The sequence below is a fragment of the Desulfovibrio biadhensis genome (assembly GCF_055388615.1).
The window spans coordinates 2239659-2354088 of sequence record NZ_AP042477.1 but is presented as its reverse complement, the minus strand read 5'-3'; the positions used below and the strand labels follow the sequence as shown (position 1 = coordinate 2354088).

106 protein-coding genes, 1 tRNA gene, 1 other RNA gene and 2 riboswitches (2 of these 110 only partly in view) are annotated in these 114430 nt (G+C 56.3%); of the genes, 41 read left to right on the top strand and 67 right to left on the bottom strand.

Annotated features, from left to right (window positions below; genetic code table 11):
* The 3 genes from ACZ5EH_RS10260 to ACZ5EH_RS10250 form a co-directional block, all read right to left on the bottom strand.
* Nucleotides 1-499: the 5' portion of a CBS and ACT domain-containing protein gene (locus tag ACZ5EH_RS10260; protein WP_464278031.1), read on the bottom strand. The gene continues 164 nt to the left of window position 1, outside the view; the window shows 499 of its 663 coding nt (coding positions 1-499); its start codon is at nucleotides 497-499; the stop codon falls past the left edge of the window.
* 391 nt (nucleotides 500-890) lie between these two features.
* Nucleotides 891-2147: a peptidase U32 family protein gene (locus tag ACZ5EH_RS10255; protein WP_464278030.1), complete on the bottom strand. Its 1257-nt coding sequence runs from the start codon at nucleotides 2145-2147 to the stop codon at nucleotides 891-893.
* A 17-nt stretch (nucleotides 2148-2164) separates the two neighbouring features.
* Nucleotides 2165-3025 carry a PHP domain-containing protein gene (locus ACZ5EH_RS10250; RefSeq protein WP_464278029.1) on the bottom strand — a complete coding sequence of 287 codons (861 nt, stop codon included), beginning with the start codon at nucleotides 3023-3025 and terminating at the stop codon, nucleotides 2165-2167.
* Nucleotides 3026-3215: 190 nt separating this feature from the next.
* Here ACZ5EH_RS10250 and ACZ5EH_RS10245 point away from each other — a divergent pair, with 190 nt between their 5' ends.
* The gene (locus ACZ5EH_RS10245) at nucleotides 3216-3425 is read left to right on the top strand and encodes a Trm112 family protein (protein ID WP_464278028.1); all 210 of its coding nucleotides are present in this window, start codon (nucleotides 3216-3218) and stop codon (nucleotides 3423-3425) included.
* Here the strand turns inward: ACZ5EH_RS10245 and ACZ5EH_RS10240 are convergent, their stop codons facing one another.
* Both ACZ5EH_RS10240 and ACZ5EH_RS10235 read right to left on the bottom strand, forming a co-directional pair.
* Entirely contained in the window at nucleotides 3426-4211 is a 786-nt protein-coding gene (locus ACZ5EH_RS10240) for a tetratricopeptide repeat protein (RefSeq protein WP_464278027.1), read from the bottom strand.
* A 104-nt stretch (nucleotides 4212-4315) separates the two neighbouring features.
* Nucleotides 4316-4400, bottom strand: a riboswitch (cyclic di-GMP riboswitch).
* 181 nt (nucleotides 4401-4581) lie between these two features.
* Complete coding sequence (locus tag ACZ5EH_RS10235; RefSeq protein ID WP_464278026.1) at nucleotides 4582-5199, bottom strand: MBL fold metallo-hydrolase; 618 nt, start codon at nucleotides 5197-5199, stop codon at nucleotides 4582-4584.
* Nucleotides 5200-5301: 102 nt separating this feature from the next.
* Here ACZ5EH_RS10235 and ACZ5EH_RS10230 point away from each other — a divergent pair, with 102 nt between their 5' ends.
* Nucleotides 5302-6582, top strand: a complete 1281-nt coding sequence (locus tag ACZ5EH_RS10230) for an SGNH/GDSL hydrolase family protein (protein ID WP_464278025.1) — start codon at nucleotides 5302-5304, stop codon at nucleotides 6580-6582.
* Between the two features lie 176 nt (nucleotides 6583-6758).
* A complete protein-coding gene (locus tag ACZ5EH_RS10225; RefSeq protein ID WP_464278024.1) occupies nucleotides 6759-8291 on the top strand; it encodes a sigma-54-dependent transcriptional regulator in 1533 nt (510 codons plus the stop codon).
* A gap of 430 nt (nucleotides 8292-8721) precedes the next feature.
* Here the strand turns inward: ACZ5EH_RS10225 and ACZ5EH_RS10220 are convergent, their stop codons facing one another.
* Nucleotides 8722-10737 (bottom strand): response regulator, encoded by a 2016-nt coding sequence (locus tag ACZ5EH_RS10220; RefSeq protein ID WP_464278023.1) that lies wholly within the window; start codon nucleotides 10735-10737, stop codon nucleotides 8722-8724.
* A gap of 250 nt (nucleotides 10738-10987) precedes the next feature.
* The gene (locus ACZ5EH_RS10215) at nucleotides 10988-11872 is read right to left on the bottom strand and encodes a DMT family transporter (protein WP_464278022.1); all 885 of its coding nucleotides are present in this window, start codon (nucleotides 11870-11872) and stop codon (nucleotides 10988-10990) included.
* Nucleotides 11873-12176: 304 nt separating this feature from the next.
* On the opposite strand from ACZ5EH_RS10215, the gene ACZ5EH_RS10210 reads away from it, so the two are divergent.
* A complete protein-coding gene (locus ACZ5EH_RS10210; protein ID WP_464278021.1) occupies nucleotides 12177-13238 on the top strand; it encodes a DUF1786 domain-containing protein in 1062 nt (353 codons plus the stop codon).
* A gap of 19 nt (nucleotides 13239-13257) precedes the next feature.
* On the opposite strand, the gene ACZ5EH_RS10205 is transcribed toward ACZ5EH_RS10210, so the two are convergent.
* The 3 genes from ACZ5EH_RS10205 to ACZ5EH_RS10195 all read right to left on the bottom strand — a co-directional run bounded on the left by ACZ5EH_RS10205 (nucleotide 13258) and on the right by ACZ5EH_RS10195 (nucleotide 16640).
* A complete protein-coding gene (locus tag ACZ5EH_RS10205; protein WP_464278020.1) occupies nucleotides 13258-15414 on the bottom strand; it encodes a methyl-accepting chemotaxis protein in 2157 nt (718 codons plus the stop codon).
* Between the two features lie 149 nt (nucleotides 15415-15563).
* On the bottom strand, nucleotides 15564-15896 hold the full coding sequence (locus tag ACZ5EH_RS10200) for a hypothetical protein (RefSeq protein ID WP_464278019.1): 333 nt from the start codon (nucleotides 15894-15896) through the stop codon (nucleotides 15564-15566).
* 9 nt (nucleotides 15897-15905) lie between these two features.
* Nucleotides 15906-16640, bottom strand: a complete 735-nt coding sequence (locus tag ACZ5EH_RS10195) for a FecR family protein (protein WP_464278018.1) — start codon at nucleotides 16638-16640, stop codon at nucleotides 15906-15908.
* A gap of 344 nt (nucleotides 16641-16984) precedes the next feature.
* Here ACZ5EH_RS10195 and ACZ5EH_RS10190 point away from each other — a divergent pair, with 344 nt between their 5' ends.
* The 4 genes from ACZ5EH_RS10190 to ACZ5EH_RS10175 all read left to right on the top strand — a co-directional run bounded on the left by ACZ5EH_RS10190 (nucleotide 16985) and on the right by ACZ5EH_RS10175 (nucleotide 18922).
* Nucleotides 16985-17200 (top strand): hypothetical protein, encoded by a 216-nt coding sequence (locus ACZ5EH_RS10190; protein WP_464278017.1) that lies wholly within the window; start codon nucleotides 16985-16987, stop codon nucleotides 17198-17200.
* 198 nt (nucleotides 17201-17398) lie between these two features.
* On the top strand, nucleotides 17399-18274 hold the full coding sequence (locus ACZ5EH_RS10185) for a hypothetical protein (protein ID WP_464278016.1): 876 nt from the start codon (nucleotides 17399-17401) through the stop codon (nucleotides 18272-18274).
* Nucleotides 18207-18524, top strand: a complete 318-nt coding sequence (locus ACZ5EH_RS10180; protein WP_464278015.1) for a hypothetical protein — start codon at nucleotides 18207-18209, stop codon at nucleotides 18522-18524. Before ACZ5EH_RS10185 ends, ACZ5EH_RS10180 begins: the two co-directional genes overlap by 68 nt.
* On the top strand, nucleotides 18521-18922 hold the full coding sequence (locus ACZ5EH_RS10175) for a hypothetical protein (protein ID WP_464278014.1): 402 nt from the start codon (nucleotides 18521-18523) through the stop codon (nucleotides 18920-18922). Before ACZ5EH_RS10180 ends, ACZ5EH_RS10175 begins: the two co-directional genes overlap by 4 nt.
* Before the next feature lie 182 nt (nucleotides 18923-19104).
* Here the strand turns inward: ACZ5EH_RS10175 and ACZ5EH_RS10170 are convergent, their stop codons facing one another.
* Together ACZ5EH_RS10170 and ACZ5EH_RS10165 are read right to left on the bottom strand one after the other, a co-directional pair.
* Entirely contained in the window at nucleotides 19105-20826 is a 1722-nt protein-coding gene (locus ACZ5EH_RS10170; protein ID WP_464278013.1) for a glutamine--tRNA ligase/YqeY domain fusion protein, read from the bottom strand.
* A gap of 128 nt (nucleotides 20827-20954) precedes the next feature.
* Nucleotides 20955-22196, bottom strand: a complete 1242-nt coding sequence (locus tag ACZ5EH_RS10165; protein WP_464278012.1) for an HD domain-containing phosphohydrolase — start codon at nucleotides 22194-22196, stop codon at nucleotides 20955-20957.
* Between the two features lie 544 nt (nucleotides 22197-22740).
* On the opposite strand from ACZ5EH_RS10165, the gene ACZ5EH_RS10160 reads away from it, so the two are divergent.
* The 3 genes from ACZ5EH_RS10160 (at nucleotide 22741) to ACZ5EH_RS10150 (ending at nucleotide 25577) form a co-directional block, all read left to right on the top strand.
* On the top strand, nucleotides 22741-23031 hold the full coding sequence (locus ACZ5EH_RS10160; protein ID WP_464278011.1) for a metal-sensitive transcriptional regulator: 291 nt from the start codon (nucleotides 22741-22743) through the stop codon (nucleotides 23029-23031).
* A gap of 202 nt (nucleotides 23032-23233) precedes the next feature.
* Nucleotides 23234-24913 (top strand): tetrathionate reductase family octaheme c-type cytochrome, encoded by a 1680-nt coding sequence (locus ACZ5EH_RS10155; RefSeq protein ID WP_464278010.1) that lies wholly within the window; start codon nucleotides 23234-23236, stop codon nucleotides 24911-24913.
* Nucleotides 24914-24917: 4 nt separating this feature from the next.
* Entirely contained in the window at nucleotides 24918-25577 is a 660-nt protein-coding gene (locus tag ACZ5EH_RS10150; protein ID WP_464278009.1) for a cytochrome b/b6 domain-containing protein, read from the top strand.
* A 259-nt stretch (nucleotides 25578-25836) separates the two neighbouring features.
* Here ACZ5EH_RS10150 and pdxY read toward each other — a convergent pair whose 3' ends face one another.
* The 4 genes from pdxY to ACZ5EH_RS10130 all read right to left on the bottom strand — a co-directional run bounded on the left by pdxY (nucleotide 25837) and on the right by ACZ5EH_RS10130 (nucleotide 28696).
* Complete coding sequence (pdxY, locus tag ACZ5EH_RS10145; protein WP_464278008.1) at nucleotides 25837-26709, bottom strand: pyridoxal kinase PdxY; 873 nt, start codon at nucleotides 26707-26709, stop codon at nucleotides 25837-25839.
* Nucleotides 26710-26892: 183 nt separating this feature from the next.
* Nucleotides 26893-27117 (bottom strand): hypothetical protein, encoded by a 225-nt coding sequence (locus ACZ5EH_RS10140; protein ID WP_464278007.1) that lies wholly within the window; start codon nucleotides 27115-27117, stop codon nucleotides 26893-26895.
* 24 nt (nucleotides 27118-27141) lie between these two features.
* Entirely contained in the window at nucleotides 27142-27669 is a 528-nt protein-coding gene (locus ACZ5EH_RS10135) for a hypothetical protein (RefSeq protein WP_464278006.1), read from the bottom strand.
* Nucleotides 27656-28696: a 4Fe-4S dicluster domain-containing protein gene (locus tag ACZ5EH_RS10130; RefSeq protein WP_464278005.1), complete on the bottom strand. Its 1041-nt coding sequence runs from the start codon at nucleotides 28694-28696 to the stop codon at nucleotides 27656-27658. The genes ACZ5EH_RS10135 and ACZ5EH_RS10130 overlap by 14 nt, the downstream gene beginning before the upstream one ends.
* A 515-nt stretch (nucleotides 28697-29211) precedes the next feature.
* Here ACZ5EH_RS10130 and ACZ5EH_RS10125 point away from each other — a divergent pair.
* The 14 genes from ACZ5EH_RS10125 (at nucleotide 29212) to ACZ5EH_RS10060 (ending at nucleotide 42623) form a co-directional block, all read left to right on the top strand.
* The gene (locus ACZ5EH_RS10125) at nucleotides 29212-29460 is read left to right on the top strand and encodes a hypothetical protein (RefSeq protein ID WP_464278004.1); all 249 of its coding nucleotides are present in this window, start codon (nucleotides 29212-29214) and stop codon (nucleotides 29458-29460) included.
* 64 nt (nucleotides 29461-29524) lie between these two features.
* The gene (locus ACZ5EH_RS10120) at nucleotides 29525-29749 is read left to right on the top strand and encodes an FmdB family zinc ribbon protein (protein WP_464278003.1); all 225 of its coding nucleotides are present in this window, start codon (nucleotides 29525-29527) and stop codon (nucleotides 29747-29749) included.
* A gap of 109 nt (nucleotides 29750-29858) precedes the next feature.
* On the top strand, nucleotides 29859-30689 hold the full coding sequence (locus ACZ5EH_RS10115) for a hypothetical protein (protein WP_464278002.1): 831 nt from the start codon (nucleotides 29859-29861) through the stop codon (nucleotides 30687-30689).
* A gap of 5 nt (nucleotides 30690-30694) precedes the next feature.
* Nucleotides 30695-31957, top strand: a complete 1263-nt coding sequence (locus ACZ5EH_RS10110; RefSeq protein WP_464278001.1) for a methyltransferase domain-containing protein — start codon at nucleotides 30695-30697, stop codon at nucleotides 31955-31957.
* On the top strand, nucleotides 31954-32403 hold the full coding sequence (locus ACZ5EH_RS10105) for a GNAT family N-acetyltransferase (protein WP_464278000.1): 450 nt from the start codon (nucleotides 31954-31956) through the stop codon (nucleotides 32401-32403). Before ACZ5EH_RS10110 ends, ACZ5EH_RS10105 begins: the two co-directional genes overlap by 4 nt.
* Nucleotides 32404-32410: 7 nt before the next feature.
* Nucleotides 32411-33562, top strand: coding sequence for a cobalt-precorrin-5B (C(1))-methyltransferase (locus ACZ5EH_RS10100; protein WP_464277999.1), 1152 nt, complete (start codon nucleotides 32411-32413; stop codon nucleotides 33560-33562).
* 262 nt (nucleotides 33563-33824) lie between these two features.
* Nucleotides 33825-35810 carry an acetate--CoA ligase gene (gene acs, locus ACZ5EH_RS10095; protein WP_464277998.1) on the top strand — a complete coding sequence of 662 codons (1986 nt, stop codon included), beginning with the start codon at nucleotides 33825-33827 and terminating at the stop codon, nucleotides 35808-35810.
* 301 nt (nucleotides 35811-36111) lie between these two features.
* Entirely contained in the window at nucleotides 36112-36363 is a 252-nt protein-coding gene (locus ACZ5EH_RS10090; protein ID WP_464277997.1) for a DUF4212 domain-containing protein, read from the top strand.
* Between the two features lie 42 nt (nucleotides 36364-36405).
* On the top strand, nucleotides 36406-38187 hold the full coding sequence (locus ACZ5EH_RS10085; RefSeq protein ID WP_464277996.1) for a sodium:solute symporter family protein: 1782 nt from the start codon (nucleotides 36406-36408) through the stop codon (nucleotides 38185-38187).
* A gap of 123 nt (nucleotides 38188-38310) precedes the next feature.
* Nucleotides 38311-40236: a DUF294 nucleotidyltransferase-like domain-containing protein gene (locus tag ACZ5EH_RS10080; RefSeq protein WP_464277995.1), complete on the top strand. Its 1926-nt coding sequence runs from the start codon at nucleotides 38311-38313 to the stop codon at nucleotides 40234-40236.
* Nucleotides 40237-40249: 13 nt separating this feature from the next.
* Entirely contained in the window at nucleotides 40250-41002 is a 753-nt protein-coding gene (locus ACZ5EH_RS10075; RefSeq protein WP_464277994.1) for a 3'-5' exonuclease, read from the top strand.
* A 35-nt stretch (nucleotides 41003-41037) separates the two neighbouring features.
* On the top strand, nucleotides 41038-41448 hold the full coding sequence (locus ACZ5EH_RS10070) for a hypothetical protein (RefSeq protein ID WP_464277993.1): 411 nt from the start codon (nucleotides 41038-41040) through the stop codon (nucleotides 41446-41448).
* Nucleotides 41449-41469: 21 nt separating this feature from the next.
* The gene (locus ACZ5EH_RS10065; RefSeq protein ID WP_464277992.1) at nucleotides 41470-42042 is read left to right on the top strand and encodes an isochorismatase family protein; all 573 of its coding nucleotides are present in this window, start codon (nucleotides 41470-41472) and stop codon (nucleotides 42040-42042) included.
* Nucleotides 42042-42623 carry a DNA-3-methyladenine glycosylase I gene (locus ACZ5EH_RS10060; RefSeq protein WP_464277991.1) on the top strand — a complete coding sequence of 194 codons (582 nt, stop codon included), beginning with the start codon at nucleotides 42042-42044 and terminating at the stop codon, nucleotides 42621-42623. Before ACZ5EH_RS10065 ends, ACZ5EH_RS10060 begins: the two co-directional genes overlap by 1 nt.
* Before the next feature lie 60 nt (nucleotides 42624-42683).
* Here ACZ5EH_RS10060 and ilvD read toward each other — a convergent pair whose 3' ends face one another.
* Nucleotides 42684-44390, bottom strand: coding sequence for a dihydroxy-acid dehydratase (gene ilvD, locus ACZ5EH_RS10055; RefSeq protein WP_464277990.1), 1707 nt, complete (start codon nucleotides 44388-44390; stop codon nucleotides 42684-42686).
* Between the two features lie 274 nt (nucleotides 44391-44664).
* Here ilvD and ACZ5EH_RS10050 point away from each other — a divergent pair, with 274 nt between their 5' ends.
* The 7 genes from ACZ5EH_RS10050 (at nucleotide 44665) to ACZ5EH_RS10020 (ending at nucleotide 53203) form a co-directional block, all read left to right on the top strand.
* On the top strand, nucleotides 44665-45402 hold the full coding sequence (locus tag ACZ5EH_RS10050; protein WP_464277989.1) for an IclR family transcriptional regulator: 738 nt from the start codon (nucleotides 44665-44667) through the stop codon (nucleotides 45400-45402).
* A gap of 47 nt (nucleotides 45403-45449) precedes the next feature.
* Nucleotides 45450-46451 (top strand): TRAP transporter substrate-binding protein, encoded by a 1002-nt coding sequence (locus ACZ5EH_RS10045; RefSeq protein WP_464277988.1) that lies wholly within the window; start codon nucleotides 45450-45452, stop codon nucleotides 46449-46451.
* 143 nt (nucleotides 46452-46594) lie between these two features.
* Nucleotides 46595-47101 carry a TRAP transporter small permease gene (locus ACZ5EH_RS10040; RefSeq protein ID WP_464277987.1) on the top strand — a complete coding sequence of 169 codons (507 nt, stop codon included), beginning with the start codon at nucleotides 46595-46597 and terminating at the stop codon, nucleotides 47099-47101.
* A 20-nt stretch (nucleotides 47102-47121) separates the two neighbouring features.
* Nucleotides 47122-48402 (top strand): TRAP transporter large permease, encoded by a 1281-nt coding sequence (locus ACZ5EH_RS10035; protein WP_464277986.1) that lies wholly within the window; start codon nucleotides 47122-47124, stop codon nucleotides 48400-48402.
* Between the two features lie 72 nt (nucleotides 48403-48474).
* Entirely contained in the window at nucleotides 48475-49392 is a 918-nt protein-coding gene (locus ACZ5EH_RS10030) for a dihydrodipicolinate synthase family protein (RefSeq protein ID WP_464277985.1), read from the top strand.
* A 178-nt stretch (nucleotides 49393-49570) separates the two neighbouring features.
* Nucleotides 49571-52393 (top strand): FAD-binding and (Fe-S)-binding domain-containing protein, encoded by a 2823-nt coding sequence (locus tag ACZ5EH_RS10025; protein ID WP_464277984.1) that lies wholly within the window; start codon nucleotides 49571-49573, stop codon nucleotides 52391-52393.
* Nucleotides 52394-52576: 183 nt separating this feature from the next.
* Complete coding sequence (locus tag ACZ5EH_RS10020) at nucleotides 52577-53203, top strand: nitroreductase family protein (RefSeq protein ID WP_464277983.1); 627 nt, start codon at nucleotides 52577-52579, stop codon at nucleotides 53201-53203.
* A 166-nt stretch (nucleotides 53204-53369) separates the two neighbouring features.
* Here the strand turns inward: ACZ5EH_RS10020 and pheS are convergent, their stop codons facing one another.
* The 6 genes from pheS to ACZ5EH_RS09990 all read right to left on the bottom strand — a co-directional run bounded on the left by pheS (nucleotide 53370) and on the right by ACZ5EH_RS09990 (nucleotide 58211).
* On the bottom strand, nucleotides 53370-54410 hold the full coding sequence (pheS, locus tag ACZ5EH_RS10015) for a phenylalanine--tRNA ligase subunit alpha (protein WP_464277982.1): 1041 nt from the start codon (nucleotides 54408-54410) through the stop codon (nucleotides 53370-53372).
* A gap of 80 nt (nucleotides 54411-54490) precedes the next feature.
* Nucleotides 54491-54844 (bottom strand): 50S ribosomal protein L20, encoded by a 354-nt coding sequence (gene rplT / locus ACZ5EH_RS10010; RefSeq protein ID WP_464277981.1) that lies wholly within the window; start codon nucleotides 54842-54844, stop codon nucleotides 54491-54493.
* Nucleotides 54845-54949: 105 nt separating this feature from the next.
* Entirely contained in the window at nucleotides 54950-55147 is a 198-nt protein-coding gene (gene rpmI / locus ACZ5EH_RS10005; protein ID WP_464277980.1) for a 50S ribosomal protein L35, read from the bottom strand.
* 332 nt (nucleotides 55148-55479) lie between these two features.
* Nucleotides 55480-56064 (bottom strand): translation initiation factor IF-3, encoded by a 585-nt coding sequence (infC, locus tag ACZ5EH_RS10000; protein WP_464277979.1) that lies wholly within the window; start codon nucleotides 56062-56064, stop codon nucleotides 55480-55482.
* The gene (thrS, locus tag ACZ5EH_RS09995) at nucleotides 55973-57940 is read right to left on the bottom strand and encodes a threonine--tRNA ligase (protein ID WP_464277978.1); all 1968 of its coding nucleotides are present in this window, start codon (nucleotides 57938-57940) and stop codon (nucleotides 55973-55975) included. The genes infC and thrS overlap by 92 nt, the downstream gene beginning before the upstream one ends.
* A 196-nt stretch (nucleotides 57941-58136) precedes the next feature.
* A tRNA-Val gene (locus ACZ5EH_RS09990) sits at nucleotides 58137-58211 on the bottom strand.
* Between the two features lie 229 nt (nucleotides 58212-58440).
* Here ACZ5EH_RS09990 and ACZ5EH_RS09985 point away from each other — a divergent pair.
* Nucleotides 58441-59619 carry a septal ring lytic transglycosylase RlpA family protein gene (locus tag ACZ5EH_RS09985; protein WP_464277977.1) on the top strand — a complete coding sequence of 393 codons (1179 nt, stop codon included), beginning with the start codon at nucleotides 58441-58443 and terminating at the stop codon, nucleotides 59617-59619.
* A gap of 105 nt (nucleotides 59620-59724) precedes the next feature.
* Here ACZ5EH_RS09985 and ACZ5EH_RS09980 read toward each other — a convergent pair whose 3' ends face one another.
* From ACZ5EH_RS09980 to ACZ5EH_RS09880, 21 genes are all read right to left on the bottom strand, one after another.
* Nucleotides 59725-60138: a PaaI family thioesterase gene (locus ACZ5EH_RS09980; protein WP_464277976.1), complete on the bottom strand. Its 414-nt coding sequence runs from the start codon at nucleotides 60136-60138 to the stop codon at nucleotides 59725-59727.
* A gap of 22 nt (nucleotides 60139-60160) precedes the next feature.
* Nucleotides 60161-61264, bottom strand: a complete 1104-nt coding sequence (locus ACZ5EH_RS09975) for a tetratricopeptide repeat protein (protein ID WP_464277975.1) — start codon at nucleotides 61262-61264, stop codon at nucleotides 60161-60163.
* 20 nt (nucleotides 61265-61284) lie between these two features.
* Nucleotides 61285-62490 (bottom strand): cyclic nucleotide-binding domain-containing protein, encoded by a 1206-nt coding sequence (locus ACZ5EH_RS09970; RefSeq protein ID WP_464277974.1) that lies wholly within the window; start codon nucleotides 62488-62490, stop codon nucleotides 61285-61287.
* Nucleotides 62491-62787: 297 nt separating this feature from the next.
* The gene (gene rny / locus ACZ5EH_RS09965; RefSeq protein WP_464277973.1) at nucleotides 62788-64347 is read right to left on the bottom strand and encodes a ribonuclease Y; all 1560 of its coding nucleotides are present in this window, start codon (nucleotides 64345-64347) and stop codon (nucleotides 62788-62790) included.
* Nucleotides 64348-64700: 353 nt separating this feature from the next.
* A non-coding RNA gene (gene ssrS / locus ACZ5EH_RS09960) (6S RNA) lies at nucleotides 64701-64884 on the bottom strand.
* 33 nt (nucleotides 64885-64917) lie between these two features.
* A complete protein-coding gene (locus ACZ5EH_RS09955) occupies nucleotides 64918-65178 on the bottom strand; it encodes a cell division protein ZapA (protein ID WP_464277972.1) in 261 nt (86 codons plus the stop codon).
* Between the two features lie 8 nt (nucleotides 65179-65186).
* Entirely contained in the window at nucleotides 65187-65453 is a 267-nt protein-coding gene (locus ACZ5EH_RS09950; RefSeq protein ID WP_464277971.1) for a hypothetical protein, read from the bottom strand.
* Between the two features lie 62 nt (nucleotides 65454-65515).
* Nucleotides 65516-66883 (bottom strand): bifunctional UDP-N-acetylglucosamine diphosphorylase/glucosamine-1-phosphate N-acetyltransferase GlmU, encoded by a 1368-nt coding sequence (gene glmU / locus ACZ5EH_RS09945; protein WP_464277970.1) that lies wholly within the window; start codon nucleotides 66881-66883, stop codon nucleotides 65516-65518.
* A 122-nt stretch (nucleotides 66884-67005) separates the two neighbouring features.
* Nucleotides 67006-67425, bottom strand: coding sequence for a F0F1 ATP synthase subunit epsilon (locus ACZ5EH_RS09940; protein WP_464277969.1), 420 nt, complete (start codon nucleotides 67423-67425; stop codon nucleotides 67006-67008).
* A gap of 21 nt (nucleotides 67426-67446) precedes the next feature.
* Nucleotides 67447-68847: a F0F1 ATP synthase subunit beta gene (gene atpD, locus ACZ5EH_RS09935; RefSeq protein WP_464277968.1), complete on the bottom strand. Its 1401-nt coding sequence runs from the start codon at nucleotides 68845-68847 to the stop codon at nucleotides 67447-67449.
* A 20-nt stretch (nucleotides 68848-68867) separates the two neighbouring features.
* Complete coding sequence (locus ACZ5EH_RS09930) at nucleotides 68868-69755, bottom strand: F0F1 ATP synthase subunit gamma (protein ID WP_464277967.1); 888 nt, start codon at nucleotides 69753-69755, stop codon at nucleotides 68868-68870.
* Between the two features lie 22 nt (nucleotides 69756-69777).
* Entirely contained in the window at nucleotides 69778-71286 is a 1509-nt protein-coding gene (gene atpA / locus ACZ5EH_RS09925) for a F0F1 ATP synthase subunit alpha (RefSeq protein ID WP_464278290.1), read from the bottom strand.
* A gap of 4 nt (nucleotides 71287-71290) precedes the next feature.
* Complete coding sequence (gene atpH, locus ACZ5EH_RS09920; protein WP_464277966.1) at nucleotides 71291-71842, bottom strand: ATP synthase F1 subunit delta; 552 nt, start codon at nucleotides 71840-71842, stop codon at nucleotides 71291-71293.
* Nucleotides 71839-72420, bottom strand: coding sequence for a F0F1 ATP synthase subunit B family protein (locus tag ACZ5EH_RS09915; RefSeq protein ID WP_464277965.1), 582 nt, complete (start codon nucleotides 72418-72420; stop codon nucleotides 71839-71841). Before ACZ5EH_RS09915 ends, atpH begins: the two co-directional genes overlap by 4 nt.
* Nucleotides 72421-72453: 33 nt before the next feature.
* Entirely contained in the window at nucleotides 72454-72870 is a 417-nt protein-coding gene (locus ACZ5EH_RS09910; protein ID WP_464277964.1) for an ATP synthase F0 subunit B, read from the bottom strand.
* Nucleotides 72871-72994: 124 nt separating this feature from the next.
* Nucleotides 72995-73456, bottom strand: a complete 462-nt coding sequence (locus ACZ5EH_RS09905) for a bactofilin family protein (protein WP_464277963.1) — start codon at nucleotides 73454-73456, stop codon at nucleotides 72995-72997.
* Nucleotides 73457-73506: 50 nt separating this feature from the next.
* Complete coding sequence (gene rodA / locus ACZ5EH_RS09900; protein WP_464277962.1) at nucleotides 73507-74619, bottom strand: rod shape-determining protein RodA; 1113 nt, start codon at nucleotides 74617-74619, stop codon at nucleotides 73507-73509.
* A gap of 3 nt (nucleotides 74620-74622) precedes the next feature.
* Nucleotides 74623-76587: a penicillin-binding protein 2 gene (gene mrdA, locus ACZ5EH_RS09895; protein WP_464277961.1), complete on the bottom strand. Its 1965-nt coding sequence runs from the start codon at nucleotides 76585-76587 to the stop codon at nucleotides 74623-74625.
* Nucleotides 76571-77041 (bottom strand): hypothetical protein, encoded by a 471-nt coding sequence (locus tag ACZ5EH_RS09890; RefSeq protein ID WP_464277960.1) that lies wholly within the window; start codon nucleotides 77039-77041, stop codon nucleotides 76571-76573. The genes mrdA and ACZ5EH_RS09890 overlap by 17 nt, the downstream gene beginning before the upstream one ends.
* A gap of 142 nt (nucleotides 77042-77183) precedes the next feature.
* Entirely contained in the window at nucleotides 77184-77987 is an 804-nt protein-coding gene (gene mreC, locus ACZ5EH_RS09885; protein WP_464277959.1) for a rod shape-determining protein MreC, read from the bottom strand.
* Nucleotides 77988-78039: 52 nt separating this feature from the next.
* On the bottom strand, nucleotides 78040-79080 hold the full coding sequence (locus ACZ5EH_RS09880) for a rod shape-determining protein (protein ID WP_464277958.1): 1041 nt from the start codon (nucleotides 79078-79080) through the stop codon (nucleotides 78040-78042).
* A gap of 119 nt (nucleotides 79081-79199) precedes the next feature.
* Here ACZ5EH_RS09880 and mnmL point away from each other — a divergent pair, with 119 nt between their 5' ends.
* Nucleotides 79200-80210 (top strand): tRNA modification radical SAM protein MnmL/YtqA, encoded by a 1011-nt coding sequence (mnmL, locus tag ACZ5EH_RS09875; RefSeq protein ID WP_464277957.1) that lies wholly within the window; start codon nucleotides 79200-79202, stop codon nucleotides 80208-80210.
* Between the two features lie 72 nt (nucleotides 80211-80282).
* Nucleotides 80283-80807: a methylated-DNA--[protein]-cysteine S-methyltransferase gene (locus ACZ5EH_RS09870; RefSeq protein ID WP_464277956.1), complete on the top strand. Its 525-nt coding sequence runs from the start codon at nucleotides 80283-80285 to the stop codon at nucleotides 80805-80807.
* 28 nt (nucleotides 80808-80835) lie between these two features.
* Here ACZ5EH_RS09870 and ACZ5EH_RS09865 read toward each other — a convergent pair whose 3' ends face one another.
* The 12 genes from ACZ5EH_RS09865 to ACZ5EH_RS09810 form a co-directional block, all read right to left on the bottom strand.
* Nucleotides 80836-83295, bottom strand: coding sequence for a sensor domain-containing diguanylate cyclase (locus ACZ5EH_RS09865; protein WP_464277955.1), 2460 nt, complete (start codon nucleotides 83293-83295; stop codon nucleotides 80836-80838).
* 244 nt (nucleotides 83296-83539) lie between these two features.
* Nucleotides 83540-84562 carry a glycosyltransferase family 2 protein gene (locus tag ACZ5EH_RS09860; protein ID WP_464277954.1) on the bottom strand — a complete coding sequence of 341 codons (1023 nt, stop codon included), beginning with the start codon at nucleotides 84560-84562 and terminating at the stop codon, nucleotides 83540-83542.
* Complete coding sequence (locus ACZ5EH_RS09855; protein ID WP_464277953.1) at nucleotides 84552-86087, bottom strand: FAD-binding protein; 1536 nt, start codon at nucleotides 86085-86087, stop codon at nucleotides 84552-84554. The genes ACZ5EH_RS09860 and ACZ5EH_RS09855 overlap by 11 nt, the downstream gene beginning before the upstream one ends.
* Before the next feature lie 8 nt (nucleotides 86088-86095).
* Nucleotides 86096-86791: a DUF2059 domain-containing protein gene (locus ACZ5EH_RS09850; RefSeq protein ID WP_464277952.1), complete on the bottom strand. Its 696-nt coding sequence runs from the start codon at nucleotides 86789-86791 to the stop codon at nucleotides 86096-86098.
* Between the two features lie 100 nt (nucleotides 86792-86891).
* Nucleotides 86892-87689, bottom strand: a complete 798-nt coding sequence (locus tag ACZ5EH_RS09845; protein WP_464277951.1) for a tetratricopeptide repeat protein — start codon at nucleotides 87687-87689, stop codon at nucleotides 86892-86894.
* Between the two features lie 66 nt (nucleotides 87690-87755).
* Nucleotides 87756-88886, bottom strand: coding sequence for a glutamine-hydrolyzing carbamoyl-phosphate synthase small subunit (gene carA, locus ACZ5EH_RS09840; RefSeq protein ID WP_464277950.1), 1131 nt, complete (start codon nucleotides 88884-88886; stop codon nucleotides 87756-87758).
* A 4-nt stretch (nucleotides 88887-88890) separates the two neighbouring features.
* Entirely contained in the window at nucleotides 88891-89652 is a 762-nt protein-coding gene (gene kdsB / locus ACZ5EH_RS09835) for a 3-deoxy-manno-octulosonate cytidylyltransferase (protein WP_464277949.1), read from the bottom strand.
* Entirely contained in the window at nucleotides 89652-90566 is a 915-nt protein-coding gene (locus ACZ5EH_RS09830) for a DMT family transporter (RefSeq protein WP_464278289.1), read from the bottom strand. The genes kdsB and ACZ5EH_RS09830 overlap by 1 nt, the downstream gene beginning before the upstream one ends.
* Nucleotides 90567-90708: 142 nt before the next feature.
* Complete coding sequence (locus tag ACZ5EH_RS09825) at nucleotides 90709-91440, bottom strand: ABC transporter permease (RefSeq protein WP_464277948.1); 732 nt, start codon at nucleotides 91438-91440, stop codon at nucleotides 90709-90711.
* A 4-nt stretch (nucleotides 91441-91444) separates the two neighbouring features.
* Nucleotides 91445-92143, bottom strand: coding sequence for an ABC transporter permease (locus tag ACZ5EH_RS09820; RefSeq protein ID WP_464277947.1), 699 nt, complete (start codon nucleotides 92141-92143; stop codon nucleotides 91445-91447).
* A 68-nt stretch (nucleotides 92144-92211) separates the two neighbouring features.
* Nucleotides 92212-92988, bottom strand: coding sequence for an ABC transporter substrate-binding protein (locus tag ACZ5EH_RS09815; protein ID WP_464277946.1), 777 nt, complete (start codon nucleotides 92986-92988; stop codon nucleotides 92212-92214).
* A 47-nt stretch (nucleotides 92989-93035) separates the two neighbouring features.
* The gene (locus tag ACZ5EH_RS09810) at nucleotides 93036-93893 is read right to left on the bottom strand and encodes an ABC transporter ATP-binding protein (protein ID WP_464277945.1); all 858 of its coding nucleotides are present in this window, start codon (nucleotides 93891-93893) and stop codon (nucleotides 93036-93038) included.
* 257 nt (nucleotides 93894-94150) lie between these two features.
* On the opposite strand from ACZ5EH_RS09810, the gene ACZ5EH_RS09805 reads away from it, so the two are divergent.
* From ACZ5EH_RS09805 to ACZ5EH_RS09795, 3 genes are all read left to right on the top strand, one after another.
* On the top strand, nucleotides 94151-96328 hold the full coding sequence (locus ACZ5EH_RS09805) for a malate synthase G (RefSeq protein ID WP_464277944.1): 2178 nt from the start codon (nucleotides 94151-94153) through the stop codon (nucleotides 96326-96328).
* A gap of 134 nt (nucleotides 96329-96462) precedes the next feature.
* Entirely contained in the window at nucleotides 96463-98460 is a 1998-nt protein-coding gene (locus tag ACZ5EH_RS09800) for an ABC-F family ATP-binding cassette domain-containing protein (RefSeq protein WP_464278288.1), read from the top strand.
* Between the two features lie 252 nt (nucleotides 98461-98712).
* Nucleotides 98713-99177 carry a PilZ domain-containing protein gene (locus tag ACZ5EH_RS09795; RefSeq protein WP_464277943.1) on the top strand — a complete coding sequence of 155 codons (465 nt, stop codon included), beginning with the start codon at nucleotides 98713-98715 and terminating at the stop codon, nucleotides 99175-99177.
* Nucleotides 99178-99281: 104 nt separating this feature from the next.
* Here the strand turns inward: ACZ5EH_RS09795 and ACZ5EH_RS09790 are convergent, their stop codons facing one another.
* The 3 genes from ACZ5EH_RS09790 to ACZ5EH_RS09780 form a co-directional block, all read right to left on the bottom strand.
* On the bottom strand, nucleotides 99282-99980 hold the full coding sequence (locus ACZ5EH_RS09790; RefSeq protein WP_464277942.1) for a Crp/Fnr family transcriptional regulator: 699 nt from the start codon (nucleotides 99978-99980) through the stop codon (nucleotides 99282-99284).
* A 382-nt stretch (nucleotides 99981-100362) separates the two neighbouring features.
* Nucleotides 100363-100626 carry a hypothetical protein gene (locus ACZ5EH_RS09785; RefSeq protein ID WP_464277941.1) on the bottom strand — a complete coding sequence of 88 codons (264 nt, stop codon included), beginning with the start codon at nucleotides 100624-100626 and terminating at the stop codon, nucleotides 100363-100365.
* Nucleotides 100627-100674: 48 nt separating this feature from the next.
* Entirely contained in the window at nucleotides 100675-101958 is a 1284-nt protein-coding gene (locus ACZ5EH_RS09780; RefSeq protein ID WP_464277940.1) for an EAL and HDOD domain-containing protein, read from the bottom strand.
* A 106-nt stretch (nucleotides 101959-102064) separates the two neighbouring features.
* Nucleotides 102065-102174: riboswitch (cyclic di-GMP riboswitch) on the bottom strand.
* 277 nt (nucleotides 102175-102451) lie between these two features.
* Between ACZ5EH_RS09780 and ACZ5EH_RS09775 the strand changes: the two genes are divergently transcribed.
* Nucleotides 102452-103231 (top strand): AEC family transporter, encoded by a 780-nt coding sequence (locus ACZ5EH_RS09775; protein WP_464277939.1) that lies wholly within the window; start codon nucleotides 102452-102454, stop codon nucleotides 103229-103231.
* 7 nt (nucleotides 103232-103238) lie between these two features.
* Here the strand turns inward: ACZ5EH_RS09775 and ACZ5EH_RS09770 are convergent, their stop codons facing one another.
* From ACZ5EH_RS09770 to ACZ5EH_RS09735, 8 genes are all read right to left on the bottom strand, one after another.
* Entirely contained in the window at nucleotides 103239-104009 is a 771-nt protein-coding gene (locus ACZ5EH_RS09770; RefSeq protein WP_464277938.1) for a DVU0298 family protein, read from the bottom strand.
* Nucleotides 104010-104089: 80 nt separating this feature from the next.
* Nucleotides 104090-104734, bottom strand: coding sequence for a tetratricopeptide repeat protein (locus tag ACZ5EH_RS09765; protein WP_464277937.1), 645 nt, complete (start codon nucleotides 104732-104734; stop codon nucleotides 104090-104092).
* A complete protein-coding gene (locus tag ACZ5EH_RS09760) occupies nucleotides 104724-105083 on the bottom strand; it encodes a hypothetical protein (protein ID WP_464277936.1) in 360 nt (119 codons plus the stop codon). Before ACZ5EH_RS09760 ends, ACZ5EH_RS09765 begins: the two co-directional genes overlap by 11 nt.
* Entirely contained in the window at nucleotides 105083-105952 is an 870-nt protein-coding gene (locus ACZ5EH_RS09755) for a YkgJ family cysteine cluster protein (protein ID WP_464277935.1), read from the bottom strand. The genes ACZ5EH_RS09760 and ACZ5EH_RS09755 overlap by 1 nt, the downstream gene beginning before the upstream one ends.
* A gap of 710 nt (nucleotides 105953-106662) precedes the next feature.
* On the bottom strand, nucleotides 106663-106851 hold the full coding sequence (locus tag ACZ5EH_RS09750) for a ferredoxin (protein ID WP_464278287.1): 189 nt from the start codon (nucleotides 106849-106851) through the stop codon (nucleotides 106663-106665).
* A gap of 191 nt (nucleotides 106852-107042) precedes the next feature.
* Nucleotides 107043-108572, bottom strand: coding sequence for a trypsin-like peptidase domain-containing protein (locus tag ACZ5EH_RS09745; RefSeq protein WP_464277934.1), 1530 nt, complete (start codon nucleotides 108570-108572; stop codon nucleotides 107043-107045).
* A 255-nt stretch (nucleotides 108573-108827) separates the two neighbouring features.
* Nucleotides 108828-110744 carry an acetate--CoA ligase gene (acs, locus tag ACZ5EH_RS09740; protein ID WP_464277933.1) on the bottom strand — a complete coding sequence of 639 codons (1917 nt, stop codon included), beginning with the start codon at nucleotides 110742-110744 and terminating at the stop codon, nucleotides 108828-108830.
* 316 nt (nucleotides 110745-111060) lie between these two features.
* Nucleotides 111061-111942, bottom strand: coding sequence for a LytR/AlgR family response regulator transcription factor (locus ACZ5EH_RS09735; RefSeq protein WP_464277932.1), 882 nt, complete (start codon nucleotides 111940-111942; stop codon nucleotides 111061-111063).
* A gap of 444 nt (nucleotides 111943-112386) precedes the next feature.
* Here ACZ5EH_RS09735 and lepA point away from each other — a divergent pair, with 444 nt between their 5' ends.
* Both lepA and lepB read left to right on the top strand, forming a co-directional pair.
* On the top strand, nucleotides 112387-114192 hold the full coding sequence (lepA, locus tag ACZ5EH_RS09730; protein WP_464277931.1) for a translation elongation factor 4: 1806 nt from the start codon (nucleotides 112387-112389) through the stop codon (nucleotides 114190-114192).
* 32 nt (nucleotides 114193-114224) lie between these two features.
* Nucleotides 114225-114430 carry the 5' end (the start) of a signal peptidase I gene (gene lepB, locus ACZ5EH_RS09725; protein WP_464277930.1) on the top strand. The gene runs 397 nt beyond the window's last position, so the window shows 206 of its 603 coding nt (coding positions 1-206); it begins with the start codon at nucleotides 114225-114227; the stop codon falls past the right edge of the window.

Here is a 114430-nt window from a genome sequence, read left to right as displayed (position 1 = left end):
CATTCTTGCGCAAATCCTCCAGCACCTGTTTCAGCGTACCCGGTGCGTCGCTCAAGCGCAGGGCGAACTGAACACCGCCATGCTTTACGCCCGTTATCTCAATAAGCACCCGGAACACATCCATGTCGGAGATAACGCCAACCACCTTGTCCGCATCATCCACCACGGGCAAACCGCCGATGCGATTCTCCGTCATGATAAGAGCGGCGCGCTCCACCGTATCCGTGGCCTTCACGCTCAGGGGCTTTTTGGTCATGATGCTCTTGAGCTTCAACTCGGAGAGCAGATAGTACATCTCGTGCACTTCCAAGGTCGTGGCCTGGGACGGCGACGCCGCCCTGATGTCACGATCGGAAACGATGCCAACCAGTTTGCCGGCGTCATCAATAATGGGCAACCGGCGGATCTGATTCTCCTTCATCAGCTTCGTGGCCTGCATCAGGGAGCTGTCAGGGGTCGCAGTAATCGGGTCTTTGGTCATCCACTCGCTAATGAGCATGGTTTTCTCCTTATCCAGCTTGCACGGAGAATCCCTGCGGGCCTTCCCATTCTAAGGGCCCTACGTATGCATCCGGGAAGTTCGCAGCACTCCGTCGCTGTTGTCTGCAACAATTGAGGAAGAACAACATCCTCTGCATATTGACAAAAATATGCCACCGTTCCGTCGCCTTGTCCAGGGGCAAGCAGTTATAAACACACGCATCTCACCCTTTCAACAGCAACTCTTCCCACCACCTGCCCCGTGCGCCGTGGCTGGATACCAAAAGCACGTTTAAAAACGTGGAGGATGCCTCTGCCTAGCAGAGAACAACGTTCCGAAACAATGGTATTTTTTTTGGAAAGGGGAAATACAGAGCGTGTTTCTTCTGCGCGCCGTGGAGCTACCACCACTACGCTGCAGCGCCAAGCCTGAGAAACCAGCCAGGCTCCAGGACGACATCGGCGCGCAGCCACACGTTCAGTCCCGGGTGGGCGCGAGAAAGCGCCTCGCCAGCGTCATTCTCCAGGGTATAGCCGCCAGGGGGCAATACAGTGCGCCGCATCCCCGGAACCAGCACTTCAACGCTTGCGTCCGCTGCCCAGGGGGAGCGCACCGCCACGAGATAGCGACCAGCAGCGGCTGCCTCCAGCACCTTTCCCAACAAGGGGCGCAGCTTCCCTGGCTCAGCCTGTCGCAGCCGTCTTCGCCCCTGCGGTAAAAAAAGCCCGCTGCTTAACGTCCGTTTGGCTGTATGCATTAATTCGTACATACATGCCTCAAGCGGGAACTGCCCTGTATTTTCAAGGGCGTCCAATGCACCGCGGTAGGCGTCCAACACTTGCGCCAGGTGCCCTTCGCTCTTGGTGCGGCCTTCAATTTTCACCGCGTCCACCCCTGCTCTGGTCAGCGTACGCAAATACGGCAGCAGGCACAGATCGTCCGCGGCCAGCAGGGTGCTGTAGCCGTCGTTTTCTTCGAGCTGCCACAACGGCTGACCGGGGCGCGTTCTCTCCTCAAGCTCCAAGGGACGGTATTCATAGCGGCACGGGTGCGCGCAGGCGCCAGCGTTGGCAGAGCGCCCCACAAGATATGCAGAAAGCAGGCAGCGTCCGGAAAGCGCCATGCACTGTGCGCCATGCACGAACATTTCCAGCTCGATGGTGCGCCCCCCAGGGCTCTCATTGAGCTCGCGCAATATGCTGCGCAAGGAAGGCAGATCGGTTTCCCGGGCCAGGTTGACGCGCCCTGCGCCTTGGTCCTGCCAAAAGGCGACTGCAGCGGCATTGGCCGTATTGGCCTGCGTACTGACATGCAGGGGCAAATGCGGCGCTATGCGTCTGGCCAGATGCAGCACGCCAGGATCGGCCACTATCAGGCCATGCGGCGCAACCTGCTCCGCCATGCCTGCCACATGCTCCAGGGTCTCGCGAACGGCGGACAGGTCCTTCTGCAAAGGGTAGGCGTTTATACAGAGATAGCCGCGGCGCCCTTTCTCGCGGATGAGACGCAGCCCGTCGGCAACGTCTTCCCAGGTGGCAAAGCTGCCCTTGGCGCGCAGATTGCCCCCAGGCCCCCCAAGGTAGACAGCGTCTGCACCGTAGGTCAGGGCCGTGGCGAGTTTGGCGGGAGAACCGGCCGGCGCCAGCAGTTCAGGAATGGGGCGCACCCCTTGGTGTAAAGGGCTCAGATCGGTAACCCCTGTTTGATGCGATAGGCGTCCAATGTCTCAAGCACGCTTTCAGGAATGTGCATGCTGCCACGTCCCGTACCGAGGCTGATGGCCGGCTTGGCGTCCCCGTGGAAGTCCGATCCCCCGCTGATTTGCAGGTCCAGCTTGGCGGCAAGCTTTGCTAACGCCTGCACCTTGGAGGGGGAGTGATCGTTATAATAGGCTTCCAGCCCATCCAGGCCCAAGTCCTTCAGCTTGATGAGCTCCTCAGCCAGCACATCCATACCCAGCGCATACTGGAACGGGTGCGCAAGCATGACGGTCGCCTGCTCTTTTTTAAGCAGGGAAATGGCGTCCGCAGCCCCCAGCACCTTTTTGGGTTCGTAGGCCTTGCCCCCGGCGGCGAGATACTGCTTGAACGCCTGATCGATGCTGTTGACATACCCATGTTTCATAAGGGCCTGTGCAATATGAGGGCGCCCTACAGAACCACCACCGGAAATTTCCTGCACTTCGTCGTAGCTGATGTCGCACCCGAGCTCGCGCAGTTTATCCAGAATTATATAATTGCGCTGATGACGATGCTCACGCAATTCTTCCAGGTGGGAACTGAGAATCTGGGGTGTGGCAGGCAGATAAAGCCCCAATATATGGAACCTGGCGCGTTCACCGGTGACGGAAAGTTCACACCCCGGCACGGTACGGATGCCGATGCGTTCACCTGCGGCGATGAACTCCGGCAGACCATCGGCAGTATCGTGGTCAGTGAGGGCGATCGCCGTGAGCCCTTTATCGTAAGCGGCCTGAACAACCTCCGCAGGACGCAAAGTGCCGTCGGAAGCCGTGGAATGCGCATGAAGATCAATACCAGGCATGAAAACATTCTCCTTGAGATTTCGCTTTTGGCTGGCATTGGTGCTAGAACCCTCTGCCACGCATGTCAACGCAATATACAGCTAAATACACCCTCCCCCCTTCTTGCGACCAGGGGCAGGAGCGTGTACAGCTGCACGCCAGAGAACATTTCTTAAAAAATGCTCAAGCACGTAACCGGAGGACTGACACATGGCATTGAATAAGGAACTGCTGCAGATACTTGCCTGCCCGGTATGCAAGGGCGAGCTGGAAACCATGGGAGAGGAAGAAGGGCTGCGCTGCAACGCCTGCGCCCTGGTCTACCCCATCCGCGAAGAAATACCCATCATGCTGCAAGAAGAAGCCGTGCCCGCCCTGGAATGGGAAAACGGCGTCCGGCAGGCGCCAGCCAAAAGCTGATCAGGCTGCGGCTTCAGCCGTAGCCTTCGCAGTCTCGGGCATGTGGCGCGCCTTGGCTTTGGTCACCGCGGATAACAGCTTTGCGGCGGGCTCCAGATTGGGCTCCAGCCTGAGCGCTGCCTGCAACGCTTCCTCAGCCTGGTCGAACTGGCCGAGCTCCAGCTGCACGCGCGCCATGTTGCAATAGAGGTGTGAATCGCCGCTACTGCAGCCGAGCGCTTTTTTGTACCATTCTATGGCCTGGCTCAACATGTTGTTCCTGCGCAGCTTAATGCCGAATTCGTTGAACAAATGCTTGTTCTTCCCTTCCAAGGGAAATTCCAGGTCCATCAGCTGTTTGAAAATCTCTTCGGCCTCCTCGGTGTCTCCCTTTGCCAGGGCCACAAGCCCCATGCCAAAGATGGCGCCCACATTCACTGCATCCAGAGCCAACACCTCTTGATAAGCGGCCTGCGCCTTGTCCAGCCTGTCGGCGGCGCGGTGGCGTTCCGCCTTGCCCAGGCTGCTTTCCAGCTGCTCCATCGCGGGAATGACCTTGTTATAGAATACCAGGGGCTCAGGCTTGAAGCGTTTGCAAAACTCCACGTCGTCTATGACTATTTTATCGCCACTGGGAATATTACTCCCATTCAGCGGCTGCACAAAAAGTCCATCCTCTTCATTCTTCTCGGCGTAATAGTAGATGCAGCGCTCAGACTTTTTGCGGGTGGCGCCATCTCCCAACCACTGGGTGGACTTATCAGTCACGACAACCTTGAAAAAGGGCAGTTCGATAGAGGGATCCATGGTGCAAACTCCTTGCTTGCAGAGGATACGTGTGCGAGCAGCGCAGATGGGGGAGTGATGCAAGGCGTGCGTCGGGCAGGTGCAATTGTATTGCGTAGAGAGTCCGAGGCAGCCCGGCCGTCTCCAACAAACAAAATGAGACCCGTGGCTTTCCGCCCCCGCCTCACGACGGGTTAGGCTTTTACTCGCTTTTGGGAACAGATAATACTTAGGAATACTGATGGCAACTGCCTGCAAATCCAGACCGTTACACTGTGGATAAAAATGGTGTCTTATTGCTATTATTTATTTCAGCTGTTTACAAACTGATTCCACAAGCATTATCCACAGCACAAATGAAATAAAAAAGAGAAAAAGTTCAGAAAACGAATCAGCTGCGGAAAAAGGGGTTTGCGTCCTTTTCATGCCCCACCGTGGTGGCCGGGCCGTGTCCGCTGAGCACTTTTGTCGCATCCGGCAGGATGAAAATGCGTTGACGCACGGCGTCGAGCAACGCGTCAGCGTCGCCACCGTCCCAGTCTGTGCGCCCAACTGAGCCCTGGAACAGCAAATCACCTACAAATACAACGCCTGCGCGCGGAAAGTAGTAGCTCAGCCCTCCAGGGGTATGCCCGGGGGTATCCAGAATCAGGAGTGTCTGCCCCAGGACGTTATAGCGTCCCGGCTCGACGGGAGTGAAGGAAAACGCAGGGACAGGGGGCAGGTTTTGCACCCCCCCGCGCCCCAGCGGGCTGTCCTGGAGGTAGCTGTCGGCAAGGCTGCCCCATGTTTCCGCATTGGTATGGCGCTGCAGAAAGCGCACACCACAAACATGGTCTGCATGCAGATGCGTCAGCAGAATATGCGTCAGCGTCAGGCCATTGGCCTCCAGGTGTTCAAGCATGGGCGCCGGGTTCTGGCCCGCATCAATGGCCACAGCCTCTTCCTCATTGGAAAGGATGTAGCAGTTGGTCTGCATAACGCTCAATTTGAAGGTGGCTATCTGCATGCTTGTGTCACTCGCTGCGCAAAATCTCCCTGGGCTTTTGCTGGTACCGTTTTTGCTTTTCACTGGCAATCACGGAACAATCTGCCGCACGGGAGGGAGCGCATGTTTTATCTTTTCGGCAACTGTCAGATGGACTTTCTTTGCCAGGCCTTGCTTGGTCAGGGGGAACAGGCCGAACACAGGCCTGTCGCCTCGCCCCTGACTTTGGAACCCTTGGACGCCCAGGAAACTTCCGGGGGCGATGACAGTGCACTGTCCGTATTGACGTCCATGCAACGCCGCTACGGTATAGAAAACTATATGCACGGGCGCACCCTGCGCAACCAGTTTCAGCTATTTGATGCCGCCGACCCAGCGCCAGACGCCATTGTGGTAAACCTGTTCCACGAAAACACCCCCCTTTTTGTACATAAACCAGACAGCAGAGTCTTTTTTGTGGACCCGGCATGCTGGAATGCAGTTCCAGAGATAGAGACCTGGATGAAAGCCTCTTGCCAGCAGATAAAGCCCAATCCTTTGAAATACCTGCATCGATTCACCACCCTGTTGGAGCGGCTGGCGTCAATACGGCCGGGCGTGCCCCTGCTGGTGGTGACGCGGCTGCTCACCTACCCCGCTTTTGGTCCGGGGTACCACGCCTACCTTGAGGAGTGGACGCAATTGCAGCAAATTTTGCCCGAGGCCATTGCCTTTTGGGAAGCAAACTTCCCCAACATCCATGTGCTGGACCCGAACCGCATACTGGGGGGCATTTGGAATCGCGCAACCGCAAAAGGGCGCTCACAGCGGGTGGAAGAGCACTGCCCCTTCCTGAGAATCCACATCGAGCCGGACGATCCGGCATTGCCGCCACAACGAATGGAAATCAAACGGGACCTGGAGCACATTGCCACGCTTTGGCCGGTCCTGGCGCGAAAAGTGGTGGATTTCGCACACCATGGTACGGTACGCTACACGCCAGAAGAAGAGGTTCCGGAGTGCTGGATGCAGCCCTGGAATGGCCCGGAAAGACCGGATGTCGCCACCCTTGAAGGCTGGCTGCGCACCGGCTCCAACTATCAGTGCGCGCGCGCCGTGGGAGAGCTGCTGCTGACGCAGCGACCCGATGGCTGGCGATTGCTTGTTGCGGCAGCTCCGCATATGCCGGTCTGCCACAACACATTGCACATGATTGACAAATTAAGCCGAATCCAGAAAGATTCTATTGCTGCTGACTGGTGCAGGCTGCATGCTGCCCAGGCAAAACGCTTTGACGCCAATGGAGAGTTGTTCCGCAGGTTGTATTTGGAACGTCTGGAGCAAATAGCCTCCCGCGTTGCAGACACCCCGGCAAGCGCCCCTGTTGTCAAAACTGTTGTCAAAGCTGTAGCAAAAGCATCATGATGCCTGAAGAACAGCGGCAGCATTGGTAAGCAGACAAAACGTCTGAAGTCGTGTTTTGCCTGCAGGCCCCATGCAGGTCCCCTTGTAATGATTTGTTATTTCGGCCGGCCTGTGCACAATTCGACGCAGCATCACCTGTAACGCTTTTATGCGAGTTCCCGCTCCCCTGATATATTATGCGAATCCTGCTGGTAGACGACAACGAACACAGTTTGCAAAGCCTTGCCGTGGTCCTTACAGACCTGGGGCACGAACCCGTGCCCATGGCAGACGCGGCAAAGGCTCTGGACCTGGCGCAGCGCGAATTTTTCCCCCTTATCATCACTGACATCCGCATGCCCAACATGGACGGGCTGGAGCTGTTGGGGCGCCTCAAGGCCTCCCCCTACAGCCGCCAGGCAGACGTGGTCATCATCACAGGCCACGGGGACATGGAAACCGCTGTGGATGCCCTGCGCAAAGGCGCCTACGACTACCTGAACAAGCCCATCAATGCGCGGGAGCTGGCCGCTGTGGTAGACCGTTGTGCTGAACACCAGGCCCTGCTCTTTGAGAACCGGGAGTACCAACAGCAGTTCGACAAAAAGGTCATGGAGGCGACCCGCTCCCTGCAGCAAGACCTGGCCCGCGCCAAACGCCAACTGCTCAAGGCTGCCGGCATCGAAAACCTGATCGCGGAATCCGCTGCCATGAAGCATGTGGTTGAGGAAGCAGCGCTTTACCATGCCGACCCGACCGTGCCCTTGCTCATCGAAGGAGAAACCGGCACCGGCAAGGAGGTTATGGCCAGGCTCGTGCATTTTGGAGAAAACGGCAACGACACACCCTTTGTCGCCATAAACTGCGCCGCCATCCCCGAACAGCTGTTTGAAAGCGAATTACTGGGGCACGAGGCAGGCGCCTATACGGGGAGCACACGCAAAGGGCAGGCCGGTAAGCTGGAACTGGCCGGCACCGGCAGTATATTTCTCGACGAAGTGGCGGAAATGCCCATGCTGCTGCAGCCGAAGCTGCTGCGCGTGTTCGAAGACCGTACGTTTTATCGTGTCGGTGGGGTCAAGCGGCGGGACTTCAACGCCCGCATCATTTGCGCCGCCAACCGCAATCTTGAAGAGCTAGTGGAACAAGGCCTCTTTCGCCGCGACCTGTTTCACCGCCTGAAGGTTGGTCATTTGCACCTGCCCCCGTTGCGAGAGCGCCTGGATGACCTGTTGCCCCTGTCCGAAACGTTCCTTGCCCGCGAATCCAAGCGCAAGCGCAAGCATTTCAAGGCACTGCATCCTGATGCTGTGGATATGCTCATGGCCTATTCCTGGCCTGGCAATGTCCGCGAACTGGAAAACGCCATCGAACGCGCCGTGCTCTCATCGGATGGCGATCTGCTGACCACCGAGCATTTGCATTTTCTGCCCAAAAAAATTGCCATGGGCGTTGCGCCGCAAGCCCCGGCGCCGCATCCCCGCGCCACTGCAACAGTCCCAACCGATGCACAGAGCAACAATTCCAACCAGACGCTGAACCTTTGCGATCCCAAAGATTTGCAACTTCCTGACGAGAATCTTGATATCGAGTCTCTCACTGACGCCATTATCGCCAAGGCATTGGAAAAATTCAGCGGCAACAAGAGCCAGGCAGCGCGGTACCTGGGCCTCTCTCGCTACGCTCTGCACCGCCGTCTCCAAAAAATCGAAGAAAAGAGTGGTCAATAACGCACCACGTGCGATATCAACCGTGCGTATCCGCACGACCCAGCATTATCTACGTTTTTTCTTTACGCGTTGTCTATCGGGCGCCTCCCCGACTAAAATTACAACACCCTCATCATATTGAACTTTATTTAATGTTCCGTGTCTCGCTCATCCTTGGCACGCGCATTGCTCTATATAACCGAACGCCCAGGTGATCCCCCCGAACACCTGGGAGTCTTGTTGTCCATGGAATTCAGTGCAGGCCGTACCATTAGGCGTACGGCACCCCCCCCCGCTGCCTGAATTCCAAGAGCGGACATCCTCCCCCGGATGTTCGCAAGGTGCGATCGTCTAAGTACGGAGGGCCATCCCCCCCCCGGCCCTCCGGCTTAGGCGGACCTTCTTTTTCAGAATATAAAATGCGTGGAATGCCCCAACCGGTAGCAAGGAGTCAGATTTCAAGCTGGCGTTTTACCAGCAGCGTCACGGTCCGCGTCAGCGTATCGTCCAGCCGCTGCAATCTGGCAGCCAGTTCTTCACCAGTCACAGGCGGCCGCTGTTGCAGGATGTCGCGCTCCAGTGCGCTGGCGGCAGCATGTAGCGATACGGCGCCGATGCTGGCGGACGAGCCTTTGAGGCTGTGCACCGCTGCTGCGCTGGAGGTAAGATCCAGCCGCTCCCGCGCCTGTTGCAGGGCCAAGGAGCGCGCTTCGGCATCTTCCAGAAATACATGCCGCAATTCCTTGAGAATCCTCTGGTCGCCCCCCATTCGTAACAGGGCCTGCTCATCATCGAGCAGGGGAAGCGATTCGGCTTCGCTATGAAGATGCTCCAGCCTTTCGTACTCGCGCACCAGGGGCTCGTTGCGAGCATCGGGCTTGCTCTTGAGAATGCGGGCAAGTGTTTGATAAAATGATTTGCTGTGCAAAGGTTTGGCCAGATAGTCATCCATACCCGCGGCAAGGAAGCGCTCCCTGTCATGGCGCAGGGCATAGGCTGTAACCGCGATCACGGGGACAGTAGCGGGAGTTGCCTTGCAGGCCCCCTGGCGCAAACGCCGGGTTGCTTCCATGCCATTCATACGCGGCATCTGAATGTTCATGAGCACCAGGTCAAAGCATTCCGCGTCCATGGCCGCAAGCGCGTCCGCCCCATCGCCTACACTGTGCAGTGAATGTCCCTTGCGCTCAAGCAGTCTGCGAATCAGGGCGCAGGTCACATCATTGTCGTCTGCCAGTAACACCCGCAAAGGGGGCATGTCTGCCAGGTCATCCTCTTCCAGCTCCGCTTGCAGCTCTTCCTCCTGTGCGGAAGGTACACCAAAGGCTGCCGTAAAATAGAAGGTGGACCCCTGCCCCTGGCGGCTGCGCACCCAGATGGAGCCGCTCATCATCTGCACGAGTTCCCGGCTGATGGCGAGCCCCAGGCCTGTCCCGGCAATGTCGGAATCCTCATTACCTGCCTGAAGATACAGCTCAAAAATTCTGTCCAGCTGCTCTTCCGGAATGCCCACCCCCGTATCATGCACCGAGAACAGCAGCTTGAGCATTTTTCCAGACGGGGGCGCGCTCTCCCGGGCGTTTGCAGCGATGATTTCCAGAGGCGCATCCACAACATTCACCTCCAGCTGCACTGCGCCCTCACGCGTGAATTTGACCGCATTGCTCAACAGATTGTTGCAAACCTGGGTAAGCCGCAGCATGTCGCCTTCCAGCTTCATGGGCACGCCGGGGCCGAGATGATAGTCCAAATTCAACCCCTTGCTCCGCGCCTGGGGGCCCTGGGTCTTGATGACCTTTTCCAGAAGTGCGCGCAGGTCGAATTCTCGTTTGCGCAGGGTTAGCTTGTGAGCTTCGATTTTGGAAAGATCAAGTATGTCATTGATGAGTTCCAGCAGCGTATCCGCAGAATGGCGGATAGTTTCCATGCAATCGCGCTGGTCGTCGTCCAGTTCGCTGTCCAGCACCAGCTCTGCCATACCTATTATGCCATTCATGGGCGTTCTGATCTCATGGCTCATGTTCGCCAGGAACAGACTCTTCGAAATGCTGGCCTTTTCCGCACTGCGCATGGCTTCCAACAGGTTGCGCTCGGTGCCGTGCTTGTACAGGGCCACCTCGATGGTGGAATGCAACTCGCGCTCTTCAAACGGCTTGATAAGATAGCCAAATGCATCTGCCGCCTTGGCTCGCTGCAGAGTGGAATCATCGGAATAGGCTGTAAGAAAGATGACCGGTATTCTGTGCAAACGGTTGATTTCCGCAGCCGCCTGAACCCCGTCCATCTCCCCCTTGAGCCGGATATCCATAAGGATGAGATCCGGCTGCAGCTTGCCAGCCATGGCTACAGCATCTTTACCGGTGGAGACCATGGCCGGAACATTGTAGCCCAACCGTTGCAACGTGTTGCGAATATCCAGCGCCACGATGCGCTCATCGTCCACCACCAGTATGTCAACGTCGGCCACGTGCTAGCCCCTTGCTTGTATTCATTCCCGGCTGCACATCCAACCAGCCGGGCACCTTTTTAAAATGAAAGCTTGGCGGACGCAAACACGTAAAAATTCTGGACGGCGTGCGGCGCTGCATTCGGGTAGGGCGCACCCTTTCTGACAAAGAATCGAAACCAAAAAAAACGAAGGCACCACCCCTGCCCCCATCTGGAAAGCGGAAACGGTTTTGCTCACGTCTACTACCTCCCATCCGCCCATGAGGTGTTCATTCAGGAATCGCCTGGGGCACATTCGAATACATGCTCAATGCCGTCACTGTGGCCAATATCAACACCATTCCAACCACTTGCGAAAAGGCAAGGCTTTCATTCAGAACCACAACACCGAATAGTGATGCAGTGACGGGCTCCACCATTGCAACCACGGAGGCGATGGCTGGAGAAGTGTGTTTCAACCCTGCGATGTAAAAAATGAACGACAATCCAGCGCCCAGCAAACCAATGGTAGCAAAAAGTGGCCAGCTGGGCGTCTGCAAAACTGCAAAGGCCTGATCGGTATTGCTTGGCCAGATGAGAATGGCCGCAAGAGCCGCAAATGCAACCACCAGTATTGCCTGGGGGCTGCCATGGGGCGCTGCGTATTTGAACCCAAAAATAAAAAGGGCATAAGACACCCCGGAAAGCAGGCCTGCGCCAACCGCCACCGGTGATACGCTGCCAGCGCCTGCATCATAGATGCGCGTAAGCAAAACAACGCCAAACATGACCATGGCGATTGCCGCCCACTTAAGGGGGGTGGGCTGCTCTATCCTGAGGGCAAAGGACACAAGATAGACGAACACAGGCGCACAATACATCAGCGTTGCTGCAACCGCGACACTGCCCTCTGCGATGCTTACAAAATAAAAAGAAAAATTACCTGCAACGCCAAGTCCCGCAATGATCGACCAAAACCACAACCTGAAATTCGCCAGCCCGCTGCCGCGGGACCTCATTGCCAGCCACACGGAAACGAAAACCAGTCCGATGACGCCACGATAAAACGAGACCACGAAAGGATCCCAACCGTCGGCCATGAGGATACCGCCGATACCACCGGCCAGCCCCCAGCAGAGCGCGGCCATTACCACAAAAAACGCACCTGATTGCATATCCACCTAACACAAGCAATATTTTCAGACGTGAATGAAGAATTGACAACTCTGATTTTTGTAGCATTTCACGAGGGGCAAGCTCAAGGCGTTGGCAAGCTGCCAGCCAACTGGAGGCCGTGAGCATTTCATTGTAATGACGCCTCCGAAACAGTTTTCAAAAGGCCCAAATGCACCATTGCTATGCACTAAATTAACTAATAATACGTTTGACTCCCCCTTTCACGCCATGCAAAAGATGCGCATGCGTACGACACGATGACCAACGCCCTTTTTGGGCGTTTGCCTTTATGGAGAGACGATCATGCACGATACGATACTTTGCCTCGACATCGGCAGCGGCACCCAGGACGTGCTGCTCTATCAGACAGGGCGGCCCATCGAAAATTGCGCCAAATTCGTCCTGCCAGCGCCCGCCCGCATGGTTGGGGCGCGCATCGCGGAATTGACGGCCGCAAAAAAGCCCATCTATCTCCATGGAGAAAACATGGGGGGCGGCTTCTGGCGCTCCCTGAAGCCACATCTACAAGCCGGCCTGGGCGTGGCCGCCCACCCCGATGCCGCAATGGCTTTAGGCGATGATATGCTGCGCCTGGAAAAGATGGGTGTTGCCGTCAGTGAAAACGCACCCGAAGGGTACGCACCCGTCCGCCTTGCAGACTATTCCTCCAGCTGGTGGCAGGCTTTGTTGCAAATGGCCGGGCTGCCCCTGCCCGAACTGATCCTTGCCGCAGCCCAGGACCATGGCTACCACCCCCTTTCCAGCAACAGGCTGGGGCGCTTCGAGCTATGGCGTCAATTCCTGCTGGAACACCACGGCGCCCCTGAAAAACTGCTGTTCAAAACGCCTCCCGAAGCACTGACGCGACTGCACTGCCTGCAAAAGGCAGCGGGCAATGCACTGGTTTCCGACACCGGCGCCGCCGCCGTGCTGGGGGCGCTCTGCGACGCAGAGGTGCAAAAGGCGCAGGCCACCCAGGGCGCCACCGTCATTAACCTGGGCAACAGTCATTTCATAGCCTTTCTCCTCTACAAAGGGCGCATTCTCGGCATCTATGAACATCATAACGGAATGCGCGATGCGGACAAGATCATTGCCGATCTCGAACGCTTTCGCAAAGGTGAACTGAGCAATCAGGAAGTGCTGGATTCTGGCGGGCATGGGTGCCTGACTCTGGACCTGCCCACAGACAGCGAGCAAGGCGATTTCGCCCGACCGCTCTTTGTTCTGGGGCCCCAGCGCACGCAACTGCAGGGAACCCACGCCAGATTTCCCGCGCCAGGGGGCGATATGATGCTCATGGGGTGCTTTGGCCTGCTTAAAGGCTATGCCCTGCAAACGCCGGGGATCACATTGCCCTTTTAAAGAGCAAAGGGGCGCCTGCTCAGCCTTCCAGCTCCGCCACCAGAGATTCCAGCTTTTCTGTCTGGTGCACCAGCGCCCCTATCGAAATTCGGGCATGCTGTACATTTTCGGCGGCCGTGGCGGCGATTTGGTCAACGTCGGACATGGTCCCCGCAATGGATATGGAGCTCTCGGCTTGCGCTTCGGAGGCAGTGGCAATGGTCTGCACCTGCTGTGTTGTGGAGGCAGCAAGCTCCACAATCTCACGCAGCGCCTCGCCCGAACCTGCCGCCATTTCCGTTGCGCGGTCCACGGCGCTGCTGGCCTCTGCCATGTTGCTGTTGCTGCGTGCAACCTGGTCGCGGATGCTATCCACAACCTTGGCCACGTCGCCCGTGGCGTTCATTGTTTTTTCGGCCAGCTTGCGCACTTCATCGGCAACCACGGCAAACCCCCGCCCCGATTCACCTGCACGGGCCGCCTCGATGGCGGCGTTCAAGGCAAGGAGATTGGTTTGATCAGCTATATCACTGATAACATGCATAATCTCGACGATGGCACCCATCCCCTGGGACAGCTCATCCATGTTTTCCCGCAACGCATTGGAAACGTTGTTCACCTCGCCTATAGCCTGCACCGCATTGTTGACGATCTTCGCCCCTTCGGTGGCCTTGTCGCGGGTGCGCTGCGCATCCTCCGAGGCTGCGCCCGCACTCTGGGCAACAGCGGACATACTGGAGCGCATTTCATCCACAACCGCAACGGCTTCTCGCACCCTGTCTTGCTGCTCATCCGCGCCATGCGCCAAGGATTCCAGTTCCCTTGAAATATCCCGAGCCGCAGTGGATGTTTCCCGGACCACCGTGTCCAGCGTACCAGCAGCATTGCGCATGGCGGCATTGGCGGCGTCGGAGATCTTTACCGCCTGCTCTGCATCCTGCAAGGCCTTTTCAGCGAGCCGAGCCTGCGCCTCGGCCTGTTCGCCGCGCAGGGTCGCCTGCTCCATGTTTTCCCGCAATCGCCCCACCATTGTCAGGATGGCGCGTTGCAGGGCAGCCGTCTCATCACTTCCCTTGGCAGGCAACGAGATATCCAGATTGCCCTTTGTCACCTGTTCGGCAGCGGCAACTGTTTCCCGAATGGGACCTGTCACGGATCGAATGAGCCATAGCGCCACCCCGGCACTGAGCAACAAGGAGATGGCAGTGATACCGACTATGTACATGGTCGCATCGGAGAGAATCTCCCCTGCGCGTGCTTCGGCGTTGTCGGAGATGCCTTTCGCCTGTTTTCCTATTTCATTCAGGGTGGCGGCCACCTCCATGTTATAGGCCTCCATTTCTTTGGCCCTTTCATACGCTGCAACACGGCTTTCCAGATAGCGTTCATGGCTGGAGAACAATCCTCCAGGGGCAATGGCCGCCTCCACCATCTGTTTTTCAAGGTCCGCCAACCGCTGTATGCGTTGTTTTGCCGTGGCGTCCGGGGTCATGGAAAGGATGGCTGCCAGACCTTCTTCCAACAAGCGAATGCTTTCAGCAAATTCGCCCTTGATGGTGCGCAGGCTGTCTTCATCCTGCGCTTCAAGATACAAACGGGCCAGCAGCGTTGCCCTGGCCAGGGTGCTTTGCAGCTCCATGCCCGCCTTGACGTTAAGATAGAGCGCCATATCCTGACTTTCTTCAAGCTCCTTGCCCCAACTGGAAAAAACGAGGTCGAAGAAACGGGCCAACCTGTCTGCGAGATTCTGAAATTTTTCCGCATTGGCGACACGGGCCGCCCGTGCCTGTAACTGCGCATGATGCGCGGCAAAGGCCGCGTCCGCCTGGTCAAAAAAAGCTTTGGACTTTGTCTGTGCCTGGTCCAACAAAGCAAGGAGGTTTTCCTCCCCCACTGCCAGGGAGCGCATGCGTTCTTCGGTCTCCTGATAGCGTGCATGGAGCTGCTCTAAAAACTGGCGCCTTGCTTCGCTGGTGTCCATATCCTGTTCAGAAAGACCGCCATGCGCCTGTGTGGAAGCCTGCCATAACAAACCGGAAAGCCGCTCTCCCGTGCTCACAATAGGGGCCGCCCTTTCGGTCACCTGCACCATGGCCTTGCGGATATCCCGCATGCTCAAAGACGCAATCGTAGCAATCGCCAGAACCAGGAGGAGAATGAGGCCAAAGCTCGCGAACATACGGACTTTCAAGGACATAGAGCACCTGAATTCTTATGTGTTTGCAGGCGGGGGCAAAGGGAGGGAGTGCCCCTCCCTTGCCTGGCCCTTTCCCTTCCAGACAAAACAAGCGCAAAAGCGCACTTAAAGGCACAGGAGGAGAAAGAAAGCAGTCTGCGTTGGCGACATTATTTCCAAACCCCTGCCGGTGCCGGCAATGATGGATTTACCCTACCGGTATCCAGGCGCTTTTTCTCTGCTGGCGTCCAGGGTCTTGGGAGTGTGAGGCCGCCTCCTTTTATGACGGTGGTGACTGTACCGGGCACAGTCAATGTGACTTCACTCTGCCCAAGGGCTGCCGCCAGCTTCGCCAATAGGGGCTTGAGGTATTTTTCTTCCTGCCTGACAGCGGATTTTCCTTCGTTGATAGCCTGCGATTGGGGGCTCGCCCATGCGGAAGACGTCAAGCTCCAACACAGCAATACTGACACCAGTGATATGATGGCGATGGTTTTGTTCATGGCGCCCCCCTACTCACAATTGTATTGGTGTAATAATTTCTCGTATTCTTCCGCCTTGGCCTTGAATTGTTTTGCTTCTGTATGTCGCCCCGCCCCCCAGTTCAGACGGTGGGCTCTTTCAAAGCCTTTTACTGTATCCTCCAGTTCGAAACAGAGATTCTCCCTATCCTCTGCATCCAGGGTAGGCTTTGTAGGGGTATTGAGAGAGACAACGACCGGCCCCCCTGCGTAGAGGCCGTGCAGTTCCTCGTCTTCAGAAACGGCGGAACCAAATTCGGTGCCTCGAATCCCCAAGGCTACGATTGGCGTTTCCACCTTGAATCCGTTTGGGTTGCTTTTGGCAATGCCCCCCATCAAAAAGCCGAACACGCCTGAAACGGTTTTAATGACGAGGCGAGCCGCGCTTTTGTCTGTTTCCTTCAGGTACACGTCCGCCACAACCAGCTCACTGGATGCAGCCATTGCCAGGGTTGTCTTGTCCCTGAACATTATCTGAGCGTGTGAATTTGCGGCGGTGGTTATTCTGTCATGTTGCAGAACACCGCTGCCTGCCTTTGCATTGATGCTTTTGCCACTGGAATGAATGGTGACCGCGCCTACAGCTTCCTGAACCCATCCCACAGGCTCTGCCGCCTGTGCGACGACTGCAATGAAGCACACCCCTCCTGTCAGAACAGTAATCAGGACCATGTTTACAACGTAAGCCAATACCACCGACCGCATGGTTTTCCACAGGCTGTTCATTGTCCCGCCTCCGACTTGGCAGCGCTGCCCACAAACAATTAAGGGGCAGCATTTCAGTAGCTTATAGATTCTTTCAACATTACTCACAATTATCTTTCACGTCAAGGAGGGTAGCGCGAATTGTGGGTTAGAATGCATGATAATTCTTGATATGGACTGGTGTGGGATGTTTTTGAACGTCATTCAAAACACGTTTTTAAATGCGGATACAGTCTCGTATTTTTCCACAACAGTAATTGACATTTTCTAGACATGCTGGCACGGCTTGTGAACCGTTTCCAGTATACATTGATCATATACTTTCCAACGCTGCGCATAGCCACAGCCCGTGCTACGAGGTCCATGTGAGCAAACCCACAGAATTTTACACCCGATTTGTTGAAGCAGTTTTCCGTAGGGGCAAGGCTGATACGCTCCCTTACACATATATCAACAGGGAAGCAGGCCTCGTGCTGAAGCCTGATGAACTCGCCGAACTGCACCGTGTGATTGATAGTCTGGTCGAGCAAGGTAAAATTACGCGCAAAGACGACACCTTGACTCTTGTGCAGCAGGTGTAAGCCTGCTTGGCGTGACTTATGCCCGCACATATGTTGAATGCTTATTTATAATTGTACCATTCCAGCAGGCGCATTACGGTCTTTAAGGGGAGAGTGCCCAGGCAGGAAGATGTACAGCAGCCCTGAAGTCTGCGCCAGCCAGCGTGCCACTGGCGTTTTTTCAGGAGAGCGTGCTGTCAGGAAACGGGTGATAAATTAATGAAAATCACTGCAAGCTGCGTACGTTGCGGCAAAAAAATTGATGGGAGCAAAGGCATATATTGCAATGCCTGTGCTACTGCGCCCATGGATGTCACCCAGACTCCCAAGGACCATTCCGGAAATGGAAAAGGGCTTTTTATCTGCGCAATTATACTTCTCATTGGCGCAGTGGCAGCCTACGCTCTTCTTGGGGAGAAGGGCGCCCCAGGTGGAGCAGACTCAGAGCAGGCCGGGGACTCGGCTGCCAGACAAAACGCAGGACTCGTGGCTGACGCGGGAAATCCTGCGGCAGATGCGACTCACGACCAAAAGCAAAACGCCACAGAGCAGAAGACGCCAGGCAGTTCGCCAGGCAGTTCGCAATCCACTGCGGCAGAAGACGCGCAGGCAACACCTGCTGCGGATGCTACCGCCCCTGCCATGCAAGAAGACCTCGCCCCACCCGAGGAACTGGCGTACTCCATAGAAGAGCCCGAGGCTCCAAAGCCCATGGGAAGTCTGGGCGACGCCGAAAAAACACCTGAGAAGCCCTCCATTAGCGCCCCGGAACCCGAGCAGGAGCAAGCCACCGCCGCAGCTGACAACGTGGCTGAAGCCGACACGCAGGAAAATGAGAGCGATACGGTAGCAGCGCGGGACAATGAAAGCGCTGATAATACCCAATCCAGCGCGCAAGAGGACACTACTCAGGATACCACGACGCAGAAAGCCGTCGCTGCAGAAGCAACCCCGGAAGAGGCTGCGGCCAACGCTTTGGAATCTGCCACCCCCGCCGCTGCAGATACCGAAGCCCCCCCCCCCCGCTGTGGACAAGCCCGAAGAGATTACTTCCCCAGTCTGGTTATTCTACGCCAAGGAAGCCGGCCTGGATGAACGCATCAAGAAAATTCTCGAAAAGCACGGATATACCCATGTAACAGCCAAGGGCGAGTGGAAGACCACCTACCCCGTCAACTATATCTTCTATCGCAGCAAGGAGCGTAAGGGGTTGCAGCACCTGGCAAGCACCCTGGACGACATAGACTTCAAGGTCTTTTATCACTTGGACAGCGCAACCTCCCCCAAGCTGCGGGGCTTTTTCAAGGACAATCCCAACCTCGAATTTGTCTTGATACTACAATGAGATTCCGCCCCCCCTATTCCCAGTTGCGCCTGCCCCTGCTGCTCCTGGCCCTTCTTGCCGCCGCGTTTTGCGGCGGTTGTTCCGATGAACAACAGGACTGCAGCGAGGTCTCCAGAGCATGGAGCGCTGAAGTTGAGCGCAAAAACGCGGTCATCGACGAACTGCAGCAGCGTGTCGCGCGTTTAAAACAAACCCTTCAGGATAAGCACCAGGAAGTGAAACTGCACAAGCTGACTCCGGAATTGATGAACCAGGAGCTTGTCGCTGAGCAGCAGCGGTCCAAACGCCTTGAGGAGGAGCTCGACGCCTTGCGCACCGAGTACGAGCGCCTTTTGACGCGGTATTCCTCAGTGCAGCGCGAACTGCAGCAGTGCCAGACCAGCCAAAAACAGCAGTAGCCACAGCGCCGCACATCTCGCACTTACACCCCAGCAGCCTAACGCCATGGCGTATCGTCTTGCGCCCCTTGCATGCTTCTATAAGACAAGGGGCTGCCTGTTATTTTGCGGGAAAGTCCGGGAGCGGGGAGCCTTTTTTCATATCAAGGGCTCCCCATTCCGGTGCTATTAATTTTTGGAAATCAGCTTTTTTTCTGTGAGCGCTCGATACGCGCCCAAGAATCGCGGAGGGTGGTGGTGCGGTTGAAAACCGGCTTGCCCGGCTTCCCATCGAGATCGCTGCAGAAATACCCCAAACGTTCGAACTGGTAGCCCTGTTCCGGCGCCACATCCGCCAGGCTGGGTTCAAGCTTGCACCCCTGCAGCACTTCCAGGGAGTCCGGGTTAATAACATCGGTAAACGTCTGTCCTTCTGGAAGATTCATGGGATTTTCCGCAGTGAAAAGATGCTGATACAGGCGCACTTCGCCGTCTACAGCATGCTTTGCGGATACCCAATGCAGGGTGCCTTTGACCTTGCGGCCGTCCTTGCTCCATCCGCCGCGCGATTCCGGGTCATAGGTGCAGCGCAGTTCGACAATCTCGCCATTCTCGTCTTTCACCACTTCCTGACAGGTGATGTAGTAGGCGTAACGCAGGCGCACTTCCTTGCCCGGCGCCAGGCGAAAGAACTTTCTCGGCGGATCTTCCCGAAAATCATCACGCTCGATGTAGAGCTCACGCGAAAAAGGAACCTGACGCTCGCCCATTTCCTCATGCTCGGGGTGGTTGGGGAAGGTAAATTCCTCCTCCTGCCCCTCGGGATAATTCTCTATGACGACCTTCAAGGGGTTGAGCACGGCCATCACTCTGGGGGCAACGTCATTCAGGTGCTCCCGTACGCAAAATTCCAGCATGGCGTAATCCACCATGTTGTCGGCCTTGGCCACGCCGATGCGTTCGCAAAAGTTGCGGATGGCTTCAGGGGTAAAGCCGCGACGGCGGATACCGCTCAACGTGGGCATGCGCGGGTCGTCCCACCCCCTGACGTGATTTTCCTGCACAAGCTGGATAAGACGCCGCTTGCTCATCACCGTATAGGTCAGGTTTAAGCGGGCAAACTCAATTTGCTGGGGGTGATACACCTCGAGCTTGTCCAGAACCCAGTCATACAACTCGCGGTTGTTTTTGAACTCCAAAGTGCAGATCGAGTGCGTAATGCGCTCCAGCGAATCCGACAGGCAGTGGGTAAAATCGTACATGGGGTAGATGCACCACTTGTCCCCTGTGCGGTGATGCCGTGCATGACGGATGCGATACAATGTGGGGTCGCGCATGACCATATTGGGGTGGGCCATGTCGATCTTGGCACGGAGCACATGCTCCCCGTCCTTGAATTCCCCTGCGCGCATGCGGCGGAAAAGATCCATATTTTCTTCGATGCTGCGCTCTCTGTACGGAGAATTCTTGCCCGGCTCGGTCAGTGTGCCCCGGTGCTCGCGGATTTCTTCGGCACTCAGGCTGTCCACGTAGGCCAGCCCCTTTTCAATAAGCTGCTCGGCAAAGGCGTAAAGCTGCTCAAAGTAATCGGAAGCATAAAAAAGCCTGTCTTGCCAATCAAAGCCAAGCCAGTGGACATCCCGGGCAATGGAGTCAACGTATTCCTGCTCTTCCTTGGTGGGGTTCGTATCGTCAAAACGCAGGTTGCAAGTGCCTTCATAGTCCCGGGCCAGGCCAAAATTCAGACAAATGGACTTTGCGTGCCCCAGATGAAGGTAGCCGTTGGGCTCTGGTGGAAAACGCGTAGCAACACGGCCGCCCCATTTGTTTGAGGCCATATCCTCGTCCACGATCTGGCGAATGAAATTCTTGCCTTTGGTTTCGCCCTCTGTGGCAATCGCAGCTGCTTTCTTCTCGTTTTCCATGGCTCTGCTTCCTGATGTTGTTTCAATGTCTTGGGCTCTTTGCCCTTGCGCGTGAATACGAGAAATAACACCGTCGGTCAAACATTTGCCCAGTAGCAGGACTGAAACCGGTGTTTTCCCCCACGTACTCAATTATCCGAATAAAAAGCCTGAAACCTGTGTAAGGATTTTATCTGTTCATGGCTGCGAATATCATTAAACGCATCATAATGGTGTAACAGTGTCGCTGTCACATGGCCATCCAGTGCGCCTTCTCGCGCCATGGTGCGCAGCACGCTCTTTGCCTGCTCCCTGTCCATCCCGGAACGGTAGGGGCGGTCCTCGGTAATCGCGGTAAACACATCAGCCACGGCGACAATCCGCGAACCAAGGGAAAGGGAGGATTTATCCAGGCCAAAGGGGTACCCCTTGCCATCGATGCGCTCGTGATGGCACGCCGCCCACTCGCAAACCTGCTCCAGACCGGCAATCGTGGACAGAATGTCATGCCCGATACGGGCATGGTCCCTGATCCGTTCAAACTCACTTGCAGTAAGAGGCGTTACCTTTTCCAGCAATTCCTGAGGTACTGAAAGTTTCCCCAGATCGTGCAAATGCCCTGCAACCAGCATCATCTTTTGTTCTTCCTGGGTGAACTCCAGCATATCCGCCAGCCGTACGGCAGTGATCGCCACCCCGCTGGAATGGGTGGCAGTAAAACGGGAGCGAAAGTCGATTATCTGTGAAAACAGCCCGGAAAATTCCACCAACTCGTTAATATCGAGCGTATCCCCGCCATCATTACAACAAGCAATTCTCTTGAGCTGGCTTCCTGGATCGCGGAGTCCTTCGATAAACAGGGCGTCCTCCGCCAGACTGCAAAAGGCGTCCAGAAAATCAGGAACAAAAAGCTGCTTTCCCGTGTCTCGCAAACGAGAAACAACCTCGGGCAACTGCCCGTTGGCAGGCGCCTCGCGCTGCAAAAGCACGTCGACCCTGTCGGCCAAAAACAGGATATTGCTTTCGCAGACAGCATCCACCCTGCCTTCGATCATGGAGGAATACGGCAGGTGGTGGTGGCGCACCAGCTTTGCAACCCGCTCCATACGAGCAAGAGGGCGCAACAGGCGATACCCTATCTCGGCATGCTCCACGCCGTCAGCCTCGAACTGCAGGGCGTCTATCCGGCTTTTCAGTGAAAGCGCCCCTGAATCATGCATGAGGCCGGCCACAACCAGGTCCCTGCGCCAGGGAATATCCATGCGCAACCTGTCGGCAATGCTGCCGGCTATGTAGCCAACGCGCAGATGATGCTCGGCAACACTGGTACTGATGCAATCCATGGCCCTGGACAGGCCGGAAAACATATCTGTAAAGGAAACTTGAACCATAGAAAAAACTTTTCGCCCCTTTGGATTGTACGAGAAGGCGCTTCTTCCCCCCTGGGGCCTCCGGGGACAACAAAAACGTCGAAAGAGAGTGTGCATAGCTCTTTGCCCGGCAGATGACAAGGGAGGCATATAGCCCTGATATTCCTGGGCGCATCGCCTTCTTCCGGAATGCCGACGGACACCGCATACCCGTAGTGGGCTTCTCCATACAATTTTGCAGCAGCCCCACACGACGATAGACCTGCCGCCTCCCCGACAACAGGCGCGATTTCCCCACAATTTCATAGGGTTGTTTTTGATATTGTTCAGGCGTATTGAGCGGCCAGACAATTTGCGCGCATGTTTTGCCGGGAAAGCCTTTACCCGCGGCATGCGCTGGCCCCTTGCGCTATCAAAAAAAATGAATCGCGCTTGACGCCCTTACCCCCAATGGGTATACAAGGACATAAGCCTTATACCCCATCCGGGCATCGGTTCATCTACAGCGTCTAAATAGTTCTAAGGGGCCTGCAACGATCATTTTGACCATAACAAGGATACACTCATGACTGGCCACCTTGAGACATCAGAACAATTAAAAATCAATGTCTTAGCTCGTCTTAAAAAAATTTCGGGGCAGCTTAACGGCATCTCCGGGATGATTGAAAACGGCAAGGATTGTGAAGACATTCTGACCCAGGTCAAAGCTGTACGAGCCGCCCTGAAATCCATGAACACTTTGATAGTCCGCCGCTATCTGGTGACCTGCAACTACGAAATGCAAGAGCAGACGCCGGATGAGCAGCAAGAACAGCTCGAAAAAATTGTTACCATTTTATCGCGTTTTATGGACTGACCCCTTGCGCATTATACCGTAGCGGGGTATAGGCATCAGAAAGACGACGACTCAAAGACTCCCGCATATCCTTCCAAATAGGTATGCAACCGATAGGGGATTGTGAGTTTAAGAGGCACCGGCTGTCCAGTGAGGGAGGCAGCCGGGCTTGGTCAACGTTTTCAAGGAGGCCTTATGCACTGCTCAATGCAAGGGGGATTTCATGAATACTTGTAAACCTTCTGTTTCGTCATTGGTTCGCAAGGGGATTGCTGCAGGAGCGGTTCTTCTGCTCCTGGCCATCTGGGTGCTACCGCTACCGGCTTCGCAGCAGGACACACCACCAGAACAAAAAGCCGTTGCAGCAGATGCAAACGGCGACTACGGCGCGGCAGAAGCCCGCAAGGTGACCCAAAAGCCGGAACACTGGATCACCGCCGACCACAGCAAGCACAAAATTCTGCAAGAAGACTTCCACTCAGGCCCTGAGGTGACTGCAGCCTGTCTCAGTTGCCACAACGAGGCCGGCGAACAGGTGCAAAGCACCATTCACTGGACCTGGCTGTGCCCCCAGGATCCTAACAAGGTCATGGGAAAATACGGGCTGACCATCAACAACTTCTGTATTTCCGTTCCTTCCAACGAGCCCCGCTGTACGTCCTGTCACGCCGGATACGGCTGGAAGGACAAATCCTTCATGCAGACAGCCACGCAAAACGATATTGACTGTCTCGTCTGCCACGAACAGACCGGCACATACAAAAAGTTTCCAAAAGGTGCAGGCAACCCGGTTTCTGAGCCCACAAAATTTGGTGGCAAGGAATTCATGCCCCCCAATTGGAATAAGGTTGCGCAAAGCGTAGGCCGCCCCAACCGTAAAAACTGCGGCGTCTGCCACTTTTATGGTGGTGGCGGTGACGCGGTTAAACACGGCGACCTGGACTCCTCCCTGCTCAACCCCAGCAAGGAACTCGACGTCCACATGGCCGCTGACGGCCCCAACTTTGATTGCGTGCGCTGCCACACCACCAAGGCGCACTCCATTGCAGGGCGCTGCTACAAGCACCCCGCCAGCAACGACCCCAATTTAAGTCTGATCAACGACGACCAGATCACCCGCATCACCTGTGTTTCCTGCCACACCATCAAGCCCCACAAGCCTGGACACAAGGCCAACGACCATACAGACAAGGTCGCCTGCCAGTCTTGCCACATTCCTACTTTTGCACGGGAAAAGGCCACAAAAATGATGTGGGACTGGTCCCAGGCCGGCGACAAGGAACGCAAGGCGAAAGATCAGTTCGGTCGCCACGACTATGACGCCAAAAAGGGTGAATTCCTTTGGGAAAAGAACGTCACGCCCGAGTACTTCTGGTTCAATGGCGTGATGAACTACATTCTGCTGACAGACAAGATCGACCCCAACCAGCCCGTCAAGGTGAACTCCGTGGTGGGCAGCAGAAACGACCCAGCTTCACGCATTTACCCCTTCAAGGTTCACAGGGGAAAAACCCCTTATGACAAGGGCAACAACACCATGGTCGTGCCCCACCTCTTCCCAAGGGGCAAGGACGACAAGGCCGCCTACTGGAAGGGGTTCAACTGGGAAGCATCCATCAAGGCCGGCATGGACTACGTGGATCTGCCCTTTAGCGGCGAGGTGGGATTTGTAGAAACCGAGTACCACTACCCCACCACCCACATGGTCGCACCCAAGGAAAAGACCGTGGCCTGTAACGAATGCCACAGCCACGACAGCCGCCTGGCGTCACTCACCGGCTTTTACATGCCGGGACGCGACAGCTTCTCCTGGCTGGACATTTTCGGTTGGGTACTGGTCTTAGGATCCCTTGTCGGTGTCATTGGACACGGCTTCCTGCGCATGATTTCCAAAAAGGGGTAACCACATGAGTACTACCAACGGTAAGACCGTCAAAGTATATCTGTACACTCGCTTCGAACGCTTCTGGCACTGGGTGCAGGCCGCGCTAATTCTGCTCCTGCTGCTTACAGGCTTCGAACTGCACGGCACATTCAGCCTGTTCGGCTTTGAAACCGCGCACACCATTCACATCTATTCGGCCTGGACTTGGCTCGTCCTGTACATCTTCATCGCCTTCTGGCTGCTGACAACGGGCGAATGGAAACAATACGTGCCCACCTTCAAGAAGATTCTGGACGTGGCAAAATACTACGCCTTCGGCATCTTCAAGGGGGAACCCCACCCTGTGCCCAAGACGCAACGCGCCAAGCACAACCCGCTGCAGCGCATAACCTACCTGTCCATAGTCTCGTTTCTGCTGCCTTTTCAGATGATTACAGGGCTCTTGTATTACTATTACAACGACTGGGCCGGCTGGGGACTGACCTGGAGCCTGGGCACCATGGCCTTCCTGCATACCCTGGGGGCCTTCCTCGTCCTGCAGTTCTTCATCGTCCATGTTTACATGACCACTACGGGACACACTGTCTTCGCCCATGTCGCCTCCATGATCAGCGGCTGGGAAGAAGTGGAAGACAAATCCTCTGTCCAGGAATGGGAAATGAAGAAACCCACAACAACGTAACACGCCGCGGAAAGAGACAATGCGGGGGATAATCTTTCAAGGAAAGGTTCTTCCCCCGCTACCCTTACCCATGGCAAATTGATTCACCGGGTCGCCCTGCTCTTCTACGAGCGAAGCGGCCCGGTTTTTTTGGGCGCATCGTGTACTTCACAAAAAAAAACCCACAAAACAGTGAACGTTTTGCGGGGGTGCAAGGGGTGGAAAGAAGGGGGCTCTCAAACACCCCCTTTTTTCCAGAAAAGACCTGCGTTCTTTTTCGCTACGCCACTTTGCGCAGGGGCAGCGGTTCAGGAGCAGCCATGAAGTCCTGGGAAGCCACAAGCTGCAACTCCCGGGTGCCGATGGCGTGGGTGATTTCAAAAATCTTATAAATGGTGGCGCCGGTGTGCGCCAATGCCTGGTCAACGCCTTCGCCTTTGAGCAGGTGGCCCAGAAAAAGGGCGCTCACTGCGTCGCCAGCGCCGTTGGGAGACGGTGAAAGAGGCAGCATGGGCGTATCCACCAGCCAGGCGCCATCCGCAGTAACGCCCAGCATCTCGATGCGTCCTTCCGGGGTTGCGTCGTGCTGCAGGCTGGTCACGAGCACAACTTTCGGCCCCATATCCAGCACCCGGCGCGCCCCCCGCAGGGCATCGTCGAGAGTCGCAACTTTCACGCCGGTAAGCAGTTCGAGCTCGAATTGGTTGGGCGTGATGACGTCCGCAGCGGGCACTGCGTTCTCGCGCATGAAATCAGGAATTTCGGGACGCACAAAGATTCCACGGCCAACATCGCCCATCACAGGGTCACAGGCATAGATGGCGTGGGGGTTGCGGGCCTTGATCTCTTCGCGTGCATGGAGAATGGCGTTCCCCAAAGAGGCGTCGCCCATGTAGCCGGAAAGCAGCGCATCGCAGTCATGCAGCGCGCCGCGCTCGATCATGCCCGAGATCAGGGTCAGAATATGATCAGGGGTAAACACATCTCCAGTCCAGGCGCCGTACCCAGTGTGGTTGGAAAATTGAACGGTCATCACCGGCCAGACCTCGAACCCCATGCGCTGCAGGGGCAGGACAGCTGCGGCGTTACCCACGTGGCCAAAGGCAACGTGTGACTGAATCGACAATACTGATTTCGGTTTGCTCGGGCTCACTTGTTTCTCCCACTTGGTTTGTGCACCAGCGGATAGTTGCAGGTGGCGCAGGTGTCAAGCCCATGCTTTTGCCTGCACAGAAGAAAAGGCCGGAACCGTGTGCGCGGCTCCGGCCTGTTAGAGGAGGAGGAATAAGGCGAAACGATGTTATACGCGCCACCACAGCATACGCAAAGAGTGGCGCTATATGGGAATGTCAGGGTTCTGGTACATGCATTGTTTCTGCATCACGTATTCCGCAACAACAGCATCTGAAGCAACGCTCCCGGTTTGCGCGGCATCGTAGGCGGCTTTATCCTTCCAGACGCGCATGTGAATCTGGTTTTCGCCCCCTGCTTGCACCACTTCGGTTTCAATATAGCTGCCGGGGTGGCGTTCTTCGGCTTCAGCATACAGCAGTGTTTCCATAGTGCGCCCCCTTGTGCCTTGGCTTCAGTTGCGTTTCAGGAGATAGGGCCAGCCCCGGACAAGGGCGACCAGGGCCGCCGCGCCCAGCAGCATGACGCTTGCCAAATGCAATATGTCGGTCAGCATCACCGTTGTGGGGTCAAAAAACATTTGCGGCAGATTTTTCAGCACCCGTACAATGCCGGTAACAACCACGCCCAGATAAAGAGCCGCGCGCAATTTGCCGGAAAAACTCACCTTCAGGCGTCTGCGCCACCGCCCTGCGTATTGTATGACGGCATAGGTCAGTAACCCCATGAACACAGCCGCAAAAATATAATGCAGGGTATGGGTCAGGTAAAAATCACCAGTCCACCCCAGCCCTGGCAGGCTGGTTACCCAGTATCTGTTGTAAATGGGCATCTGCCCGAAGCCCGTCAAGGCCAGAAGCAGGACTGTCACCTTCAGCGCGGGGGAATACCAGGCCGGCAGCAGCCTGGAGGCCGGAGCCGCATCGGAAAAATGCGCGGCTTGCATCGAGAGCGCGCCCCCGGATTTGCTAGCCGTTGTCATGGTCCCCTCCAATATTTTTGGAATCCTTTTTCATACCCTTCGCCAGGGTCAACAATCCTGCGCCGATGCCGGCCAATGGCCCCATCACCACTGCCCAGGTCAGGTTTTCCGCTGTCGCCATCTTGTTTTCCACGGGGGCAAGGTGCGGGCGTCCGTCTCCCTTTTCCACTGCCTTGTCCAGCAGATCAAAAGGTACGGGGGATACATAAAACGTGTTTGTGCCGCCGTTTTCATGCTCTCCGTAGACAAAACCGTTCATCTCTTTGGCCAGGGCATGGGCTTCCGCCAGGATTTCCTCACGGGGGCCAATCTTCTGCACATCCATGGGGCAGGCTTCAATGCAGGCAGGCGTTTCGCCCTTTGCTACACGCTGGTGGCAGCGGGTGCATTTATACATCACCCCGTTGCCGGCAAAATTGGGCAGTAGGTCCAGGTACAGGCCAACGCCTGTTTGACGCTGCGGGATGTGCCAGGGGCAGACCTTTTTGCACTTGGCGCCGCCAAGGCAAATATCCGAATTTATCTTCACAATACCGTTGGACTGCTTGTAGGCGGCGCCCCATGGGCACAAATCCGCACACGGGGGATTCTGGCAGTGCATGCATCGCCTGGGTATGTTCAGGTCGTAGTGCTCCCCGTTGTAGTCCACACTGGCGTTTTGCAAAAACAACCAATTGTAGGGTGTCAGTCTGTCCTCGACATCCTGCTTTTCCGACCAGTCCTGCGGCTTGGTGCGGTCAGTGGGGTACATGGTGGGGAGCGGCTTCACCACATCCTTGGGGTAGTACGCCGCGTTTGATTCATGACAGGCCTGCACGCATGCGCCACAGCCGATGCACTTGCTCAGGTCCAGCAGTGTGGCCAGTTCTCCATCGCCAAGGGGGTTGTCTGCCGCCTTTGCCGGTGCGGCGGGAAGCATGACATTTGCGCCGGCAGCGGCCCCGGTTGCTGCCAGGCCGGCGAGAAAGGCCCTGCGTGAGACGCCTGCGCCCTTTTTCCTGGCAGTTTCCACCTTCTTCCGTGCCATTTATCACTCCTTAGAAAATACAAATTAGGGCTAACGCCCTTGATATGAATTAATGACATAAAGACATTTTGACACATGTCAAGCATTTTTCCATGCCGCATTTTCCATAAGAGCTTCGAGTCCCTCTTGCTAGCAATCCAGTCTGAAATGTTGTAGGCAAAGGGTATTAAAAGGATCGAACAGCCTGATATTGACGCAAAGACAGAAAGACATTATGTATGGGTCATGCGCCAATAAAGGCGTCAATCATGCAACACCAAAGGCGGCAATATGGAAGGACTTCTGCCACTTCTCATCCTGGCCGTGGCCTACATCCTCTTTTTGAAGCTCGTTTTGCCAAAAATTGGCGGCGGAACGGGTGGATTTTCGGGCTGAGGCCCCCGCTCGAGCTGCAGTTGGCAGCCGAAGAATAAAAATGACAAACGCTGAGGCCTTATGCCTCCCAAGAGTCCGGTGTGCGCTTTTTTCACAACACGCCGGACTTTCAACATCTTAAGGGACGAGAGAGTTACGGAATGCTTGATACGAGCTATCTTGAAAAACTTGAGGCGTACTTCAAATCTGGCGATTTGGCCTTTGATTTCGAAAACGGAGACGAAGAACGGCGCTACGCCATTCTCGACTTTCTTGAAAAACTCATGGACGTAGCAGAAATTGCCGACGAACTGGCAACCAAGCTGATCTTCAAGGAAGGCTTCATGGAACAGCTTGCAGGCATTCCGGAAAATTCAGGAAACGGTTCGGGCAACGGGTCTGTAAACTGAAGAGAGCCGTTTACAGACGTTTAAGGCCCCCACGGAATGACTAAAAATGTCGAGGTGTAACGACATGCCAATGTATGAATACGAATGCAAAGCCTGTGGCAACGAGTTTGAAGAACTTGTTTTTGGTGAAAAAAATGATATTCCCTGCCCAAAATGCGGCAGTAACAATACCGCCCGTAAGGTTTCCGCTGCGTGTGTCCGCGGCAGCGGCGCCACTGCCGGCGGCATGAGCGGCCTTGGCCCCATGCCTTCCATGGGGGGTGGTTGTGGCGGCGGAGGTTTTTCCTGAGCAGGTTAACCCCGTCGCTCGAGTTTCGAGCACTAACGCCGCGAGCGCCCCGTGCCGACAGGTAATATGCCTGTTCGGCCGGGGCGCCCGGTCATCTGTAAGGACACCCGTGAAAACGCCAACCGGTTTCGAAGAATTTCGCAATTCCCTGCAGCTGGAAACACTGCAGGAAATGGCAGACAATTTTTTCAGCGCCAGAAGAATCATCGAGGAAGAGGTCGAGATGGTCTACGCGCATCTTCAGGACCTCCGCGCCCAGGAAGAACGCGCCCTTGACCGGCTGGCCCTGCTCCATGCACTGCTGCCGGACCAGGAGCACGTCCGACAGTTATACGACCTGTTGCTGCTGCCTACCGAAACCGCTGATTTTATGGCGCACATGCTCCAGGGGCGCACTCCCAGACTGCCCTTTCCCCTCCCCGGCGGGCTGCGCTGGAGCGCTCGTTTTTCCCGGCTCTTTGAACTGGCCTACACTTTTGCCTTCGATGCCTGCGACACCTATATGCACGGGCGCTACAAACATAACCCCCGCACCGGATCGCGCTCGCTTACGCTGCATTACAGAGGTTTCCATACGTGGTGCAACGCCATGAACCGGCGCATAACCCAGATCAACACCTCTCAGGAACCTTCCCAGGTCTTGCTGTATGCCCGCTCCCTGCAGGAAAACGACAACGCGCAAAACGCCAGTGGCGCTCCCTTGAATAATTTTTCCGCCAACATCGACAATTCCCTGAAAATTCCGTTATTGGAATGCGATGGCCTGGGCCTTGTTCCAATGCCTGAGCTGCCATCCCCGGTCAGGGCCGGCAGGATCATACGCGATTTTGCCAAGATGCTGGTTTCCAAGGACAAGCACAATGGCAATCGCCTGCGAGAAACCATAGCAAGACTCAACGCAGCGCGGGACACATCAATTTCCCGCCTGGAAGACAGGTGACGATCATGAGCACAGATAAAAAAGAGACATTACAACATATTGACAAAGACAGTCTGGCAACGCTGGTCCTTTCTCTGAAATACGCCAGCCCGGAAGCCCGCCACGAGGACCGCTGGCTGGCGCGCAAGGTCAACTTCTGGCGCGATATTTTCCCCCCGGGATTCTACGAGCGTCTTGAAGGAAAAACCAAAGGCGCTCGCCTTGTTAAGGACTATCAGGTAGAGGAACTCATCCCCCCCTATGACCAGCGCAATATCCTTGATATCCGCACAAGACATTTTCGCGAGATGCATGTGGCGGGGCGTGTGGTGCCGCCTCTTACAGGTCGCTTTTACCCCAGGCGGCAGATCAGCGGCGAGCCTGGCATTCCGCCCGATGACGCCCGCCCCTTTCGTTTGCTGACATGGGACGAAGAAAAAAAACACGCCACAGCGGACTGCAACCACCCCTTGGCGCTGCCCGGGGCAAACGGCCTGCGGTTCGAGGCCGAAGTGTTGGAAGTGGCGCCCAAAGTATCCGATACCGGGGGGCAATGCTATCTTTGGTCGGAGCAAATTGCTGACTTCGGCCCGGGCATGCAGTGTCGCCACCAGGGGCAACCGACCAACTTTTACGAGAACTACCCCCTTGAGCGCATGGACAATGGCGCCGACACGGAATTCTACAAGGAAGCCCGCCTGATAAACCACGTTGACGCCCAGGCCTCGGAGCTCATCGCCGCGGAGTACGCGCAGTTTCTCAAGCCTGGCATGCGTGTGCTGGACCTGATGAGCAGCCTGTATTCTCACCTGCCCCAGAGCCAGGATGACAGCAAGGACATGGGGCTCCATGTTACGGGCCTTGGGCTCAATGCCGAAGAGCTCGATGCCAACCCCTTTCTCAACGAAAGGGTTGTGCAAGATCTGAACGCCACGCCAACCCTGCCCTTTGCGGATCAAAGCATGGACCTGGCCCTGTGCTCACTTTCCGTGGAATATCTGCAGGATCCGCTGGCCGTTTTTGCGGAAACCTCCCGCGTATTGCGGCCAGGAGGCAGCTTTCTGCTCAGCTTTTCCGACCGCTGGTTCCCCACAAAGGTTGCCCAATGCTGGCCGGACCTGCACCCCTTCGAGCGCATGGGGCTGGTGCTGGACTGGCTCATGCAAAGCGGCTTCACCGACCTTTGGACACTGTCCATCCGCAACTGGTGGCGCCCCTGTGATGATCCGTACTTCTGGCAGATCAGGGCAAACGATCCCGTCTTTCTCGTAGGGGGGCGCAGACCGTGAGTGCTGAGTCGCCCTCCCTGCCGCCACGGCAACTACCCGAAGGGGTCGCCATCCGGCCGTTTCGTCCTGAAGATGTCCCCGCCCTGGAAGACATCCTGCGGCTGAACGGCCAGCTTGACTACCCCGAAGTAGAAGGGGGGGCGGCCATGCAGCGCTTTGCCCGTTACCCCGGCAATGTGTTTCTGGTGGCCACACAGGATGCGGCCCCCGTGGGCATGATCCGCGCTGTCTACGACGGGGCGCGCGCCATCATCCACATGCTCAGCATACACCCGGAACAGCAACGCCGCGGCATCGGCACGGTCCTGGCGTTGGACGCCATCACGCAGCTGAAAATGCTGGGCGCCCCAACGGTGAGCGCCACCGTCGCCAGTGGCGGCCGCGAGTTCTGGCCGAAGTTGGGATTCACCCCCTTGCCGGCGCAAGTTTTCCTCATGCAGGAATAGACGGCTCATGAAACGGGAGCAGAGCACCCTCAAAGAGGGATTCACCACGGGTTCGGCCGCGGCAGCCGCGGCCAAGGCGGCCGTCCTCGCCGTGTTGCAGCATGCGCCTGCGACAAGCGTGGAAATCCCCCTGCCCTCGCCCCATGGGTTCATCGGACGGCTATGCGTGCCCCTGGCGTCCGCAACCTTGCAATCGCAAACAGCAGCCCGTGCCTCTGTCATCAAAGACGGGGGCGACGACCCCGACGCCACCCACGGCGCGTCCATCTGTTGCAGCGTAGTGCTGCACCCCGACATATCGGGGGGGGCTCCGAAAAAAACGGTTCGGGTGCGGATAGAAGGCGGACAGGGCATAGGGCGCGTGACCCTGCCGGGCTTGCCCATGCCTCCGGGATTCGCGGCCATAAACCCCATGCCGCGCAGGCAGATAGCCCTGGCCGTGGCCGAAGGGCTTGCAACCGGGGAAGGCAAAGACGCCTCCAGCCGCAACGTTGAAAGTGTGGATGTTCTTGTGGAGATACCGGCCGGCGCCATGTTGGCCCGCAAGACCATGAACGCCCGGTTGGGCATTGTGGGCGGCCTTTCCGTGCTGGGCACCAGCGGCATAGTCAAACCTTTCAGCCACGCGTCATGGCGTGCAACAGTGGAAAGCGGCCTGGACGTGGCCAAGGCCGCCGGCCTGAATACCGTCTGTCTCTGCACAGGGCGCCGCAGCGAGGCATTGGCCCAAAAGGAAATGCCCCATCTTCCAGAGCAGGCCTTTGTACAAATGGCGGATTTATTCTCCCACGCGTTGCACCATGCCGCCAGCCGCGGCTTTGCGCGTATCATCGTCTCTTGCTACGGGGGCAAGCTGGCAAAAATGGCTCAGGGCATGGAACATACCCATGCCGACAGCGGCAGGTTGGACTTTGCCTCCCTGGCCGCGCTTTGCCACACACTTGGTATGCATGCCGCCGCTGTGGAGGGCGTACGCCAGGCCGTCACCGCGCGCAGGGTCTTTGATCTGGCCCGGGACGCTGAAAAAGAGGTGCCCCTTGCCCGAGAACTGGCGCAGGATGCGCTCCGCCACGCTTATAAGCATTTGGATGCCGACGCAGCATTGGAGCTGCTGGCATTTGATGCTGATGACAGACTGCTGGTCCATGCCGTTCGCTGACTTTTTTTGCACATCACCCTGCTCTCTCCGCCACATATAGCCCAAATTGCGCTTTCCCCCGCGCAAAACGACCATTTTCTCTCCCCTTCTGCCATTCACCTGCCGATTTTATACCGTTTACCCAAAAATACCTGTTCGCCATGTTTCATTCTTATTATATGGTGGCAGTAATTTCCTTTTCGATATCACCATTCCGCTCATGCGCGGCGCAAATCCTGGCAGGGAGCGCCCCATGTTCAAACGCGTTTACGGAGGAGGCACAATGAGTTCGGACAAGATAGTCAGCATGATGGACGAAAAAAGACACTTCGAGCCCCCCATGGCCGGCAGGGATAAGGCCTGGGTTAAGAGCATCGAGGAATACCAGGAGCACTACAAACGCTCCATGGAAGACCCGGAAGGATTCTGGCTGGACCGCACCAACGAACTGCTGACCTGGCATACCCAACCCCAAAAGGTCCTTGAGTGGGACTTTGACAAACCAGAAATCAAATGGTTCGAGGGCGGCACGCTGAATGTCAGCTACAACTGCCTGGACCGCCATCTGGCAGAGGGACGCCGCAACAAGGCCGCCATCATCTGGCAGGGTGAGAAGGAAGACGCGGTCAAGGTGTACACCTACCAGATGCTGCACACCGAGGTTTGCCGCTTTGCCAATGTGCTGAAAAAAATGGGCGTCAAACGCGGCGACCGCGTCAGCATTTACCTGCCCATGGTCCCGGAACTGGTGGTGGCCATGCTGGCCTGTGCGCGGATAGGCGCGCCCCATTCCATCGTATTCGCGGGATTTTCCGCCAACAGCCTGCGCGACCGCATCCAGGACTGCGAAGCAAAGGTGGTCATCTCGGGTAACGGCGTGAACCGCGCCGGCAAGGTCATCCCCCTGAAGACCAATGCAGACGAAGCCCTCAAGGAATGCCCCACGGTTTCCAAAGTCATAGTTGTTGATTCAGCATCCCTCGACGTTACCATGAAAGACGGGCGCGATGTCTGGTGGCATGAGGAAATGGCCGCCGAGGACATTTCCGACGTGTGTGAGCCCGAACTCATGGACGCCGAAGACCCCTTGTTCATTCTCTACACCAGTGGCAGCACGGGCAAACCCAAGGGGGTTTTCCACACCACCGGCGGCTACCTGACCTATGTCGCCCACACCACACAATGGGTTTTCGACCTGCATGACGATGACGTGCACTGGTGCACCGCCGACATCGGCTGGGTCACGGGGCACAGTTACATCGTTTACGGTCCGCTGGCGCTGGGCGCCACATCCCTGATGTTCGAAGGCGTTCCCACCTACCCGGGCCCAGACCGTTTCTGGAAAATTTGTGAAAAATTCAAGGTCAATATCTTTTACACCGCGCCCACCGTCATCCGCGCTCTGATGCGCGAAGGCGTGAAGTGGACCGAGAAATACAAGCTTGAGAGCCTGCGTGTGCTGGGTTCCGTTGGCGAACCAATCAACCCGGAAGCCTGGATGTGGTATCACGACAACATCGGCAAGGGGAGTTTGCCCATCGTGGATACCTGGTGGCAAACGGAAACGGGGGGCATTGTTATTTCCGCCCTGCCGTATGCAACGACGCTCGTTCCCGGCTCCGCCACCCTCCCCCTGCCTGGCATTGACGCCGCCATCGTTGACCGGGAAGGCAAGGAAGCCGGAGAGAACGAAGGCGGTTTCCTGGTTATTCGCAAGCCCTGGCCCGGCATGTTGCGCGGGGTATGGGGCAACCAGGAGCGTTTCAAACAGCAATACTTTCAGGGATTTCCCGGCACATACGAATCGGGTGACGGCGCCAGAAGGGATGCCGAAGGCTACTTCTGGATCATGGGCCGCGTGGACGACGTGGTCAATGTTTCGGGCCACCGCATGGGCACAGCCGAAATCGAATCCGCCTTGGTCGCGCACCCTGCCGTTGCCGAGGCTGCGGTCGTCGGCATGCCCCATGACGTCAAGGGCCAGGCCATCTACGCTTACATAACCCTGAGCTCGGACTTCGAGGAAAGCGAGGAGCTGCTCAAGGAACTGCGCGTCCATGTGCGCAAGGAGATCGGCCCCATTGCTTCGCCCGACGTTGTACAGTTTGCCCCCGGCCTGCCAAAAACACGATCCGGTAAAATCATGCGCCGCATCTTGCGCAAGATCGCTTCCGGCGATACCGGCAACCTTGGCGACACCTCCACCCTGGCCGACCCCGGCGTGGTCAGCGACCTCATCGACGGCTGGCGGGAGATCATGGGCAAATAACAGCCAGCAATACCCACCGCAGCGCGGGAGTAGAAAACCTACCCTCGCCATGAGCGGTCGAAATGCACAGTTGAATGGCGGCTCCCTTTGGGGGCCGCCATTTGCTTTTCCACTTTCTCCGTTTACCGAAAAGAGCATGCATTGCTCTTCTCTCCTTTGATAGAAACCAAATGTAGGCAGGGGCAACAAAGCACATGGCGCATGAAGCAATGCGCACGTGACTTCGCTGCAGCAATTTCGCACAGGGCGAAGCAGGGACATCCCCGGCAGCATGACATTCATTCACGAGGAGGAATCAGCAATGCAAAACAAGATGCAAGAATACTGGCGTAAAAATGTACGCTACATGGTCATCCTGCTTTCTATCTGGGCAATTGTATCCTATGTATTCGGAATATTTCTCGTACAACCCCTTAATGAAATAAAACTTGGTGGCTTTCCGCTTGGATTCTGGTTCTCCCAACAGGGCTCCATCTACGTCTTTGTTGTTCTTATTTTCGCATACTTTATCCTGATGCGTAAGCTCGACAAAGAATATGACGTGGACGAATAGACAGCGCCTGCAACACTGCATCAAATTTACAGGGAGAATACAATGTCCATAACTACCTGGACCTATATAATGGTCGGATTGACCTTCGGCATTTATCTGACAATCGCCTGGATGTCCCGGGTGAAAGACACCAAAGGTTTTTACGTTGCCGGCGGCGGTGTGCCCCCTCTGGCAAACGGCATGGCCACGGCGGCGGACTGGATGAGCGCAGCCTCGTTCATCTCCATGGCCGGCCTGATTTCCTTCATGGGCTACTCGGGCTGCATCTACCTTATGGGGTGGACCGGCGGCTACGTGCTCCTGGCCCTGATGCTGGCGCCCTACCTGCGTAAATTCGGCAAATTCACCGTTCCGGACTTTGTCGGGGATCGCTACTATTCCAATTCCGCACGCATCGTGGCCCTGATTTGCGCAATTTTTGTTTCCCTGACCTACGTGGCGGGGCAGATGCGCGGTGTTGGCATTGTTTTCAGCCGCTTTCTCGAAGTTGACGTGAACACTGGCGTGTTCATCGGCATGGCCATCGTGTTTTTCTACGCCGGCCTGGGCGGTATGAAGGGCATCACCTGGACACAGGTCGCCCAATACGTCACGCTGATCATCGCCTTCATCATCCCGGCGGTGGCCATATCCATGAAAATTACAGGCAATCCCCTGCCGCAAATGGGGTTTGGCGGCACCATCATTTCGGGTCCGGATGCCGGCAAACATCTTTTGGATACGCTGAACCACATAAGTACGGACCTTGGATTTTCGGAGTACACGTCGGCATTTGGAAAGGGTGACCGCTCCATGCTCGATGTCTTTTCCATCACCTTTGCCCTGATGGTCGGCACCGCTGGCCTGCCCCACGTCATCATCCGGTTCTACACGGTGCCTTCGGTGCGCGCGGCCAGGCTTTCTGCGGGATACGCCCTGTTGTTCATCGCCATCCTGTATACGACAGCGCCTGCCATCGCCAGCTTTGCTCGCTACAACATGATTAATTCATTAAATAATGTTTCGTACGAACAAGCGCCCTCCTGGTTCCAGAACTGGGAGCAGACCGGACTCATCGCCTGGATGGACAAGAACAACGACGGCATCATCGAGTACCGCGCCGGCTCGGCCTTTGACGGCAAGCCTGTATTTTCTGATGAAGTGGGGCAATACGGGCAGCGCATGCTGACAAACACGCCCACCAGTTCGCCCAATGAACTTTACGTGGACCGCGACATCATGGTGCTGGCCAATCCGGAAATTGCCGATCTGCCGGCCTGGGTTATCGCACTGGTCGCTGCGGGCGGACTTGCCGCCGCGCTGTCCACGGCTTCGGGACTGCTTCTGGTTATTGCCTCCAGTATTTCCCACGACCTTTATTACCGCATCATCAACCGGCAGGCCTCGGAAAAACAGCGTCTCATGCTGGGGCGCGTGATGATCGGCGTGGCTGTCGTCATCGCCGGCTACTTCGGCATCAATCCCCCCGGCTTTGTTGCACAGGTGGTTGCCTTTGCCTTTGGACTCGGCGCTTCCTCCTTCTTCCCGGTCATCGTATTGGGGATTTTCTGGAAGCGCGCCAACCGGCAGGGCGCCATCGCAGGGATGATTTGCGGCATCAGCTTCACCATGTTCTATATCATCCATACGACGCCGGCCTTTATGGGCGCCGACCCATGGTTCCTGGGCATCAGCCCGCAAGGTATCGGCACCGTGGGTATGCTTATCAACTTCATCGTGACCGTGCTGGTTTCGCTTATGACAGCGCCCCCGCCTGAAGAAATTCAGGAACTCGTTGAATCGGTCCGCATTCCCAGGGGCGCCGGCGCGGCCATAGACCATTAAGCATGACGGCAGGAGTGCACGCTGTGAGGGAAGCCCCGGAAAAGGGGCTTCCCCCTCGCGCTCCTTCTTGCAAACGTATAGTGGTATTCAGGTAAGCGCTCGTCCACTTTACAGGGGATCACCATGCCAGAACACGACCCCAGCCTGCTCGACCCGGAGATGGTCCTCGATTTTCTCGAGAACACGCTGCCTTTCAGCGAACTCGAAGATGGAGAGCGACGGCAACTGGCCAAAAGCTGCTGTATCGACTTTCAGCCTAAAGGCACCCTGCTTTTCGAGCAGGGCGTCACCCAGGTAAAAAGCCTGCTTCTGATCCAAAAAGGCGGGGTGCGCCTTTTCAGCAAAGACGACCAGGGGCGCGAAATTCTGGAGGACTACCGCGGAGAAGGCGATTCCCTTGGCGGCCTTGCCATGTTGCAGGGGGGTATTGCCAAGTTCAATGCCGAAACCGTGGAGGATACGTTTCTTTTCCGGCTCGACTGTCGCATTTTTGGGCAGCTGGTGGAAAAGCGCCCCTTGCTGGCGCAGTATTATTCCAAGGGACTTTCGGAGCAATACGTTTCCAAGGCTTTTGATTCCCTGCGCTCCCGGAAGGAGATTTTGCCGGAAGCGGGCGGCCTTTACCTCTTCCGCTCTCAAGTGGGTGACATCATTCACCGGGAACCGGTTACCGCACCCATGGGTAAGACCATTCAGGAAGCGGCGCAGCTCATGGTCCGCCACGGTGTGGGGTCCTTATTGATCACAGACCCTTCCGACGAAATCCTGGGGATCGTCACGGACAAGGACCTGCGCAAGACCATTTCCGTGGGCATGGACTTTAACGCGCCCATCGAAACGGTCATGAACTCCCCCGTCATTTCTGTGGAGCACAAGGACCTGTGCTTCGACGCCCTGTTGCAGATGATGACCCGCAACATCCACCACCTGGCCGTGATGCGGGAGCAAAAAGTCGTGGGCATGATCACCTCCCACGACATCATGGTGATGCAGGGAAAATCCCCCATGTCCCTGTTTCGCGAAATCATCGGCCAGCGGAGCTTTGAAGGGGTTTACCCTTTGAGCGAGCGCATTCCACACGTGGTGCGCACCCTGGTGGAGGAAGGGGCAAAAGCCGGCAACATCGCGCGCATGATCACAGTCATAAACGACATGATCGTGAACAAGATTCTGGGATTGTTAATGGAGCAGCTTGGCCCGCCCCCTGTCCCGTTCTGCTGGTTGCTTTTGGGCAGCGAAGGCCGCAAGGAACAGACGTTTTTCACGGATCAGGACAATGCGCTTGTATTCAAGGACCCGCGTGACGAAATCATCCAGCGTGCAGCAGAAGTGTATTTTCAGGCTTTTGCAGAGCGAGCCATCGAGCACCTGGTGCAGTGCGGCATACCCCGCTGTCCCGGGGACATCATGGCTTCCAACCCCAAATGGCGGCAGCCGTACATGGTCTGGCGCGATTATTTCGAGCGCTGGATCGCCGTGAACACCCCCGAAGAAGTGATGCACGCGGCCATCTTTTTCGATTTCCGCCCCGTTTTTGGTGAAAGCGGATTTGCCGATGAACTGCGCAACCACGTGGCCGCCCATGCAGCACGGCAGGATGTTTTTCTCAGGTATCTGGCGGCCAATTGCCTGGAAAGCCGCCCTCCGTTGTCGTTTTTCCGCAATTTCATTGTGGAGAAAGACGGCGAGCACAAGAACCGACTGGACATTAAAAAGCGCGGCATAGCACCCCTTGTGGACTTCGCCCGGGTCATGGCCCTGAAATGCGGCATACGGGAGACCAACACCCAAAGCCGGCTCGAACTGCTGCACGAAGCCGGGCACATCCCCCCCGACATATATACCGGCGCGCGAGACGCCTATGAGTTTCTACTGCAACTCAGGCTGGTGCATCAGCTGGAAAGTGTGGAAGGGGGCGAATCTCCCAACAATCACATAGATCCCAGAAAACTCTCCGAACTGGAGAAAAAGACGCTCAAGGAAGCATTCGCCCTTATCGGGAATGTGCAGTCTTTTCTCAAAGACCTGTTCAGACTGAACATAGCATGAAACGGAGACAACCGTGACCGGATACGCCACAGCCTTGGCGCCGCCCTATGCTTTGGAATCCATTATCGCCAGGCTTTTCAACGCCAGGCCCCAAAATCCACTGCTGGCCGGGGTGCACGGGCATTTTGAACAGCTGGACCAAAACCGCCCCTTGGAGGAATACGAATTTGTCGTACTGGATACGGAACTGACTGGCCTGAACGCGAAACGCGACGAGATCGTATCCATTGGGGCGGTGCGCATTCGTGACCTGGCCATTGCCCCGTCAGAGCAATTCTACTCCCTGGTTGAGCCCAGGATTCCCCTGCCCAAAAAATCCACCCTGATACACCGCATCACCCCCGAACAGGTAAAAGGGCGTCCACGCTTGCGGCAGGTGCTGCCCGAATTGGTGGATTTTATCGGCAACGCCTTCATTGTAGGGCACTACGTCGGGCTGGACATTTCTTTCCTGAACCGCGCCAGTAAAGACATTCTGGGCAACAGGCTGGTAACGCCCTGCATAGATACCATGCGCCTGGCCCAGGTGTATCAGGAAGCGCTGTTCGAAAGCTATTACGACCGCTACGAGAAACACATTTCCTATAATTTGAGGGACCTGTCCAAGTATTGGGGATTGCCGCTGTTTCCACAGCACAATGCGCTGCAAGATGCGTTGCAGACAGCCTACCTCTTCCTTTTTCTCGTGAAAAAGCTAAAAGTATTCGGCGTACACACCCTGCGGCAATTATACATGGCAGGGCGCAGCTGGCGCTGGTATTTTTAGGTCTCCTCAGCAATCATACTATTCAAGGGCTATTTATGAAGGGCTACTTTATTCTTCTCTGCATTCTGTACCTCGCCTCCGTGGTCATCAGCATCTGGAGCCTCACCAACCCGCTGCACATACTCGTTGCACTGAAAAACGCGCTTGATATCGCAATGTTCACACTCTGCATCATGGGCGCATACGGCCTTGCCTTCAAACGCAAACTGTGGGACCCCGTGCGCTGGCGCATGATTTTTCAGGGCACCTTGATCCTGGGCGTATTCTCTGTTGTGCTCATCGGCTACGGAGAGCGTTTTGGCGTGCCCAGCCCGGCCGGCGCCCCCAGCCTGTTGCAACTCGGGCTTGTTTTTCTGCCGTATCTGCTCTTTGCCATACCCGTCGTTCTTTACGAGAGGGCACTGAAGAACGACTTCACGGAAGAGCCCCCTCCAAAAGGGCTTTGATCCCTACCTGCGAGGAATACCATGCAAAGCAAAAACATCCTGATACGTCGGGGCGACGTCGCAATGATTATCGTCGATATGCAGGAGCGATTGCTGTCCCACATAGACGGACATGAGCGCATACTCGCCAATTGCATAAAGCTGGCGCGCTTTGCCAACATCATGGACATGCCCGTGATTGTTTGCGAACAGACGAAGCTGGGGCCCACCGTGGCGCCCTTGCGTGATGCGCTGGAAGAAAAAAAGGCCGATTTCTCTCCCGTTGCAAAGGACAGCTTTAGCTGCTTCGGTTCACTGGCCTTCATGGACACGCTGGAATCTCTAAATATTTCCGCACTGTTGCTGGCCGGCATTGAAAGCCATGTCTGCATATTGCAAACTGCGTTGCACGCCCTGGCGCACAGCACCAGCAAGTGCGACGTGCATGTGGTGGCCGATGCAACCGGCTCCCGCGCCCCCGAGGATAAAGAATTTGCCCTTGCCCGGTTGCGGCACGGTGGCGTCACCGTCACCAGCACGGAAGCCGCCATCTTTGAAATCATGGGCACTGCGGCGTGCGAGGAGTTCAAACAGGTCCTGGCCCTGGTGAAATGATGCAGGAGACGAAACACCGCTGCGAATGGGCGCACCGCTCCCCGGAGGAAATCCTCTACCATGACACGGAATGGGGCGTTCCCGTTCACGACGAATCCAGGCACTTTGAGTTTCTTGTACTCGAATCTTCCCAGGCAGGTCTTTCCTGGCTGACCATCCTGCGCAAACGCGCAGGCTACAGAAACTCCTTTGCCAGCTTTGATCCTGCGACAGTGGCGACCTATACGCCGGAAGACGTGGAGCGCCTGCTGCAAGACGCTTCCATAATACGCAACCGCAAAAAGATCGAAGCCGCCATCAATAACGCCCGGGCCTTTTTGCGCGTGCAGGAGGAATACGGCAGCTTTGACGCCTACATCTGGGATTTTACAGGAGGGGCCCCCATTCAGAATGCCTGGCGAAGCCTTCAGGAGATACCACCCCAGACCCCCCTTTCCGTAGCGCTTGCCAAGGACTTAAAACGCCGCGGCTTCGCCTTTCTTGGCCCCACCACGGTGTACGCCCACATGCAGGCAATTGGGGTGGTCAACGACCATGTGGTGTCCTGCTTCAGGTACGAGGAAATAAAACGCCTGGGGTAGATTTTGGAAGGGACGCCAGCCCACCTGTGCGCGGCGGGCTGGCGTACGGCATGTGGGAGGTTATTTCTTTACCAGCATACGCCCTTTGAGATAGGCGCCCTGGCTTGAGGAGTGAGCCATGGAAGCGTACTGCGCCAGAATACTGTTGCTTTCCACAACTTCCATTTTCGGGGCATTGGCCCTGCGAGTTTCGATTTCTTCCTTTGTAAGATCCACGTCCAGACTCTTTTTGGCCAGATTGAAGCGGATGGTATCGCCATCCTGCACCAGCCCGATGACGCCGCCGGCAGCGGCTTCCGGCGCCACATGGCCGATGGCCAGCCCTTTGGAGGCGCCGGAATAACGGCCGTCGGTGATGACGGCGACCTTGGTATCCAGCCCCAGACCGTAGAGTGCGCCGGTGACGCCCAGCATCTCACGCATGCCCGGACCACCCTGCGGACCCTCGTAACGAACTATCAGCGCCATTTTTTCAAATTCCTCGTCCTTGATCGACCAGAGGTATTCGATGGCCTCTTCCTCGCTCTCCGTCACCTTTGCAGGGGCTTCGAATTCATACATGTGCTTGTGCACGCCGCTGGCTTTCACCACACACCCTTCTTCCGCCAGGTTGCCATAGAGCACAGCCAGGCCGCCGTCGGGCTTGAAGGGCGCATCCAGGGTAGAAAGCACGCGCTTGTCCTGCGTGCCGGAAACATTCTTCAGATTTTCACCCAGGGTCTGCGAAGTGACGGTCATCACATCCAGGTTCAAAAGAGGCTCCAGTTCCTTGAACAGAGCAGGAATGCCGCCTGCCGTGTGCAGGTCCTGGATGTTCATTTCGCCGCAAGGTTGCAGGTTGGTGAGGTAGGGGGTCTCCCTGCTCATGCGGTCGATATCATCCAGGGTGAAGTCAATGTCGCGCTCCTTGGCAATGGCCAGGAAGTGCAGCACCGCGTTGGTGGAGCCGCCCACGGAAAGCACAACGCGCATGGCGTTTTCCAGGGACTGTTTGGTGATGATCTGTGAAGGGGTAATGCCCTTTTCCAGAAGAGTCATGATCTGCTTGCCCGTCTCGTAAGCGACCTTGGGGCGGTCGTCGCTGACGGCCAGCACGGTGCTGGTGCCGGGAAGAATCATGCCCATGGATTCAGTGGCGACACACATGGTATTGGCAGTGGCCATGTGCGAGCAAGAGCCAACACCTGGGCAAACACTCTTTTCAAATTCCATAAGGTCTTCTTCGGTCATTTCTCCGCGACGATACTTGCCGCCGACCTCATAGGCGTCACCGCTGCAAAGGTTGGTTTTTCCTTTGTACTTACCGGCTTCCATGGGGCCGCCATTGACCATGATGGCTGGAATATCACACCGCAGGGCGGCCATAAGCATGCCTGGTACAATCTTGTCGCAGGAGCCGACGAGAACCATGGCGTCGAAGGCATGCGCCTGAATCATGATTTCAATGGTGGATGCAATGAAGTCGCGGCTGGGCAGAGAATAACGCATGCCGCCATGCACCATGGCAATACCGTCGCACACGCAGATGGTGTTGAACTCTGCAGACATGCCGCCTTCGTCAGCAATTCCCTTTCTGACCTGATCTGCCAATGGACGTAGATGGGCATGACCGGGAACGATATCGCTCCAGGAGTTTACAACAGCAATTTTGGGGCGAGCGATCTCCTCGGTGGTAAAGCCGCTTGCCCGTAGCAAGGCTCTGTGCGCCGTCCTATCCGGACCGGCAAAAACGAAATCGCTTCTCTTTTTCATGTGATCCTTGGACATGAGACTCTCCCTTTGGTGAATCGTTATTTGTGAAACACGGTTCCACATTGTGAAACGCTAATAGTCTAGGATTCTGCCTCTTTTGTGTCAACACATTTTTAAAAATAACGCTGCCACTCCAAAAATACTCTTAACATTTTAATCATATTGCATTTTCTAATTTCCCTACAAAAATCATCGAACCTGTTGACAGCAAACCGCTCCTTGGGTAGTTTCCAAATAACGGACTACGGTTTCATTATGTGAAACACACTCAACCAAGGGGGAAACAGATATGTCAATCGGAGTCATCGACAAGGCCGCAGCGCTGATGCGCTATTTATCCAAGTGCTCTACGCCGCAGAAAACCACGGCGATAGCTGCTGCCCTTGATCAACCCAAGGCGACTGTTTCCCGCTTGTTGTCGTCACTGGCAGAGCACGACCTAGTCATAAAAGACCAGAACGGACTCTACAGACTGGGGCCCACGTCATTGCTCTGGGCCGCAGCCTACAAAGCGCAACGCAGCTTCATCGAGGTCTGTAAACCCTACATGCTGCAGATAATGGAATCCGTGAAAGAGACCGTGCATTTGTTTTCTTACGATCAGCGGAAGCTGCACTACGTGGAGCGCGTGGAGGCCGTGCATCCACTGGTGACACGCTTTGGTCTGAGTGATGTGCCCAAAATGCACTGCACCGGCGGCGGTAAAGCCGTGCTCATGGCGTTGCCACCTGAAGAACTGGACGCAGTTCTGGCAGCGCCCCTGCCGCAAATGACGGAGCGGACCATCACGGATTCCGAGTTCCTGCGCAAGCAGTTGGAACTTTTTCGAGTGCAAGGTTTTTCCGAAGAAGTGGGCGAGCATGAAGACGGCATTCGCTGTGTCGGCGTGCCGCTTCTTTCCGGAGGATACCCGGTCGGCGCCATCAGCATCGCCATGGCGAGTTACCGTTGTGACGATGCCCAGGCGCGCAAATCCGGCCAGCTCCTTGTCGAGTTTGGGAGAACCATTTCCCAACGCATCGGCTAAGGGCTTGCAGGAAGCAGAGAACAGTTTAACGAGAGGAGAGTAGGAACATGTTTGGTAAAAAGGTCATGGTAGTAACCCTGTCGATGTTGCTGGTCATCGCCCTTTGTGGTGCAGCATCGGCTACAACCCTTCGCATTGCTCACGGCGCTCCTGAAAAGGCCGCCATCCAATCCGGTTTCGTAAAGTTCAAGGAAGTACTTGAAAAGGAAACCAACGGCGACATCGAAGTACAGATCTTCAACAATGGTCAGCTCGGTCAGGACAGGGAGCTCGCAGAAGCCTGCCAGATGGGCAACGTGGACATCGTCGGCATCACCACGTCGAACTTCTCTTCCTTCGCACCTGAATTCTACCTTCTGGACCTGCCCTTTTCCTTCCCCAACCACGAGGTGGTCTACAAGGTTCTGGACGGCGAATTCGGCGATTTCCTGGAAAAGCGCCTGACCCCCAAGAACCTGAAGCTGCTCGTTTTCATGGAAAACGGCTTCCGTCAACTCAGCAACTCCCAACATAAAGTAGCTACACCCGCCGACCTGGAAGGCCTGAAGATCCGCGTCATGGGCAACCCCATCCACATTGCTGCCTGGAAGGCGCTTGGCGCCAACCCTGCGCCCCTTTCCTTTGGCGAGCTGTTCACCGCGCTGCAGCAGGGCGCCTTCGACGGCCAGGAAAACGGCTGGGAACTCACTGTCACCAACCGTTTCTACGAAGTGCAGGACTACTACACCCAGACCAACTACCTCTACGGCGCCTACATCTTCATGATGAACCAGGAGACCTTTGATTCCTTCTCCCCCGAGGAACAAGAGGCCATCGTGAAGGCAGCCAAGGCAGCCCAGGATTACGAGCGCAGCGTTGCCCGTGAAAACGACGCCAAGGCCAAGGCAATAATCGAGAAAGAACACGAAATCGTTGTTCCCTCCGCCGACGCCATGGCCAAGTTCCGCGAACTCAGCAGCGGCGCTGCCGAAACCGAGGCTCTGAAGCACATCAGCCAGGAAGATCTGGACTACTTCAAAGAGTGCATCTCCAAAGCCGAAGGCAAATAAACGTAATCCCATTACATATTCGCATCCGGACGTCTTCGTGAACGGAAAGCCCCCCTTCTGTCGCAAAGTTTGATGTTCCGGATGCGCCTATGCAAAGGCGGGGAGGCCTGGTCCTCCCCGCCACTCTACCGGAGTGAGCGACTATGAGCCGAATACTGTCCTACCTGGACAATCACCTTGAAGAAGTCCTGCTGGTCCTGACCTTTGCTATCATGAGCAGCTTCATCGTCCTGCAAGTCTTCATGCGTTACGTCCTCAACAATTCTCTTTCATGGTCAGAGGAAATGGCCCGCTACCTGTTCATCTGGCTGACCTATCTGGGTATCAGCTACGGGGTCAGAAAGGACAAGCATATCCGCGTTACCGCCATAAGTCTGGTGCTGAACGAACGCCTCAACAAGGCCTGCCTGATTTTCAGCAACATTGTCTTTCTCGCCTTCTCCACCATCGTCACCTATGTGGCCTGGGGCGTTGCGCTGAAAACCATGAAATACGGTCAGATATCCTCGTCGTTGGGCGTGCCCATGTATCTCATCTATTTTTCGGTTCCTGTTGGATACGGCCTGACAAGTTTCCGTCTGGTGCAAAGCATCCTCAAGCAGTTCAAGACCAAAGACGGCGTTCTCAACCAGGACGATCTCCAACTCTAGGGTAAGGAAGGGATTTTTTCATGACTACGCTCGTTTTATTCGGATCGTTCGCACTTTGCCTGATCCTCCAGGTCCCCATCGGCATTGCCCTCGGCGCCAGCACGCTTGTCACCATTTTCACCACAGGCGCCGTGCGCATAGATTATCTGGCGCAAAACCTCGTCACCTCCATGGACTCGTTTCCGCTCATGGCCGTGCCCTTCTTTATTCTGGCCGGTGAAATCATGGGCGCAGGCGGCATATCAGATCGCCTGCTGAAGGTTGCCAACAGATTTTTTGCCAAATATACCGGTGGACTAGGCATTGTAGCCATTGCGGTATGCATGTTTTTCGCCGCCATTTCCGGCTCCGGCCCAGCCACGGTTGCGGCCATCGGCGGCATCATGATTCCGGAAATGGTGCGCCAAGGCTATGACAAGGTCTTTGCTACGGCGCTTGTGGCCACCGCCGGCTCCATCGGCGTTATCATTCCGCCTAGTATTCCCATGGTCATCTATGGTGTTTCCTCCGGGGAATCCATCAGCGCCCTGTTTTTGGGTGGCTTCTTCCCTGGTCTCATTGTCGGCCTGGTGCTCATCGCCTGGACCATGATCGTCTCCCGCAAGCGCGGCTACAAGGGCAGCGCAGATCGTTACTCGTCAAAGGAAAAGTGGGATGCGGTCTGGGACGCCAAGTGGGCGCTGCTTGTTCCCGTTGTCATTCTGGGGGGAATTTACGGGGGCATATTCACGCCTACGGAGGCTGCAGCAGTGGCCGTGGCATACGGCGCCTTTATTGGCCTTTTTGTATACCGCGAGTTGAAGTTCAAGGACTTCTACGAAGTGCTTGCGCGCTCCGCCCTGCTGACCGCGACAGTCATGGTCATCATCGGTACGGCCACAACCTTTGGCAAGATCATGACCTTGGAGCAGGTGCCGAACCAGATCGCCATGTGGATCACCAGCATCTCCACCAGCAAGCTGGTCGTCATGTCCATGGTCATGGCCCTTCTGCTTCTGGTCGGCTGCTTCATGGAGACCCTGGCCGCCATCATCATCCTGACCCCCATTCTGCTGCCTGTCGTCACGGCTCTGGGCTTTGACCCGGTCCACTTCGGCATCCTGATGACAGTCAACCTCGCCATCGGCTTCATAACGCCGCCGCTAGGAGTCAACCTGTTTGTCGGCTCGGCAATCAGCGGCATCACCATAGACAGGCTATCCATAGCGATCATCCCCTGGATTCTCTGCATGATGATTTCACTGATCATTTTCGTTCTTGTTCCCGAGATCGTGCTCTGGCTGCCGCAAATGTTGATGTAAGCGTCAGCGGCCAGTATCGATCACAGGTTTATCGCTATTAACGCTACAACATACATGATAAAGGATTGTAATATGTTTCGACCGGAAGGCATCTACCCCGCAATGCTCACACCATTTGATGCAAATCACGATATCAATGAAAAAGAGCTGCGCAGATTCGTGGAATTTTGCATCCAGAAAGGTTTGCATGGTCTTTTCCCGGTGAGCTCTTCGGGGGAGTTCATCCACATGAATTATGACCAAAAAGTCCGCTGCATGGAAATCGTCATGGACCAGGCCAATGGCCGCGTAAAGGTGACTCCCGGCATCGGGTCTTCCACCCCTGCGGAAGCTGTACGTCTGGGCAAGGTTGCCATCAGCCTGGGCTGTGACGGCGTGGTTGTCTCGCCTCCATACTATTACAAGGTCTGTGATGGCGTTCTGGAGGAATATTACTCCCAGATCATCGATTCCCTGGATATTCCTGTCATTGTCTACAACATCCCGGGGTTCACGCAGCCCATCCCCTACGACATGGTTGGCAGGCTGGCCTGCCGCGACAACGTCGTCGGCATGAAAGACAGCAGCGGCAGCATGATCGATTGCGTCAACTTCATAGACGCCATCAAACAGGCCGGCGCGGAGCTGAACTTTCTTTCCGGTCGTGAGGACATCCTGCTGCCTGTGCTCCATGTTGGCGGCAAAGGCTGCATGGTCCAGTTTGCCGGTGTTTTTCCGGAAGTGCTCGTGTCGCTGTGGACCGCTTTCCAGGAAAATCGTTACGAGGACGCTCTGGCCATTCACAACCAGGCCATTACGCTCATCAGCACCATGCTCACCGCGCAGTTTCCGCTTGGAGGCAAAATTGTGCTGGGTATGCGTGGGTTTGATTTCGGCCCCAGCCTGCAGCCCCTTAACAGTGCGGAAAAGGCGCGCCACGCTCAACTCACCGAACGTCTGGCCGAACTTGCCAAGCCCTTCATCGACCAATACGGCGTATATGAAGGATAGATTGCTATAGCGGAGCAAAAAGCGCCGCAGTAAACGCAATGCCCATTTTCGGCCGCGCGTTTACTCCATGCGGTGCAGCCGGCTTCGCATCAAAAAGATATGCAAACCAAAACGTGCGCCACGCAATCCCCCCATGCTGGCGCACGTTTTCTTTTGGCTACACAGCCGGAGGAAGATTATGCCCACCCAGGCGTTTGTGGATTCCGTTTCAAGTATGCTCCCCTCGCAACAGATTTGCACCGACGAAATGCTCGTTCGTGCCAATTCTCTGGATGCCAGTCCCTTTGAACCCCGCGCCAGCATGCTGGTGGATGTGACGTCGGAAGATGAACTCCAGTCACTGCTTGCGCTGGCCCGCGCCCACAAGGCCGGCCTTACCTTCCGTGGTTCCTGCACCGGTCTCAACGGGCAGGCGGTGGGCAAGGATGTCATGGTGCGTTTCCGTGGCGCCGCCTGGAAGCGTATTCTTGTTGCGCCAGACGCCCGCACCGTGGCAGCCGGAACAGGCGCCATAGGCATCGACATCAACGATGCTTTGGCTCTTCACGGGCGCAAGATCGGCCCCGACCCTTCGTCCATCAGCGTCGCCACAATGGGTGGCATGGCCGCCAACAATTCCACGGGCATGTGCTGCACAGTGGCGCAGAACATTTTTCACACCATGACGGGCATCCGCTTCATGCTTGCCGACGGCACTGTTGTGGATACGCGTGACCCGGCGTCTGTGGACGCCTTTCGAGACAGCCACGCCAACCTGCTGCTGCAAATCGAATCCTTGCGCCGGCGCATTGTTGACAATCCGGCGCTCAAGGCACGTGTCCAGAGCAAATACGCCATCCGCAATACTTCCGGTTACAGCCTGAACGCTTTTGTGGAGTATCACGACCCTCTGGATATCCTTGCGCACCTGATGATCGGGTCCGAAGGCACGTTGGGGTGCATTCTGGACATCAGCCTGGAAACCCTGCCCCTCGCTCCCCTCAGGGGAACATCGCTGATGCTGTTTCCGGACCTGACCACCGCAGCCAGCGCGATAACGCGTTTGAGTCATGACTGCCCCGCCCATGCAGCCGAGATCATGGACAGGATGACGCTCAAAGCCACGGAGCCCTTTCCCGATACGCCTGAATATATCGCGGCCCTGGATGACAAGGCCTGCGCTGTGCTCATAGAGACCCGCGCCAAGGATGAAGAAGAGCTGCAATCCAACATCAGCGCCATTCTTGAACGGTTGGAGGGCATTCCCACATTACGGGAGCGCGTCTTCACCACGGATAACGAAGAGTGCGAAAAGCTCTGGAACATCAGGCGCTCCCTGAACCCTGCTTTTGCCGGAGCCAGCAAACCCGACGAATTTACGGTATCTGAAGACTGGTGCGTGCCGCCTGACCGCCTGGCCGAAGCCGCCGCCACCTTCCAGGACATCCTGGAAAAGCACGGCTTCCATGGCGGTATTCACGGACACGCCTTTCATGGGAATTTGCACTTCATCGTGCCCGTACGGCTTGGTGATCCGCAATCGGTGAAGACGTTTCACAGTCTTACCAACGACATTGTGGATGCCATGCTCACCCGCTTTCATGGATCGCTTAAAGCCGAACACGGTACAGGGCGTTCCATTGCCCCTTATGTTCCCAGAGAATGGGGGGAAGAGCTCTATGGCGTCATGCAGCAGCTCAAGAAATTGCTGGACCCTGACGGCATCCTGAACCCCGAAATTCTGCTCAACGAGGATCCGCAAAGCCACGTAACCAATCTGCAGCAACCTGTTGCCCTGCATGAGACCGTGGATTTATGCGGGGGGTGCGGGTTTTGCGAACTGCTTTGCCCCTCCCGGGAAGTGGGGCTCTCCCCACGGCAACGTATTTACGTGGCGCGCACCATTGCCCGGTTGCGGGCAAGTGGCGACAATGAACGCGCCGCAAAATGGGAAGCGTCCTTCAAACAATACGGCATCGATCTTTGCGCTACAGACGGTTTGTGCCACATGCGTTGCCCTCTGGGGGTCGACGTCGCTTCCTACATCCGCCACCTGCGCCATCAATCCCATGGCGCCCTGGCCAACACCATTGCAGGTGCGGTGGGAAGCAATTTCACCATCACCTCCAAAACCGCCTCGGCCATGGTCACTGCTGGCGCCCTGGCTGAACGCGCCCTTGGGGCAAAAGCCCTGGAAGCCCTGAACAAGGGCGCCTGGAAAGTCTTGGGCAAACCACTGCCAAACCTTGTGGACATGCACCTCACAGGCGGAAGCGCCATCCGCAAACCCAAAAAACAGAAGGCCCCCGCAAAGGTTGTATACTTCCCTTCCTGCGCCGTGCGCACCATGGGGTACTCCAGCGAGCACAAGGACGCTGACGGCGCACCCGTTCGGCAACTGGTAGACATAACGCTGAAATTGCTTGAGCGTGCCGGGTACGAAGTCGTTTTTCCAAAACGAATGAGCTCCCTATGCTGCGGCAAGGCGTTTGAAAGCAAAGGCCTTATGGAAGAAGCCGACGCCAAGGCGCACGAACTCAGCGACGCCCTCTATACGGCCTCCATAGGCGGCGCCTACCCAGTTCTGTGCGACACCAGTCCTTGTCTCGCCCGCATGCGCAAAACCTTGTACCCGGCAATGGAACTGCTTGAACCTGTGGAGTTTGTGCTGAAACATCTGCAAAATCGGCTGCATTTTACAAAGCTGGACCGCACCATCGCAGTTCACCCTACCTGTTCTATCCGCAGCATGGGGCTGACGGATAGCCTTGTCGCCCTGGCATCTCGTTGCGCCAGCACTGTGGTCGTTCCCAAAGGCATCAACTGTTGCGGCTTTGCTGGCGACAAGGGGTTTACCCACCCCCAGGTGAACGCTTCCGCCCTCTCCACGCTGGCCGAGCAGGTAGCCGACTGTTCTGAAGGGTACAGTGTTTCGCGGACCTGTGAGGCTGGGCTCACGTTGCACAGTGGCAAACCATACCGAAACATTCTGTACCTTATAGAAGAAAGTACGCGCCCGTAACTGCAGCTATCTGGCGCATCCACCCACCAGGGTGTTCATATACATGGGGAGGTTTTACGCACGAGCTTAAAAACCTCCCCTTTTTTGTAACACAGACGATTCTTGACCATATCAGGCGAACAGGTAGACTCTTTTCCAATCTCTATCTTTTCTTGGATATTTGAAGCTGGAAGGAGCCAACGCATGAACAGACGCACATTTGTCAGCGCTGCTGGGGCTTTGCTTGCGAGTTGCGGCATTTTTAATGGCAAGGTATTTGCCGTGAACCGTGATGAACCAGGTGGTATGAATGGCAGCCTGGGAAATGCGCTTACCAACAGACAAAGCATCCGCGATTATTCGGATAAGGATTTACACCCCCTCATTTTGGATTACCTGCTCTGGGCGGCATGGGGTGTCAACCGTCCGGAAAGTGGCAAACGCACTGCGCCATCTGCCTTGAACAGACAGGAAATCCAGCTTTGGATCACCAAACGCGACGGCTTCTATCTCTATGATGCGGACAAAAATGAAATGATTAAAAAGGGCGATAGCGATATCCGTGCAGTCACAGGGACACAATCCTACGTCGCAAACGCGCCTGTGAATCTGGTGTACGTGGTGGATACGCTGAAAGCCGTTGATGACGATATCATGCAGGGTGCGAATGTCGGCTGCATCTGCCAGAACGTCTACCTTTTCTGCGCATCAGAGAATCTTGCGACTGTGGCGCGCACCAGCATCGATACAGACGCATTGCACAAGGCCATGAACCTCGGCTCCAGCCAGCGAATCATCATGGCCCAATGTGTGGGGTACCCCGCTGCATAGCCACCAAGAACTCGCAAAAAAAATGGGGAAGTATTACCAAAAAAAAGGCGAAACCTTGATCAAGGTCTCGCCTTTTATAATTTATATAAGAAGCTTGCGGACGGTTTCTTTTATTGCAGCTAAAGAAGCAGCAAAAGAAAACGTATGGTAGTCTTGCTTAGAACTCTTAGAATTGACGCAGAAAGCGCATGTCGTTTTCAAAGAAAAGACGCAGATCATTGACACCGTATTTCAGCATGGCCACGCGCTCAACGCCCAGGCCAAAAGCAAAGCCGGTGTACTTTTCTGCATCATAATCAACGGCTTTGAAAACTTCCGGGTCCACCATACCGCAGCCCAGAATCTCAATCCAGCCGGTCTGCTTGCAGACACGGCAAGGCGCGCCACCAATACACCCTTCTCCATGACACATCATGCAGGAGATATCGACTTCTGCGCTGGGTTCCGTGAAAGGAAAGAAACTGGGGCGGAATCGGACTTTGGTGCTGGGGCCGAACAAGGCCTGAACAAAGGCAGTCAGCGTGCCGCGCAAATCTCCCATGCTGACGTCCGTGTCCACCAGCAAACCTTCGATCTGGTTGAACATGGGCGTATGGGTCACGTCGGAGTCGCGCCGATAGACCTTGCCAGGGGCAACCACCGCAATGGGCGGCTTGCGCTCCAGCATGGTACGAATCTGCAGCGGCGATGTGTGCGTGCGCAACACAATGGCGTCGTCGATGTAGAGCGTATCCTGCATATCCCTTGCCGGATGGTCGGCAGGGAGATTCAGGGCCTCGAAATTGTAGAAGTCGGTTTCGATTTCAGGACCACTGACAATGTCATACCCGAGATTTTGGAAGACTTCACAAATCTCTTCCGTAACCCGGGTGATAGGGTGCAGTGACCCAAGCCAGGGCGTGCGCCCCGGAACAGTAGGATCGAAGCCGGCGACCTGGGCGTCACTCACCTCGCGTTCGAGCGCGGCTTTGCGCTCGGTAAAACGCCCTGTAAGGGTCTGCTTCACCTCATTGGCGAGCTTACCAGCTAACGGACGCTCCTCCGGAGGGAGCTGAGAAAGCCCGGACATGATCTGGGCGAGCCGCCCCTTGCGACCAAGAAACTCGATACGCAGGACCTCAAGATCGTCCTGTGATCCGGCAGCATTGAGCGCTGCTTCGAAATCCGGTACCAGTGCCTGAAGCTGCTCGCTTAGTGTACCGTTCATTTGGCTCTCGTAACTGAGAAGAGATAAAAGGGCGCAGCGATGCGCCCTTATTTCTTCGTCAGGTCGAATTGTACGTCTGGTTAGCTGAGCTGTGCCTTGACGGTTTCAGCCAGCTTGGCGAATGCCTGCTTCTCGTTCACGGCCATGTCGGCAAGAACCTTGCGGTTCAGCTCGATGCCGGCGAGGTTGAGGCCGTTCATGAAACGGCTATAAGACAAACCGTGCTCACGAGCACCGGCGTTGATACGCATGATCCAGAGCTTACGGAACTCGCGCTTGCGCACCTTGCGGTCGCGAGTGGAGTAAGCCATGGCGCGTTCAACGGTCTCTCGCGCGGTACGGTAGAGCTTGCTGCGCGCTCCACGGTAGCCTTTTGCCAGCTTCAAATATTTTTTGTGCCGCTTGTGTGCAGCTTTTCCGCGTTTGACCCGCATGGTGATTCTCCTTCAGACGCCCCCGCCCCAATATTGAAGCGAACGCGGTTGTGTCGTTCTTATACCGTGGTGTCCTTATACAAGGACAGGCAAAAAGACGCTTCCCTAGGCGTAGGGCAGCATCCGCTCCACGGACTTCTTGTTGGCGCTATCCACAAGGGCGGACTGGCCCAGGCGACGTTTACGCTTGGCATTTTTCTTGGTCAGAATATGGCGCAGACCCTGCTTGCGACGGCGAAATTTACCGCTGCCAGTCTTCTGAAAGCGCTTGGCCGCGCCACGGTTGGTCTTGAGTTTCGGCATGCTGCTCTCCTTAATCTTCTTTTGTATAGCAGAATGCCAATAGACATTCCGCTTGTGCAAACCCATCGCCTCATTGCTCTGGGCGGGGTTGCGGCGCGTGAGCGCCGGGGGCCTGCGAAGGCGGCCCGCTGTCGCACAGGGAGGGAATAGCCCCTGAAGCGACGAGAGGCGCTAGAAAAGCGCCTGCTGCACTATATACCCTTCTTGCAAAGGGACAGCCCCGGCAACAGAAGGCGGCAGTTTTACATACCGCTTTGTAAAAGCCGGGAACGCTGCTCTGCCACAGGTACGGGCGATGTGCAAGTGTTTTGATGCACCGCCCTGTGGAGGGCTTACTTTTTCTGGTGCGGCACGAGGAACATGTTCATGGTGCGGCCCTCACTACGAGGTTCCTGCTCCACTTTTGCTATATCCTCTGTGTCCTCGACGACTCGCTGCAGAATGGTCAGGCCGCGATCCTTATGCACAATCTCGCGTCCGCGAAAGAAAACAGTAACCTTGACCCGGTCGCCATTTTCAAGGAAGCGGATGATGTGCTTGAGCTTCGTCTGATAGTCGTGCTCATCAGTCTTGGGCCGGACCTTGATCTCCTTGATCTGGACCACGGTCTGCCGCTTGCGCGCTTCCTGCTGCTTTTTCTGCTGCTGATATTTGTACTTGCCGAAGTCCATGATCCGGCAGACCGGTGGATCGGCATTGGGTGCCACTTCCACCAAATCAAGCCCGCGTTCCTGAGCAGTCTGGATCGCCTCGTCCTTCGCCAATATGCCGAGTTGGGAGCCGTCTTCGCCAATAACCCGCACCTGTCTGGAGCGGATCTGGTGATTACACCTGGCCTGAGTAGTCGAAGCTATAGCGCATTCCTCCTCTCTTGAATGGTTCTTCGCAATCCGCCAGGATACGTTCGGCCGTCTCATCCAAAGTTTGTACGCCCAGGTTTTCCCCGGACCGGAGACGAATATTTACGCTCCCAGCTTCCACCTCCTTGTCACCAACGACAAGGATATACGGTATCTTTTCAAGCTGCGCTTCACGAACTTTGTAGCCCAGCTTCTCATTTCGCAGGTCAGCTTCCACTCGCAAACCGCGTGCCTGCAACTGCTGTAAGGCGTTTTCGGCAAAATCTTTCTGTGCGTCGGTCACCGTAAGAATACGCGCCTGCACAGGCGCCAGCCATGTGGGAAATGCACCGGCAAAGTGCTCTATAAGCACGCCAATGAAGCGTTCGATGGCCCCGAGAACAACACGGTGCACCATAACCGGCCTGTGTCGTTCACCATCCTCGCCAACGTAATACAAATCAAAACGCTCAGGCAAGGTGAAATCACATTGGATCGTGGCGCACTGCCAGCGACGTTCAAGGGCGTCCTTCAACTTGATGTCGATCTTCGGCCCGTAGAAAGCGCCGTCGCCCTCGTTAATGTCATACGGCAGGCCCAACTGATTGACCGCGTTCTCCAGCGCTTTGGTGGCGCGATCCCAGTCTTCTTCAGAACCAATGCTCTTTTCAGGGCGAGTGGAAATTTCCATCTCAAATTCAAAACCAAACAGATTCATGATGTCCTGCACAAAACGCACGACGCCGATGATCTCTTCCTGCAACTGATCCGGACGGCAAATGATATGCGCATCGTCCTGCGTAAACTGGCGGACACGCAAAAGTCCATGCAGTACGCCGGACTTCTCGTGGCGGTGCACCACACCCAGCTCAAAAAGACGCATGGGCAAATCGCGGTAGCTGCGCACGCGCGAGCGGTAGATGATCATGTGTGACAGGCAATTCATGGGTTTGATGCCATAAGCCTGATCATCCACCTCTGTGAAATACATATTTTCGCGGTAGTTATCGTAATGGCCGGAGCGCTCCCACAATTCGCGGCGCAGGAGTATGGGCCCTTGAACGATATTATATCCGCGGCGCAAGTGCTCCTTGCGTTCGAAATCTTCCAGAATGGTGCGCACCAACATGCCTTTGGGGTGCCAGATGACCATACCCGGGCCAGCTTCTTCGCTGAAGCTGAACAGGTCCAGCTGGGTGCCCAGCTTGCGATGGTCCCGCTTGGCTGCTTCCTCCAAACGCTTCAGGTGCGCTTTCAGACCCTTTTCATCCGCAAAAGCAGTCCCGTAAATACGTTGCAGCATGGGGCGCTTTTCGTCCCCGCGCCAGTAAGCGCCGGCAACGTGGGTCAGCTTGAAGGCCTTCAGCGCCCCTGCACTTGGAATATGCGGGCCGCGGCAGAGGTCCACAAAATCGTCGTTGGTATAGATGGAGAAATGGTCACCACCGAGATCATCCATGATCTCGAGTTTGTATGTTTCTCCCATCTCCTTGAAGCGGCGTACTGCCTCTTCCTTGGAAACCTCTTCGCGGACAAAGGGCTTGTTCTCGGCAACGACCTTGCGCATCTCTTCTTCAATGCGCTCGAGGTCCTCAGGCGTAAAGGGGCGTTCGTAATCGAAGTCGTAGTAAAAACCGTTTTCAATGGCGGGACCGATGGTCACCTTGACGCCAGGAAATAGCCGACGCACGGCCGTAGCCATAACATGCGCCGCACTGTGGCGGATGATGTCCAGGCCTTCCGGTGTATCAGCATAAACAGGCGCAACAACCTGAGCACCCTCTTCAAGAGGCGTACTGAGGTCTGCGATATGGTCGTCACCGTCACCATTGCCCTGTACGCGACAGGCCAAAGTGTTCTTGAATTTTTTGCCAGACAAAGCCTGACGCAACGCATCTGCACACGTTGCCCCTGGAGTAACGTCTACCTGAGAATCTTCGACCTGCACCTGCATGATGCCGCCCACTCCTGTGCACTGCCGCCATTGCGGCTTACTCCGCGACGCTACCGGCCACCAGGCCTGCCACGGAGACGATACAAAGCGACCCCGCCCCCACTGTTCTTGCTGTGCGCAGCCGGCAGCACTTTCGGCCGTCACTCCTGACAGGAGCGCACAAACGGGGATACGGGGCCGACCTTAGGTCAAAAAATGGTAGGCGCGAGGAGATTTGAACTCCTGACCCCTTGCGCGTCAAGCAAGTGCTCTCCCCCTGAGCTACGCGCCTACACAAAGAAGGAGGACTTTATCTTCGACCTCCTGACCTGTCAAGCATTCCTTGCAAAAAAACTGCAGATTCATACATCTACTTCCTTCAGGAGGTTAAGCTTTCCTCCTCGTATTGCCACATTTTCCGCCTTACCCCGATTTTTCACCCACAGCAGCCCGAGACAAAACCCTCTTCAGCAATTATTTTAATTTTGAACCCTATCCTTACTCTTAAAAAAGGTGCACGCATGAAAATATTGTTTGCAATGTTACTCTTTTTTCTTTCCATAGTGGCGCTGCCCTGCCTGGGTGTGGCCGCAAAAGACTTCAAGCAGCAGGGGCAGGCGTCGTGGTATGGCCCCCATTTTCAAGGGCAAACCACCGCAAGTGGTGAGACGTTTGACATGTACGATCTCACCGCGGCCCATAAATATCTGCCATTAGGCACGCAAATCCGGGTAACAAACGAGCGTAACGGTAAAAGCGTTGTCGTGCGCATCAACGACCGTGGCCCCTATGCCAAAGGGCGCATCATCGATCTTTCAAAAACTGCTGCGCAGGAACTGGGCATGTTGCAAGCCGGCACTGCGCCGGTCACCATAGAAACCGTTGGTACTGTCCACGGCGCCACCGGAGAGGGTGATCTCGAAGGCATATTCATTGTCCACCTTGCAACGTTTTCCAATCCCGCCCATGCCATGCAGCTTTTTGACAAGTTAGGCAAAGAGGAGCCCAAGCGGCGGGTGCTGCAAATCATCGATCCCCAAGGCGTTACCGCCCATGTGCAACTGGGACCTTTCCGTAAACTATCCCATGCGCAAAATTCCCTGGACAAGCTGAACGACCCTTTTCCCGATGCCTTTGTCATGGCGGAGCTTGAGGGCTCATCCCTGCGCTCTTATTTGCGTGAAAACGAGACATCCAATGAAATGGAACAGCTTGACGCCATTGAGGATACCATCGACAAACAAAGCAAGGAAGCGGAAGCAAAGGAAAAGGCGGAACAAAAGATAAAGGACGAGGTGGACGCCAAGGCAGAAAAACTGTCCAAAGAACTGGCCGCTCCCCAAGGCCCGCCCGAGCAAGGCGCCGTTCTTGCTGCCTGTAAAGGCGCGCCTGCATGGACGCCTGACATGGACCCCGACAACGCCTGGTTTGTGCAGCTTGCTGTCTACAGACTGGAGCGTAACGCAAAGGCGGAAATGGAGCGGGCTGCCAAAAAAGGAAATGTTCGCGTTGTCCGGAATGGCGGCGGCAGGCGCCCCGCCTTTCAGGTGCAGGCCGGCCCATATGATGACAAGCAGAAGGCCTTCAAAGCGCGGAACTCATTCCGCAATCCATATCGCGACGCGTATGTGATTCCTGCAAAGAGAATGGATGCGGCAACAGATTGCGTGCTTTTTGCAACGCAAAAAACCGACGAATAGGCTGCGTCCCTTCACACTCGGCAACGCTTGCGGCTTGTCGTTTCATTTGGAGGGGCGACAGCACTTTTTCCCTCGGGAATAACCCTTTTTAGTCTGGTGTGAGAATTAGCCCAAGATCATGAACGATGCAGCGGCCTTGGCAGCAAGGCGGCCTTTTCCGTCCACGACTTCGCATTCAGCAGTGACAATGGCGCGCCCTTTTTTCAGAACCCAGGCCTTAGCCGTGACGGTATCGCCCTCATGCAGGGGGCGTAGATAGCGCACGCTCATTTCCACAGTGGCGGTGCGCTGGTTGGGTTCTATCCTTGCCAGCACGGCGTGCGCCATTGCCTCATCCGCAAATGTGGCGAGCATGCCCCCTGCCAATACGCCAGCGCCCTGGATCAGATCCGGGCCAATGACACACTGCAGAATACCGTGCTCTATGTTTACTTCCAATACTCTAACACCCAGCAGGGTAAAGACGGGATTGACGGTCTGCCCCTCACGACAGACCGCTTCAAGGTATTCCGCAGTCATACGCAGCTATTGTCCCGGTTGCTCAAACATCGACCCTGGTCTGTTCATGGATGAGGCCTGTGCCATCCTTACGGGGGCGTGCTCCTCCAGAAGGCCAGGACGTGCCTTTGAGTGATTTGTAAAGTTTCAGCGCTTCGCCAAAGTTCCTGTTCATACGCAGAGACATGGTGACGTATTTCAGGGCGTTCACCTTGTCATCCATGTAAAAGAAGGCTTTGGCCATGTTAAAATACACATTTTCATCGTTGGGCGTAACTTCCAGAGCCTGCTGATAAGCGCGTATGGCTCCCTGGTAGTCCCCGTTTTTGCGCAGTCGCACGCCCAGCGTATTAAAGGGGTTGTTCGCGGTATTATCGTATTTCAGAATATCGATGAAGATTTCCTTCACCTTTTCCATGCGATCAAATTCTGCGTACAGGTTGGCGGCTTTCTTGAGGTAGAACTGGCACTGCTCCTTGTCGCCCTTGCCTTTGTAGGCTTCTGCCAGCCCCTGGTAGGCCTCGGCAAAAAGGTCGTTGATGCGCAGGGCCTTTTGAAAGGCCACAATGGCCTTGCCGAATTTTTCCCGCACCAGATAGGTACACCCCAGGTCGTAGTAGCGCTGGGCTTCGCTCTGCATGGAGACGACTTCTTCGAATTCCTCGATGGCTTCGTCGTACTCGCCCATCTCCAGCATGAGCTTGGCGTCTTCGATCTGGCGTTTTTCTATTTCGTTAAAGCGTACGAGTTGCAGTGCTGTATTGATGTGGCGTTCAAAGGTATCCAAGGAATAGGGGCGCAGAATATACCCGGAACAACCGCCGGAAACCGCATCCAACACGTTGTTTCTGTCGTTTTCCTGCGTGACCATGACAATGGCGAGATTTCTGTATTCCTGGTTCCCCTTGATCTTGCCGAGGCAAGTCTTGGCGTCCATATCCGAAATCGCGGTGTCCAGGATGATAATGTCGCACTCGTTGTCGCGCAGGTATTGGAGGGCTTCTTTACCACTGCCAACAACCGCCCCTGTCTCCAGATTGATGCGTCGGAGCGCGGCCTTATCCTTGTCCCCATTGTTCTTGTTGTTGGTAATCACGAGTACGGTTTTCGCCATCGGCGCTCCCCGTTCACTCTTGGCCATACCCATTCGGTCCTCCCCCTTTCTCCTCAGGCTCGTTTTCCGAGCTTTTCAAGCAAAGCAAACAACTCGGCTTCAATTGCCGCCACTTCAGAAAGGTCTACACGCAATCCCTGCACGTCATTATCCAACATTGTTTTGGTCTTGCTGGAAACATTTTCCCGGATTTTAGCTTTGCCGGCTTCTCCAGCCGCTGCATAGAGCACCAGGAGCTTGTCTTGCCCCAGATTGGTAAAAGCCAATTGCAACGAGGTGTTATCCACACCAACAAGGTCATCGGCTATCATTGGGCGCCATGATTTCCAGCGCCCCCCTTCGAGGGTGAAGTAGTCGTTTTCCAAGTTTTCCAGCCAGTCCTCCAAGGCTTTTTCCCTGAAGCTGAAGACGCCTTCGGGAATCTCCTGCTGACAGATAAGCCTGAGCAGCACGCTTTTTTCTATGCCGGCGCGTTTTGCAGCGTCTTCTACATCCAGATACACCATGCCGGTATTACTGCCGGTGAGGTCCTCTTCCGCCATTTCCTTTTTCAGGTTCCTGGCAGCCGTCATGAACCGCATGGGGTCAGTGATGACAACGATCTGATCGCGTAAATATTCTGACGATTTATTCATCTGGCCGAGGATGTCGCGCTTGTAGGTGGCGCCTTTGACACCGCGGATGTTCACAAGATTCACCCTGTTCAATTTTTCCAACACAGCGTCTATCTCGTTCTGTTGCACCTGCAGCACGGTTTTAGCCATACGACAGAATTCCGCATAGCTCACCGCATTTTTCAGGGCAGTGCGTGTTTCCTCAGGGTCGGCCTGGCCTTGGGCCTGTGCATACAGCTCCAGGAGTTGGCATATTCCCAGGAAGACATCCTCATAGGGGCGCGCCTTGACCAGCGTATGCATGGCCTGCAACTGCTCAAGAAGGTGGCGTAAAATTCTCTGGATGGGGTTGGGGCTTTTGAGCAGGAGGGACTGCAAAAATACGCGATCGAAAGCGATACATTCCGTGGTGATCTGGGCTTCTGCCGTGGCATTGGCGGGTTCGCCCATAATCAGGCCCATTTCACCAAAAATCTGCCCAGGCTTGAGATGGGCAATCACAACCTTGCGGTTGTTGACAGTTCTATAAAGAAGCACAGCCCCTTTTTTGACCATATAGGCCACCGGGGTCACCTGCCCTTCCTTGTATATGACCTGGCCCTTCTGGAAGGTCTTGTAGGTTTCCGGCACCTCGGCTTTCGTCATGCTTCACTCTGTCGGTGTTCTGCTCCCTCGAAAGGAAACGTTGCGGAAGTCCTCCATACACTCTTAGTACAAGACCACGCTTCCTCGCAAATCCTTTTTAGCGGGGGCACTTCTTTGGAATGATGGTTACTCGCGGAGCATTGATACCCGCCGTAGCTAATCCATAGCGCCCGCAGTCTGATACAAATAGGGCAGACACGAAGATTGCTGTAAGCCGCACGCACCGAGCAAGCAGCAGTGTCCAAAAAGAAAAACGCCCTCTGTGTTTGGTCAACACAGAGGGCGTAAATACCTTATTTATTTTGCGTAGCCTACGGCCCTTCGTTCGCGAATGACTGTCACGCGAATCTGTCCCGGATAGGTGAGATTGTTTTCAACCTTTTCGGAAATATCCTTACAGAGCAGATACGTCTTGTCGTCATCCACGTCGTCGGAGTTCACCATGACGCGGATTTCGCGGCCTGCCTGGATGGCGTAAGCCTTGGCGACGCCGTCAAAACCCAGTGCAATGCCTTCGAGCTCTTCGAGTCGCTTCACGTAGTTTTCAAGAAGCTCCTTACGTGCGCCAGGCCGCGCCCCGGAGAGGCTGTCCGCAGCCTGCACCAGCACTGCCAGCACCGACGTAGGGGGAATGTCCTCGTGGTGCGCCGCAATGGCATGGACAATGTCCTTTCCTTCGCTGTGCTTTTTTGCCAGATCCGCACCGATGGTGGCGTGCGGGCCTTCGACTTCGTGGTCCACCGCCTTGCCGATATCGTGCAGCAAGCCGGCGCGCTTGGCTTTTTTGACATCCACTCCGAGTTCGGAAGCCATGATGCCGCACAGGGAGGCCACTTCTATGGAGTGCTGCAACACGTTCTGGGAAAAGCTGGTGCGGTACTGCAGGCGGCCCAAAAGTTTTATGAGTTCGGGCCCGATACCGTGCACGCCCACGTCAAAAGTCGCCTGCTCACCAATTTCACGGAGTTTTACATCCAACTCCTGCTCAACTTTTTTGACAATGTCCTCAATACGCGCCGGGTGGATACGGCCATCGCTGATGAGACGCTCCAACGCCATCTTGGCAACCTGCCGGCGCAGCGGATTGTAGGCAGAGAGGATAACGGTCTCTGGGGTATCGTCGATGATCAGATCAACGCCGGTGGCTGCTTCGATGGCGCGAATGTTGCGCCCTTCTCTACCGATGATGCGCCCCTTCATGTCTTCACTGGGCAGAGTAACCGCGGTGACTGTCTGTTCCGCCACAAAGTCGCCTGCATAGCGCTGAATGGCGGTTGCCAGTACTTCCTGGGCCTTACGGGTGGCGGTTTCGCGGGCTTCACTCTCTATCTGGCGGATCATCCGCGCAGCGTCGTGGCGTGTCTTGGATTCAATTTCTTCAAGAAGCCGGGCCTTGGCTTCATCTGCAGTAAGACCGCTGATTTCCTGGAGCTTACGTTGTTGCTCCTGGGTCAGCAATTCCACTTCCTCTTCACGCAGTATCAGATCGCGTTCCTTGTGGGTCAGGCTCTTTTCCAGGGAAAGAACTTCGGATTCCTTTTCGGTCGCCTTTTCGAGCTTTTCTTCAAGCCGCTCCTCTTTTTCGATCAGCTTGCTTTCCCGCTTCTTGATCTCGCGCTCACGCTCTTTGGCTTCCTGCTCAAGTTCTTTCTTTTGGCTGTAAATCTCGTCATTCGCCTGGAGTAAAACTTCTTTTTTCTGCGCCTGGGCTTCCTTGCGCGCTTCATCCACTATGCGTTTGGCCAAACTTTCAGAGTCCTTGACCCGCCGGGATTCAATGATTTTGTGCAATACAAATCCGGCGCCGGCACCAACCGGTAGTGCCAGGAAAACCAGGATTACGGTGATGGTACTCATGGAGTAAACCCCCTCTTTATGTTGACAGGCGGTTGCCTGATAATCCGCACTCCTGCCCTGCGGCAGTGCGCGTACGCTCCCTCTTGTCGCTACATCGCGTAGCCCCTTGCTCATGCACAAGTTCTACACGCAGCACCAGAAAGACAGGGCAAATCGCCCCATGGCTGGTGCAAAATCACGCACATCTGCAATCTGTTGCAAACTTCCGCGACACGTCAGGAGAGCCGCCTAGTTGGCGTAATCGAAGGGTCAGGCAGGACTGTAAGCCGCCACAAAAGACGCGGGCGGTCTGCGACGATTATGACCCAGCAGGTGTTACGGCGCCACGAAATTGCTTCGTGGCCCGTTATATAGACATCCCCGGGGCGCCGTGTTGTCCCCTTTTTTGAACCATGGCTACCATGGCGGGCGCCACTGGCGAACCGTCAGGCTCTCCAGAGGCTTCCGGATATGCGCACGGGCACGCTCGAGCGGCACCCTTTCTGTTTTTCATTGGCTCAAAAAACAGCGAGACAATCACTAACCCCCCAGGGAGATATCTACCCGGCTAAGTCATCGGTGCAGCTTACGCTACACCTCATCTATCTTTGCCAGAAGCCGGGCCACGCCATTTTCGTTGGCGCGAAGCTTCTGGTTAGACTGTAACAAGTCATCTGCCAGCCCCAAGGCCACAAACAATAACAGCTTCTCTTTGCTGATCTGCTTTCCATCCGCTTGAAGCCGCTTGTAACGTTCTTCCACGAGCTCCTGCGCCGCCTTGACCCGCTTCTGGTCGGCTTCTGCCTTGAAGGCTACTTGAAGCCCCAACACTGTCATCGTGTAGCTGGGCATGGCTCGCCTTATGAACTCGTTGTCTGCTCGGCAATCTTAGTAAGCAAACCGTCGATCTTGTTTAAAACGGCCTCTTTAGCCGCTTTTTCCTGTTCCAATTCTTCCCGCAGGCGCACATTCTCGCTCTCAAGGTCGGCCTTGCCGGTCTGCGCTTCCTCCTGAAGTTGTTTGACCTGCTCTTCGAGCACGCCATTCTTTTCTTCAGCAGTTTTCAGACGAGACAATATGTCCTCTATGCGGTTCTCAAGCTGTTCTAGCAAATCCATGTCGACCATGATAATACCTCGCTTGCGGCAAATCAAGGGGCCATTTGCAAAGCTTGCTTGCAAGCCTCTGCTCAACGCTCCTTATTTACCTGTCTGCTGCGTCCGAACGCCACGGCGCGGGGCGGGACTTCCTCGGTTATCACTGATCCAGCAGCAACCAGCGCGTTGTCGCCCACCACTACCGGCGCAACCAGCGCCGAATTGCTGCCGATGAATGCTCCCTTGCCTATCACGGTGCGGTGCTTGTTCTGGCCATCATAATTACAGGTGATGGTGCCAGCGCCGATATTGCACCCTTCCCCTACTTCGGCATCGCCCAGGTACGTCAGGTGACTTGCCTTGGCGCCCTTGCCCAGCACGGATTTCTTGATTTCCACGAAATTACCGGCCCGAGCGTCTTCTTCCATCACAGCAGCAGGACGCAATCTTGCGTATGGTCCCACCTGGCAACGCGGCCCTACCACCGCTTGTTCCAAATGGCAAAAGCTCTTTATATGTGCGCCCTGTTGTACTTCGCTACTTCGTATCACGCAATGGGACTCGATGACTACACCTGAATCCACCACTGAGCGGCCGTAAATTTCACAAGGACCAGTTATCTGCACGCCTGGAGCGATTTCTGCAAACATGCTGATGCGCACACTTTCCGCCTGGCGAATGAGGACACCCTGCTGCAAAAGCGACGCATTGATCTGCTTGCGCAAAAAGTCCTCAGCTTCCACCAACTCTGCGGGACTGTTCACCCCCAGCAATTGCGGATCGCTGCCGCCGCTTATACCCTCGACTTCCAACCCTGCATCTACGGCAAGCGCTACAAGGTCGGTGACATAGTACTCACCGCTCTTATTTTCATTTTGCAAGCGCCCAAGCAAAGGGGCGATGGATTCCAACCTGAAAAAATATATCCCGGAATTGATTTCCTTGGGTTCCGGGCCATGCAGGGCAACATCATAATCCTTTGCCTCTATGATGCCGACGGCGCGGTTATCTCTACGCAACACACGGCCAAATGATCCTGGGTCTTCCAAGGTAAGGGTCAAAAATCCCAGATCGAGTTTTTTGTCCAGACATCCTTGCACAAAATCCTTCGCATGCCTTGCGGTGAAAAGGGGCGTATCACCATTGACCAAAAGCACATATTCAAGATTTCGCTCCTGAAGCGTAGGCAGTGCGCATTGCAACGCGTGACCGGTGCCAAGCTGCTCCGCTTGAAGGATGAAAGACGCCGCCTCCCGCTCAGGGAAAGCGTCTTGCACCTGGCCGGCTTCAAAGCCAATGACGCTGAAAACGCTGTCAGGAAATACGGGGTCCAGGGAAGCGTATAAATAATGCAGCATGGGTTCCTGCAGCAACTCCTGAAGAACCTTTGGTCGGTTGGAGTGCATGCGCGTGCCTTTTCCTGCGGCGAGAATGCAAGCGCCAATGCTCGCGTCAAACATATCTAGACCCCTTGTGTGCGAATTTTCGTTGCTTAGACAATAAAAAAGCAGACCTGTAAAGGCCTGCTTTTTTATTGTGATGTTACGTCGGGAGCAAAAGCTCGCCGGTTATAGCGTAATCGCTATCTCGGGGCGCTTGTGCCGTGTTCGGTGGCTTTCATGCGAGCCATAGCCCTTTGCAGGGCGGCCTGAGCCCGGGCGAAGTCAACCTTCTCCTTCTGTTGGGCCATACGCTGTTCAGCTCTTTCCCTGGCCTTGCGCGCACGCTCGAGGTCAATGTCCTCGGCCTTTTCAGCGCTTTCAGCCAAGATGGTCACCTTGTTGTTCGACACATCCGCAAAACCGCCGGACAGGAAGACATAGTGGGCCTTTCCACCTTTCTTGTAATAGAGGTTCCCTATTTGCAAGGCGGAGAGGAAGGCGATGTGGTTCGGCATTACACCGAATTCGCCATTGTAGCCAGGCGCTCCCACATAGTCGACCTCCTCGTTCAGAACGAGCTTGTCGGGGGTGACTATTTCAAGCTTGAGAGACTTTTCCATACCGATCTCCTGGGGTCTGGCTTAGGACTTTGCTTTCTCCACCGTTTCGTTGATGTCGCCGACCATGTAGAAGGCACTTTCGGGGATGTCGTCGTGCTTGCCTTCCAGGATCTCGCGGAAGCCCTTGATGGTGTCTTCGAGCTTGACGTAACGACCGGCAACACCGGTGAACTGCTCGGCAACGTGGAAGGGCTGCGACAAGAAGCGCTGGATCTTACGAGCACGGGAAACGGTGAGCTTGTCCTCGTCAGAGAGCTCATCCATACCCAGAATGGCGATGATGTCCTGCAAGTCTTTGTACTTCTGGAGAACCATCTGAACTTCACGCGCGGTGTAGTAGTGATCGTCACCCAGGACCAGGGGGTCCAGAATACGCGAAGTGGAGTCAAGCGGGTCAACAGCAGGGTAGATGCCGAGCTCAGCAATCTGACGGGAGAGAACCAGGGTACCGTCAAGGTGCGAGAAGGTCGTTGCCGGTGCGGGGTCAGTAAGGTCATCCGCAGGGACGTAAACGGCCTGCACCGAAGTGATGGAGCCCTTGTTCGTGGAGGTGATGCGTTCCTGCAGTTCACCAAGGTCAGTACCCAGAGTAGGCTGGTAACCAACCGCGGAAGGCATGCGGCCGAGAAGTGCGGAAACCTCGGAACCAGCCTGGGTGAAGCGGAAGATGTTGTCAACGAACAGCAGCACGTCCTGGCCTTCTTCGTCGCGGAAGTACTCGGCGCAAGCCAGAGCGGTCAGGGCAACGCGAGCACGTGCTCCCGGAGGCTCGTTCATCTGTCCGTAGATAAGACCGGCTTTCTCGAGAACGCCGGCGTCTTTCATTTCATGGTACAGGTCGTTTCCTTCACGGGTGCGCTCACCAACACCTGCGAACACGGAGATACCACCGTGCTGCTTGGCGATGTTGTTAATGAGCTCCATGAGGATAACCGTCTTACCCACGCCGGCGCCGCCGAACAGGCCCATCTTGCCGCCCTTGGGGAAGGGAATCAGCAGGTCGATGACCTTGACGCCGGTTTCGAGCAGTTCAACCGAGGTGCTCTGCTCAGCGAAAGTGGGGGCTTCGCGGTGAATGGGCAATTTCTTTTCAGCATCGATGGGGCCCAGTTCGTCCACGGGGCGGCCAACGACGTTCATGATGCGGCCCAGAGAAGCCTTACCAACAGGCACCGTGATGGGGCTGCCGGTGTCCACGGCTTCCATGCCACGTACCAGGCCTTCGGTGGCGTCCATGGCGATGGTGCGGACTACGTTGTCGCCAAGGTGCTGTGCCACTTCAACCACCAGGTCCGGGGCGTCAGTGTTGTTGGGATTGTTAATCTCCAGGGCAGAGAGAATGTGAGGCAGCTTGCCCGGAGGAAATTCGACGTCGACAACGGCGCCGATAACCTGCTTAATCTTACCGACGTTCTGGCTCATGTTCTTACGCTCCCTTCCTCTTAACCTTTAAGCGCTTCAGCGCCGCCGACAATATCCATCAGTTCTTTCGTGATGGCTGCCTGACGAGTTTTGTTGTAGACCAAGGTCAGCGAATCGATCATGTCGTCGCAGGCCTTCGTGGCATTGTCCATTGCGCTCATACGAGCTGCGTGTTCGCTTGCAGATGTGTCCAGCAGGCCGCGGTAGATCTGCACCTTGATGAACCGGGGCAGCAATTCGGCCAGCAGGCCTTCCACGTCCGGTTCGTAGATGTATTCACCACCGCTATCGACTGCGCCCTCTTCACCTTCTGCAGCAGCATCCTGGTGCGACAGCGGCAGGATGGTGCGGGTGATGGGCTCTTGTTTGGCCATGCTTACGAACTCGCCGAAGACCAAAACGACTTCGTCAAGCTCGCCTTCCATGTAGGCATTGATCATTTCCATGCCCAGCGTGTTGGCGAGAGTGAAATCAAAGGAATTCATCTGATCCGCGTATTCCTTGACGACTTCAAAGTCGCTCTTGCGGGCCCAGTCACGGCCTTTTTTACCGACACAGTAAAACTTAACTGTCTTACCGGCTGCAGCCTTGTCATTGGCCAGTGCCCTGGCCGCCTTTATCATGTTGGCGTTGAAGCTGCCGCACAAACCGCGATCGGAAGTGATCAGCAGCACGCCTACGGTCTTGATTTCATCGCGCACAGTCAGAAGCGGATGCGCCGCTTCGTCCGCCTTGCCGGCCAGTTCTCCGAGCATCTCGTAGAACTTGTCCGCATAAGGGCGAAAGCGCTCGATGCGGGACTGGGCGCCGCGAAGCTTGGCCGAGGCCACCATGTTCATGGCCTTGGTTATCTGCTTCGTCTTTTTGACGCCTACGATTTTGCTTTGTACGTCTTTCAACGAGGGCATTGTTGGCTATCCTCCTGGCAGTCTAGGCCTGGAAGCCTTTCTTGAACTCCTCGATCGCTGCCTTCAGCTTTCCTTCTACCTCATCATCAAGAACTTGCTTTTCCTTGATCGCTTCGAAAACGTCAGCCTTGGAATTGTGCATGAATTCCAGAAGCTCGGTTTCGAACTTGCGGACGGAATCAACCGGAACATCGTCCATGAAGCCGCGGGTAGCAGCGTACATGGAAGCAATCTGCTCCTGTACTTCCATGGGGCGGTACTGAGGCTGCTTGAGCAGCTCAACTAGGCGGGCGCCGCGATTCAGCTTGGCCTGGGTAGCCTTATCAAGGTCAGAACCAAACTGGGCGAAAGCGGCCAGTTCGCGGTACTGAGCCAGGTCCAGACGCATGGTACCAGCAACCTGCTTCATGGCCTTGATCTGCGCAGCGCCACCAACGCGGGAGACGGACAGACCAACGTTAATGGCCGGACGCACACCAGCGTTGAACAGCGAGGGCTCGAGGTAAACCTGGCCGTCAGTGATGGAGATAACGTTCGTCGGGATGTAGGCCGAAACGTCACCAGCCTGGGTTTCAATGATGGGCAGAGCCGTCATCGAACCGGCGCCGCGGGAGTCGTCCAGCTTGGCAGCGCGCTCCAGCAGGCGGGAGTGAAGGTAGAAAACGTCACCGGGGAAAGCTTCACGTCCCGGAGGGCGACGCAGCAAGAGAGACATCTGGCGATAAGCAACAGCCTGCTTGGAAAGGTCATCGTAGATGATCAGAGCGTGGCGGCCGCTGTCGCGGTAGAACTCAGCCATGGTGCAACCGGAGTAAGCAGAGATGAACTGCAGCGGTGCAGGCTCGGAAGCAGTAGCCGAGATGATGGTGGTGTATTCCATGGCGCCGTACTTCTTCAGCGTGTCGGCAACCAGGGCGACGTTGGCCTTCTTCTGGCCGATGGCGACGTAGAAGCAGAACACATCGGTGTTCTTCTGAGCCAGGATGGCGTCAACGCCGATGGCGGTCTTACCAACCTGACGGTCACCAATGATCAGCTCGCGCTGACCGCGACCGATGGGCGTCATAGCGTCGACAGCCTTCAGACCGGTGTAGCAGGGCTGATGGACCGACTTACGCTGAACGATACCGGGAGCCTTAAGCTCAACGGGGCGAACTTCTTGAGCATCGATGGGGCCCAAACCGTCAATGGGCTCACCCAGGGGGTTGATAACGCGGCCGGTAACAGCTTCGCCAACCGGCACGGAGAAGATCTTGCCGGTACGCTTGACCGGGTCGCCTTCCTTGATTTCGGTGTCTTCGCCGAGCAGCGCAACACCAACGTTGTCCTCTTCGAGGTTGAGCACCATGCCCATCAGGCCGCCGGGGAACTCAAGAAGTTCCATGGCCATGGCGTTCTGAACGCCATAAACGCGGGCGATACCGTCACCGACGTACAAGACGGTGCCGGTCTCACTCATCTCGACCCGCTGCTCGTAGTTTTGAATTTGATCCTCGATAATCTGGCTGATCTCTTCGGCTTTGATCTGCATGGCCCTATTCACCCCTCTTTATGTTTTCTTGCAGCATGCCAAGCTGTGCGCGGAGGCTTGCATCCATGATCATGTCCCCAACCTTGAGAACGACTCCGCCGAGAATGGACTTGTCAGCCTCGAAATCAAGCACGAGTTTCTTGCCTGATTTCTTTTCCAATTCCTTTTTAACGGCGGTTTGCTTCTTACTATCGAGTTTGATGGCTGTCACCAGCTCACCGCGCACGACACCCTGCTCGATATCAAGCAGCTCACTGTACACGGCGATGATGTCAGGAAGCGCACTCAAGCGTTCCTTGTCAGCCAGGAGCAGGCAGAAGTTCTTGACCACATCGCTGGGCTTCAGCTTGGCAAAGAGCTTCTCCAAAACTTGCTTCTTCTCGTCCACCGAGATGATCGGATTACGGAAGATACGCAGAAGCTCGGGGGCCTGGTCCAAAATTTCCGCCAACCCGGACAGGTCCTTGCCATAGGCGTCCAGCGCATCGGCACCTTTTTCCTGGCCGATGGAGAACAGCGCCTTGGCGTATCGTCTGGCTACAATGTTCCCGGTCAATTGAACACCACCTTTGTTAAATATTTATCAATCAGCTTCTCGTGCTCTTCCTTGGTGAGCTTCTTTTCCAGCGCCTGCTCCGCGGCCTGGGTAATCAGCTCAGCCAATTCCTTGCGCATACTTTCCATGGCGTACTTGGCTTCCTGCTCAGCAGTCAGCTCTGCCTGGCGTTTGATCTGCTCGGCCTGCTTTTCGGCTTTCTCGATGATCGTAGCTTTCAGCGCCTCACCCTGCGCCTTGAACTCTTCGATGATCTTTTCACGCTCGGACTGCACGTTGGCGATGTTGCGCTCAACGTCGGCCAACTTGCCTTCGGCCTCTTCCTTACGCTTGGAAAGCTCGTCCAGCTCTGTTTCGATGTTGTAGCGGCGGGAGCTGAAGAATCCGATGATCTTCTTGCCTGCCGCAAACCAGATGATGGCCAAGAATGCGACGAAGTTCACCACACGCCAGAAGAAATTCATCCAGTCGTTGCCGTGGTGTTCCGCGCCCTCGGCACCGTGCTCGGCCGCAATGGCCACAGCGACGGTTATGAGGATCAGAAAAAGTGTGTAACCTGCTACCTTGAGCCCTTTCAAAGCACCTTACCTCCTTGCCGACCTGCCGTTTGATTACGCCAAGACTTTGGCGACTGCCTTTTCTGCCAGCGTGTCCACTTGCGACTTCAGCGTGGACATGGCCGCTTCGGACTGGGACTTGATTTCGCCCCTCGCTGCAGCCAGAGTATCCTGCGCTTCCTTGGTGGCTGCGCCAACGACCTTCTTTTCCTCTTCCTGCCCTTCGTCTTTGAAGCGCAGCCGCTCAGCAGTGCCAGCCTTGCGAGCTTCATCCAGAGCAGCCTCGTAATTCTTCAGCTTTTCCTCGGCAGACTGGGTGAAGGTTTCAGCTTCGGTCAGAAGGTTGTCCATCACACCTGCACGCTTCTTGATGATTCCGCGAATCGGCCGCACCAGCAAAATGTTAAGCACGACGAGGGTGACGACGAAGTTGATGAACTGCACCAGCATGGTGATATCAAGGTTGATCATGCCTTCCCCCATGAGAGGTTGTGAATTTTAGCTCAAAATCAAGGCGCAAATAGCCAATTTTCACCAAGCTGTCAAAGTGTTTTTTCCTGCTGACAGCCTGCCGAACTGCTATTTAAGCCCTATTTTAGGAGCTTCCGATGGTTTCGCTTTTCTTTGCCTCGTCAGGGGCGAAGTCGTTGGTGCCTGCGTTTTTGCCCTTATCAGTCGCAGAAAAGTCGAGCCTCTTGCCTGCCTTTTTGTCGCCCTTTCCAGCCACCTGAGATTTGCTCATGCTCACCTGCCCTTCGAGCACTGCGCCCTCCTCGATGACCAACGTCGGGGTGCTCATACTGCCGACCAGATTCGCCGTCTTATGCAGCACCACCTTCACGGCCGCCTCGATCTCGCCCTCAAGATGTCCGGAGAGAATCAACTGGCCGACCCAAATCTGTCCTTGAACCTTGGCGTCCTTGCCAACGATGAGAGTTCCTTCCGACTGAATCTCACCAGTAAAGGTACCGTCGATGCGGACAGAGCCATCGAAATTCAGCTTGCCCTGATAATTGGTGCCGGCACCTAGAAAGGCGTTAATTTCGTCTTTGGCCATGTCTTCGTACTCCTTATGCTGGTTTACGGATGCCGGCCGCGAGCGACTGCTCAAGACGTCTTGAACACGTACCGTCGCATAGAAACGTTGAGCACCAGGCCGACGAGACAGAAGTTCACCACGGTGGCGCTACCGCCGTAGCTGATGAACGGCAGCGGTATTCCCACGACAGGCATGAGACCGAGAACCATGCCCATGTTGATCAAAATCTGCCAGAAAAAATAAAAAAAGACGCCTGCTGCCAAAAAACTGCCAAATCTATCACGGGCGTCTCGCGCCGTGGAGAAGATGCTCTGCAAAAACAAACAGAACAGGGTCAGCAGCATTATGCTGCCGATAAACCCCCATTCTTCTCCAAAAACTGCCACTGCAAAGTCCGTATGCTTTTCCGGCAAAAACCGTAGCTGACTCTGGGTTCCTGCCAGAAACCCCTTGCCCCATAATTCCCCTGAACCAATGGCTATCTGCGACTGGATGATGTGATACCCAGCGCCCATGGGATCGCTCCCAGGGTTCAAAAACGTCAGTATCCGCTGCTTCTGGTACCCTTTCAGCATAAACCAGCCCAGCGGTATGAGCATGGGGAAAACCACTGCGAGCACCTTAAGCACTCGCGGCGTGAGTCCTCTGTACAAGATGATGCCGCCTAATAGCAAGAGCAGGTTCAGCCCTGAACCCAGGTCAGGTTGGGTTATGATCAGCATTGCAGGCGCCAGCCCAATGCCCAGAACAAAAAAAAGACCGCCCCAGTCCAGCCTTCCCGTACGCATGGAAAGCACCCTGGCCCCCAGAAAAAGCACCGTGATCTTGGCGAATTCACTGGGCTGCAGATTGAAAAATCCCAATGAGAGCCAACGCTTGGCGCCCATGATCGTCTTGCCCCAAAAAGGAACGGCAAGCAGCAGCAACACGGAAATGATGAACAGCGGCCAGGCCATTCCTTTCAGCCTTTTATAATCCACCAAGGTAAAAATCAGCATTCCAGCCAGCCCTACGCCGCCCCAGATAAGCTGTTTGCTGTAGTAGGGGTCCACCAGCAGCCCCTCTTCCTGACGAAAACCGCTTGCGGAATACAGATTCAGTATGCCCAGACCAAAAAGGACAACGGTAAGGCCCAAAAGGGGCCAATTGAGATAGGTAAAAAGTCTTCTGTCTAGGGCCATCTATTACTCCGGTACGCCAAATTCTATCATTGGCAGAGGATCTGCTCCGGGGCGCGTCACCTGGGGAGGCGGGGGTACGCCGGGCTCTTCCATGGCGTCCTGGGCTTCTTCTGGCGGCGCTGCAGGGGCTGGCGCATCCCTTACGATGTTTGTGCCGCCGGCAACAGGTTGCTCGCCTTCCAGGGAAGCTTCCGGACCGAAAAGGTGCTCGTAGATCGCTTTTACAATAGGGCCGCCAGCCGTACCGCCGTGTCCGCCGTGTTCCACCATGACGACGACAACATAGCTTTTCCCGTCAGCTTTGCCCCACGATGCCATCCAGGCATGGTCCCGGTGCTGGTAGGGCATTTCAAATTCTTTTTTGCGTATCTTGCCAATGCTGACCACCTGGGCTGTTCCTGTTTTGGCGCCCAGTTGCACATCGTGCCGCGCTATGCGCCGCGCCGTGCCGTGCCCGTGCTCCACAGTCTCCACCATGGCGCCGAGAATCGCTTCGCGGTAACTGTCATTAAGCGGCAACGTGGATTGAACAATGGGTCTGTCGCTTTGCAGCAGGTTTGGTTTGAGCACCCTGCCGCCATTTACAAGGGCAGCGATAAAGCGCGCAACCTGCAGCGGCTGCACTAAGGTGAACCCCTGCCCGATGGACATGTTCAAATTTTCACCACCTTGCCACGGTTCGTTGAAGCGCTTGCGCTTCCACTCCCTGGTCGGCACCAGTCCGCCGCTCTCGTTGGGCAGGTCAATCCCGGTCGGTTTGCCGAAACCGCATGCAAAAGCATACTTGCTCATGCGGTCCACGCCCATTTTTTCGCCCACCTGGTAGTAATAAACGTCGCATGACTCCACCAGCGAGCGCACGAGGTTCACAGCGCCGTGGCCGGATTTCTTCCAGCAGCGGAAGGACATGCGCCCCAGCTGATAGGCCCCTGAGCAGAAAAACGTCTTTTTGGGTGTAATGAATCCCTCACTCAGGGCGTTTGCCGCCACGACCAGCTTCCAGACCGACCCCGGTGGATAAGTGCTTTGGATGGCGCGGTTCAGCAACGGTTGCCTGGGATGCTTGTTCAACGAAGACCAGTGCTCGCCAAAGGAATCCTGGGTAAAGATATTGTTGTCGTAAGTGGGCGACGACACCAGCGCCAGGACCTGCCCAGTATCCGGGTCCAGAACCACGGCGGCGCCGGCTTTCCCCTCGAATTCATTGATAATAAATTCCTGAAGGTCCACATCGATACTGAGGGTGATATCCTCGCCGGCCATGGGCTGGCGCAAAATGGCGCTGGAAAGATCGCGGCCCGTGGCGTCAACTTCCAGCTGCCGCAGCCCTTTTTCACCACGCAGCTTGCTTTCAAAAACCTTTTCCACCCCCTGCTTGCCAACCATATCACCAGGGCGCAGTGTCTTATCCTGCTGCAGGTCTGCCTTGTCCGCCTCGAGAAGGTATCCAAGTATGTTGGAGACAATGGGGCCACTGGGATAATCCCTGCGTGGGCGTATGCTTATCTCCAAACCAGGCCAATAGACGGTATTGGCCTCGATACGGGAAACCAGGTCAAAGGAGATATCCGGCACCAGGGTCAGGGGCTCGAAGGATTTGACCTGTTTGCGCCCCTGTTCGAATCGCTGTTGCAGCGCCTCGAACCCGATGCCGGTCCAGCGGCTGACCTGTTCGAGGGTTTCCTCAATGTCGGTGCAATCCTCGCGCACCAGGGTCAGGGCGTAACCGGGCTGGTTCAGGGCCAGCAGCTTGCCGTTGCGGTCCTTAATGGCGCCGCGCGGTGCATAGACCAGCTCTCGCCGCAACTGGTTCTCTCGGGCCAGGCGGCTGAACTCCTCCCCCTTGTGCACCTGCAGATACCAAAAGCGCAGGGAGAAGATAAGGAACACCAGCAGAACAAGCCCTTGCAACAGGAACAGGCCGGACCTGGGCGCCCCTTGCGGTTCACTGTCATACAGATAGGGCATCGCTCTCCCTCCGCGAGCGCAAAGCGTTGGCCACGGCCCACCCTATGGGGAAGAGAAGGGCCTGCAAAACGCTCTCGAAGAACAGTCTGTCATGAGAAACTACAGCGTCCTGCAGTGAGCTCATGATGAAGATGAGTAGATAATGCCACACCCCCATGCAGGCGCCCATGAGGACCATGAAAATCATGTTCTTGGCCTGGAAAAGCCAGCGCCCCAGACTGTAGAGCACAACGAGCATGGCGTACCACAGCAGGCTGGAGCCGAAAGAGAGGGAACCGATGCCCTCCTGAATCAGGACAAAAATGGCCAAAAGCCATGCGGTCTGCGCAGGGCGCCCTTCCTGCAGGCTGAGCACGAGCCCGATCATGAGGAAATCCACGCCTCGGACGAAGTACTGGGCCCAAATGCCGCAGATGATAAAAATGGTCCACCAGAGAAAATTATACAGATTCATGGATGCGTCGGGACTGGCTTAAAGGGAAGAAAAAAACTGCTCGCAAAAACGCTGCAGCGGTTTGGCCGTCTATGCCCTGTGTGGTCGATACCCCTGCTTCTGTCAAGCGCGCTCCAAAAAACTGCCCGGATAGTTGCAAACCTCAACGGAGTTCATAGAGGCTGCCGCTGGAGCCGCTGGTATGATGTTCACGCTCGAGCAGCATGACCTCTTCAAGACTTTTGAAGTCGATGAGCAACTCGGCCCACACGTCCAAAAAAAGACTGATGTCCGAGCGCTGGACCTTTGTGACCCTGGCGACGGGCAAACCTTTGGGGAAAATATCATCAAGCCCGGAGGTAACAAGGATTTCTCCTTCCTCCAGGGGCGCGTTGAGGGGCACGTAAAGCACCTGCAGCAGTTCTCCTGCCCCGCGCCCTGCCAGTAAGCCTTGTGAGCGGTTTGTCTGGCCCAGGACGGCGACCCTGGAGTTGAGGTCAGAGACCAGCAGCACGGTGGAGAAAAAGGGACTTACGCGCAGGGTTTTACCCACCACGCCTTCATGCGTGACGGCCGGCGTATTGACCATCACGCCGGCTTCAAAGCCTTTGTCCACCACAAGGGTTTCCAGTGCGGCATGGGGGCCCATTCGATAAGACACGACCCGCCCCCCTACTGTGCGCCACAGTTCTGGGGGGTTGAAATCCATCAGCGAACGCAACCGCTTGACTTCAGCAGCCTCTTCCTTGCTCTTTGCCAGGGCCGAGGCCATTGTTTGCAGTCGCTCGTGCAGTGCATCGTTTTCCTTCTGCACGTCCGCCAGGTAAAGATAGTGGTCCTTGAAATCCCCTGCCTTGGTCGCCAGCCATTTTCCAGGCAAAAGCGTCCACCCGACAAACTCGAGCCCTGAATACGTAGCCAGGGTATCGAGGTACCCGGTGCGGACGTTCCAGGTATACAGGCTCAAATAGCTGAAGAGCGCAAGGAAAAGGATCAGGACAAACTTACGGGACAGGAGCTTAATCGATGGTTACCTCCTTAAGGATATCCAACGAATCAAGAGCCTTGCCCGATCCAAGCACAACAGTGGAGAGTGGGTCCTCCACCACGGTGATGGGGAGCGAAGTCTCTTCGCGGAGCAGGTTGTCCAGTCCTCTGAGCAGCGCACCGCCGCCCGTAAGCACAATACCGCGGTCCACGATGTCCGCAGCCAGCTCCGGGGGGGTCTGCTCCAGGGCCACGCGTACAGCCTGGACGATTGCGTCCACACGCTCGGAAAGCGCTTTGCGGATCTCCTCGGAGGTGATGGGAATGTTCTGGGGAATGCCCGAAACAAGGTCACGACCTTTGACTTCCATCTCTTCCTCTTCTGGCAGAGGGTAGGCGGAGCCGATCTTGACCTTGATCTCTTCAGCCGTACTTTCGCCGATGAGCATATTATATTTGCGCTTCACGTGCGTCATGATGGCTTCGTCCATCTTGTCTCCACCGACACGAACGGATTTGGAGTAGACCACGCCGGAAAGCGAGATGACGGCGACTTCTGTGGTGCCGCCGCCGATGTCCACAACCATGTTCGAGGTGGGGTCCTGGATGGGGAGGTTGGCGCCGATGGCCGCCGCCATGGGTTCCTCGATGAGGTAAACTTCCCGCGCGCCGGCGCTCTGCGCCGATTCCTTGACCGCGCGTTTTTCCACCTGGGTGATACCCGTGGGCACGCAGATGATGATCCGAGGGCGCACCAGCCGCCGGGAGTTGTGCACCTTGGAAATAAAATGCCGCAGCATGGCCTCGGTGATTTCGAAATCAGCGATAACGCCATCCTTCATAGGGCGAATGGCCACGATGTTGCCCGGAGTACGTCCGAGCATCCGTTTGGCCTCATTACCTACAGCAAGCACCTTGTTGGAGCCGCGGGAATCCTGCTTCACAGCCACGACAGAGGGCTCGCGCAGAACAATGCCCTGCCCTTTTACGTAAACGCAGGTGTTCGCCGTGCCAAGATCTATGGCCAAGTCATTGGAGAAAAGGCCTAATACGAAATCCGTTACCCTGGACATATGCTCTTGCTTGCCTCGCTTTGCGCTCGTGAGTTATGCAATCTTTTGTTTGGACTTGAAGAAAACTGCTTCCGGTGTCAAGGTCCTGCGCTTGAAACCGGACCCCCATTTACGTTCTTATGCACAGCACTTCAACTCGTCACGGCGGCGTCAAGCCCTATTATTCGCTGGCTGCATACATGCGCCAGCGCTTTGGCTGTCGCGTACAAAAAATTCCGCTGGACGCAAATTTTTCTTGCCCGAATCGTGACGGCACCATTTCACGTCAAGGTTGCCTTTTTTGCAATGCCAGAGGCTCGGGCTCCGGCCTCGGCGCCCAGGGCCTGGATTTGGCTGGCCAATGGGGCCACTGGCAGGAAATCTACCTTCGCAGGCACAAGAATCCACGCTTCATAGCCTATCTGCAATCTTTTTCCAATACCCACGGACCCCTCTCCAAACTACGCGAGGTACTTGAAGAATTACATCCGCTTATAAATAATGGGGAAATGGCGGGCATTGCCGTGGGCACAAGACCCGACTGCCTCGACGATGAAAAATTAGCCCTGCTCGCCTCTTTTCCGGTGGAGGAAGTCTGGCTGGAACTGGGCCTGCAATCCGCTGACGATGCTGTTCTCAAGGCCATAAACAGAGGCCATGACAGCGACTGTTTCAGCCGGGCCTGCAGGGCAGCCGCCAACCACGGACTGCGCGTATGCGCCCACCTCATGGCAGGCCTCCCCCAGGAAGAAGAAGAGGGGCTACAAGGTTCTGTGCAACTCGTCAACGCCCTTCCTGTGCATGGCGTGAAATTCCACAACGTGTACGTCTGTGAAGGCAGCTCCCTGGCCGCCTTGTGGCGGGCGGGCAAATACACTCCCATCGAGCGATCCGTTTACGTCCGGCAGCTTGGTATGGCCCTTGCCACCATGCGCAGTGATATGGTTGTGCAACGGCTGACCGGCGATCCTGCCCCAGGCGAACTTCTGGCGCCGGAATGGGCAGCGGACAAGCGTATTTTGCTGGCGGAAATCCACAACTTCATGCACAACAATACCACTTGGCAGGGAAAGATGTGTGATGCACCGGACGCCCCTCCTTCCTGGTTCGATCAGGCGGAAGAACTGCCACAGTCTTTGCGCCCCTCGTAAAGCCACAGGGCGGGCTTCGGATTCACAGCATTCTTCGAAACGCTATATGGCCACCGGCAACAGGAGAACACCATGCAGAATGTGTTTGCGGAAACCCTGGTCGCAGCGCCCTTGCGTGTGACGCTCTTTTGGAGCGGCCCCAAGCTCAAACGCATCCTGTTGCGCTGGCAAGACGACCCCTTTGAGCCAGGGGAACAAGGCGTTGACAAGGGGCTATGCAGTTCCGGTTTCGCCGATGCCATGCAAAAAGCCCTTGATGCTTACGTAGCCGGGGAACATGTGGTCTGGCCCCAACTGCCCCTGGACATGGAGCCCTTGACGCCTTTTTCCAGGCTGGCGCTGGAAACCTTGCATCGCGAAGTACAATGGGGGCGCACAGTCAGCTATGGCGAACTGGCTGCCATCTGCGGCAAACCCGGAGCAGCGCGCTCCATCGGCCGGGCCATGGCCCTGAATCCGTGGCCACTTGTGGTGCCATGCCATCGTGTGGTGGGCGCACGCGGGGACCTGGTGGGCTTTTCCGGAACCGGGGTATCCATGAAACGCTACCTGCTGGACAAAGAAGGGGCGCTGCCCGCGAAGGCATCCCAAAAGTAAAGCGTCTCCCCTCTTTCATGGAGACGCATCAATATTCCTCGCCCTGCCACATCTCGGGCGTAAAGCGCACAACCTGGTTGCGCCCCCTGCCTTTGGCCTCATACAGCGCCACATCGGAGAATTTGATGGCCTTATAGAGCGTGTTGCCATCAGCGGGGTGCTCAGCCACACCCAAACTGATGGTCTTGTGGATTTTCACCCCGTCGCCCAAATCCAGGGGCTGCTGCTCCACCCGCTGGCGAATCTTTTCCGCCACTGACACGGCCATGCCTTCCTGAACATCCTGCAGCAGAATCAGGAATTCCTCTCCGCCGTAACGTATCAGCAAGTCCGAACGCCGGATGCATGCGTTGATCGCCCCCACCACTTGCTTCAGCACCAGGTCGCCAGCTTCGTGCCCGTAGTCGTCATTGACCTGTTTGAAGTAGTCCAGGTCCGCCATCAAAAAGCCGGTGCGCCGATTCTCACGTTCTGACAGGGGCTCGTACTTGGCGATGAACTCATCCAGAAAACGCCGGTTGTGGCAATGGGTCAACGGATCGCGCAGCGCCTGCTCCTTTGTGAGCTGCAACAGCCTGAGCGAGGACAGCACTGGCGCGGCTTCATCCAGGTATTTACGCAAAAACGGGATTGTTTCATCGCGCAGTCTGTCCCAGCTGTTTTTGGGGGCGACAAAGGAGAATACGCCCCCCACCTGCCCACCCATGATCATGGGCAGACAACAGCGCACATATTTGGACGTGTCTATATTGAAATACGGGCAGAGCACTTCATTGTAAAAAGAGATCACGTCCTCGGAATTCCGCTTGCACCGGCACACCTCAGTGGTCAGCAGCACATCTCGCTTGCAGAGGGGATCCTCCTTGCTCGCATCAAGGGCAATGAGCAGACGGTCCGCATCGTGATCCACCTCGAACAAAACAAACTTGTTGAGCGAGAAATGGTGGCTGAAGACATACCCAAGCTGCTGGTACACCCCGTCCTTGTCCAGTGTTCCCTGCAGATCGTGGCTGAAGAAGGTGAGCTGGGCCATCTGCTCCAACCGTTTGGAAACTTCCTGCAGCGACGAGGCCTCGCGGCCGGTCTCCTGACTGCGCAAAACATAGGCGAGCAGCTTACCCGCGCGGCCAAGGAAATTGTTCCAATGGCGCATCATCGTATTGACGACGTTGCGCATTTCCACCAGTTCGTCGCCCTTGCGCATATGGTAGACAGGGCATTCGTGGCAGCTATCGTACTTGTTCAGAAAGATGCAGGTATCCCGCCAGACCGGCGAGATGGCTTCGCTCCCTGTTTCCAGATAGCAGATTCTGCTCGGGTCCACATACACGGGGCACTCTTCGTTGTGGCAATTCATTATGTTCAGGCAGTGCAGGTGATCGCTTTCAAAACGTTCACTAAAGTCACTGGAATGTGAGGCGATGATGATTTTTTTCAGCCGCCAGAGAAAACGCTCCACCCGCAGTACGTTGAAATAAAGAATCGCCCAGAGCAAAACCGCGCCGGATATAAAGAGCCCCCCCATCTGATAGGTGCGGTTTTTTCGCATTTCCTGCATTGCGCGGGTTTCATACCCCAACAACAAGGCCGCAATCCGTCGGCCCTGCATGTCATGCAGGGGCTCCAGACGGAAAAACCATTCGCCGGTCTTGGTGTCCGCAAGCTGATGCTGCAGCGCCCAGGCGCTGTGTTGCCGCCAGTCTTCGCCGTAACCATCAACAAGGACCCACCCATTTTCCACCTGGCGGCCATCCGTATCGTCAATTACAGAGGCATCAATCATAAGGGCCATGGTCGAACTGGGGCGTTGCAGATGGAGCAATGTTTCGGCCGCGTTCAAATATACGCCCACAACGCCAATGAAAGAGCCCCCCGTTGCGACGGGCGCCATTGCCTGCAATTGTAATGCGCCATCAGCATATTCCAGACCCGTCGCAGCTTCGCCATTCTCCAACACATAGCGCAGCATTTCCTGCTTTGTGCCATTGCTCTTCGTACTGATACTCGAAGTCTCCAGCAGGTTGTCGCCAGCCTCTGTAAAAAAGACGAAATCCAGGCTGTCCACAACCAGCTCGACACTGATCCTGTCGGCATAGGGCTTGGCAAAGGACAACAGTCTGGCGCGATCACCCGCGGCCAATGCATCCTGAACCTCGGGAATCGATGACACGGCAACCGCCTGGGAAAGCAGAAACTGCAATCTTTCATGCATACTCTGCTGGGCGTTCTCCGCCTGCAGGCGCAGGTTGTCATCAGCGCGCTTTTCTATGGACTGATGCAGCGTGTAGGAAAGAAAAAAGACCTGAAAAATGCTTCCCAAAAAAAGCATGGCGCCTGTAAAATACAGAAACCGCCATTTAAGCGACCATGTTCCCGGGTTGGTAAGGCCTCTCCAAAAGCGATAAAAACCGCCCCCTTCTTGTCGGGAGTCTTTGACTTCATCTTGAGACACAGCGCCATCTTGCGAATTCTGGTCGTTCCCTGCCACACGGCCTCCTCGCTTTCGTCCGCCTGTTCTACTGCCTGGCCCGAGCACCCCTGCCCATTTACATGCCCGTGCAATGGCCACCGTTACGATACGCCAAGCCGGCACGCATATCATTTTTGCCAATTCTATCAGTAAATACTAAATTGTAGCAAGTAAATGTACGTATCTCTCTGGCTGGTCATACAGTATTTACAGGGTACATCGTCTTGCAACTTGCACTCCCCAGGGAGGCTGCTTTCAAGAATCATGCGGCAGGTATGAAATCTCGCCCCATAACATGCCCCCGTGCTTCCAAAAAACCCCTGATGTCTTCAAAGGCATCGTGATTTGCCACATAGGACAGCAAAAAAGCCTTACCTGGAGGGGGCACATCATTTCTATCCAATACAGGGCGACCATTTACAACATGCCCGATCTTTCTCGGATCTACATCGTAATACGTCTCTATCTGCACACCACGGGAGCATAACGCCTCTGCCCGCTTGCGGCTTACCCGTCCAGCACCTAAAACATGCACAACAGGGTGAAAGGGATTGTGCCTTTGCAGCCAGCGTGCAAGAAAATGGGCTTTGACCTGGTAAAATTGCTCCATGCCATAGCGCGGGTCGCATCGTGACAGTCTTCCCGGCGGATCGTTCCACTGCAACAGCGGCGCAGCCACCTTTTCAAAACGCACCCCGGCGTCGAGCCAACGCAGCCACAGCTCGTAGTCTTCAGGAAAATTACCGTCCCGGTAGCCACCAAAACGCTCCACCAGCTCCCTGCGGAACATGACCGAAGGATGTGGCAAGGGCGATTCCCTGAATCTGGCCAGACTGATCTGCTCATGGGTGATACGGCTGTTGGCCCAGTCAACATGCCGGGCATACCCTCCCTGCAAGCTACGGTCACCCCCGTATTGTACAAGGCAAGAAGCCACGCCGATATGGGGGGCGTTCTGCAACAAGGCGACCTGCTTCTCCAACCGCTCGCACAGGCACACATCATCAGCATCCATGCGGGCAACAAAGGGCGCAGTGCAATGGCGCAACCCCTCCTCCAGTGCAGGCACCAGGCCCCTGGCGGCGCAATGCAACGGGATGACCCGAGGGTCCTTGGCGGCATAGGCGTCGAGCACGTTAGCCGTACCGTCACAGGAGCCGTCGTTCACGGCAATAATTTCAAACCGCCCCATACTTTGTGCAAGCAGACTGTCCAAGGCGCGGGGCAAGGTGTTTTCGCCATCGCGTACAGGCAACAGCACAGAAACAAGCGGCTTACCAGACACGCTTTTCCTCCTCATGTCCGGCATGCAATGCCAGCAGGTGGCGCACGATGATGGCCGCGCTCTCGCAGAACAGGCGATCGCCCAATGCCATGCTTTTTCCATTTACTTGGGCGCGTTGCAAAATAGCTTCCAGTTCCGCCAGCACAGCCGGCAACGCCTCCGGATTTCCACCACAGACGGCGTTTTCCTGCATGAGGCGGCGTATGTGGCGGCGCAATGCAGCATCACCATCGTTTTCCAAAGGTGGCGGAGCATGCCCTGGTTCGCCACACACCTGTATATCGTATTTTTTGGGATACTTACTGCCAATGGCTTCCTGGGCGGCTGTATGCCCGGCCCTGGCGCCGAACACCAGACTGGCCAGCACCATGCCACCGCCAATGCGGTTGCCCCCGTGCATTCCGGTGGCGCTTTCGCCGCAGGCAAAAAGCCCCTGCACGCATGTCCGCCCCTGTAGGTCGATGCGGGCCCCGCCGTTTCCTGCCTGCGCCATGAGAGCGGCCTTTCGCCACACGCTGCCGGACGCTCCGGAACGCAGCGCCACAACACCCCCAGTGCCCGCATGGGCCAGGAGAAACCTGTCCAGCAGGTTATCCCGCTGCGCATAGGCAAAGGGGCAATGCGTCGCACGCTCCCCTGCCAGGGCGCGTATATGTTCCGGAATCTGCTTTCCTTCAGGGGAGTCGCCCCCCCGCACCCGCCAGTTCTGATTTGCAAGGAAATGGGGGGAAACGAACTGCCGCGAATCCTGAAAATGCCACAAGAATTGCAGCAACCCGGCCTGCCGTACTGGCGCGCCGGCGCGCTGGAGAAGCGCATAGGAATAGCCCTGCACCGCCGGACCGCAGATGTTGCGCTCATACAGGGGCGCGGGCCCGCCTAGCGCCATGATGACGCTGCGCGCGGGCATGACATGCACTACATGCTCGCCCTTCTTGCGGAGCAAGGCGCCGCGCACATTGGCCGTTGCAAGTGATGCGTCCCGGCACAGGCCAAGGACCTCCACTCCCTCGAGCAAGCGTCCCCCGCGCTCAAGAAAGCGAGACAGCAGAGAGTGCCGCAGGGCCGTGAGATCCGGAAAAATGAATGCGGTTGCCTGCTCCTGAAAAAAACACGCCGCCTGTCGCTCCTTGAGCAGGGACGCCATGTCCTGGTGGTGATCGCCGCGTATGGGCGCACCCCACAGGCGCAACTCCTCCAGCCGTGGCAGGCTTTCTTCCGCCATAAGGGCAACAAGATCAGTATCCACATGACCAGGGGGCGCAATGGCGACTGCACGCCGCACATAGGCCTCGCACGTCGGGGCATCGGCAAGCACCTGCATGCCCAATGCGTTGTTTTGATTTAGGAATGAAGAACCGGCAGGACCGACGCCAAGGCTGAGACAACAGACGCGCACCCCGGGGGAAACGGCAAGGGCGGCTATGCCGGCGCGCATACCGGCAAGCCCCGCACCCAGGATGAGCACGTCAACCGGACCGTAATGCGGTGCGGCAGACGGCGCATCCTGGGCGGGGCCGTTCATGGCAAATGCTAATCTTTCTTTTCAGGCTTCTTGCCCCAGGTGCCCTGGGACTTCTCTTCCTTTTCAGGTGCCTGAGCGGCATCAGGAGAAGGAGCGGCCTGGTCTTTTTCAGAAGCTTCAGGTGCAGAAGCTTCAGGCGCTTCACCTTCTGCAGGCGCCTTGTCAGCGTTCTGCTTGGCGGCTTCCAGCTGAATTTGCTGCAGGGAAAGCATCAGAGCGCGCTGGGCCTCACCCTGAATGGCCGCATTCACGTCTTCAAGGTAGACGGGCAGCTTTTCGGAAATGGACTTACCCACGTCGGAACCATAAAAATCAGCCAAAGCCTTGAGCTCTTCGTCGGTGTAATGATGCAGCAGCACCAACTTGACGATGTTGCGGACTTCGTCCATGCGCACGTGGCTCTTCATGGTGTCCACGATTTTCTTGGCCTGTTCGCCAGGAATCTGCTGTGCGATAGGGCCGTAGATCTGGTCGAAGGATTCTTCCAGTCCCACATCGCTGAGGTAGCTGTTGGCAGCGGCAATGCCTTCCGGACGCTCCTTTTCAAGCGTAGCCAGCTGCTCTTCAGTAGAAGGCCCTTGCATCGCTTCCTGGGCATTGGTGAAAGGGCCGTTAGCTTCTTCCGCCGCCTGCTCGGCTGTCAGACCGGGGGTTACGGCGCAAAGGATGAACATTGTGATGAACATGACGACACGAACGGTCATTTGTGAGTGCTCCTGATTGTTGTTTGTGCATGTACCCGGCGCGCCTGCCATATTCGCGCCGGTGCAGTTTTGACTGGCCCGGCAAATGCCGGATAAATGCTCACATGCGCTTACGTGCGAAGGTGAGCATTTTCTGGGCTTCGGCAAAAGAGGAATTAAGCTCGAGAGCCTTCTCTGCCGCCTCCACGACCTTGTCCCAGCGTTGCCAGTCGATGTAGAGCCTGCCGATGTTGAAATAGAGATTGGCGTCATCGGAGATAATTTCAAGGGCTTTCAGGTAATACTTCTCAGCCGTCTCGTACAGCCCCATTTTGCGCAGGGCGATACCGATGCGGTTATACAGGTGCAAGGAATCGGGCGAGGCCTCCAGAGCCTGGGAAAGGTATCCGTAGGCATCCTCGTAAAGCTGCGCCTTCAGGTATATTTCACCAATGTCGGCCTTGAGTTCCGCATCCTCTGCGAACTCCTGCACCATATTCTTGAAATGGTCGCGCGCGTTGTCATACTCCTGACGCTGCACCATGCCGCGGCCCTGCTCCAGCTCATCCGCCTTGCGCTTTTCCAGAGCTTCCAGCTGCTTTTTCGCTTCACTCACCGCGCTGTCCTGCAGCTCGTTGAGACACTCCTTCAGCGTGTTCAGCAGCTCGCGCTCCTTGCCGGCAACAAACTCCACCTTGAGAGGGATGATCTGATGAAAGCCCGTGTTCGAATCCAAAAGGTACACGGCGTCAGCCATGAGCCGTTCAAATTCTTCCTTCTCGCTCTTCATCAACGAGCTTTTGAGCATTACGAGCAGCGCATCATGCAATGCCTGAACAGCAGGCAAATATTTTTCCTGTTTCAGGAAGGTTCTGACCTTTCCGATCTGGCTTCTGGCCTTGATCAGTTCACTGGACATGTCTCACTCCCCTCTTTTGCGCCGCCGTGAATGCCCGAGAAAATCCCGAATCTGCGCCGGGCTTTTCTATACTCCAGCCTCGCGCCGCACCAACTCGCGGAATCTGCCAAAAAAAGAACGGCTGTCATGCGGCCCCGGGCAGGCTTCCGGATGGTACTGGATGGCGATGATGGGCTTCTTCGTGTGGGCAAAGCCCTCAAGTGTATTATCATTCAAATTGATGTGCGTGGGCTTCACATCGGGCACGTCAGAAAGATCCACACAAAATCCATGATTCTGCGAAGATATTTCAATATGCCCGTGTTCAAGGTCCTTGACCGGATGATTGCAGCCATGGTGGCCGAACTTGAGCTTGTAGGTCTTGCCGCCCAGGGCGTGCCCCAACAATTGATGCCCAAGACAAATGCCGGCAACGGGATAGGACTCTGTGAGCTGGCGGATGGTCTCTATGACATGGGCCAGCGCAGCCGGGTCGCCTGGGCCGGGAGAAAGGAACACCGCGTGGGGCTTCAGCGCATCGATGCGCTTTTTGTCCCAGTTGGAGGGCACCATAAGCAGGTCCATATCCATGCTGGCCAAAAGCCGCAGGATATTCCACTTGATGCCGCAATCCACCACCACGATGCGCGGCCCTTCACCTGGCCATGCATAACTGCCGTCCTCGGCTATGGCAGCGTCCTCCACACCGGTTCCGGTCCAAATATAGGGGCGCTCGGGCGTCACCGTATCGGCCAGGTTCAGCCCTTCCATGGAAGGCAGCTCCTGAGCCCTGCGCACCAGCTTTTTCGGGTCGGATTCTTCCGTGGAAATGAGGCCACGCTTCGCACCGTGCAGCCGCAGATGCCGGGTAAGGGCTCGTGTGTCCACGCCCTCTATGCCCAAGACGTTCTGCTGTGAAAGGTAATCCGGCAGGCTCATGCTGCTGCGCCAGTTGGAGGGCGTCTTGCAGCATTCCTTGACGATGAAGCCAGCCACGCGAATGCGTGAGGATTCAACATCTTCAATATTGATTCCGTAGTTACCGATGAGCGGATAGGTCATGGTCACCATCTGCCCCGTGTAGGAGGGGTCGGTGAGCACTTCCTGATATCCGGTCATACCTGTATTGAAAATGACCTCGCCGCTGCTTTCTCCAGGTTTGGTAAAGCAACGTCCGGTAAAGGTCAGTCCGTCTTCCAGGGCGAGAATGGCGCGCATGATTCTATTTCTCCCGTAACAATCTGCTTACTATGGCAATATCCTCCGGCCGGTCAACCCCATGGCTTGTGCACCTGGTCTGACCCACGCGGATGGGAATGGAATTTTCAAGAAGCCTGAGCTGCTCCAGCTGCTCGCATCGCTCCAAACGCCCCGGCGGCAGTTGCGTAAAGCGCCGCAGCGTGCGCATGCGATAGGCATAAAGCCCCACATGCAGGAGGTATCCAGGGGTGTCTCCTGCAGCATGCCGTGCCTTGTAAGGTATGGCTGCACGAGAGAAGTAGAGCGCGTTGCCTGCCGCGTCAAGCACGACCTTCACCCGGTCGGGATTACCCACATCATTTTCCGCCAGTTCACGGGCCAGGGTCGTCACCTCCACACCAGGGTCTGCAAAAGGCGCCACCAGCTCCGCCAGCATTCCAGGGGCAAGGGCGGGCTCGTCTCCCTGAATGTTGACCACCACGGCGTCGTCCGGCACGCCCATGAGTGTGGCGGCCTCGTAAACCCTGTCCGTGCCGCTTGCATGCTCCCGTGATGTCATAAGCGCCTCTACGCCCAGCTCCAGCGCTTTTGTGCTGATGCGTTCGTCATCCGTGGCCAGGATGATGCGTTTGAACACGCCGCTTTCTTTGGCGCGTTGGCAGACGTGCCAAAACATGGGGCGCCCTGCAATGTCCGCCAGGGGCTTGCCCGGAAAACGTGATGACGCCCAACGTGCAGGAATAACACCATAGCACGGCGGCAATGGCAGGCCGCAGGCCGGCATCAACCACGCCTCCCGTTGCGCCGGGTTTGGAGCAATGGCATCAGTTGCGCCGCCAGCATTCCGGCCAGCATCAAGGCGCATCCAAAAACGGCTCGCCCCCCCATGGTCTCTCCTAGAAAAGCCCAGCCGGCCAGCGCGGCAAAAACGGATTCCATGCTCAGCAAAATGGCTGCATGGGCAGGTTTGGCATCGCGCTGCGCCACCACCTGCAAGGTATAGGCAACACCGACGGAAACCACCCCGCCATAAAGAATCGGCCAAGCGCCATCCATAATGCCTGCAATGGTAACATCTTCCAAGGCAAAAGCCACCCCCAGACTGAGCACGGAACAGACCCAGTATTGCGCCATGGACAAAACAAGCGGATTCATGCGCGGCGAGAGCCAACCAATCACAAGGACATGGCCGGCCCAGAAAAATGCGCCGATAAGCTGCAGCAAATCGCCGTAGGCCATGTGCAGGCCGTCCGTGATCGAAAGCATGTACAGCCCGACAACTGCCATGGAAGCGCCTACCCAGATGCCCCACCCCTGCTTGCTGCCCAGCAAACGGGCCAGGATAGGCACGATGACCACATAGAGTCCGGTGATAAAGCCTGCGTTGCCGGCGGTTGTGTACTGCAACCCCACCTGCTGCAAGGTAGCCCCTGCAAACAGGGCCGCACCGGCAAAAATGCCGCCCATGAGATACGTGGTGAACGTTGGCGCCTTATACGCCGCACTCACCTGCCCGAGGGAGCGCTGGCTGCGCATGGCCAGGGGCAAAAGCGCCAGGGCACCCAAGGCAAACCGCACACCATTGAAGGTATAAGGCCCGACAAAATCCATGCCCTTGCGTTGGGCGACAAAAGCGCACCCCCAGATCAACGCAGTGGTCAAAAGCAGTGCATCGGCCTTGAGATGCCGTGGCTCTATGGGGGCGACGCCGCGATCAAGCTGCGAAGGGGCGGATGCTTCCGAAGAAACGTTCGTCATGTATACACCAGAATAAGATTAGGGGGATTCATTAGTCTTCATCATGCAGCAGCAGTGATAACATGCAAGAAGCGCGGTCCGGCTACCCGAGCATGGGAAGCTCACCCGACTCCTCCATGTTGGTCCTGGACTGCAAATGCCTGGTGAGACGGTGCTCCACCTTGCGAAAAACGAAGAGCAGACCATAGACCAGGACCAGATAGAACAAGGCAGCGGTGATGTACAGCTCATAGATGGCAAAGCTACGGGCAGCGATGACTCTGGCAACGCCTGTGATGTCCATGATCGTGATGATCGAAACCAGGGACGTGGCCTGAAGCAGAAAGACGACCTCATTGGTATAGGCGGGCCAGGCCAGGCGGAAAGCCTTGGGCAGAACGATGCGGCGGTACAGAAGCGGGTTGGACATGCCGCAGGCGCGGCCGGCTTCGATCTCGCCCCATGCCACACTCTGAATGGCGCCGCGAAGAATCTCCGCGGTGTAGGCGGCGGTGTTCAGCGTGAGGGTCAGCACGGAGCAGAAGTACGCCTCGCGGAAAAGCTGCCAAAGCCCGAAGTTGGAGAGCAGGTCGCGGAACTGGCCGCTACCGTAATAGATGAGAAAAATCTGGACCAGAAGGGGCGTGCCCCTGAAATACAAAATAAAGGCCTGCGCCGGGATGTTAAGCCATTTGTTTTTGGAGACGCGCATAAGCGCGGCCGGCACTGCCAGGCAGAACCCGATGAGAACGGAAAGAGCGGTGAGCTGGATGGTGATCCAGGCGCCCTGGCACAATTGCGGCAGACTTTCGACGACTATTTCGGGAATGATCATGGTCTCAGGCCGCCTTGCGCACGCCGCGGTTTGCCCAGCTTTCAGCCTTGAGCTGCGCATACATGGAAAGCACGGTTATGCCCAGATAGATGAGTGACGCCGCAAAGAAAATGGTAAAGGGCATTCTGGTGGCCCGGGAAGCGATCTCGGCGTTGCGCATCAGTTCCGGTAACTGGATGACGGAGATGAGCGCCGTAGCCTTTATAAGGACCATCCACACGTTGCCGAGCCCAGGCAAAGCAAAGCGCCAGACCTGGGGGAGCAGCACCCGCCGAAAGGCCAGCATGGGGTTCATGCCCATGGCGCGGGCGGCTTCCAGCTGTCCTTTGGGCACGGCCATGAACGCACCGCGAAAAACTTCTGTAGAAAAAGCCCCGTAAATGAAGCCGATCGTCCACACGCCGGAGACAAAGGGGTTGAAGTCGATGATGATTTCATGCCCGATGAGTGTTCTGGAGAGGTCCATTACCAGGGTGGGCACACCATAAAAAACGAGCAGGATAAGCACCAGCTCCGGAACGCCGCGAATGACGGTGGTGTAAATCGCAGAGAGCAGGTTGAAAAAGGGTTTTTTGCAAAGCTTGCCCCAGGCGCCGAGAAGCCCCAGCAGAATAGCCACAAACATGGAACAGACACCCACCATGATGGTGAGCTGGGTCCCTTCCCAAAGCAACGAGCCATAGCCTTGCAAATCGAGCATCATTCAGCCTTGTGGAAAATAATGAACAGCCCCGGGGCAAGCAGCCTCGGGGCCATCTGGCTATATTTCGATTATTCGCCGTAAAGGTCGAAGTCGAAGTACTTGTCGTTGATTTCCTTGTACTTGCCATTTGCGCGCAGGGCCTTGATGGCCTTGTTGAAGCCTTCGCGAAGTTCGTCGTCACCCTTGCGCACGGCGATGCCGATGCCTTCGCCGAACCACTTCTTGTCCAGGTAGGCGGGGCCGATGAATTCGTAGTCAGCACCGTCAGGAGTATCCAGGAAACCGCCCTGCAGCACTACCTGGTCGGCAAAGAGCAGGTCCACGCGGCCGGAAACCATGTCCATGTTGGCTTCTTCCTGCTTGGCGTAGGACTTGATCTCAAGCACATCACCAAAGTTGTCGCGGATGAAGTTCTCATGGATGGTAGCGCGCTGAACGCCGACAACCTTGCCCTTCAGACCTTCCTTGCTCACCTCAAAGTTGGCGCCTTTTTTGGCAACAAAGCTGGCAGGGGTCTGGTAGTACTTATTGGTGAAGTCCACCTTTTCCTTGCGCTCTTCGGTGATGGACATGGAAGCGATGATGCAGTCGATTTTCTTGGCCAGCAATGCGGGAATCAGGCCGTCCCACTCCACAGCCTTGAACTCGCAGTCGTAATCCAGCTCGGCGCACATGGCCTTGGCCAGATCGATGTCAAAACCGCCCAGTTCGCCCTTGTCATCAACATAGTTGAATGGAGGGTAGGCGCCTTCAGTGCCCACGATGACTTTCTTGCCGGCAAATGCCGTCGTGGCCATGGCCACCAGAGCAACAATACACAGGGTGTAAACGAATGCCTTCTTCATCAGTGCTTCTCCTCTCGAGTGTGGTAAGTTTGAACAACCAGCCCCCTCTAGCTGGGGCGAACATCCAGAAAGCGTGAAAGGAATTGCCGGCAAACCTGGGATTGCGGATTCTCGAAAACCTGGCTTGGCGGTCCCTGCTCCTCTACGCGCCCCTCGTGCAAATACATCACTTGGGAAGAGACGTCCCGGGCAAAGTCCATTTCATGTGTGGCGATGATCATGGTGCGCCCCTCTTCCGCAAGACTGCCCATGACCCGCAGCACCTCGCCCACCATTTCAGGGTCCAGGGCCGAGGTCGGTTCGTCGAACAAGATCACTTCCGGATTCATGGCCAGCGCACGGGCAATGGCCACGCGCTGCTGCTGCCCCCCGGAAAGGTGCGCAGGATAGCTGTCCCGCTTGTCGGCAATGCCGACCTTCTGCAACAGCCCCATGGCCTCCTCCACACACTCCTTTTTGGGGCGCTTCAGCACGTGCACGGGAGCCTCTATGACGTTTTCAAGAACGGTCATGTGCTCCCACAGGTTGAACTGCTGAAAGACCATGCCCAGGCGGGTGCGGATACGGTCGACCTGCTTCTGGTTCTTGGGCACAGATTCGCCCTTGCGGTTCTTGCGCATCTCGATAAGCTCGCCGCGTACGCGCACAGCGCCGCTATCGGGTATTTCCAAAAGATTGATGCAGCGCAGAAAAGTGCTCTTTCCCGACCCGCTGGACCCGATGAGTGCGATAACGTCGCCCTCATTGGCTGTCAGAGAAAGGCCTTTGAGGACCTCAAGCCCTCCGAAACGCTTATGGATACTCTCCACAACCAGGGCTGGCTGCGGGGCGCCATCACTTGAACTGGTGGCGGAAGATGAAGTATCGGCTTTGGGGCCGCTGTCTGAGGTGTTTTGATCCTGCAATTCCTACTCCTGTAAAACTGAGCTGCCGGTTTATGCGCAAAACGTTAATTTCGTAGTTTATTCGACACACGTTTGTCAACGAAAAGCACAACTCCCAACCGTTCCGAGGCCTTTCTTCATCTTTTCGGACCACCCAAGCAGGAAACTCCCTTTTAATCCTGCCCGAATGCAGATAGCTTCCTTATCAAAAGCTGCGATTGAGTATATCTTCTTGAAAACGTCGTATCCTGAAGAACGTAGACTAATGAGGAGGCAACATGCCTGAATACGTAGATGAAGCCGGTCTCTCCATAGAGCGCCCCTTGTTTGAAATGATCAGGGACGAAGCCGCGCCCGGCCTGCATGTGGACGCAGCCGATTTCTGGAAGGCCCTGGCCACCATCGTGAAGGAGTTCAGCGCCGAAAACCAGGCCCTGCTCGACAAGCGCGATGACCTGCAGCAAAAAATCGACAGCTGGCATAAGGACAACAAGGGGAAACCTTTTGATGCCGCAGCCTACAAAACCTTTCTCCAGGACCTGGGTTATCTGCTCCCGGCCATTGAGCCCGAACCCGTGGCCCCTGGCAAGGTGGACCGCGAAATAGCCAATGTTGCTGGCCCCCAGCTGGTGGTGCCGGTGACCAATGCACGCTACGCCCTGAATGCGGCCAATGCCCGTTGGGGCAGCCTTTACGATGCATTCTACGGTACAGACGCGCTCCCCCGTGAAGAGGGCGAGGCCCTTGCCGCTGGCTATGATCCCAAACGTGGCGCCCGTGTCATGGAAAAGGCCGCGGAATTCCTGGACCAGGCTTTCCCCCTGGAGCAAGGCAGCCACAAGGACGCCACTGCTTACGTTGTCGACCGCACCACCGGCCCGGCAACCCTTTCCGTCACCCTGGCATCCGGCGCCACAACCCATCTTGCCGATCCTGCCCGCTTTGCAGGGTACCAGGGGCAAGAAACCGCCTCGGTCATCCTGCTGCGCAACAATGGCCTGCACGCGGAATTGTGCATCGACCACGAAGACCAGGTTGGCGCGCAACACCCCGCCGGCGTCAAGGATGTTCTCCTGGAATCCGCCATGACCACCATCCAGGACATGGAAGACTCTGTGGCCGTGGTGGATGGTGAAGACAAGGCCCTGGCCTGGCGCAACTGGCTCGGGCTCATGAAGGGAGATCTCGCCACCACATTTTCCAAGGGCGGAAAAAGCATCACCCGCACCCTGGCGGAGGACCGCAAGTACACAGCGCCAGATGGAGCGCCTTTTATGCTGCCGGGCCGCAGCCTGCTGCTGGTACGCAACGTGGGGCGTCTGATGCGCACCCCGGCCGTTCTCGACGCTGACGGCAATGAAATCTTTGAAGGTTTCCTGGACGCCCTGGGCACCGTCTACCTGGCCCTGCACGACGTGGCCCCAAAATACGGGCGCCGCGTGAACAGCCGAGAAGGCAACGTATATGTGGTTATGCCCAAAATGCATGGTCCGGACGAAGCCGCCTTCACCTGTCGCCTGTTCAGCCGTGTGGAAGAACTGCTGGGCTTGCCCGCAAACACCGTGAAGCTGGGCATCATGGATGAGGAACGCCGCACCACGCTGAACCTCGCGCACTCCATCGCCCAGGCCAAGGAACGTCTTATCTTCATCAATACCGGTTTCCTGGACCGCACCGGCGATGAAATTCACACCAGCATGGAAGCGGGCCCCATGGTGCGCAAGAATGACATGCGCTCTGAAACCTGGATGCAGGCTTATGAAGACTGGAACGTAGATGTGGGGCTGGCGTGCGGGCTTTCCGGCAAGGCCCAGATAGGCAAAGGCATGTGGGCCAAGCCTGACCGCATGCTCGAAATGGTGGAAACCAAGGCCGCCCACCCTCTTTCCGGCGCAAACTGCGCCTGGGTGCCCTCCCCCACCGCGGCAACGCTGCACGCCATGCACTACCACCAGGTGGATGTTTTTGCCCGGCAAAGCGAACTGGCCGGCAAACGCCGCGCCACCCGTGATGACCTGCTGCAGATTCCGCTCATGAAAGAAAAGCCCACTGCGGATGCTATCCGCGAAGAACTGGACAACAACTGCCAGTCCATTCTGGGGTACGTCTCCCGTTGGGTGTTGCAGGGCATTGGTTGCTCAAAAGTGCCGGACATCCATGATGTGGGGCTGATGGAAGACCGCGCCACTCTGCGCATTTCCAGCCAGCATATCGCCAACTGGCTGCACCACGGCATTGTCACCGAGGAGCAAGTGCAGGCAGCCCTTGAGCGCATGGCGGCCATGGTGGACAAACAGAACGCCGGAGATCCGAACCACCGCCCCATGTCACCTGACTTTGACGCCAGCCCGGCTTTCCAGGCGGCGCGGGCCCTTGTCTTTCAGGGGCGCGAGCAGCCCTCGGGCTATACAGAGCCCATCCTGCACGCCTACAGGCTGCAAGTGAAAGGGCGCTGACAATCATAAGGACAAACGCCAGGGGAGCATGCCTCTCCTGGCTTTTCTCAGCTTTCGAAACGATCTCTAACTGACTCCTTTTGCAATGGGCTGGCGTTTCCTGGACGCTTCTGCTATTGCCCCCCTCCACAGCCATGAAGATAACACTACAAGAACTTTCCAAGGCCTATGGCGGCCGCGACCTGCTCCAGGAGTTCTCCCTCGAGGTGCACCCTGGAACTCGTCTTGCCGTTGTGGGATCCAACGGGGCGGGCAAATCGACCCTACTCAAACTTCTGGCAGGCGAAATAGCGCCTGACTCCGGCCGGGTGATACTGCCCAAAGGCGCACGCCTCGGCTATGTCGCTCAGGAACTGGATGAAACCACCCTCGAGGTTTCGCTGCTCGCTTACGTGCTGGAAGTGCTCCCTTCCTGGGGAGAATTCTGGAGTGATTGGGAAGCCGCCCAGGAATCCGGGGACCAGGCCCGCATTCAGGAGCTGGCCCACCGCCAGGCCGAGCTTGAACAGACCTATGGGTATAATCCCGAGCACCGCGCCCATGCCGTGCTGAGCGGTTTGGGGTTTGACGCCCATGAACACGAACGCCCCTTGCGTGAATTTTCCGGCGGCTGGCGTGAACGCGCCAAACTGGCCCGTGTGCTGGTGGCTGGCGCCGACCTTCTGCTGCTGGACGAGCCTACAAACCATTTGGATCTCGAGGCTGTTGAGTGGCTGGAGTCTTTTCTGCTCAATTATGAAGGCGTGCTGGTCTTTGTGGCCCACGATCGCGTGTTCATCGACAACGTGGGCACCCACGTGCTGCTTTTGGGCGGCAACAAGCCATTGTTTCGCAAAGGCAGCTTTGCCGAACTGCTGGCCTGGCAGGTGGAGCAGGAGGAGCAGCGCAAACGCGAGGCCCAGAAACTGGCCAGCGAAATCGAAAAAAAGATGGATTTCGTGCGCCGTTTCAAAGCCAAGGCGAGCAAGGCGCGGCAGGCAGGCAGCAAGAAAAAGCAGGCCGCCAGGATGGAAAAGGAACTTGCCAATTACAGGCCCGAGCCCAAACGCAAGAGCCTTGATTTTTCCTGGCCGGAGCCTAAACGCGGTGACAAGGTGCCCATCGCCGTTGCGGACCTGACCCTGGCCTATGAAGGCACCCCCCTCTGGAAACCAGTTACCTTCAGCATTTACAGGGAACAGAAAATCGCCCTTGTTGGCCCCAACGGATGCGGCAAATCCACCATGCTCAAGGTGCTTTGCCGTCAACTGGCGCCCACCAGTGGATACGTGGAGCACTGCAGCGGCTCCGAAATGGGGTATTACAGCCAGCATCAGCTGGACATCCTGGATGCTGACTCCCCCGTCCTGGGAGAAATACGCCGCCTTTCCGACCCCAGGATGACGGAAGAGCAGCTCATGAGCGTTCTCGGCCTCTTCATGCTGGGGCAGGAATATTTCGAACGCCCCGTCCATTCGCTTTCCGGCGGTGAGAAAAGCCGGTTGCTGCTGGCCACACTGTTCCTCAAGCGCTCCAACCTGCTGATTCTCGACGAACCCACCAACCACCTGGACCTGGAAAGCCGTGAGGCCCTGATGCAGGCCCTGGAGGATTACAGCGGCACCCTGCTTTTTGTGGCGCACGACCGTTGGCTGCTTTCCCGTGTTGCCGAGCAATGCTGGGAACTGGGGCAGAACGGCATCACCACATATGACAGTTTTGAGGAATACGACGAAGCCCGCCGTAAGGTATTGCAGGAGCAATCCCGCGGACTGGACGTTCGTGGCACTGCAGCGGCTGCCGTGGCAGAAGGTGGCGATGGTGGCGCGGCCAGCAGCCTCTCCCGGGAAGAGGCCAAGGAACTCAAACGCAAGCAGGCAGAACTGCGCAACCAACTCTACCGGGAACTCAAACCCAAGAAGCAGGCCTACGAAAAACTGGAAAAGGAACTTGAAGTGATCCTGGCGGAAATGGAAGAAGCTGAAGCCGCGCTCGCCGACCCCGAAATTTACGCCGATCAGAAGCGTTCCACTGAGTTGTTGGCCAAATACACCAAGAGCAAAGAAGCCAGCGAAGCACTTTTTGAAAAGATGGCGCTGTTGGAAGAAGAAATCACTGCCTTGGAAACGCGTCGCGAAGACATCGGCGGCTGAGACGAACAGTCAACAGCCGCCCTCTCTTAGTCCAGAATCAATTTCCCGGCCTGTCGCTACTTTTCTTTTTCGGGAAAGATGACTAGACTAACATTTCTACTTCAATGGCAACAAACCTATCACAGGTGCACATGGCGAGTATGACTATCCCGCGTCAGGTCCATGTCACGCTGATAAAATCTCGGGCCGGTGCAAATGCTCGAGCAGGAAAAGACATGACACTTTTCCCGAATGCCATACGGAACGCAGCGTATGATTGAAAAGGTTTTCTACGTTAACCGCCAGGGGTTCACCACCATTGTCTGCCCAGCCTGTGGCATGGCAAAACCCTTGGATACGAACAAATTGCCCGAGGGCAAGAAGTCGCTGCGTGTCAAATGCAAATGCGGGCAGCTGTTTTTGGCAAAGATCGAGTTCCGCAAGCAGTATCGCAAAAAAACCGAGCTTGCCGGTAAATACATCGCCCACAACAAGGACGACTCCGGCAGAATCATTGTAGAAGACATTTCCATGGGCGGCATGATGCTGCGCACCCTCCGCCCCCATGATTTGCACGAGGGAGACTCCATTGATGTCACCGTGACGCTGGACACGACCCCACCGCGAGAGATCACCCGCCAATTAAAAATACTGCGCATTCACGACCGTTCAATAGGCTGCCGCTACCTCTTCCCCACCGACCGCGATCCCGACATCGGCCTTTACCTCATGGCATAACGCCAGGAACGCTGTGGCCTTCCGTTCCGGCCACGCGCAGACGCCCCCTCAACAAGTGGAATTGAGGGCATTTTCCATTTTATTCGGATTATTGCGAATAATCGCTAGCGAGCGCCCAGGGCTATGTCCTGCAGAGCCTGGCTGTCACGGATGCACACAACGCGCCCCCTTGCATCCAGAATACCGTCCGAGCTCAGGCGCTTCAGCACCCTGCTCAAGGTTTCCGGGGTTGTGCCAAGCATTTTGGACAGTTCACGCTGGGTGACACCGAGTTGCAGACAGCGCTCCCCCTGCTCCCCGCAGTCGCCTTCTGCCTGTGTGCGCAGGGCATTCAGCAGAAAGCCCGCCAGCCTTTGGGGCATTTCCTGCAGCGAAAGGGCCTCCACCAGGGCCATGGACTCGCGCAGACGCCTGGAAAGCACCAGCAGCATATTCAACATCAGCGACGGTTCGCAGGCAGCCATCTTTTCCAGGACATCACCAGGAAAGAACAACAGCCGGGAGGCTTCCAAAGCCTGGGCATTAACAGGGGAGTGCCGGTCGCCAAAGGCCGTGCACAGGCCAAGTGGTTCGCCAGGGCCCATGATGTAAAGGGTCTGTTCCTTGCCGTCCAAAGAGCTTTTGAAGACCTTGACCCGGCCTGAAATGACAATGAAATAGGCGCGCACCTTGTCGTCTTCGCTCACTATGCGTTCGCCGGCGGATATTGTTTTGTCCTGGGCGTGTCTGGAGAGCCCCTCCAACTGTTCCATGGAGAGTCCACGCAGAAGCGGCAGTGATTCAAGCAGGGGCAGAACGGACATGAGGCATTTGTTTCACAAAACTTGACCCATATCAATGCATTCCCTCGCGGAGTGTGCAAGTTTTAACCGCAACGAGGAACATCTTCTCCAAAAGCCGGCTGTTGTGCCCTGACCCTGGCACGTGCCCGGACAGCCAGCGAAAATGGCTCTTTCGCCTCGTATCATCCCCCGCCGCGCCTGTTCGGCCTCCCCTGCCGGACGGGCGCGGTCTTTTTTTGCTCCCCATGTTCCTAGATAGTGTATCCTGAATTTGCATGATTTTTTCAGACTTTTTCCGAAATTCACGGACACGACATTATAGATCAAGAAAAAGCCCCCTCCGGCATTATAACCAGAGGGGGCGTATCATTATCGGTGTGCCCTGATGCTACAATTCTTGATTCTATACGTCCTGATGCACTATTGACGCGCCTTCACGCTCCACTACGCCCTCGGGTGGGCTGGGTATGAAAGGCGCCGGCTTCACGGCCTCCAACATGCGGGGTGGTTCTTTGTAGCCAAGGACGCCACTGACCCGTTCGTACCCCTCGATCATGACCTTGGTCGTCTTGGCCTGGGCAGTGCTGGAATCCCTGTTCATGAGCTCCAGAGCGTGCCACATGGCCTCCATGTCCATGACGGGCGGAAAGTCGTAGTATTCAGCCACAATTGCATCCTCTCTCTGCGGCCTGCTCCACCGACGCCGCCCGCGAGGTTACCGCTTTGCGGGCTCTTCTTCCTCGCCGACTCCGTAAAAGGAGTGCATGACAACATGGGCGTCGTAGTAAGCGCCGGCCACGGCCTCGGGCCTGAGGTCCAGATAGTCGACGATCTTATCAACAGCCTGCCAATCCGCCGCTTCAATACGCTGGGCCAGTTCGATCCAAAGTCCAAGGCGCTTGTGCTGGCGGCAGAGGCCTTCCTTGAGAACCTGCTTGATGGGCAGATTCTCAACAATCGATTCGATGGGCATGCCGAGCATGGGCTCCAGCAGGGAAAACAGCCCCAGCAGGAAAAGCCTGTCATGGGGGTCCTTGCGATACTGGGAACGCACGGCAGTCATCTTGAAGAAGTTGCTGCGCTGCGAAGCCAGACGCATGAGTTCCTTGCTCTCTTCCGTGCCGGCCAGGTCGTTGAGAATGGCCATACGCAGCCAGTCCTTGACCTGCTCCCATCCGAGAATGACCACAGCGTGGTTGATGGAGGTAATCTCCACCGGGAAACTGAACGCTGCGGAGTTCAGGAACAGTAACAAACGATAGCTTATGGAGGCGTCCATTGCAATGGCGTCTGCAAGCTGCGTGAAATCGGGGGTGCCGTTTTCGATCAGATTGAAAAGCTCAATCTTAGAGTGCTCGGTGGCTGTCAGCCTGCGCTCCGGATCGACATTGGCCTTTTTGAAGAAACTCCCCTGAAAGTAGTTGAATCCAAGCGCCTGCGCCGCCTCGTAGAGTTTTTTGTTCTCCACGCCCACAGCAATGGGCTCGGCCTTTTGATCCTGCGCCAGCCGCACCAGAGACATGATCTGCCGCGGTGTTTTGCCTGGCATGCGGATCTTGGCGAAGTCTGCGCGCTGCAACAAGGCGTCGCTGCCGGCATGCCCTTCAAAGTCGTTGAGCGCAATCTGGTAGTTCTGACGTTTCAGCCCGTCCAGCGCCCAGAGATATTCCTTGGCAGGGGCGCGGGCTTCGCTGACTTCTATGATGGTGTAGCCTTCAGGCAAAGACTGGGGCTCTTTTTTGAGCACAGCGTGCTCAGCAAAAGGCACAAGTATTTTTGTTTCACCAACTTGCCCAGGCATGAAAGCATAGGATTTGGCGTCGCGTGTATTCAGCTTGGTAAACGGGGAAATTTTTTCCGGTTTGCCGCCAGCGAAGCGGGCCCAAGGTGCATCGCGTACGATGAGGTCGTGCCCCCATATACGCTTTCTGGGTCCGAAAACCGGCTGTTTGGAAAAAAGCAGCCTCTTTTCTGATGCTTCGTTTCCTGATGTAAACATGGCCGCATACCTCCTTGGGGTGCATCACGTCAGTCGCTGAGAAAGGGAGGAATGCCGATTTGCGGCCCGGAGGGACGATTCGAAGAGAACGAATCGTGCTTGACCAGCAGGCAACCCGGCTGTCTTCTCTCTTCGTGTCAGGCAACTGCCCGAATATGCTTGAGAAGACCCGTGGCTTTCCGTCCCTGCCTCACGACAGGTTTGGCTTTTTCTCGATCTTGGAAGAAATGTACTACTTTCTGCAAGATTGTCAAGCCAAAATCCAGGGCTAAATGACACATTCACCCCTTGACGCACCTGCCTCCCCAGGCATACGCACCCTTTTTTACTACCGCATCTGGTACAAAAACACCAGGGGAAGCTCCACCCTATTAAATTTCAAGGACTATTCATGGACCTCGCGCTTCAAGTATTTAATGTCACCGCGCCTGTTCTCTTGTGCGCCCTTGCAGGCTTTTTTTGGACACGGCGCAGTCTCCCTTTTGATAGTGCAATGATCACGCCACTTCTTATGTATTTGGCCGTGCCAGCGTTGCTGCTTTCAAATTTTTCTCAAATGTCATTGCCTGCGGACAGCTTTCTCAAGCTGCTTCTGGCTGCCGCAGCCGCCCATGTGCTCTTCGGTCTCTTTGGCTGGCTCTTTCTCCGCGCCTTGAAACTGCCCCCCAGCACCTATCTTTCCACACTTATCTTCGGCAACAACGGCAACCTGGGGCTCCCGCTGTGCATGCTGGCTTTTGGGCAGGACGGACTCTATCTGGGGTTGGGCTACCTGGTGGTCAGCAACATAGGCATGTTCACGGCCGGCACATGGATCAACTCCGGAAAAATGGCGCCCGGCTCCATGCTCAAAACACCCACACTCTACGCCGCCGTCATTTCCATCGCACTCGGGTTCAGCAATGTGCACCTCCCCGAGGTGCTGGTCCACAGCCTGGATATCATGGGGGGCATGGCCATCCCACTCATGCTGCTGGCCCTTGGCGCGTCCATGGCGCATCTGCAGGTCGGTAGCTACCGCACCTGTGTGCTGCTGGCAGCCTTCAAGGCCGCCATGGGGCTCATAGTAGGGGTGCTTTTATCATGGATCTTCGGACTGGAAGGCGTGACGCGGGATGTCTTCATGCTGCAAAACATGATGCCCGTGGCGATGTTCAATTACCTGCTGGCGGAGCACTACGGACAAGGGGGCGCAAAAGTCACGGGAGTCATCATGGCCTCCATGCTCCTCGGCCTGGCGATCATCCCCATCACGTTGGCGATACTGCTGTAATCATGATTCAGGAGGGCAACCTGTCAAGGGCCTCCTGCGCCAGCGAAGCCACGCTCACGTCACTGAGTTCACGGTCGCGGTACAGCTGGAAGACGGTGTCATCCGCGAGCAAAGGAGAAAGCTGCTCACGCAGGCCCGAGAGGTCCACGCACACCCCGCCGGGACAATCCTCCGCCTTGCTCAGGGCGTCTTGCCCCTGACTGCCGATGGAGCCCAGGGTCCAGGCGCAAAGACCGCGCACCGTGGCGGAAGAGGTTTCGTTCTCAAAACCTTCCGGATGCCCCAGGCCGCGCAGGCAGGGCGCCACAGCGGAAAGACATTGCCACGGGTGCTCCTGGGCCATGCGCCCTACTCCCCAGTAGGCGCCGATACGCAGTGGCAAATGGTCGATGAAGTTGTCGTCGCGGCCGGTTTCGATGATGTAGGAGACAAGAACCCTGCCGAACTCCCCGGCCAGGGTTTTATGCACGGCCATGATCTCGCCCATGGACTCCGGAGCGCCCCATCCGAGATTGCCGGACTCCTCGCTCATATTCCAAATCAGACGGCGCATGACCACCCGCGCCTGGTTCATATCGGCGGCGGCCATGCGTGCGATTGTCTGCCCCAGAACCGTCACGGCGCGCCATTTGACCACGCCGTCATGCAGCAACAGGGAAAAAAGAGGACCCACGAGTTTTTCAGGCTCCACAGCGGCGAAACTGTCCAGGGAATCCTGCCAGTCATCCTGTGCGAGCCACTGGCGCGCCTGGCTTTTCAACTTACGGAACTCGGCCATGGTCGCCTCCTCAAGGGTGGGAAAAAAGAAACGCCCCGCCCCTGTTCGCTACACACGGAACAAAGGCGGGGGCGATACAATCAGGACTTGCGGATTTTTTCCACCTCGGCCAGCAGGTCGGGGTGTACTTCAAATCCGGTTTCTTGGGCCTTGTCGATGCACTCTACGGCTTTGTCGTTTTCGCCGCGTTCGAGATAGGCCAGCGCCATATTATTGTAGGCAGGGCCAAACGAAGGCGCCACTTTCAACGCCTGTTGGCAACGCTCCAGGCACCGGTCCGTGTCACCTTCAGACAAGTAGGCGCTGGCCAGCGTTGTCAGCGCCTGCACAAAGGTGGGGTCCAGCTTGACGGCTTTTTCCAGAGCCTTGGCCGCAGCGGGCACATCACCCTGCTGCAGCAGCACGAAACCGATGTTGCCCCACGGTGTTGCGAAAAGAGGGCGCGCTTCCGTAGCCATCTTATTGTAATTCAAACAACCTTCCATATCGCCACGTTGCAGGGCGATGCCACCGAGCTGCACATAGGCTTCGGCCATCTTGGGCGAATTGGCGGCGGCTTCGCGAAAGCTTACCTCGGCAGCATGAAAATCCCGCTTGCCAAGATACGCCACACCAAGGTTGTAATGCGTATTGCCGCACTGGGGGTTCTTTTCAAGGCCATCCTTCAGCTCGGCAATGCGCAGTTCAAGACGTGCGCTTTTTTCTGCCTGGCTTTCATTCGTCATTGATGATCCCTTCCTTTTTCAAAAGTTTATAATACCACACGCTGTAATCGAACATGCCTTGCGCGTGATCTTGCTCCGTCATAAGTCCGAAAGCCACTTCCTGAGCGCCCCTGCCGTAGGCTTCGCTGCGCTTCTTGTCTTTGGGCAAAGACGCGAAGAACTGCTGCGCCAGCTGTCCGGCCGTGCGCCTGGTAGGGTCCTTGCGGATATCTATGGGGTCCTTGGGTTCCTGAAAAGGATCCCATTGTTCGTAGCCGCCCATGCGCTCTACAAATTTCTTTCGTCTGGGAGACATCTTATCCCATATAGAGCGCTTCATGGCCTCCTGGTCGGGGGTCAATGCAGCCATTATTCATTCTCCCGGGGTGCGCCTTGGGGCCCCCCTGTGGGGCAGCGGCCATCCACTGCTTCGTTGCAGTTTCCCTCACTGGGGCAACCTTTGCAGGACTCTACCTGGGCTGCCTCGGCCTCACGCTCCTCTTTGCTGCCGCCAAGCACCCAGGACTGGCTGGAATCGCAACTGTTGCAAGGGGTGGCAGCGGCTTTCGGCTCTGGCTCAGGCTCAGGGGCATCCTGCAAGCCGAGATATTCCTTGTCATACTCGTTCATCATGGCCATGGAAACCGGCACCAGCACTTCGGCAAGATTTCCGTGCTTGCTCTTCATGGCGGCGACCATTTCCTGGCTGAGCAGCATCAAGGTGTCCTGAATCTTGTCCATGTTCACGGCAGGGTAAGGCTTACCGGGTTCAAAACCGGAAAGACCACAGGTATGCGCCTCGCCACCGATGTTGGTGGGAATGCCATAGAGTCTGCACGTTATGGGGCGTTGATCGTAGAGCGCACACTTGTCATCATCATCCAGCAAAGGACAGCGCACGCGCATGGCAGCCACCTCGGCCAGAATCTCACTGGCGGGTCTGCCTTCTTCACTGGCCTTGAAAACCTGGCGCTTCAACTTGTAGGCGGTGCGGTCGGCCTCGTCTGCACGGTCCATCAATTCCGAACGTTTCATCCCCGCGAAGAGCTCCCGAAAGTGATGGCTGATATACATGGCCTCGATAAGGGAGAGGTCGAACATGGCGTGACAGCAATCGCTACACCCCAGGCCACAGGTGACCAGATCCGGATGCTGCGAGCGCACGTGTTCAAAGAGGGAGTCCACTTCCTGGACGATTTTTTCGTAGCGTTCGAAAAAAGGCGTTGGGTCGAACTGCATTAATGGCTCCTTGAGAAAAATTTTCTACGCCTGAAGCTGCTGCGACATTTCAGGTGATGCAAACGCGTTGCCTGCCTTGTTTGCATTGTCAGACAAAATCAGGGGCGGCTTGCGCCCAGACCAAAAAAGGAGCGGAAAGTCCCTGCCTTCTGCCCCGCATTGTGCGTGCTGCACGGCCACACACGGCTTGCTTTCCCGCCTGGTGACCTCGGGCCATGTGGCATCTGCGTCCCGAGAGGCAGCACGATTGCACCCTGTCGCGAGCAAACCTGCATTGCCCATACAAACAGGCAACAAGCCGTGCTGTCAGGATGCAACTTCACGGCCCCTCGGGCTTCTACAAGCCCGATACTGTTCACTATGGCAAATCGTTTTTCGATTTGATCCTATTACTAATACGCGAAATACGGGTTGTCAGCCCCTGAAACGGAAACAATTGTCGAAACAAACAGAGAAACGCTGCGCACTGCCGGCGTCGACCGCCGGCCGCCGCGTGTCGGCAACCTGAGGCATGCCCGGAGTAAAGAGAGCGGACGGCGGTGGGGAACGATGCAAATGCATCACTATATTGAAACAAGGCTTTCTACTGAAGCAGCGCCCTGTTGTTTCCTGCAAAAAATCAAAAAACGTATACGACCGTACAGCGAGAGCACCTAAAAAAAACGCCGCGCCCGGCTATTGCCGGACACGGCGATGGTCTTTAGGACGCTTTAGCTTTCTTCAACGGTGATGGCGTCAGACTCGCAAACTTCAACGCAGGACTCGCAGCCCAGGCATTCTTCTTCGTTTACGGGAACAGCTTTGCCATCCTGAAGTTCATATACTTCAACAGGGCAAACGTCGACACATTCGCCGTCACCTACACACTTGTCCACATCAACAGTGACCTTGTAACCCATCATGTCCTCCCAATCTTGGTTTTCACGAGGCTCCCTCGGCTTAGGGAAGCATCGTTGCAGTCTTGCAATGCGCTCTATCGCAACGTTTTCGCTACTCCGCGCATATGTGCGCTAGCAGATAGCCTCAGTAGTAAGCGGGTGTCAAGAGCAGATGCCACCTGAATTTTTCACCCTGCAATCACGCCTGCCAGCTAGATGCGCAAACGCACGTGATAGGCGCGCCCCTGCCGGCCCACGATCATCAGCAAGCTGTTGTTCAGCCTGTATCGTTGCACGGCATCCACAAAATTTTCCTTGGCCCCCATGGGCAGTTCCTGAATCTTGTGCACCACGTCCCCGGGCTCCATACCCAGCCTGGCCGCGGGACTGCCCTTCAGAACCTTGCCGACAATCAAGCCGTCGCGACTGAAGCGCTCAACGGCAAATCCCCAGCGCCGGTATCCCAGGTCAAGGGCGGTCTGATCGCCAAAATCAGCCAACGTCGCCTTGATGCTGCGCTTTTCGCCATCACGCAGCACGGTGAGCTTGACGGTCTGCCCTTCCAGGTAATTGCGTAGCAACTGGAGATAGTGGTTCTTGTCTTCGATTGTCACGCCTTCCACTTCCAGCACCAGATCGCCCGCTTCCAGACCGGCCTTGGCAGCAGGCGTGCCCTTATGCACCTCTGTAACCAGCATGCCTTCCACGCGGGGCAAATGAAAATATCCGGCAAGACGCTGATCCAGGTCCTGCCCGCTCAGCCCCAGCCATACGGGACGCACCTCGCCCTGCTGCACCAGCTGTTGCACCACGCGCCGCACCCGCCCCACAGGGATGGCGAAGCCGATACCTTCGGCGTCCGCGCGGATGGCTGTGGTGATGCCGATGACCCGCCCGAGCACATTGACCAGAGGGCCGCCGCTGTTTCCCGGGTTGATGGCGGCGTCGGTCTGCACCAGGTCTGTGTAGACACCGCTATCCGTGCGTACCGAACGGTGCTGCGCCGAGATAACGCCCGTGGTGACCGTGTGGTTGTAGCCGTAGGGGTTGCCAATGGCGATGACGGTTTCGCCTATGAGCAGGTCCGCATCACGGCTGAGAGAGGCTTCCGGGAGTGCTTTCGCATCCTTGAGTTTGAGCACGGCAAGGTCGACATCGGGACCCGCCCCAACAAGTTCGGCCTCGAACTCCCGTCCGTCGATGAGCCTGGCCTTGATGCTGCTGGCGCCGGAAATGACATGGGCGTTGGTAAGCACGAGGGCTTTCTTGCCGTCAATGATGACGCCCGACCCCAGGCTCTGCTGCGTATAGTTTTGAGATGGCCGCCTGGGAATCTGCAAATTGAAGAAATCTTCAAACAAGGGGCTGAAGAAATCGTCCATTCTTCTGCCGCGAGCCTGTATTTCAGTGGTCGTGGTAATGTTGACGACAGCGGGGCTGACGGCTTCCACAGCACGCACAATGGCGGTGCGTCGCAAGGCCAGGCCTGAAGCATCGTCCAGATGAGTAGCAGCCGCGTCTGTATGCGGGTCGGCAAGCGCCGCCACTACAGTGGTGTCATCACCCTTTGCGGCGGCTTTGTCATCAGGGTCATCCGCCTGGGCGCAGGCCACAAACAGCATTATTGCCAGCAGAACCAAAAGGCCCCGCGCGAGAAAGCCTATTCTCACAACCTGTCCTTTGTTTGCGGGCGCGCCATCTTGTGCGATGGGCGATGAGCGCGCCCCTGTTCTATCAATCATACACGCGCCGCTGCCCCTCATTGCAGGCAAAGGCGCTCGCCGTTCACAGCACAATAATGACGATCGGAAAACATGGAAGGGGAGAATGTGTTGTCCAACCTGCCGGGAAGGCAGGTCATTACATCTGGCGGCCATGCCGCGCCCACATCATAATTTATTGGAATTACGACACAAAAATGCCGAAAAGAAATCCGACAGAAGTCCTAAAATGGACGCAAAGGTTTCACCTTGCTTACAAAACTTTAAGAAACCCTATCAATCTTCAAGGGTAGAAGTATCCCCCACTTCCTCACCCAGCTCCCTGGCTTTGAGAATACGGCGCATGATCTTGCCGCTGCGAGTCTTGGGCAGGGTATCCACGAATTCCACCACCCGCACAACGGCAACCGGGCCGAGCTCCCGGCGCATGTGGTCCTGCAGCTCCTTGACCAGGGAGTGCTCGGGCTCCACATCATCATTAAGAATGACAAAGGCCTTGCCCACCTCCCCCTTGATCTTGTCGGGCAGCCCTATGACAGCGGCCTCGGCAACTGCCTTATGCGAAACCAGGGCGCTTTCCATCTCTGCTGTGCCTATGCGGTGTCCGCCTATGTTCAGCACGTCATCGGAACGCCCTTGTATCCAGATGTAGCCGTCTTCATCCTTGCGGGCCACGTCCCCCGCCAGATAGTAGCCGGGAAAACGCTTCCAGTAGGTATCCACATAGCGTTCATCATCATTGAATACCCCCCGCAGCATGGACGGCCAGGGGCGTTTGACCACCAGCAACCCCCCTCTGCCAGGGGGCACAGGATTGCCCTTCTCGTCCAACACATCCACTTCCACGCCGGGAAAGGCTTTGTTCACCGACCCCGGCTTGAGCAGCGAAATGGGCAGCGGTGTTATCATGCACATGCCGGTTTCGGTCTGCCACCAGGTATCCACCAAGGGGCACTGCCCCCTGCCGATGTGTTTGTGGAACCAGACCCAGGCCTCGGGGTTCATGGGTTCGCCCACGCTGCCCAGCAGCCTGAGGGTGCTGAGATCATGGAGCTTGGGATACTCCTTCCCAAAGCGCATCAGCATGCGCACCAGGGTAGGCACGGAATAGAGAATGGTGATGCCCCAGCGCGCCACCATGCTCCAGATTCTGTCCGCCTGCGGATACAGGGGGTGCCCCTCATACATAAGGGTTGTGGTGCCCGCGATGAGCGGCCCATAGAGCACGTAGCTGTGCCCCGTGACCCAGGCGGCGTCCGCGGTGCAGAAAAATATATCAGTGGGTTTGATGTCGAATATCCACTTCATGGTGCGGTTGACCCCGACCATGTAGCCGCCATGGGTGTGCACTATGCCCTTGGGCTTGCCCGTTGCACCCGAGGTATAGAGCAGAAAGAGCATATCCTCGCTGTCCAGGACTTCTGTTGCTGCCTCCCAACGTTCGTTGCGCACCAGGTCCTGGTACCAGACGTCCCTGGTCTCGGCCATGTCCACATCGACATTGGCGCGGTGCACCACAATGACGGTCTCGGCGCACTGATGGCAGGCGCCCACCAGCGCCTCATCAACTATATTCTTGAGGTTCACCACACGGCCGTTGCGGTAAAATCCGTCCACGGTGATGACCATCTTGGCCTGGGCGTCTTCAATGCGGTCACGCAGGGCTCTGGCCGAAAACCCCGCGAACACGGCGCTGTGCACCGCGCCGATCTTGGCCACGGCCAGCATGGCTATGAGCGTTTCCGGCAAGGGCGGCATGTAGATGATGATGCGGTCGCCCTTTTCCACGCCCAGGGTGCGCAGGGCGTTGGCAAAGCGGCAAACCGCACGGTAGAGCTCATAATAGGTTAAGGTTCTGGTGTCTCCGGGTTCGCCTTCCCAGATGAGCGCCAGCTTGTTCTTGTTGACGGTCTCTATGTGGCGGTCCAAAGCATTATAGACGATATTGCACTTTGCACCTGTAAACCACTTGTAAAACGGGGGATTAGAATCATCGAGAACCTGTTCCCACTTCTTGAACCAGTCCAGGTCCTCGGCGGCTTCCTCCCAATAGGCAAGGTAGTTTTCTTCGGCCCCGCGCAGGGCGTCCTGCAAGGCCTGAGGGCCCACATTCGCTGAAGCCAGCATTTGAGGCAGCGGTCTGAAAACGCGCTCCTCCTGCAGCAATGCATCCAATGCGCCAGACTGGCCCATGAACATCCTCCTTGTCGTATTACATGGAGCAGAACGCCTAAGGCATCCGGCTCTGGCGGCCTCACCGCCTGACCCTGTCCGCGCGCAACGCGACCACGGCCCCTCCAAAAACGCACGGCAGCAAAATGATCACCATTTTGCCCCTGCAAACAGAGGCGTTGCACCATCTTGTGACGGACATCGCCCTTGTTCCACTGCCCGGCGCCGGACATTGCCCAGATGGCCGGAACCCTGTCATGTAGCCACAATCTCCCGTTCACCACAAGGGGGGCAGTCTTTTTCGCCCAAAGGCGCATTTCGACTGGCGAACGGTAAATTACAAACCAAGTATCTGTTTCAGCTCGGCGATACGCCGCCGGCTGATGGGCAGCTCTATGCGCGTGCGACCGGCCGTACGCAGCATGAAGTTGCTTCCCGGCAACGAGGCTATTTCCGTCACCATGTCCAGATTCACCAGATATTTCCGGTGTACCCGAAAAAACCGGTGCTGGCGGAGGCGGTCTTCCAGCAGCTTCATGCGATAGGAAGTCAGGAACTTCTGGTTGGCCGTGTGCACGTAACTGTAATCTTCATACGCTTCCACAAAGATAATCTGGTCGTAAGGCACAAGAATGGTGCGCCCTTCCAGACTGATGGCCAGCTTTTCTATGTCGATGGAGGCATAGCGCTGGCTATGGTCCCATGCCTGACGCAGGGCGTTCAGGAAGCGCTCCTGGTCCTCTTCCCCAAGGGGCACCTTCAAGGTGGCCTCTTCCTCAGGTTCGCCAACAAGCTCTTCCACGGCGTCGCCCCAGTCGGCCGAAGGCGGGGGAATCAGCTTATAATGCGCCTTGAATTGCCGCAGACGTTCAAAGGTGCGGACCATGCGCTCCTGGGAAATGGGCCACAGCAAATAATCCGTGGCGCCCAGCTCAAAGGCGGTGAAGGCCAAGCTCTCGTCGCTGGCTATAAAAACCAGAGCAGGCTTGTGCTTGCGGCTGGAGAGCATTTGCGCCAGCTCCAGACCGCTTGCGCCCTCGCCCAACTCCACCCCCACAAAAAAAACACCGTAGGGAATGGCTTCCAGCAGCTCCAGGGCTTCAAAAGCGCTTGTGGCTTCGCCCAACACGCGCAAAAAGTCGGCATCGCGCAACGATTCGCGCAAGAAATGCCGCACCTCGGGGTCCGGGTGCACCAGCAGCGTGTTGAGTTGGACCATATTCGAGTTTTCCTTTAGCACCTTCTGTACATTGCATGGGTGATTTTGAAAAGGGTTGCCATGGGTTGCGACCATCTTCCTGACTGGGCCGGCGCAGAAAGGTCACAGGGGGGGTTAGACTTCCTGGCGAGAATATCCTAAGAGGCTGTTGAAAATTCAATTCGCCGCGCCTGGAGGCTGCGGCCCGTAAGCTTGTGTTCCACCCCTTGTATTCTCCGCGGATATTGGCTTTTCTGATGTGGTGGAAACTGGTAGGAAAAAACCTTGCATTTTACAACAGGTGTGCAAGACCATTGCTCCGAGCGCGAAGAAAGGCTACAACCAGCGGCCGCCGCGCTCTCCCGGGACATACCCGGTTATTCGGAGACGGGCGGCGCCAGGCGCGCCCCGCCCTCCTAAACGGAACAAATCGCTCGCGGCCGGCGGAACCGGTCTTATAATCACATGGCACAACGTCGTCAGATACGGAATTTCAGCATCATCGCCCACATCGACCATGGCAAATCCACCCTGGCCGACCGCATTCTCGAAATCACCGGCCTTGTGGACGACCGACAGAAACGCGACCAGTACCTGGACCGCATGGAACTGGAGCGTGAACGCGGCATCACCATCAAGGCCCAGGGCGTCTGTATTCCCTATACGGCCAAAGACGGCACGGAATACCTGCTGAACCTTATCGATACCCCTGGCCACGTGGACTTCAGCTATGAAGTCTCGCGCTCCCTTGCTGCCTGCGATGGGGCGATTCTGGTGGTGGACTCCACCCAGGGGGTGGAGGCACAGACCCTTGCCAATGTCTATCTGGCGTTGGACCACGACCTTGAAGTCATACCTGTGCTGAACAAGATAGACCTGCCCAGCGCAGAGCCCGAACGCGTGAAGCAGGACATCGAGGAAGCCATCGGCCTGGACTGCTCTCAGGCGGTGATGGTCAGCGCCAAGACAGGCGAAGGCGTATCCGACCTGCTGGAAGCACTGGTCAAGCAATTGCCGCCGCCAAAGGGCGATCCCGATGCGCCCTTACGCGCCCTGATCTTCGATTCCTGGTACGACCCATACCAGGGGGTGGTGGTCATGTTCCGCGTGCTGGACGGCTCCATCCGTATGGGCCAGCGGATCATGATGTTCTCCAACAAAAAGCAGTTCGAAGTCTCCAAATTGGGCGTATTCCAGCCCGAACCCGTGGAGTGCAAAGAACTGGGTTTCGGCGAAGTCGGTTTTCTCTGCGCCACCATCAAGAACCTGCGCGATGCGCCAGTGGGTGATACGGTGACGGACGCAAAGATCCCCACCGAGGTGCCTTTTCCCGGCTTCAAGAAGATCAAGCCCATGGTTTTTTGCGGGCTGTACCCCACCGAGCCGGCCGAGTACGAGCCGCTGAAAGCCGCCCTGGAAAAGCTGCAGTTGAACGATGCTGCGTTCTCCTTTGAACCGGAGACCTCCCAGGCCCTGGGATTTGGTTTCCGCGCCGGTTTTCTTGGCCTGCTCCACATGGAGATCATCCAGGAACGCCTCGAACGCGAATTCCAGGCCAGCCTCATCGCCACCGCTCCTACAGTGATATACAAGATCATCACAATCCGTGGCGAGGAACTGAACATAGAAAATCCCTCCAAACTGCCTGACGCTGGAGAGATAGATAAATTCAAGGAGCCCTTCGCTCGCATGGAAATCCACACGCCCAACGATTATGTGGGCGCTGTTTTCCAACTCTGCGAGGAGAAGCGCGGCAAGCAAAAAGACGTGCGCTACCTGAGCTCCACCCGTGTCATCATTACTTACGAGCTGCCCTTCGCCGAAATCATGTTCGATTTCTTCGACCGGCTGAAGTCCTCCACAAAGGGATACGCCTCCCTTGACTACGAACTGGTGGACTACCGCGAGGCAAACCTCGTGCGGCTGGATATCATGATCAACGGCGACCCGGTTGACGCGCTTTCGACCATCGTGCACAGAGACACCGCGTACCAGCACGGCCGCAATGCAGCCCTCAAGCTGAAACGCGCAATCCCGCGGCAGATGTTCGAAGTTGTTGTCCAGGCCGCCATAGGGCAGCGCGTAATAGCCCGAGAACGCAACCCGCCCCTGAGCAAAAACGTGACGGCGAAATGTTACGGCGGCGACATCACTCGTAAGCGTAAGCTGTTGGAAAAGCAAAAAGAAGGCAAAAAGCGCATGAAGCGCATGGGTAACGTCGAAATTCCACAGGAAGCCTTTTTGGCCGCTCTCAAGGCCGGAGACGACTAGCCCGCAATCGACCTCACAACAAGGACGCCATAATGACCCCCCGCTGGCAAAAAATGCTGAAAGAATACAGCGAAGCCCTGATAATAGCTCTCATCCTGGCAATGATCATCCGCACCTTTTTCATCCAGGCCTTCAAGATTCCTTCGGGCTCCATGCTCGACACCTTGCTCATTGGCGACCACCTGCTGGTGAGCAAAATCACCTACGGCGTCAAGGTTCCCTTTACCGACCAATACCT

Excerpts from the sequence above, each read along its gene's own strand:
- ACZ5EH_RS10250 (WP_464278029.1), bottom strand. The coding sequence starts at position 3,025 with ATGCCTGGTATTGATCTTCATGCGCATTCCACGGCTTCCGACGGCACT.
- ACZ5EH_RS10245 (WP_464278028.1), top strand. The coding sequence starts at position 3,216 with ATGGCATTGAATAAGGAACTGCTGCAGATACTTGCCTGCCCGGTATGC.
- ACZ5EH_RS10240 (WP_464278027.1), bottom strand. The coding sequence starts at position 4,211 with ATGGATCCCTCTATCGAACTGCCCTTTTTCAAGGTTGTCGTGACTGAT.
- ACZ5EH_RS10235 (WP_464278026.1), bottom strand. The coding sequence starts at position 5,199 with ATGCAGATAGCCACCTTCAAATTGAGCGTTATGCAGACCAACTGCTAC.
- ACZ5EH_RS10230 (WP_464278025.1), top strand. The coding sequence starts at position 5,302 with ATGTTTTATCTTTTCGGCAACTGTCAGATGGACTTTCTTTGCCAGGCC.
- ACZ5EH_RS10225 (WP_464278024.1), top strand. The coding sequence starts at position 6,759 with ATGCGAATCCTGCTGGTAGACGACAACGAACACAGTTTGCAAAGCCTT.
- ACZ5EH_RS10215 (WP_464278022.1), bottom strand. The coding sequence starts at position 11,872 with ATGCAATCAGGTGCGTTTTTTGTGGTAATGGCCGCGCTCTGCTGGGGG.
- ACZ5EH_RS10210 (WP_464278021.1), top strand. The coding sequence starts at position 12,177 with ATGCACGATACGATACTTTGCCTCGACATCGGCAGCGGCACCCAGGAC.
- ACZ5EH_RS10205 (WP_464278020.1), bottom strand. The coding sequence starts at position 15,414 with ATGTCCTTGAAAGTCCGTATGTTCGCGAGCTTTGGCCTCATTCTCCTC.
- ACZ5EH_RS10200 (WP_464278019.1), bottom strand. The coding sequence starts at position 15,896 with ATGAACAAAACCATCGCCATCATATCACTGGTGTCAGTATTGCTGTGT.
- ACZ5EH_RS10195 (WP_464278018.1), bottom strand. The coding sequence starts at position 16,640 with ATGAACAGCCTGTGGAAAACCATGCGGTCGGTGGTATTGGCTTACGTT.
- ACZ5EH_RS10185 (WP_464278016.1), top strand. The coding sequence starts at position 17,399 with ATGAAAATCACTGCAAGCTGCGTACGTTGCGGCAAAAAAATTGATGGG.
- ACZ5EH_RS10175 (WP_464278014.1), top strand. The coding sequence starts at position 18,521 with ATGAGATTCCGCCCCCCCTATTCCCAGTTGCGCCTGCCCCTGCTGCTC.
- ACZ5EH_RS10170 (WP_464278013.1), bottom strand. The coding sequence starts at position 20,826 with ATGGAAAACGAGAAGAAAGCAGCTGCGATTGCCACAGAGGGCGAAACC.
- ACZ5EH_RS10165 (WP_464278012.1), bottom strand. The coding sequence starts at position 22,196 with ATGGTTCAAGTTTCCTTTACAGATATGTTTTCCGGCCTGTCCAGGGCC.
- ACZ5EH_RS10160 (WP_464278011.1), top strand. The coding sequence starts at position 22,741 with ATGACTGGCCACCTTGAGACATCAGAACAATTAAAAATCAATGTCTTA.
- ACZ5EH_RS10155 (WP_464278010.1), top strand. The coding sequence starts at position 23,234 with ATGAATACTTGTAAACCTTCTGTTTCGTCATTGGTTCGCAAGGGGATT.
- ACZ5EH_RS10150 (WP_464278009.1), top strand. The coding sequence starts at position 24,918 with ATGAGTACTACCAACGGTAAGACCGTCAAAGTATATCTGTACACTCGC.
- ACZ5EH_RS10140 (WP_464278007.1), bottom strand. The coding sequence starts at position 27,117 with ATGGAAACACTGCTGTATGCTGAAGCCGAAGAACGCCACCCCGGCAGC.
- ACZ5EH_RS10135 (WP_464278006.1), bottom strand. The coding sequence starts at position 27,669 with ATGACAACGGCTAGCAAATCCGGGGGCGCGCTCTCGATGCAAGCCGCG.
- ACZ5EH_RS10130 (WP_464278005.1), bottom strand. The coding sequence starts at position 28,696 with ATGGCACGGAAGAAGGTGGAAACTGCCAGGAAAAAGGGCGCAGGCGTC.
- ACZ5EH_RS10125 (WP_464278004.1), top strand. The coding sequence starts at position 29,212 with ATGCTTGATACGAGCTATCTTGAAAAACTTGAGGCGTACTTCAAATCT.
- ACZ5EH_RS10120 (WP_464278003.1), top strand. The coding sequence starts at position 29,525 with ATGCCAATGTATGAATACGAATGCAAAGCCTGTGGCAACGAGTTTGAA.
- ACZ5EH_RS10110 (WP_464278001.1), top strand. The coding sequence starts at position 30,695 with ATGAGCACAGATAAAAAAGAGACATTACAACATATTGACAAAGACAGT.
- ACZ5EH_RS10100 (WP_464277999.1), top strand. The coding sequence starts at position 32,411 with ATGAAACGGGAGCAGAGCACCCTCAAAGAGGGATTCACCACGGGTTCG.
- acs (WP_464277998.1), top strand. The coding sequence starts at position 33,825 with ATGAGTTCGGACAAGATAGTCAGCATGATGGACGAAAAAAGACACTTC.
- ACZ5EH_RS10090 (WP_464277997.1), top strand. The coding sequence starts at position 36,112 with ATGCAAAACAAGATGCAAGAATACTGGCGTAAAAATGTACGCTACATG.
- ACZ5EH_RS10085 (WP_464277996.1), top strand. The coding sequence starts at position 36,406 with ATGTCCATAACTACCTGGACCTATATAATGGTCGGATTGACCTTCGGC.
- ACZ5EH_RS10080 (WP_464277995.1), top strand. The coding sequence starts at position 38,311 with ATGCCAGAACACGACCCCAGCCTGCTCGACCCGGAGATGGTCCTCGAT.
- ACZ5EH_RS10070 (WP_464277993.1), top strand. The coding sequence starts at position 41,038 with ATGAAGGGCTACTTTATTCTTCTCTGCATTCTGTACCTCGCCTCCGTG.
- ACZ5EH_RS10065 (WP_464277992.1), top strand. The coding sequence starts at position 41,470 with ATGCAAAGCAAAAACATCCTGATACGTCGGGGCGACGTCGCAATGATT.
- ACZ5EH_RS10060 (WP_464277991.1), top strand. The coding sequence starts at position 42,042 with ATGCAGGAGACGAAACACCGCTGCGAATGGGCGCACCGCTCCCCGGAG.
- ilvD (WP_464277990.1), bottom strand. The coding sequence starts at position 44,390 with ATGTCCAAGGATCACATGAAAAAGAGAAGCGATTTCGTTTTTGCCGGT.
- ACZ5EH_RS10050 (WP_464277989.1), top strand. The coding sequence starts at position 44,665 with ATGTCAATCGGAGTCATCGACAAGGCCGCAGCGCTGATGCGCTATTTA.
- ACZ5EH_RS10045 (WP_464277988.1), top strand. The coding sequence starts at position 45,450 with ATGTTTGGTAAAAAGGTCATGGTAGTAACCCTGTCGATGTTGCTGGTC.
- ACZ5EH_RS10040 (WP_464277987.1), top strand. The coding sequence starts at position 46,595 with ATGAGCCGAATACTGTCCTACCTGGACAATCACCTTGAAGAAGTCCTG.
- ACZ5EH_RS10035 (WP_464277986.1), top strand. The coding sequence starts at position 47,122 with ATGACTACGCTCGTTTTATTCGGATCGTTCGCACTTTGCCTGATCCTC.
- ACZ5EH_RS10030 (WP_464277985.1), top strand. The coding sequence starts at position 48,475 with ATGTTTCGACCGGAAGGCATCTACCCCGCAATGCTCACACCATTTGAT.
- ACZ5EH_RS10025 (WP_464277984.1), top strand. The coding sequence starts at position 49,571 with ATGCCCACCCAGGCGTTTGTGGATTCCGTTTCAAGTATGCTCCCCTCG.
- ACZ5EH_RS10020 (WP_464277983.1), top strand. The coding sequence starts at position 52,577 with ATGAACAGACGCACATTTGTCAGCGCTGCTGGGGCTTTGCTTGCGAGT.
- pheS (WP_464277982.1), bottom strand. The coding sequence starts at position 54,410 with ATGAACGGTACACTAAGCGAGCAGCTTCAGGCACTGGTACCGGATTTC.
- rplT (WP_464277981.1), bottom strand. The coding sequence starts at position 54,844 with ATGCGGGTCAAACGCGGAAAAGCTGCACACAAGCGGCACAAAAAATAT.
- rpmI (WP_464277980.1), bottom strand. The coding sequence starts at position 55,147 with ATGCCGAAACTCAAGACCAACCGTGGCGCGGCCAAGCGCTTTCAGAAG.
- infC (WP_464277979.1), bottom strand. The coding sequence starts at position 56,064 with ATGAGACGGCCGAACGTATCCTGGCGGATTGCGAAGAACCATTCAAGA.
- thrS (WP_464277978.1), bottom strand. The coding sequence starts at position 57,940 with ATGCAGGTGCAGGTCGAAGATTCTCAGGTAGACGTTACTCCAGGGGCA.
- ACZ5EH_RS09985 (WP_464277977.1), top strand. The coding sequence starts at position 58,441 with ATGAAAATATTGTTTGCAATGTTACTCTTTTTTCTTTCCATAGTGGCG.
- ACZ5EH_RS09980 (WP_464277976.1), bottom strand. The coding sequence starts at position 60,138 with ATGACTGCGGAATACCTTGAAGCGGTCTGTCGTGAGGGGCAGACCGTC.
- ACZ5EH_RS09975 (WP_464277975.1), bottom strand. The coding sequence starts at position 61,264 with ATGGGTATGGCCAAGAGTGAACGGGGAGCGCCGATGGCGAAAACCGTA.
- ACZ5EH_RS09970 (WP_464277974.1), bottom strand. The coding sequence starts at position 62,490 with ATGACGAAAGCCGAGGTGCCGGAAACCTACAAGACCTTCCAGAAGGGC.
- rny (WP_464277973.1), bottom strand. The coding sequence starts at position 64,347 with ATGAGTACCATCACCGTAATCCTGGTTTTCCTGGCACTACCGGTTGGT.
- ACZ5EH_RS09955 (WP_464277972.1), bottom strand. The coding sequence starts at position 65,178 with ATGCCCAGCTACACGATGACAGTGTTGGGGCTTCAAGTAGCCTTCAAG.
- ACZ5EH_RS09950 (WP_464277971.1), bottom strand. The coding sequence starts at position 65,453 with ATGGTCGACATGGATTTGCTAGAACAGCTTGAGAACCGCATAGAGGAC.
- glmU (WP_464277970.1), bottom strand. The coding sequence starts at position 66,883 with ATGTTTGACGCGAGCATTGGCGCTTGCATTCTCGCCGCAGGAAAAGGC.
- ACZ5EH_RS09940 (WP_464277969.1), bottom strand. The coding sequence starts at position 67,425 with ATGGAAAAGTCTCTCAAGCTTGAAATAGTCACCCCCGACAAGCTCGTT.
- atpD (WP_464277968.1), bottom strand. The coding sequence starts at position 68,847 with ATGAGCCAGAACGTCGGTAAGATTAAGCAGGTTATCGGCGCCGTTGTC.
- ACZ5EH_RS09930 (WP_464277967.1), bottom strand. The coding sequence starts at position 69,755 with ATGCCCTCGTTGAAAGACGTACAAAGCAAAATCGTAGGCGTCAAAAAG.
- atpA (WP_464278290.1), bottom strand. The coding sequence starts at position 71,286 with ATGCAGATCAAAGCCGAAGAGATCAGCCAGATTATCGAGGATCAAATT.
- ACZ5EH_RS09910 (WP_464277964.1), bottom strand. The coding sequence starts at position 72,870 with ATGATCAACCTTGATATCACCATGCTGGTGCAGTTCATCAACTTCGTC.
- ACZ5EH_RS09905 (WP_464277963.1), bottom strand. The coding sequence starts at position 73,456 with ATGGCCAAAGACGAAATTAACGCCTTTCTAGGTGCCGGCACCAATTAT.
- rodA (WP_464277962.1), bottom strand. The coding sequence starts at position 74,619 with ATGGCCCTAGACAGAAGACTTTTTACCTATCTCAATTGGCCCCTTTTG.
- mrdA (WP_464277961.1), bottom strand. The coding sequence starts at position 76,587 with ATGCCCTATCTGTATGACAGTGAACCGCAAGGGGCGCCCAGGTCCGGC.
- ACZ5EH_RS09890 (WP_464277960.1), bottom strand. The coding sequence starts at position 77,041 with ATGAATCTGTATAATTTTCTCTGGTGGACCATTTTTATCATCTGCGGC.
- ACZ5EH_RS09880 (WP_464277958.1), bottom strand. The coding sequence starts at position 79,080 with ATGTCCAGGGTAACGGATTTCGTATTAGGCCTTTTCTCCAATGACTTG.
- mnmL (WP_464277957.1), top strand. The coding sequence starts at position 79,200 with ATGCACAGCACTTCAACTCGTCACGGCGGCGTCAAGCCCTATTATTCG.
- ACZ5EH_RS09870 (WP_464277956.1), top strand. The coding sequence starts at position 80,283 with ATGCAGAATGTGTTTGCGGAAACCCTGGTCGCAGCGCCCTTGCGTGTG.
- ACZ5EH_RS09855 (WP_464277953.1), bottom strand. The coding sequence starts at position 86,087 with ATGAACGGCCCCGCCCAGGATGCGCCGTCTGCCGCACCGCATTACGGT.
- ACZ5EH_RS09850 (WP_464277952.1), bottom strand. The coding sequence starts at position 86,791 with ATGACCGTTCGTGTCGTCATGTTCATCACAATGTTCATCCTTTGCGCC.
- ACZ5EH_RS09845 (WP_464277951.1), bottom strand. The coding sequence starts at position 87,689 with ATGTCCAGTGAACTGATCAAGGCCAGAAGCCAGATCGGAAAGGTCAGA.
- carA (WP_464277950.1), bottom strand. The coding sequence starts at position 88,886 with ATGCGCGCCATTCTCGCCCTGGAAGACGGACTGACCTTTACCGGACGT.
- kdsB (WP_464277949.1), bottom strand. The coding sequence starts at position 89,652 with ATGCCGGCCTGCGGCCTGCCATTGCCGCCGTGCTATGGTGTTATTCCT.
- ACZ5EH_RS09825 (WP_464277948.1), bottom strand. The coding sequence starts at position 91,440 with ATGATCATTCCCGAAATAGTCGTCGAAAGTCTGCCGCAATTGTGCCAG.
- ACZ5EH_RS09820 (WP_464277947.1), bottom strand. The coding sequence starts at position 92,143 with ATGATGCTCGATTTGCAAGGCTATGGCTCGTTGCTTTGGGAAGGGACC.
- ACZ5EH_RS09815 (WP_464277946.1), bottom strand. The coding sequence starts at position 92,988 with ATGAAGAAGGCATTCGTTTACACCCTGTGTATTGTTGCTCTGGTGGCC.
- ACZ5EH_RS09805 (WP_464277944.1), top strand. The coding sequence starts at position 94,151 with ATGCCTGAATACGTAGATGAAGCCGGTCTCTCCATAGAGCGCCCCTTG.
- ACZ5EH_RS09800 (WP_464278288.1), top strand. The coding sequence starts at position 96,463 with ATGAAGATAACACTACAAGAACTTTCCAAGGCCTATGGCGGCCGCGAC.
- ACZ5EH_RS09795 (WP_464277943.1), top strand. The coding sequence starts at position 98,713 with ATGATTGAAAAGGTTTTCTACGTTAACCGCCAGGGGTTCACCACCATT.
- ACZ5EH_RS09790 (WP_464277942.1), bottom strand. The coding sequence starts at position 99,980 with ATGTCCGTTCTGCCCCTGCTTGAATCACTGCCGCTTCTGCGTGGACTC.
- ACZ5EH_RS09780 (WP_464277940.1), bottom strand. The coding sequence starts at position 101,958 with ATGTTTACATCAGGAAACGAAGCATCAGAAAAGAGGCTGCTTTTTTCC.
- ACZ5EH_RS09775 (WP_464277939.1), top strand. The coding sequence starts at position 102,452 with ATGATCACGCCACTTCTTATGTATTTGGCCGTGCCAGCGTTGCTGCTT.
- ACZ5EH_RS09770 (WP_464277938.1), bottom strand. The coding sequence starts at position 104,009 with ATGGCCGAGTTCCGTAAGTTGAAAAGCCAGGCGCGCCAGTGGCTCGCA.
- ACZ5EH_RS09765 (WP_464277937.1), bottom strand. The coding sequence starts at position 104,734 with ATGACGAATGAAAGCCAGGCAGAAAAAAGCGCACGTCTTGAACTGCGC.
- ACZ5EH_RS09760 (WP_464277936.1), bottom strand. The coding sequence starts at position 105,083 with ATGGCTGCATTGACCCCCGACCAGGAGGCCATGAAGCGCTCTATATGG.
- ACZ5EH_RS09755 (WP_464277935.1), bottom strand. The coding sequence starts at position 105,952 with ATGCAGTTCGACCCAACGCCTTTTTTCGAACGCTACGAAAAAATCGTC.
- ACZ5EH_RS09750 (WP_464278287.1), bottom strand. The coding sequence starts at position 106,851 with ATGGGTTACAAGGTCACTGTTGATGTGGACAAGTGTGTAGGTGACGGC.
- ACZ5EH_RS09745 (WP_464277934.1), bottom strand. The coding sequence starts at position 108,572 with ATGATTGATAGAACAGGGGCGCGCTCATCGCCCATCGCACAAGATGGC.
- acs (WP_464277933.1), bottom strand. The coding sequence starts at position 110,744 with ATGGGCCAGTCTGGCGCATTGGATGCATTGCTGCAGGAGGAGCGCGTT.
- ACZ5EH_RS09735 (WP_464277932.1), bottom strand. The coding sequence starts at position 111,942 with ATGGTCCAACTCAACACGCTGCTGGTGCACCCGGACCCCGAGGTGCGG.
- lepA (WP_464277931.1), top strand. The coding sequence starts at position 112,387 with ATGGCACAACGTCGTCAGATACGGAATTTCAGCATCATCGCCCACATC.